The following is a 115,343-nucleotide window of genomic DNA, read 5'->3' on the forward strand; positions in this document are numbered from 1 at the left end:
CGTCCTCGATCCGACACGCTCGGTACGACGTCCAGCGGATCTACTGAAGAGCATCGGAGTCTGCGAGCAGAGATTCCCGCCCACCCCCTCCCGCAGCAGCGCGACTGCACGAGGAGGGGGCTTCCGCACCCGAAGGGCAACGGGAACGGGGCGCCCCCAAAGGGGCGCGGGGAACTGCGCGAAACGAGGGCAGGCCCGCACCCGAGGAACGACCGCAATGGGGCAGCACCTCAGGGGCGCGGGGAACTGCGCGAGCAACCACGGAGCATCCGCACCCGAACGGGAACCGCAAGGGGCGCGACCGAAGGGGCGCGGGGAACTGCGCAACCCTGTCCGACCCGCACAGGGACAAGTGCGCCCAGCCGGACAGACCTCGAAAGCGCGAGCGAAGGCGACCCGCGGGGAACTGCGCACCCACGGAATACCCGCACGGGAACAGGTACGTCCGGGTGGGGACCCCCAGAAGCGCGAGCGAAGGCGACCTAGCCGGTACCGAGGTCGCGGCGGCGGAGGCCGGCCAGGCCGCCCGTGACCAGCCCGGCCGCCAGCGCCAGCTGGAGGAGGACGGCTCCCCACCGCATCCCCTCCCCGGGCAACCGGGGCAGCCAGCCGAACGGCGAGAGCTCCAGCACCCACGACGGCAGGTCGACCGCGGGCCCGAGCCACCCCACCAGCAGCACCGCCACCGCGACCCCCCACGCGAGCGGGGCCGCCCGGGGCGACACCCCGGTCAGCAGCACCACGATCCCCCCGAGCACCCACACCGCCGGGACCTGCACCAGGGCCGCCCCCAGCACCGCCGCGGGGTCCCGCCCGTACCCGAGGGCGAGCCCCGCCCCGCTGAGCAGCATCAGCACCACCGCACCCCCGAACGCGATCACGAGGTGGCCCCCGGCCCACCGCACCCGTCCGATCGCCCCCGCGAGAACCGGCTCGGCGCGCCCGGAGGTCTCCTCCCCGTGCGGACGCAGCGCCGACGAGACGACGAACAGTGCCGCGACCATCCCGAAGACGGTGGCCATGGTCCCCAGGAACGCGTCGGTGATCCCGGAGGCCCCGCCCATCCGCTGGAGGATCTCCTGGGTGCTCTCGTTGTTCCCGACGAGGTCCGCCGCACCGGTCGTGATCCCCCCGAACACGATCCCGGCGGCCAGGAACGCCCCGCCCCAGCCGTACAGGCTCCCCCGCTGGAGCCGCCAGGCCAGGGCCCCGGCCGTGGACAGCGAGCCCACCGCGGGTCCGGGCCGGGTGGGCAGGAAGCTCATACCGAGGTCCCGGCGCGCGGCCAGCCGGTACGCCACGTACCCCTGGACGAGGACGGCCGCGGCGAACAGCGCGGGCACCCACCAGCGCTCGTCCGCGAAGGCCCGCAGGTTCTCCGTCCAGCCGAGCGGGGAGAGCCATGTCAGGACGGACGAACCGTCGGCGGTGCCCGAGTCCCCGGCCGCGCGCAGCACGAACGCCGTGCCGAGCGCCCCGGCGGTCAGCCCCTTCGCGAGCCGTCCGCTCCCGGTGAGCTGCGCGGCGATCGCGGCCGTGGCGGCGAAGAACATCCCGGTGCCGCCGACGCCCAGCCCGAGGGCCAGTGCCCCGGCCGCGCCCTCGCCGGACAGCCCGGCGGTGATCAGCAGGGCGATCGCCGTATTGGCGACGGCCGCGGCCAGCAGCGTGGCGGTGAGCGGCGCGCGGCGCCCCACGCGCGCGGCGGAGAGGAGTTCCTGGCGCCCGCTCTCCTCCTCGTCACGGGTGTGCCGGATGACCACGAGCAGGCTCATGACGGCAGCGAAGAGCGCCGCGAAGACCCCGACGCGCATGACGGTGAGCCCGCCGACGGAGTCGCTGAAGGCGGGCCCGTACATCGCGCGCAGCGAGCTGTTCGTGGTGATGGACGCGGCGAACTCGGCGCGTTCGGCGGCGGTGTCGTAGAGGTCGCGGACGGGACCGGGGACGCTGAGGACCATGCCGGCGACGGCCAGGACCCATACGGGGAGCAGCACCCGGTCGCGGCGCAGCGCCAGCCGCAGGAGGGTCCCCGTACCGGCGAACTCCCCGGCGCCGTGCCCGGCCGTGACGCCGGTGGCGGCGTTCACCGGGTCACCGGCCGCGCGGGCGCGTCCTCGGCGGGCGTGTCCTCGTAGTGGCGCAGGAACAGTTCCTCCAGGGTGGGCGGGGTCGAGGTCAGCGACCGGACGCCCACGGCGGTGAGGGCCGTGAGGACGCCGTTCAGCTTGTCGGTGTCGACCTGGAGCCGGACGCGGTGGCCCTGGACCTCCACGTCGTGGACGCCGGGCAGCGCGCCGACGCCCTCGGGCGGCCCCGCGAGGTCGGCGCTGACGCTGGTGCGGGTCAGATGCCGCAGGTCGGCGAGAGAACCCGTCTCGACGGTGCGTCCGGCCCGGATGATGCTGACCCGGTCGCAGAGGGTCTCCACCTCGCTGAGGAGGTGCGAGGAGAGCAGGACGGTGCGGCCCCGGTCGCGTTCCTCGGTGACACAGCGCTGGAAGACCTCCTCCATCAGCGGGTCGAGCCCGGAGGTCGGCTCGTCGAGGATCAGCAGATCGGCGTCGGAGGCGAGGGCGGCGACCAGGGCGACCTTCTGGCGGTTGCCCTTGGAGTAGGTGCGGCCCTTCTTGGTGGGGTCCAGCTCGAAGCGGTCCAGGAGTTCGGCGCGGCGGGTCCGGTCGAGGCCGCCGCGCAGCCGTCCCAGCAGGTCGATGACCTCGCCGCCGCTGAGGTTGCGCCACAGGGTCACGTCCCCGGGCACGTAGGCGATCGCGCGGTGCAGTTCGACGGCGTCCCGCCAGGGGTCGCGGCCCAGGACCTGGACGGCGCCCCCGCCGGCCCGCAGCAGACCGAGGAGCACCCGGATGGTGGTCGACTTCCCGGCGCCGTTGGGGCCGAGGAAGCCGTGGACCTCGCCCTTCTCGACGTCGAGATCCAGCCCGTCCAGTGCGTGGGTACGGCCGAAGGACTTGTGCAGCCCCGACACGGTGATGGCCTGAGTCATGCTTCGGAACGTACGCTACATTCAGAAAGTTGTGAAGACAGGAAACCGTATAACCTCCTACCCGGCACGTCTGAGCAGGGGAGATGATCGGGGCATGACCGAGCACGACCAGCAGCCGGTGCGTGACGAGGCCAAGGTCTCCCGCTTCATCGAGAACTTCGCCGCACAGCTCGTGATCGCGGGGATGCCCTCGATGCCCGCCCGGGTCTTCGCGGCGATCCTGTCCTCCGACACGGGGGAACTGACCTCCGCGCAGCTCGGCGAGCAGCTCCGGGTGAGCCCCGCCGGGGTGTCGGGCGCGGTGCGGTACCTGTCGCAGCAGCACATGGTGACCCGCCGCCGCGAACCCGGTTCGCGGCGCGAGCGGTACGTGGTGCAGGGCACCCAGTGGTTCCAGGCGCTGACCAACCGCGACGCGGTGCTGAAGCGGTGGGCGGAGGCCATGCGGGAGGGCGTGGCCAGCCTGGGACCCGAGACCCCCGCGGGGCGGCGGATGGCCGAGACGCAGATGTTCTTCGAGTTCCTGGAGGCGGAACTGGCGGACCTCATGGAACGCTGGGACGCTCGCCGCAGGGCTTTGGGCTTCAGCGACTGATCGCCTTCGCTCCCGCTTCTGGGGTTCCCCACCTGGACGTACCTGTCCCTGTGCGGGTCGCCCGTGGGTGCGCAGTTCCCCGCGGGTCGCCTTCGCTCGCGCTTTCGAGGTCTGTCCGGCTGGGCGCACCTGTTCCCTGCGCGGGTCGGACGGGGGTGCGCAGTTCCCCGCGCCCCTGAGGTCGCGCCCCTTGCGGTTCCCGTTCGGGTGCGGATGGCCCTTGGTTGCTCGCGCAGTTCCCCGCGCCCCTGAGGTGCTGCCCCCTTGCGGTCGCTCTCCGGGTGCGGGTCGCCCTCGTTTTTGCGCAGTTCCCCGCGCCCCTTTGGGGGCGCCCACCTGGGGCTGCCGTCAGGGTGCGGGCTGTCAGCGACCGGGGTCGGGGTTCAACCACCCTCCTCGCGGACTCGCCCGGCTACCGAAGGGGGTGGGCGGGAATCTCTGCCCGCAGACTCCGATGCTCTTCAGTAGCTCCGCTGGACGTCGTACCGAGCGTGTCGGATCGAGGACGGAGAATCCCGACCGGCACCGACCCGAAGAACCAGCAGATGGCGCCCCGATAGGGGCGCGGGGAACTGCGCAAACCCACCGAGCGACGGCACATGAACGGAGTGCGTCCAGCCGGACAGACCTAGGAAGCGCAAGCGAAGGCGACCCACCGGGAAACCTCAGGGCGCGAGCGAAGGCGGAAGCGTCAGGGACCAGCCCCCGGGGTGGGAGACCCAGGTACGGCGCCGCACCGGCCCGACCGAGGTCGCGTCGGACCGGTACCGGAAATCCGTACCGGACACACTCACCGTACGGGCACGAGCCTTCAGCGTCCGCGAAGCCGCCCCCACCGAGACCGGCCGCACCTCCACCTCCGCCAGCCCCTCCCCCGGCGCGACACTCACCGTCTCGACCGCCCGGTCGAGATCGACCAGCGTCACCCCGTCCACCTCGACCCGCAGCCGGAGCGGCCCGGACACACCACCGTGGGCCACCGAGGGCGCGGCCCCCGCCCCGCGGACCTTCCGCACCAGCGCCCGGCACGACCGCACCCACCCGGGCGCGCCCCCTCCGGCCACCCCGGCAGGGGCCCCGCAGGGAATCCGCAGCCCGCCGAGCACGACCCCGTCGCTGTCGTCCACGAGCAGGTCGAGCCGCCGCCCGGCCCCGTCCAGCACGGCCCGCGCCGCGGCGACCGCCCCGGTCGGCACCCCGAGGGACTTGGCCAGCGAGACCTCACCGCCCACCGGCACCAGGGCCAGCACGGTCGTGGCCAGTTCCCGGTCCCGGTGCAGCAGGGTCACCGCCCGCAGCAGGGCGCGGTCGTCGCCCACCACGACCGGCCGCCTGCTGCCCCGCCGGGCGAGCGCGCGGGCGAACTCCTCCGGGCTGTCCGGCAGGCACACCTTCAGCGTCGCACCCGCGCTGAGCACGTCTTTCGCGATCCGGACCGACTCCCCGTCGTGGCGCCGGGCGACCGGATCGACAAGGACCATTAGCTGGTCGGAAACCGACACCTCGGTCCTGCCTCGCTTCCTCGGGTAGCATCTTTGTGCAAGAGCCCCTTGCGCTATTGCGCCAGGGGCTTCGTCTATTCCGGGGCACCGGTCCGACGGGTATTGCGGCCGACAAGGGTCGCCGGGGTGTGCGACACGTACGCCCCTGACCCTGGACATGCCCCGCCCGGAAGGGGTGTACGCCTGTGCCCGCACTTGTGCTGCTCGGTGCTCAGTGGGGTGACGAGGGCAAGGGGAAGGCCACCGACCTGCTCGGTGGCTCGGTCGATTATGTGGTGCGCTACCAGGGCGGCAACAACGCCGGTCACACGGTCGTCGTAGGCGACCAGAAGTACGCGCTCCATCTGCTCCCCTCCGGAATCCTGTCCCCGGACTGTGTGCCCGTGATCGGCAACGGCGTGGTCGTGGACCCGTCGGTCCTGCTCTCCGAGCTGAGCGGTCTCAACGACCGTGGCGTCGACACGTCCAAGCTGCTGATCAGTGGTAACGCTCATATCATCACCCCGTTCAACGTCACCGTCGACAAGGTGACGGAACGCTTCCTCGGCAAGCGCAAGATCGGTACGACGGGACGCGGTATCGGCCCGACCTACGCGGACAAGATCAACCGCGTGGGCATCCGGGTCCAGGACCTCTACGACGAGTCGATCCTCACGCAGAAGGTCGAGGCGGCCCTCGACTTCAAGAACCAGGTCCTCGCCAAGCTCTACAACCGCCGGGCGATCTCCGTCGCCCAGGTCGTCGAGGAGCTGCTGGGTTACGCGGACCAGATCGAGGGCTTCGTCGCCGATACGACGCTGATCCTCAACAACGCGCTCGACGAGGACAAGGTCGTCCTGTTCGAGGGCGGCCAGGGCACCCTCCTGGACATCGACCACGGCACGTATCCCTTCGTGACCTCGTCCAACCCGACGGCGGGCGGCGCGTGCACCGGGGCCGGGGTCGGCCCCACGAAGATCAGCCGGGTGATCGGCATCCTCAAGGCGTACACGACGCGGGTGGGCGCCGGACCGTTCCCGACCGAGCTGTTCGACGCGGACGGCGAGGCGCTGCGGCGCATCGGCGGCGAGCGCGGGGTGACCACCGGCCGGGACCGCCGCTGCGGCTGGTTCGACGCGGTCATCGCGCGGTACGCGACCCGGGTCAACGGCCTCACGGACTTCTTCCTGACCAAGCTGGACGTGCTCACCGGCTGGGAGCAGATCCCGGTCTGTGTCGCGTACGAGATCGACGGCAAGCGCGTCGAGGAGCTGCCGTACTCGCAGACGGACTTCCACCACGCGAAGCCCGTCTACGAGAACCTGCCCGGCTGGTCCGAGGACATCACCGGCGCGAAGTCCTTCTCCGACCTGCCGAAGAACGCGCAGGCCTATGTGAAGGCGCTGGAGGAGATGTCCGGCGCGCCGATCTCCGCGATCGGTGTGGGTCCGGGCCGGGACGAGACGATCCAGATCAACTCGTTCCTGTAGTCATCCGGCAGCTGACCGGCGGCTGGTCCCGTCGCGCCCCTTGGCCGATCACTGATCGGCCAAGGGGCGCGACGCGTTCACCGCGGTGTTCTGTCGCGCCGCGTGGACCGCCGCTACCGTGCCGTCATGACGACGGAGCCCGTGCCCGAGCGTTCCCTGTCCGTACTGGAGGCCGCCTGCCGGGCGGCGGGGTTCGACCCGGCGGGGGCGGTGCCGGTGCGGCTCGCCGAGAACGAGGTCTGGCGGCTGCCGGGGCGGGTCGTCGTACGGATCGTCCGGCCCGGCCAGGAGGTGTCCGCCGCCCGGGAGATACGGGTCGCCCACTGGCTCGCCGGTCACGGGGTGCCCGCGGTGCGTCCGCTCGCGGTGCCGCAGCCGGTCGACGCGCTCGGGCACCCCGCGACGTTCTGGGAGCAGCTGCCCCCGCACACCCGGGGCACCACCGAGGACGTGGTCGGGCTCCTCAAACAGCTCCACGCGCTGCCCGTGCCGGACGGTATCGGGCTCGCGCCGCTCGATCCCTTCGTACGGCTTCCCGAGCGGATCGACACGGGGGGTGGCCTGTCGGCGGACGACCGGGACTGGTTACGGGGGCGGCTCGCGGAGCTGCGCGAGCGGTGGGCGGGGCTGCCGCCGGGGCTCCCCCACTGTGTGATCCACGGTGACGCGTGGATCGGGAACGTCGCGCGGACACCGCGGGCCGTACTGCTCGACTTCGAGCGGGTGTCGGTGGGGCCGCCGGAGTGGGACCTGGTCGGGACGGCGGCGAAGATCGGCACCACGGGGACGGTGACGGCGGCGGAGTACGAGGCGTTCTGCGGGGCGTACGGGGTGGATGTCATGGAGTGGGGCGGGTACGGGGTGCTGGCCGCGGTGCGGGAACTCCGTATGGTCGGGGCGGCGGTGGGGTACGCGGCGCGGTGGCCCTCTTGGCGGGGGCGCGCGCAGTATCGCGTGGACTGCCTCCGCGGCAGGGTGGGCCCCCGCCCCTGGAACTGGCCCCCCATCCTCTGACGCCCCCCGGCCCCCGGGTTTCTTGTGCTGGACGCAGTTCGTTCCCGCACAGGTCGTTCGTGGGGTGCGCAGTTCCCCGCGCCCCTTTGGGGCGCACCCGGCCGGTTCTTCGGGTCGGTGCCGGTCGGGATTCTCCGTCCTCGATCCGACACGCTCGGTACGACGTCCATCGGAGCTACTGAAGAGCATCGGAGTCTGCGAGCAGAGATTCCCGCCCACCCCCTCCCGCAGCAGCGCGACCGCACGAGGAAGAGGGTGAAACACAACCTCAGGAGGCTGAAGCGCCCCCAAGGGGCGCGGGGAACTGCGCAAAAGACGAGGGCGGACCCGCACCCGAACAGCGACCGCAAGGGGGCAGCACCTCAGGGGCGCGGGGAACTGCGCACCCACGGACGTACCCGCACAGGAACAGGTACGCGCAGGTGGGGAACCCCAGGGACGCGAGCAAAGGCGACCTGCGGGGAACTGCGCACCCACGGACGTACCCGCACCGGAACAGGTACGCCCAGGTGGACAGACCCCGGGGCGACCGGGAGACGGCCGGGCGTGAGGGCTCGGGGACTCCCGGGTGGGGCTACGTCGGGGTCACCAATCGGGCCTCGTACGCGAACACCGCCGCCTGCGTCCGGTCCCGCAGCCCCAGCTTCACCAGCACCCTGCTGACATGCGTCTTGATCGTGGACTCCGCGACCACGAGCCGTGACGCGATCTCCGCGTTGGACAGCCCCTGCGCGATCAGCACCAGCACCTCCGTCTCCCGCTCCGTCAGCTCCCCGTACGCCGCCTGCGTGACCGCCGGCACCCGCGGCTCCGCGGCCAGCTTCGAGAACTCCGTGATGAGCCGCCGCGTCACGCTCGGCGCGAGCAGCGCCTCGCCGGACGCCACGATCCGCACGCCCTCCGCGAGCTGCCGCGCCGACGCGTCCTTGAGCAGGAACCCGGACGCCCCGGCCCGCAGCGCCTGGTACACGTACTCGTCGAGGTCGAACGTCGTCAGGACGAGGACCTTCGCCCCGCCGTCCGCCGCGACGATCTCCCGGGTCGCGTCGATCCCGTTCAGCTCGGGCATCCGGATGTCCATCAGGACGACGTCCGGCGACAGTTCCCGGACCCGGCTCACGGCCTCCCGGCCGTTCACCGCCTCGCCCACCACCTCGATGTCGGGCATCGCGTTCAGCAGCACCGAGAAGCCCTCACGGACCATGATCTGGTCGTCGACGATCAGCACCCGGACGGGCGCCCCGCCGGTCCGCGCGTTCACGAGGTCTCCTCCATCGGCGGCACGGGCAGGAACACGGCGATCTCGTAGCCGCCCTCGGGCAGTTCCCCGGCCGTCATCCCGCCGTTCAGCATCGCGACCCGTTCCCGCATCCCGGTGATCCCGTGTCCGGCACCCGGCGACGGTTTGACCAGCCCGCGCGCGGGGCCGTTCACCACCCGCAGGCCCAGCCCGCCGAGGACATGGCTCACCTCCACCCGGGCGGACGCGCCCGGCGCGTGCCGCAGGGTGTTGCTCAGGGCCTCCTGCACGATGCGGTACGCCGACAGCTCCACCCCCGGCGGCAGTTCCCGGACCGCGCCGGTCGTCATGCGCTCGACCTCCAGTCCCGTCTCGCGCACATTGGCCAGCAGCGAGTCGAGGTCGGCGAGCGTGGGCTGCGGGGCGTCCGGGGCCTGGTAGTCGTCCGCGCGGACCACTCCGAGGACCCGGCGCAGCTCGGTGAGCGCCGCGACCGCGTTCTCCCGGATGGTGACGAACGCCTGTTCCAGCTCCGGCGGCGGGTTCTCCACCCGGTACGGTGCCGCCTCCGCCTGGATCGCGACCACGGACATATGGTGCGCCACGACGTCGTGCAGCTCGCGGGCGATCGTGGTGCGCTCCTCCAGCAGGGTGCGCCGGTCGCGTTCCACCGCCGTGACGGTCCGCTCGGCCGCCACCTCCTGCTTCGCCTCACGCCGGACGTGCCACAGCGTGACCAGCAGGAGGAGGACCCCGGACACGAACAGCATCGGCGCGGCGTTCGAGCCGAAGTCACGGTTGTAGGCGCCGTTGGCGAGCAGACAGAACGCGAGGGTCAGCACCCACATCCAGGCGGCGGTACGCGGCCGGGTCCGTATGCCCACGATCGTGACGACGACGAGGTGGGCCAGGAAACTGCCCTCGGACCAGGGCCACAGCGTCTGTCCCCAGCCGAGGGCCAGGGTCACCGGTGCGACCGCCAGCACCAGCCAGAACGCCAGCGCGGGCCGGACCAGTGTCACCACGACCGCCAGCGCGGGCAGCAGCCCGGCCAGGAGCATGGTGACCTCCGAGGCGTTGTACGTACTGGCGGTGCCGACGAACCACACGAACGCGGCGATCGCCACCACCAGGGCGTGCGGGGCCCATTTGCCCCGGCCGTCGAACCACCCCGCGACGGAGCTGTCCGGGCCCAGCGGCCGGAGCGGGCGGTAGACGAACGCGTCGTGGAAGAGGTCCTGTCGCAGTCCGCCGAGCACGTCCCTCGCGAGGTCGTACTCCGGACTGCGGGACTTGGCCCGCTGGGGGCCCGGGGTCTGGTGGGTCTGGGTCACGTTACGAAGGTATGCGGGGAACGTGCCCGGGTCGTCCCCTCCGAGAGGGGTTCCCCGGTGTCCGCCTCAGGTACTACCCGAACCCCCGTGCCCGGCCGGAGGAGGGCGGGGCGCCGTGAGATAGCTCTCAGGTATGACGGGGGCGGGCGAGGCGTGTCCCCCGCACGGATTCGATCTCCGGCGGCGGGCCCCGCGCGGACCCGGTCGACCCGGTTCACCTGGCGGGCCGGGCGCTTCACCGGGCGGCCACCCCGGTTCACCAGGCGAGCTGGGCGATCTCCTCCGCGACCACCGCGCACGCGTCCGCCGCCGGGTCGATCAGCGGGAAGTGACCGACCCCGTCCAGCAGGGTCAGGCCCACCACCTCACCGGCCCGCGCGGCGGCGTCCGCGTACGCCTCGCTGACGGCCGGCGGCACGACGTCGTCGGTGCGGCCCTGGACGAGCGTCGTGGCGATACCGGTGGGCAGCAGGGCCGCCGGGTCCGCGTACGGCAGCCGCCGCTCGAACGCGTCCGGGCCGCCGAGGAACTGCTGGGCTGCGCCGCCGCACACCCCGAGCCTCCCGGCCGTCCGGAGGTCCGCGATCGGCGCGAGCGCGACGACCCCCCGCAGCGGCAGCGGGCGGGCGCGGTACCAGGGGCTGTCCGGCGGGAGGGCATGGCGGGCGGCCGCCCACAGCGCGAGATGCCCGCCCGCGGAGTGGCCGGTGAGCACCGTACGGCGGGGGTCGGCGACGGGGAGGGCCGCCCGGACCAGGCCGGGGAGCGCGTCCATGGCCGCCGCCAGATCGTCGAAGGTGTCGGGCCAGCGGCCCGCGACCGGGTCCCGGGGCGCGGGGTCCGCGCCGCGCGGGGCGGGCAGCGCGCTGCCCCGGCGGTACTCGACGGAGGCGACCGCGAAGCCCCGGCGGGCCAGATACCCGGCGAACGGGCTGATGTGCCACCGGTCGTACGGGGCCCGCCAGGCACCGCCGTGCACCACCACGACCAGCGGGGACGAGGCTGCCGGGCCGGACTCGGTGCCGTGCGGGGCGTACAGGTCGACGATCTGGTCGGGGTGGCTGCCGTACGCGGCCGTCGCGTCCGGGGGGAGCGCCGGATGCGAGAAGGCCGACTCCTCCTCGGCTGCGGCGCGGGCTGTGGCGTCGTCCGGCATGCTCCGACCTCTCGTACGGCTGCTGGCGTTGGCCGGGACGCTATCAGTGCCCCTACGCGCGGTTGGGCTGGCTTTGGGGCTCTTGTGCCCCGGCCCGGGTGCGGCGATCGAGCCCCCGCCCCGGTCGCCGCTTGTGTCCCTGGCTCGGTCCCCACCTGAGTGCTTGCATGGGTCCCCACCCGCGTCCCTTCGTCCGCCCCTGCTTCGCGGCTCGCGGTGGTGCGGCCGGGCCCGGCCCGGGCCCGGCCGCACCACCCGGGGGTCAGGGCCGTGCCGCGAGGACCTCCCCGAGGATCCGGGCCGCGCGCTCCGTCTCGGCGAAGGAGAGGTACAGCGGGGTGAAGCCGAACCGGAGGGTGTCCGGCGCGCGGAAGTCCCCGACCACGCCCCGGGCGATCAGCCCGGCCATCACCGGCTCGGCGTCCGCGCAGCGCAACGCGATCTGGCTGCCCCGCTCGTGGTGGGCCGACGGGGTCATCACCTCGACCCGGCCCTCGGGTACGTAACGGGCCACGCACTCCAGGAAGAAGTCCGTCAGGGCGAGGGACTTGGCCCGGACCTCCTCGATCGCGACCCCGTCCCAGACGGTCAGCGCCTCCTCCAGCGCCAGGGCCGACAGGATCTCCGGTGTACCGACCCGGCCGCGCAGGGCGCCCTCGCCCGGGGTGTAGCCGCGGTGCATCCCGAACGGCTCCGCGTGACCGGTCCAGCCGGGCAGCGGGGAGTCGAACAGGGGCTGGAGGTCGCGCCGTACGTAGAGGTACGCGGGGGACCCGGGCCCGCCGTTCAGGTACTTGTACGTACAGCCGACGGCCAGGTCCACCCCGTGGGCGTCCAGCCCGACCGGCAGGGCGCCCGCGCTGTGGCACAGGTCCCAGACGGTGTACGCGCCCGCCGCGCGGACGGCGCGGGTCAGCGACGGCAGGTCGTGCAGCCGCCCGCCCCGGTAGTCGACATGGTTGAGCAGCACCGCGGCCGTGCGCGGGCCGAGGGCCTGCGGCACGTCCCGCGGGAGCACCGCGCGGATCTCGCAGCCCGTCATCCGGGCGGCCGACGCGGCGATGTACCCGTCGGTGGGGAACGTCGAGGCGTCCACCAGGAGTTCGTCCCGTGCGGTGCCCGCGGGGTTCCCGTCCGTCCCCGCGCGGGCCAGCCGGATCGCGCCGACGACCGCCTTGAAGACGTTCACGCTGGTCGAGTCGCCGACGACGATCTGGCCGGGGGCGGCGCCCACCAGGGGCGCGATCAGATCACCGATCCGCTCGGGCGCGGTCCACCAGCCGCTCTCGTCCCAGGACCGGATACGCAGCTCGCCCCACTCCCGCCGGATCACGTCCGCGATCCGGCCGGGCACGGCCTCGGGCAGCGCGCCGAGGGAGTTGCCGTCGAGATAGACCGTGCCGTCCAGGGCGAACAGCGCGCGGCGGTCCGCCAGCGGATCGGCGGCGTCGAGCCCGGCGGCCCGCCCCCGGAGCCCCGCGTCACCCCCCTCCGCGACGGCACCCGCACCCGCAACGGCCGGGTCACCCACGCCCACGTCACCCAGGGCCAGGGCACCCGCACCCGCCCCACCGACCGCCGCGTCACCCACGGCCGGGTCACCCGAACCCGCCGCACCGGCCGCCGCACCGGCCGCCGCCCCGCCAACCGCCGCCGCCTCACCCGTCACCGGACCCGCTCCCCCCTCAGACATGGCTCCGCGCCGTCCACAGCTCGGGGAACACGCTCTTCGCGGCCCGCTTCTCCAGCCAGGCCACCCCGGCCGAACCGCCCGTCCCGGTCTTCGCGCCCATCGCGCGCCGGGTGGCGACCAGATGGTCGTTGCGCCAGCGCCAGACCAGCTCTCCCACATCCGTCAACGTCTCCCCGAGCAGCAGGAGTTCCGCGGGTGCCGCGCTGTCACCCGAAGGGGACGTTCCGGGGAGCCGCTGCTCCGCGTAGAGGGAGCTCCACACCCGCTCGACCTCGGGGGACGGCTCATAGCGGGCCGCGAGGTCGCGGTCCAGGACGGCGGCCGGGACGGGCAGGCCGCGGCGGGCGAGCAGCCGCAGCACCTCGTCGTACAGGCTCGGTTCGTGCAGGGCCTTCTCCAGCTCCGCGTGGACCCGGGGCGCGCCGCGGTGCGGGACGAGCATGGACGCGGACTTCTCGCCGAGCAGGAACTCCATGCGCCGGTACATCGCCGACTGGAAGCCGGAGCCGTCGCCCAGGGCGCTCCGGTAGGAGTTGAACTCGGCGGGGGTGAGCCGGGCGAGCGGACGCCAGGACGCGTTGAGGGCCTCCAGCTCCGCGACGGAACGTTTCAGCGCGGCGACCGCGACGGGGATGTCGTCCTCGCGCAGCGCCCGCGCGGCGGTCTCCCACTCATGGACGATCACCGTGAACCACAGCTCCATGACCTGGGTCGTGACCAGGAAGACCATCTCGCCGGGATCGTCCGAGAGGGGGTGCTGGAGATGGGTGAGCACATCCGCCCGGACATAGTCCTCGTACGGTGTGGTGCCCTGGAAGTCGAGGTGCGGGGCGCTCTCGGCGCCCTGGCCGGCTCCCTGTGTCTCGTGGGACATCGCTGTCTCCCGATATGTACTCCGGGTAGCGGTCCGCCCCTGCCTTGTCGACACGGGGGCCCCGGTCCCCACCGGCATCCTCGGTGATCGTCCGCAGGACGGCAAGGCCCGCCCGGCGCGAACACCGGACGGGCGGTTCGTACACATGTACGAAATATGGGCGGGGTGGCGGCACCCGGGACGGTACCCGGACGCGGCTCAGCCCAGGGTCTGGGCCGCCGCCGGGGAGGAGTCCTTCAGGAACTGCGTGCAGCGCGCGTGCTCCTCCTGCTCACCGATCGACCCGGCGGCGCGCGCGAGGGCGTGCAGGGCCCGCAGGAAGCCGCGGTTCGGCTCGTGGTCCCAGGGCACCGGACCGTGCCCCTTCCAGCCGCTGCGGCGCAGCGCGTCGAGGCCGCGGTGGTAGCCCGTACGGGCGTACGCGTACGACTCCACGACGCTGCCCCGCTCGTACGCCTCGTCGGCGAGCTGCGCCCAGGCGAGGGAGGAGGTGGGGTACTTTCCGGCGACCTCGGCGGGCGGGGTGCCCGCGGCGAGGAGTTCGCGGGGCTCCGGGTCGTCGGGCAGATGGGTCGGGGGCGGTCCCCCGAGCAGGTTCTCGTGAATCGACATGGGTTCCAGTCTCCCAGGTGCCCGGGTGTGATGCGGGGGTGTGCCGTCATCCCGGCCCCGGAGGCGGCGAAGCGCCCCGGTCCGTCACCGTCCGGTGAGCCTGCGCACCGCCCGGACGACCGCGTCGGTCCCGGTCAGCGCCTTGCTCCGGGGGCAGCCCACGTTCAGCCGCAGGAACCCGGGCGCCCCGTACGTCCCGCCGGGCATCACCGCGACCCGCTCCCGTTCGACCAGCTCCCGTTGCAGCGCGTCGTCGCCGGTCAGCCCGAGGGGCCGCAGATCGATCCAGGCGAGGTACCCCGCGTCCGGCGCCCGCCACCCCAGTCCGGGCAGCTCCGCGCCCAGCCGTTCCTCGACGAGCCGCAGATTGCCGTACGTGTACGCGCGGACCGCGTCGAGCCAGCCGGCGGACTCCCGGTACGCGGCGATGTGCGCGGTGAGCGACAGGACTGCGGGGGAGGCGAGCCCTTCGCCGTTCTCCGTCCGGCGCAGGAACTCCGTCCGGTCGGCGGGGTCGCCGATCACCCCGTACGAGCCGGTCAGCGCGGGGAAGTTGAACGCCTTGGAACCGGAGGTGACCAGCGCCCAGCGGCCCCGCCCGTAGTGCGTCCACGGCCGGTGGACATGGCCCTCGTGGGTGAGGTCCGCGTGGATCTCGTCGCTGATGACGGGGATGCCGTACCGGTCCGCGAGCGCGGCGGTCCGGGTCAGCTCGGCGTCCGTCCACACCGTGCCGGTGGGGTTGTGCGGGGAGCAGAGCAGCAGGACACGGGCGCCGGGGCGGGCCAGCTCGCGCTCCAGCGCCTCCCAGTCGCGGACGCCGACCCCGCGCAGCTCCCGTCCGAGCCCCTCGACGGCCTTGCGGAAGCCGTCGTAGACGGGGGTGTGCACGACCACCCCGTCCCCGGGCTCGGTCCACATCCGGAGCAGCTGGGACACCTGCGAGAGCACGGACGGCGCGTACACCAGCGATCCCGGGTCGATCCGGGTCCCGTGTCTGCGGGCGAACCAGTCGGTGACCGCGCCGAGGAAGTCGTCGTTGCGCCAGTCCGTGTAGCCGAACACCCCGTGGCCGACCCGGCGCAGCAGCGCGTCCCGGACGGCCGGGGCGACGGGGAAGTCCATGTCGGAGATGGTGAACGGCAGCAGACCGGGCACGGGGAACCGGTCCGCGACCCCGTCCCACTGCACGGACCAGGTGCCGCGCCGGTCGACGGCGGTGTCGAAGTCGTACGGGTACGCCATCCCTGCTCCGTTCGGTACGGGGCGCCCGGGCCCGTGCGCCGGTACGGGCGCCCTCGCATCGGTGGGCGCCGGTACGGGGGCCCGCGCGCCGGTCGGCGCCGGTACGGGCGCCCTCGCGTCGGGTGCGCCCCGCTACGGGTGCCTCACGACCGTACGTGCCCGCACGCGCCGAGGCCCGGCCGCCCCGGGAAGGGGAGGCCGGGCCTCGGTACGTGCCGGGTGCCGCGTGCCGCTCGTGCGGCGCGGGCCGCTCGGCGGACTACTTGATGCGGGTGCCGGTGGAGCGCAGGTTGCCGCACGCCTCGGTGACCCGGGCGGCCATGCCGGCCTCGGCGGCCTTGCCCCAGGTGCGCGGGTCGTACAGCTTCTTGGCGCCGACCTCGCCGTCGACCTTCAGGACGCCGTCGTAGTTCGTGAACATGTGGGCCGCGACCGGACGCGTGAACGCGTACTGGGTGTCGGTGTCGAGGTTCATCTTCACGACGCCGTTCTCCAGCGCGGTGGCGATCTCCTCGGCGGTCGAGCCGGAGCCGCCGTGGAAGACGAAGTCGAACGGGGCGGACTTGCCGTACTTCGCGCCGACGCCCTCCTGGAGGTCCTTCAGCAGCTCGGGACGGAGCACGACGTTGCCCGGCTTGTAGACGCCGTGGACGTTGCCGAAGGACGCGGCGAGCAGGTAGCGGCCCTTGTCGCCCAGGCCCAGGGCCTCGGCGGTGCGGATCGCGTCGTCGACGGTGGTGTACAGCTCGTCGTTGATCTCGTGCGTGACACCGTCCTCCTCGCCGCCGGTCGGGGTGATCTCGACCTCAAGGATGATCTTGGCGGCGACGGCCTTCGCGAGCAGCTCCTGGCCGATGGCCAGGTTGTCCGCGAGGGTCTCGGCGGAGCCGTCCCACATGTGGGACTGGAACAGCGGGTTCACACCGCGGGAGACCCGCTCGGCGGAGATCTCCAGGAGCGGCCGGACGTAGGTGTCCAGCTTGTCCTTGGGACAGTGGTCGGTGTGCAGCGCGACGGTGACGTCGTACTTGGCGGCGACGATGTGCGCGAACTCGGCGAGGGCCACGGCGCCCGTCACCATGTCCTTGCTGTGCTGGCCGCCCAGGAACTCCGCGCCACCGGTGGAGATCTGGATGATGCCGTCGCTCTCGGCCTCCGCGAAGCCACGCAGGGCGGCGTGCAGGGTCTGCGAAGAGGTCACGTTGATGGCCGGGTAGGCGAACTTGCCTGCCTTCGCCCGGTCGAGCATCTCGTTGTAGACCTCGGGGGTTGCGATGGGCATCTGTCCGCTCCTCGTGATTACGCGGGGTGTGGTTCTGACCGACCCTGACCTGGCTGATCCGGACCCGGTCACTGTCCGGGGCACGGGGTGCGCCGGGAGTGGCAACGGGGTGGCGACGTCATCGTCCCGGCCATCTTCCCAGACGTGAGCGGGTGCTCCCGTGCCGGGTGCCGGGAGCGGCGGGCCGCGCGGACCCGTCCGGCCGGGCCGCACCCGGCCGTACGAGCATCCGTACGACCGCCCGCGCGGGCGTCCTCAGTCGAGCCCGAGCTCGTCCTTCGAGAACGCGAAGCGGTACGGGACGCCCGCCGTCCCGCTGATGCGCTCGGCGGCGCCCGTCGCGCGGTCCACGATCGTGGCGACGGCGACGACCTCGGCACCGGCCGCGCGGACCGCTTCCACGGCGGTCAGCGGGGAGCTGCCGGTGGTGGAGGTGTCCTCGACGACGAGGACCCGGCGGCCCTTGATGTCGGGGCCCTCGACCTGGCGCTGCATCCCGTGCACCTTCGCGGCCTTGCGGACGACGAACGCGTCGAGCGTGCGGCCGTCCGCCGCGGCGGCGTGCAGCATCGCGGTGGCGACCGGGTCGGCCCCGAGGGTCAGCCCGCCGACCGCGTCGAAGTCGAGGTCGGCGGTCAGGTCCAGCATCACCCGGCCGACGAGGGGGGCGGCCACGGCGTCCAGGGTGATCCGGCGGAGGTCGACGTAGTAGTCGGCCTCGATACCCGAGGAGAGGGTCACCTTGCCGTGCACCACGGCCTTGTCCTTGACCTGCCCGAGCAGGTCGGTACGTGCGTCGCTCATGGGGCGAGTTTAGGTGGGCCCGTGGTTCCCCGGGTTCCCACGGGTGGGCGCCGCGCGCGTGCCGCGTCCCGCCCGGGGTCAGCCGGGGTCGAGGGAGGTCCAGGTCCAGGTGGTGGTGGCTTCCAGCGGCGATACGGGGGTGACCAGGCGCGGCGCGGTGTTGAGGCCGTCCGGGGGACCCGTCTGGGGCTCCACGCACACGGCGGCCTCCTGCTCGTCGTACACGACGACCCACGGCTCACGGGACGTGATGTTCAGGGCGAGCTGTCCCGGCCAGGTCAGGGTCACGTCGACCCCGTCGGGCATGCCGAAGCAGTCGTCCCACGGACCGGGCAGCGGATCGATCCGCTCGCCCGTCGGCAGATGGTCGGCGCCCCGCCGCTCCTGCCACGCCGCCGCGAAGTCGATCCGTACCGTCTCCGCGTCCGGCGCAAGCTGCCGGTTGAACCAGGGGTGCCAGCCCACCTGGGCCGGGAACGACGAGCCGTACGTCTCCACGGCGAGCGTGAGCGTGAGGGAACCGGGTGCCAGCTCCACCACCTGGGTGACCAGGCCGGGGTACGGCCACGGGTCGGTCAGCTCGTGCGTGATCACGGCCCGGTCCGCCGTGCGGCTGTGCCGCGCGGTGCGCCAGGCCCCGTCCCTGGCCGTGCCGTGGATGGCGTGCGGGGCGGCGTTCAGCGGCATCTGATGGACGTCCGCGCCGTCCCGGAAGCGGCCGTCCCGGATCCGTCCGCACCAGGGCACCATCGGGAAGCTCCCGAAGTGCTCGCCCTGGCGCAGCAGTTCGGTGCCGCCGACCTTCAGACTCCCGATCCGGCCGCCGTCGCCCGGCCGTACGGTCACCTCCGCGTCGCCCGCGGTCAGTGTGATCTCGTCGCTGCTCACGTGCCGACCCTACGTTCAGCGGTCACTGCCGCCGCCGCAGGGCCCGCCCGACGACGATCGCCGTCGCGACGACCAGCGCGGCGGCGGGCGCGGCCCAGCGCAGGGTCGCCGCCTGCCCGGTCGCCTCCGGTACGGCGACCGGGGCGTACCGGCCGCGCGGGGGCGCGTGGTCGACCTCTTCGGCGCTGCGGCCGATCATCGTCCGGCGCGCGTGCGCGGCCTCGGCGGGCGGTCCGGGCGCCTCCCGCCTGGCCACCTCCTCCACGACGTCGTCGGCGACACCCGCGAGGTCATGGGCGGCGTCGATGTCCTCGACCCGCCCGTCGGGTTCCTCCGGCCGTGCGCCGGTGTCCGGCCCGTCGGGCACGACAGGCCCGTCCGGTGCGGCAGGCCCGTCCGGTGCGTCCTGCCCGGCGTCCGTGTCCTGCCCGTCCGTGGCGCCAGGCCCCGCGTGGTCCTCTTCGCCGTCCTCGTGGCCGTCCTCGTGGCCGTCCTCGTCCTCCTGGGCGGCGGCTTCCTCGGTTTCGGCCGTCCGGAGCGACTCGGCCGCGTCGGCGGCCTCCGCCTCGGCGGGGTCGATGCCGTCCTCGTCATCGAGGGCGTCGAGGGCGTCGGGGTCGTCGATCCCGGCGGCGCTGTCGTCCACCCCGGCGAACTCCGGACCGGGGTCCCCGGGGCGGCCGTCGTCGGACACGTCCCCGTCGGCGAGGTCGTCCCCGGCGGGCACGGGCGGGTCGTCCCCGTCGGCCAGGTCGTCCCCGTCGGCCGGGTCGTCGCCGTCGGCCGGGTCGCCCTGTCCGGTACCGGCCAGGTCGGCGGCGTGATCCTGGCCGTCCTGTCCGCTGCCGCCGAGGCCGTCGCCGTCGTCGTGCGGGGTGTCGTGGCCCGAGGTGCCCGCGAGCGCCTCGGTGAAGCGGGTCAGCAGCCGGGTGACCGCGGCCTCCACCGCCTCGGCGGTCAGCTCCCCGGCCCGGCCGTCGCCCTCGGCGGTGGCGTCGTACCGCACGCCGGTCCCGGTGCCCTCGGGGACCAGCCGGGCGGTCACGGTGACCCGGACGGTCCCGGTGCCACGGACCTCGGTGCCCTCGGCGTCGAGCCGGAAGCCGTCCGGGTCCGGGGTGACCCGGAACGTGCCCCGGTACGTGATGGAGGTACCCCCGGCCCGGACCTTGAGCCTGCCCGTGCCGGGTGGCTCCCCCGCGTCCTGCTGGAACCCGGGGACGGCCCGGGCCACCGCGACGGTGTCGGCGACGGCCTCACGCAGAGGCTCAACCCCGACCGGAACGACCACCTCGTGCTTCATGCCACGAGCGTACCGACGCCCCGCCCCGCCCCGCAGACCTCCGGGGACTCCGGCCCCGCCCGCGCCGCCCCGGCCGGGCGCACGGGGGCCGGTCCGACCCGCGCCCCCGCCGGTACCCGCGCGGGGAGGGAACCCGGCCGTCCGGCCGGGGCCGTACGCCTAGAGCGTGGCGGCCACCCGTACGCCCACGCGGGTGCGGGTGGCGACGAGTTGGCCGTCCTGGGGGTAGGCGTGCCAGGTGCGCCAGTGCACGTGCCCCTCGTGCCGCTGGGCCAGCATCGCCGTGAACGCGTGCGGGTCGCCGGGGAAGACGCCCGCGAGACCGTTCGGATGGTCGGAAACGAGTGCGATGAGTTCTTGCGCCCGGCCGGTGAACTGCCCGCTGGACAGCGTCTCGACCCGGGCCGCGAACTCGTACTCCCAGTCCCCGACGCGTTCCGCGACCCCGAGCGGAAGGGGCGTACTGCTGCCGGGGATACAGGCGACGGTCTCCGAACAGATGCCGCGCTCCTCCTCCAGCAGGACCTGGTGGGAGGCGCCGAGAAGTCTCAACTGGAGTTTGGTTCCCGACAGTTCGAGATCGAGGGTGGCCAGGGCGGGCAGCGGCTCCCGGCCCAGCGCCCAGGCGAGGTCGGAGGCGCTGGTGTCGGTGTAGGAGGTGGTGAGGGTCGTGAGCATGGGTCGGCTCCGCTAGCACGCAAAGAGAGGTGGGGCCGGCTGGCGCCCGGGGGTGGCGCGGGGCGAACGGTCCGGAACGGGTCCGGGCGATCTGATTGCCGGCTCGTGCCCACGAGGTGTCCGAGGGCTGCCTTGACGCTTAAGAGGGAATCATGAACTACGGCTCCACCACAGCGTTTTTACCCAACTTCGGAGGGTTTCCATCCCCCCGAGGGCTGCACAGCTCAACTGTTCAACCGCCGTGCCCCGTACCGCCGGTGACGGGATTTCACTCATGGGGCGGGGGTTACGGGAGAGGGTTCCCGTACCAGGAGTGCGCCCTGGTTCCACGCCCCCCGCCCCGGAACGCGCGCCCCCCGGCCCGCCACGACGACGGACACCCGCCGACCGGGACGGCCGACGGGTTCCGCACGGTGCCGGTGGACGGCGGGTACGTACGGTGCGCGGGTGCGGCCGCGCGGCCGGCCTCCGCAGCGCGGGCCGACCTACGCCACGCGGGTCAGGACCCGCCGCCGCAGCCGCCCCCGCCACCCCCGCAGGAGGAACTGCTCCCGCCGTCGGAGGAGGAACCGCAGGACGATCCGCCGGACGAACCGCTGGTGTGGTGGCCACCCCCGCCCGAACCCCCGGAATCCCCCGCCCACCAGCTCCGCGACCGCCGCCGCCGCGAGCTGCTGAGCCCCGGCATGGCCCGCGAACTGATCACCAGGACGACCGTCACCACGGCCACCACGATGACAACACTCACGATGATCCCCATCATGAACCCCCCGTTCTCGCCCATATCCGCCGCACTGTCCGCGGCGCCTGGGTTGCCCTCATTGTCCGGTCATCATTCCGCATGTCGCGCGCGGTCCGAACCCCCCGGACACGGACCGCGCGCCGGCGTGTGACGGAGATGCCCTCCGCGTGTCCGCGCCAAAGCAGAGTTGAGGAAGTCCAGAGGTTGAGCGCAGGATGACGTCCATGACCTCGACCCCCGGCCCCGCCGGCCGCCCCCTCCTCAACCGCCGTCTCGCCGAGTTCGGGACGACGATCTTCGCCGAGATGTCCGCGCTCGCGGCCCGGACCGGTGCGATCAACCTGGGCCAGGGCTTCCCCGACACCGACGGCCCCGAGGAGATCCGCGAGGCGGCCGTCCGGGCGCTGCGCGACGGCCGGGGCAACCAGTACCCGCCGGGTCCGGGCGTCCCGGAGCTGCGGGAGGCCATCGCCGCGCACCAGGCCCGCCGCTACGGGCTGACCCTCGACCCGGACACCGAGGTCCTGGTCACCGCGGGTGCCACGGAGGCCATCGCGGCGGCCCTGCTGGCCCTGGTGGAGCCCGGCGACGAGGTCGTGGCGCTGGAGCCCTACTACGACTCGTACGCGGCAAGCATCGCGCTGGCGGGCGGTACCAGGGTCCCGGTCACGCTGCGCCCGTCCGGGGGCCGTTTCCGGCTGGACCTGGACGAGCTGCGCGCCGCGGTCACCCCGCGCACCCGGCTGCTGCTGATCAACACCCCGCACAACCCGACGGGCACCGTGCTGACCCGTGCCGAGCTGGCGGAGATCGCCCGGCTCGCCGTCGAGCGGGATCTGATCGTCGTCACGGACGAGGTCTACGAGCACCTGGTCTTCGAGGAGCCGGACGGCTCCGGCGGCCATGTGCCGCTGGCGGGTCTGCCCGGGATGCGGGACCGTACCCTCACGATCTCCTCGGCCGGGAAAACGTACTCGTTCACCGGCTGGAAGGTCGGCTGGGTCACCGGTCCGCCCGCGCTGGTGACGGCGGTCCGCTCGGCGAAGCAGTTCCTCACGTATGTCTCGGCGGGGCCCTTCCAGTACGCGATCGCGGAGGCGCTCGCCCTCCCGGACTCCTACTACGACGGGCTGCGCGCGGAGCTGCGGGCCAAGCGGGATCTGCTCGCCGGGGGGCTGGCCGACGCGGGCTTCGGCGTCCACGTGCCCGCGGGCACGTACTTCATCACCACGGACATCCGTCCCCTGGGCGAGACGGACGGCTTCGCGTTCTGCCGCGCGCTCCCGTCCCGCGCGGGCGTGGTCGCCATCCCGAACGCCGTCTTCTACGACGACCGCGAGGCCGGCGCCCCCTTCGTCCGCTTCGCCTTCTGCAAACGCACAGAGGTCCTGGAAGAAGCGGTGACCCGCCTCAAGCAGCTCACCCCCTGACGGCCCGCCTTCGCTTGCGCTTCCCAGGTCCGTCCGGCGGGACGCACTTCGTTGCTGTGCCGTCGTTCGGTGGTTTCGCGCAGTTCCCCGCGGGTCGCCTTCGCTTGCGCTTCCCAGGTCCGTCCGGCGGGGCGCACTTCGTTCCCGCACAGGTCGTTCGTGGGGTGCGCAGTTCCCCGCGCCCCTTTGGGGCGCGTCCGGCCGGTTCTTCGGGTCGGTGCCGGTCGGGATTCTCCGTCCTCGATCCGACACGCTCGGTACGACGTCCAGCGGAGCTACTGAAGAGCATCGGAGTCTGCGAGCAGAGATTCCCGCCCACCCCCTCCCGCAGCCATGCGACTGCACGGGGAGGAGGGTGAAAAACAACCCCAGGTGGGCGCCCCTTCAGGGGCGCGGGGAACTGCGCACCCACGGACTTACCCGCACAGGAACAAGTTCGTCCACCCGGACAGACCTCGGAAGCGCAAGCGAAGGCGACCCGCACCCGAAGAGCGACCGCAACGGGGCACCCCCCAGGGGCGCGGGGAACTGCGCACCCACGAACGACCCGCACAGGGACAAGTACGGCAGGCACAGGAAACCTACGGGCGCGAGCGAAGGCGACCCGCACGGGACGTAGTGCGTCCAGCGCAGGAAACCTCGGAAGCGCAAGCGAAGGCGTCCTGCGGCGGATCGGGTGGGTGTACGCCCCGTTCGGCCGCGCCTCGGCCACCTCGCGGGACGCGCACCGCAAGGTTCCGGTGTGAGCCATCCCCGTACCATCGCGCCCCCGGCCCCCCAGCCCCCGGCCGCCGGGCCGGGAACACAGCGGTACCGACCGGCGATCCGGCGGCTGCCACCGGTGGTCACCGCGCTCGGACTGTTCGCCGCCGTACGGCTCGTCGGCGTCCTCGCGGTCGCCGTCGCCGCCTCGGCCACCGACCGGTCCCTGTTCCGGCTGCTGGGGCGGTCCTGGGACTCCGTGTGGTACCTCGGGATCGCCGCGCACGGCTACGGCCACCGCACCACGCACTACCGGCCCGGGGTCATCTTCAGCGACCTGGCGTTCTTCCCGCTGTACCCGGGGCTCGTACGGGCGGTGGAGAGCGTCCTGCCGGTGTCCTGGGGCGCCGCCGCGCTGCTGGTGTCGTGGACCGCCGCGGCCGCCGCCGCCTGCGGGATCTTCGTCCTGGGCAGCAGGCTGTACGGCCGCCCGGTGGGGCTGCTGCTGGTGCTGCTGTGGGGGGTGATGCCCCACTCGGTGGTGCTGTCGATGGCGTACACCGAGCCGCTGCTCACCGCGTTCGCCGTCTGGGCGCTGTACGCGGCGCTGTCCGGCCGCTGGGTCTGGGCGGGCAGCCTGGCCGCGCTCGCGGGGCTGTCCCGGCCCAACGGGTTCGCCGTCGCGGCGGCCGTCCTCGCCGCGGCGGCGCAGGAACTGTGGCGGGCCCGGCGCGAGGGACGGAAAGTTGTCCACAGGCTGTGGACAGGCGCGCTGATCGCCCCGGCGGGCTGGTGCGCGTACGTGACCTGGGTGGGGCTGCGCAGGAACGATCTGCCCGGCGGGTACTTCAAGGTGCAGAGCGACTGGGGTTCCCGGTTCGACTTCGGGGTGGGCGCGTTCCAGTTCGTCGGGGTGCTCCTGACCCGCACCAGCCGTTTCGTCTTCCCCATCGCCCTGGTGACCGTACTGGTGGCCGTACTGCTGTTCGCCCTGCTGCTGGCCGAACGGGTCCCGCTGCCGCTGGTCGTCTACACGGGGGTGCTGCTGGTGGTGGCGCTCGGCGGGTCCGGCTTCTTCGAGTCGAAGCCGCGGTTCCTGCTGCCCGCGTTCCCGCTGCTGATCCCCCCCGCCCTGGCCCTCGCCCGGACGGCGAGAGCCCGGCCGGGGCACGCGATCGTCGTGATCACGTTCCTGACCGGGCTCTCCCTGTCCTACGGGGTGTTCCTCATCGCCTTCGGCCGCGCGCCGCTGTAGCCCCGGAAGGAACCGGGGGAACGGGGCGCCGGGGGCCGCGGGTACGAGGGGAACACGCCTGCGGGCCCAGCGGACCTCGCGGCCTGCCGGCCTCGGGGACCTGTGGGCCTGGGGGCCGCCTACTCGTCGTCGGTGCCCTCGGCGGAGTCGACGTCCTTCTCCAGGCCGAGGTGCTCGACCAGCCAGCGGTCGAACTCGATGGCGGCGCGGACCCAGCTCACCGTGGACGACACGAAGTGCTCCAGGCTCACACCGGTGCCGATGAGCATCTGCGCCTCACCGATCAGCCGGACGGTGCCGTCGTCGTGGGTGTGGCTGTAGACCTTCGGCCACAGGGTGCGGCGGTTCCAGTCGTCGATGGACTCCAGCAGGCTTGCCTTGTCCTCGATGCCGTGGGGCCGGTCGTAGAACGTCCGCACGGAGAAGACCTGCTGCTCGTCCTCACCGCGGAACATGAAGTACGTGCGGAACTCCTCCCACGGCGCCGCGAGGTCACCCTCGTCGTCGACGACGTACTTCAGCTCCATCTGGTCGAGGAGCTGCTTCACAAGATCCTGATCCGGGACGACGGGGCCCGCCGGTTCACCGGGCTGCGGCTCTGGCTGGCCCCCGAAGTTCGGAATCGAGGACGGGTCGATGCTCACCGTGTATTTCCCTTCGTACGGATTGAGTCATCCTCCCCCATGCCGGGCGGGTGATGGCAACCCCCGCCCGGCGGCGGTTACGCGTCGGTGGCTGGTTTCGGCGGAGAGGTCCCGATGGGGTTCGCTCAGAGCGTCTTTCCGGCCACCCCGGACGCCTCCCCGGACTCCGCTCCCGAGCCCGCCGAAGCCCCTTCGCCCGTCCCCTCCGGCGCGGGACCGGAGGCGCGGCCGACGAGCAGACCGTCCCCGAAGGTGTCGACCCGGACGGTGTCGCCGTCCTGGATCCCGCCGCCGAGGATCTCCTTCGCCAGCCGGTCCCCGATCGCGGTCTGCACCAGCCGGCGCAGCGGCCGGGCCCCGTACGCGGGGTCGTTGCCCTCGCGGGCGAGCCACGCGAGCGCCGCGTCGCTCACCTCCAGGGTGAGCCGCCGCTCGGCCAGCCGCTTGGCGAGCCGGTCGAGCTGGAGCCTGGCGATCCTCGCCAGCTCCTCGCCGTTCAGGGCGGAGAACACCACGAGGTCGTCCAGCCGGTTCAGGAACTCGGGCTTGAAGGACGCCCGGACCACTTCGAGAACCTGCCGCTTCTTCTCCTCCTCACCGGTCAGCGGGTCCACCAGGTACTGGCTGCCGAGGTTCGAGGTGAGGACGAGGATGGTGTTGCGGAAGTCGACGGTCCGCCCCTGGCCGTCGGTGAGACGGCCGTCGTCGAGGACCTGGAGCAGGACGTCGAAGACCTCCGGATGCGCCTTCTCCACCTCGTCCAGCAGGACCACGCTGTACGGGCGCCTGCGGACGGCCTCGGTGAGCTGGCCTCCCTCCTCGTAGCCGACGTAGCCGGGAGGCGCCCCGACGAGCCGGGCCACGCTGTGCTTCTCACCGTACTCCGACATGTCGACGCGGATCATCGCCCGCTCGTCGTCGAAGAGGAAGTCCGCGAGGGCCTTCGCCAGCTCCGTCTTGCCCACCCCGGTCGGGCCGAGGAAGAGGAACGAACCGGTGGGCCGGTCGGGGTCCGCGATCCCGGCCCGGGTGCGGCGCACGGCGTCGGACACCGCGCGCACGGCCTCGCCCTGGCCGATCAGCCGCCGCCCCAGCTCCTCCTCCATCCGCAGCAGCTTCTGCGTCTCCCCTTCGAGCAACCTCCCGGCCGGGATCCCCGTCCACGAACCGACGACGTCCGCGATGTCGTCGGGGCCGACCTCCTCCTTGACCATGGTGTCCCGGGAGGCCTCCTCCTCGGCGGCGGACGCCTCCTCCAGGTCCCGCTCGACGCCGGGGATCTCCCCGTACAGCAGCTTGGACGCGGTGTCGAAGTCGCCGTCGCGCTGGGCCCGCTCGGCCTGGCCGCGCAGCTCGTCCAGGCGTTCCTTCAGCTCACCGACGCGGTTGAGGGACTGCTTCTCCTTCTCCCAGCGGACGTTCAGCCCGCGCAGCTCCTCCTCCTTGTCGGCGAGGTCGCGGCGCAGCTTCTCCAGCCGCTGGCGGCTGGCGGGGTCGGTCTCCTTGGCGAGGGCCAGCTCCTCCATCCGCAGCCGGTCGACGGCCCGCTGGAGCTCGTCGATCTCGACGGGCGAGGAGTCGATCTCCATCCGGAGCCGGGACGCGGCCTCGTCGACCAGGTCGATCGCCTTGTCGGGCAGGAACCGGGAGGTGATGTACCGGTCGGAGAGCGTGGCGGCGGCGACGAGCGCGCTGTCGGCGATCTGCACCTTGTGGTGCGCCTCGTAGCGGCCCTTGAGCCCGCGCAGGATCGCGATGCTGTCCTCGACGCTCGGTTCGGCGACGAGCACCTGCTGGAAGCGGCGCTCCAGCGCCGGGTCCTTCTCGATCCGCTCGCGGTACTCGTCCAGCGTGGTGGCGCCGACCATCCGCAGCTCACCGCGGGCGAGCATCGGCTTCAGCATGTTGCCCGCGTCCATCGCGGAGTCGCCGCCCGCGCCCGCGCCGACGACGGTGTGCAGCTCGTCGATGAAGGTGACGACCTGCCCGTCGCTGTCCTTGATCTCCGCGAGGACGGTCTTCAGCCGCTCCTCGAACTCGCCCCGGTACTTCGCCCCGGCGACCATCGCACCGAGGTCGAGGGAGACCAGCCGCTTGTTCTTCAGGGATTCCGGTACGTCGCCCTTGACGATGCGCTGGGCGAGCCCCTCCACGACGGCGGTTTTGCCGACACCGGGCTCACCGATCAGCACGGGGTTGTTCTTGGTCCGGCGCGACAGCACCTGCACCACGCGGCGGATCTCCTGGTCCCGGCCGATCACCGGGTCCAGCTTGCCCTCGCGGGCCGCGGCCGTGAAGTCGGTGCCGAACTTCTCCAGCGCCTTGTACGAACCCTCCGGGTCCGGTGTGGTCACGCGGCGCCCTCCCCTGCTCTTCTCGAACGCGGCCAGCAGCTTCTTCGCCGTCGCGCCCTGGCCGCTCAGCACCTCCCCGGTCCGGCCGCCCTTGGCGGCGAGACCGAGCAGCAGATGCTCGGTGGACAGATAGTCGTCGCCGAGGTCCTTCGCGTACCGCGCGGCGTCCGCGATGACGGCCAGCGTCTCGCGGTCGGGCTGCGGGGGCGCGACGGTCGACCCGGTCACGCTGGGCAGCGCGGCGAGCAGCCGCTCACCGCCGGCCCGTACCGCGGCCTGGTCGGCCCCGACCGCGACGAGCAGATCGACGACGTTCTCGTTGTCCCGGCCGCTCAGCAGCGCGAGCAGCAGATGGGCCGGCGTGAGATCGGGATGCCCCTCGGACACGGCACGGCTGCTCGCCGCGTTCAGCGCGTCCCTGCTCCTGTTGGTCAGCTCGGCGTCCACGTCCGCTGTCCCCTCCTGCCTGACTCTTCCTGTTCTGACTCCCTCAACTTACACAAAGTTGAGTCTAATCCACTCAACCCCAGGAAGGCAGTGCGGCTCCCCCGTAGATTCGCCGCCATGACCTCCCCCGCGGCGCCGTCCGCCCCCGACCCCGCGTACCTCGCCTTCTGGCAGGAGCGGCATCTGTGCACCCTGACCACCCTGCGCCCGGACGGGACGCCGCATGTCGTTCCGGTGGGGGTGACGTACGAGCACGGAGCGGGAGAAAAGGGCATCGCCCGGGTGATCACCAACCGTACGAGCCGCAAGGTGGCCAACATCCTGGCGGCTGCGGGTACGGGGTCCGATGCCGACGGCGGCACGGCACGGGTGCCGGTGGCGGTGTGCCAGGTGGACGGGGGCCGCTGGGCCACGCTGGAGGGCCACGCGGAGGTCGTACGGGACCCGGACCGGATCGCCGACGCGGTAACCCGCTACGCGACCCGCTACGGCCGCACCCCGGCCCCCAACCCCCAAAGAGTCCTGATCGAGATCACAGTAACCAAATCCCTGGGCCGAGCCTGACCCCCACACGAACGAACCCGCACCCGGACGCCCACCGCAAGAGAGCGCCCCGAAGGGGCGCGGGGAACTGCGCAAACGAGGGCCGCCCCACACCCGAAGAGCGACCGCAATGGGGCAGCACCTCAGGGGCGCGCCCGCACCCGCTCGGGAACCGCAAGGGGCGCGACCAAAGGGGCGCGGGGAACTGCGCACCCACCGAGCGACCTGTGCGGGAACAAGTACGCCCACCCGGACAGACCCAGGGGCGCGAGGAACCGCGCGAGCAACCACGGGCCGCCCGCACCCGAACGAGAACCGCAAGACGCGCCCCCGAAGGGGCGCGGGGAACTGCGCACCCACCGAGCGACCTGTGCGGGAACAAGTACGCCCACCCGGACAGACCCAGCAAGGGCAAGCGGGCACGACCCGCACAGCAAAAGGCGCGCCCAGCACAGGGACCCGCAACGGCCGCCCACGAACGACAGCGGCGCCACCGTGTTTCAGGTCCACGGTGGCGCCGCTGCGGGGGGAAGTACCTGGGGCGACTTGTAACGACGGGGGAATCGCCTCAGGCACTGCGGGGGGTGGCGGAGATGGTCCTCGGGGTGTCGCGTTCCGCCGGAGCGTCACGGTCCACCAGTTGTTCGTGGTCACGCTGGTCGAGATTCACAAAGATCATTCCGTACCGGATGGCGCACCGGACCGGCCGGGGCGCGCCCCGGGGCCTGCGCAGACATCGGTACGCGCGGACGTCCTCTTCCTCGTCCCGTACGACGACGACCGGCTCCCCGAACAGGGTCACCATCAACGAGTCGCCCTGATGGGGGATGGCCGTGACCAGATCGATGAAGTGCCATCCGGAGCGATAGGCGGTGGCCATCTCGCGCCGGAACGACCGGTCGTCGGGGGGCGTGCTCATGCGTCCGCGGCGGTCGGGGCTGAATTTCCCCAGCCGGTGTCCGCGGGCCTGACGACCGTGCCGGCCGGCTTGGCCTTCGCCGGAGCGACAGGTCCCCAACCGGTGTCGGGCACCGAGTGGACGGTCCTGCTGCCCCAACCGGTGTCCGCGTGGGCCGTCTGGGAGCCGGCCACGACACCGAGTGCTCCGGCGGCCACCACCACGGAGAAAGTCGCCAGCACTGAGCGAAGCATTCTCTTGTACATAGTCGGCTTCGTCCTCACCTGATGAAGTCCTCTCCCCCGGTGCAACAAGACGATGGCTCATTCAGGCACGTCAACACCACTGGAGCGATGCATCATGTTCTTGCACGTTCAAGACCCTGGGGGGTGGAGAATTGCCCATAACCAACACACATCCGACACATCACCACTCCGTGGCCGAACTGTGTGCCGAGGGCGCACAGCTCTACGCGAGCGCACTCAGTGCCGGAAGGATCGCCCGAGCGGAGGCGGAAGCGGCGCCATGCCTCCTGGAATTCGCCCTTCTCCACCCCGATCCGGACGATGCGAACTGGCTCCGGCCGGTTCCCCCGTCCGTCGCACTGGCACAGCGCCTCCACCCGATCGAACGGGAGATCCTGGACCGACGACGACTGTCCATCGAACTGACCGAATCATTCGAGCCGTTCATGGCCATCAGCGCACAGAGCCCCGCACCGACCCACGCCATCACCGTCCTCGAAGGCATCGACCGGATCAACGCGGCACTCAATGTCGCCACCGCCGAGTGCCGCACCGAGGTCCTGACCATCCAGCCCGGCGGACGCCGCAGTGAGCACATCCTCAGCCAGGCGCTGGAACGCGACCGGCCCCTGACCGACCGGGGTGTCCGGATCAGAACCCTCTACCAGCACACCGTCAGACACAGCCAGGGCACGATGGCGTACGTCGACCGCATGGCCGACGGCCGGATCGAGATCCGGACCCTGGAGGAGCTGATCGAACGGCTCATCGTCTGTGACGACACCGTGGCGTTCATCCCCGCCGGGGGCGGCCCCGACGGCAAGGACGATCTGGCGCTGGAACTGCGCCACCCCGGACTCGTCCGCTATCTGAAGCGCGTCTTCGAGCAGTTGTGGCGCCGCGCCACCCCGCTCATCGACGAGGTCCCGTACCGGTCCACCCCCGACGGCATCACCGGCGTCCAGCTGTCCATCGCCAAACTCCTCGTCGAGGGGTACGTGGACGAGGCCATCGCCCGCCGGCTGGGGATGAACGTCCGTACCTGCCGCGCCCATATCGCCAAGCTCGCCGCCTCCCTCGGCAGCGGCAGCCGGGCCCAGCTGGGCTATCTCATCGCACAATCGGGCATGCTGGAGCACAATCAGTGACCGACGACCAGCCGGGGCGGCCCCGGAATCCGACCGCCCGGCCCTTCTGGAGCGGCAGCAGTGACGGACCCCACCCCGCCCGCGGGGCACCGGAGCCATGACCCCCATGAGATCGAGAATCTCTGCGCGGCCGGTACACAGACCTACGCCCGCGCGCTGCGCGCGGGCAGGATCACCAGGCAGGACGCCGCACCGGCGCCCTGTCTGCTCGACTTCGGACTGCTGCGCCCCGACCCCGGCGATCCCGGGCGACTGCTCCCCGCGGCCCCGGCGGTGGTGCTGCCGCAGCTGATGCGGGCGATCGAGGACGACATCGCCCGCCACCGCAGACGGGAGGCGACCCTCGCGGAGCTCTTCGAACCGTTCATGGAGCTGGGCACCCCGGACGCCGCGGCGGCGGACGGGCCGGACGGCTCCGGGACCACCGTGCTGCACGGCCTCCGGACCATCAACCACGCGATCGGCGAGGCGATGGCCCACGCGGTCGGCGAGCTGCTGACCGTCCAGCCGGGCGGGGCGCGGCCCTCCGGCGCGCTGGCCGCCGCACGGCCCCGGGAGCAGGCCATGCTGGGGCGGGGGGCGCGGATGCGGACCCTGTACCAGCACACCGCGCGCCATTCGGCGCCGGTCGTCGCCCACTACGAGCAGTTGCGCGGGGACGTCGAGGTCCGCACCCTCAGCGAGGTCACCGAGCGGCTCGTCGTCATCGACCGGGCGGTCGCGTTCATCCCCGCGGCGAAGGACCGTACGGTGGCCCTGCGGGTCCACCATCCGGCGCTGGTGGGGTACTTCGTGACCACCTTCGAGCGGCTGTGGCGGCTCGCCACCCCGATGTGGCCCACCCCGGCCCGGCGGACCACCCCGCACGGCGTGCCCGCCCGGCAGTACGAGATCGCGGAGCTGCTGGTGGAGGGGCACACCGACGCGGAGATCGCGCTGCGGCTGGCGATGAACGTCCGCACGGTGCGGGTGCACATCGCGAAGCTCGCGAGCACGCTGGGCAGCGACAGCCGTGCGCAGCTGGGGTATCTGATCGGGCGCTCGGGCCTGCTCGAACCGGGGGTGGGCAGTTCCCCGCGCCCCTAGGGCGTGTCCGGGCGTACCTGGTGCGCGGGGGCGGGCGGGTCGTCCTCCGTGGTGGGGCGCGGGGGGCTGTCGAGGCCGTTCTGGGCGATGCGTACACCCAGCTGCGCGCGGCTCACCGCGCCCAGCGCCTCGCTCAGCTTGCGGATGTGGTGGCGGGCGGTGCGGACGTTGATGCCGAGCCGCTGGGCGACCTCGCCGTCGGTGTAGCCCTCGGCGAGCAGCGCCGCGATGGCCTGCTCGCGGCGGGTGATGCCCTCGATCCCGGAGCCCGCGGCGAGCGGCGCCTCCAGGGGGTGTCCGAGCCGCCACAGCCGCTCGAAGACGATCGCGAGGAACTGGACGAGGCCGGGGTGCCGCAGTTCCAGCGCCACGGTCCGGTCCTCCGTGGCCGGGACGAACGCCACCTTGCGGTCGAAGATCAGGAGCCGTTCGATCACCTCGTCCAGCGTCCGCACCTCCGCGGCGCCGCCCATCCGCTCCAGGTACTCGTACAGTCCCTGGCCGTGCCGGGCGGCGTGGGTGTACAGGGTCTGCATCTTGACGCCCCGCGCGGCCATGATCAGCGCCAGCGGCAGCGCGTCGTTGAGCACGGACTCGCGGCGCACACCGCCCGGCTGCACCGCCAGGTGCTCGATCATGCAGGCGTCGGACGCCTCCGCTATCGCCTCCCGGATCCGGGGCTTGCCCTCCAGGACCCGGATGCCGGCCCCGGCGCTGGGGGCGTCGGTGTCGATGTCGAGGCCCGTGTACCGCTCGGCGAGGCGGGTCAGCGCCACCGCGCGGGCCTGGCTCTGCCCCAGTTCGTCCCGCAGCCCGCGCAGCAGCCGGGCGACGACCTCGCCGGGCGGCTCGGGCACCAGCCACGCCGTGTCCTCCGGATCGGGGGACAGCAGGGCCAGTTCGACCAGGCAGGGCGCTCCCGCCGCCGCCGCGCGGTCGATGCGGCCCGCCTTCAGGGCCGCCGCGTACACCCGCTCCCCTTCGCCGCAGAGCTGATCCACCCCGTGTGCGTGTACCTCAGCCATGTCCCCGTCCCCACCTCCGGAGTGCCGTTCATACCGATTCGCCCGCTTCTTTACCCTTGCGTCCCCCCTCCGCTTGGCACAGTGCAACAAGATGACGGTGGTGTAGCCCTCCTGTGACCGGCAGAGTGGAGCGCGGGGCGAGGGGAGGGGAATTCTTGGTCGCCCCACGGGTTTCCCCCGAGTCGGCCAATCCCCCTGGCCGACCCGGGGGGCCCTTTGACTTCCGGCACCCCCGCACGGCCGCTCACTCCGGCCGGCGGCCGGACCCGGACGATCCGACGGCGGCACCGGACCGCCGGTCACGCGGTCGGCGCCTGCCGGGCCGGAGCACCGGACCCCACCCTGGGTCACAGGGTTCAGGCGAGCGGGTCAAGCGTCGCACACCTCACTGACAGTCACACCCCGGTTGGCCGGGCGGCGTTGATCGCGCGCGGAAACACCGAAGGGGCCGGAAGGCGTTCCTCCCGGCCCCTGGGCCGCGTACGGGCCCCCGGACCCGACGGCCCGGCGGCGGACTACTCCTGGCCCCTGTTGGGCCGCCACACGACCAGCGCGCTGGTCTGCTGGACCTCCTGGTACGGGACGAGGTCCCGGCGGTACGAGGCGTGCACCGCGGCCTCCCGCTGGCGCATCGTCGCCGCCGCGCCCTCCGCGGCGGCCTGGAGCTCGGCCACCCGCGCCTGGAGCGCGGCGACCTGGTTCTCCAGCTCGATGATCCGCTTGATACCGGCCAGATTGATGCCCTCGGTCTGGGACAGCGCCTGTACCTGCCGGAGCAGTTCGATGTCCCGCGCGGAGTACCGCCGGCCCCGGCCCGCCGTACGGTCCGGGGAGACCAGCCCGAGCCGGTCGTACTGCCGAAGGGTCTGCGGATGCAGCCCGCTGAGCTGAGCCGCCACCGAGATCACGTACACCGGCGTCTCGTCGGTCAACTGGTAGGGGTTCCTGCGCCGACCGCCCGTGCTCATCCCGTCCATGGCGTTCATGCTCCCTTCGCGGCCTCGAACAGCTCCGCCCGCGGATCGACGTCCACGGTCGCCTCCCGGTACGCCTCCAGAGCGTCCCGGGCCTTGCCGGTCACGTCCTTCGGCACCACGACCTCCACCGTCACCAGCAGATCGCCGCGGGTGCCGTCCTTACGGACCGCGCCCTTGCCGCGCGCCCTCATGGTCCGGCCGTTCGGGGTGCCCGGCGGCAGCTTCAGCGTCACCGGCGGACCACCGAGGGTCGGTACCTTCACCTCACCGCCGAGGGCCGCCTCGGCGAAGCTCACGGGCACGGTCACCGTCAGGTTGTCGCCCTTGCGGCCGAACACCGGGTGCTCGCCCACATGCACGACGACGTACAGATCGCCCGCCGGACCACCGCGCTCGCCCGGGGCGCCCTTGCCGCGCAGCCTGATGCGCTGCTTGTCCGAGACACCGGCCGGGATACGCACCTGCATGGTCCGCGACGACTTGGCGCGTCCCGAGCCCTTGCAGATCTCGCAGGGGGTCTCCGCGATCAGACCGCGGCCCTTGCAGTCCACGCACGGATCGGTGAGCGAGAATCCGCCACCGCCGCCACGTGACACCTGTCCCGTACCGACACAGGTGGGGCACACGCGCGGGGTGCCGTTCTTGTCGCCGGTGCCCGAACACGCCTTGCAGGGGGCCTGCGAGGACATCCGCAACGGCACCGTCGCCCCGTCGACCGCCTCCGTGAAGCTCAGCGTGACCTCGGACTCGATGTCCTGGCCACGCCGGGGCTGCACCCGGGTACCCGTACCCGCGCCGCCCCGGTTGAACAGCCCGCCGAACACATCGCCGAGCCCGCCGCCGAAGCCGCCGGCCCCCGCTCCGCCCTGCGCGTTGCCTCCGAAGAGGTCGCCCAGGTCGAAGTTGAAGTTGTTGCCGCCCGCGCCGCCCGGACCCGGCCGGTAGCCGCCGTTGCCGAACAGCGCGCGGGCCTCGTCGTACTCCTTGCGCTTCTTGGGGTCACCGAGGATGTCGTTCGCCTCGGAGATCTCCTTGAAACGGTCCTCGGCCTTGACGTTGCCCTTGTTGGCGTCCGGGTGGAACTCGCGCGCGAGCTTCCGGTACGCCTTCTTGATCTCGGCCTCGGTGGCGTCCTTGGGGACGCCGAGGACCTTGTAGTAGTCCTTCTCGATGAAGTCCTTGGTACTCATCCCCGACGTCCCTCCTCTCCCCGCGTGACTCGGTCAGCCCTCGTCCGGGCCACCGCTGTCCTTGCTCTTGGCGTCCTTGCCGCCCTCACCGGTGCCGTCCGCGGTGTCCGCGCCGTCACCGGCGTCGGACCCCTCGGGCTGCTCCGGACCGTCCGCGCCGTCCTTCACGGACTGCGCGCCCGGCTGCGGTTCGGCCACCGCCACCCGCGCGGGGCGGATGGTGCGCTCGCCGATCCGATACCCCGGTTGCAGGATCGCGACGCACGTCGTCTCGGTGACGTCCGGCGCGTAGCTGTGCATCAGGGCTTCGTGGATCGTCGGGTCGAAGGGCTCGCCCTCCTTGCCGAACTGCTGGAGGCCCATCTTCGCGGCCACCGTCTCCAGCGATTCGGCCACCGACTTGAAACCACCGAGCAGCTCGCCGTGTTCCCTGGCGCGCCCGATGTCGTCGAGCACGGGCAGCAGCTCGGACAGGAGGTTCGCGACGGCGACCTCCTTGACCGCGATCCTGTCCCGCTCCACCCGGCGGCGGTAGTTCTGGTATTCGGCCTGAAGTCGCTGGAGATCGGCGGTGCGCTCGGCGAGCGCGGTCCGTACCTGGTCCAGTTCGGCCGTCAGGCCCACGTTCTGTGCGCTGGCGTCCCCGGCCCGGCCCGCCGGGCCCTCCGAAGTGGAGGGCTCGGCGGAGTCGGCGGCGTCGGCTGCCTTCTTGGATGCGGCGCCGTCGGAGACATCAGCGGGCTCGTCGTGCTCGTCGAAGCCCGGGGTCTCCTCCGTCACGCGGCACCGTCCTTGCGGTCCTCGTCGACGATCTCCGCGTCGACGACGTCGTCGTCGGCCTTGGCACCGGCGCCTTCGGCACCCTCGGCACCGGCCGCGCCGGCCTGGGCGCCCTGCGCGTCGGCGTACATGGCCTGGCCCAGCTTCTGGGAGACGGCGGCGACCTTCTCGGTGGCGACCCGGATCTCGGCCGCGTCCTCGCCCTTGAGCTTCTCCTTCAGCTCGGCGATCGAGGCCTCGACCTCGGTCTTCACATCGCCGGGGACCTTCTCCTCGTTGTCCTTGAGGAACTTCTCCGTCTGGTAGACGAGCTGCTCGCCCTGGTTACGCGTCTCGGCGGCCTCGCGGCGGGCGTGGTCCTCCTCCGCGTACTTCTCGGCCTCCTCGCGCATGCGGTTGACCTCGTCCTTCGGCAGCGAGGAACCGCCGGTGACGGTCATCTTCTGCTCCTTGCCCGTGCCGAGGTCCTTCGCGGTCACGTGCATGATGCCGTTGGCGTCGATGTCGAAGGCGACCTCGATCTGCGGGACACCGCGCGGGGCGGGCGGCAGACCGGTCAGCTCGAACATCCCGAGCTTCTTGTTGTACGCGGCGATCTCGCGCTCGCCCTGGTAGACCTGGATCTGCACGGACGGCTGGTTGTCCTCGGCCGTGGTGAAGATCTCCGACCGCTTGGTCGGGATGGTCGTGTTCCGCTCGATGAGCTTGGTCATGATGCCGCCCTTGGTCTCGATACCGAGGGACAGCGGGGTCACGTCGAGGAGCAGGACGTCCTTGACCTCACCCTTGAGGACACCGGCCTGGAGCGCGGCGCCGATGGCGACGACCTCGTCCGGGTTGACGCCCTTGTTGGCGTCCTTGCCGCCGGTCAGCTCGCGCACCAGCTCGGCGACGGCGGGCATCCGGGTCGAGCCGCCGACCAGGACCACGTGGTCGATCTCGGACAGGGCGATGCCCGCGTCCTTGATGACGTTGTGGAACGGCGTCTTGCAGCGCTCCAGGAGGTCCGCGGTCAGCTGCTGGAACTGGGCGCGGGTGAGCTTCTCGTCCAGGTGCAGCGGGCCCTCGGCGGACGCCGTGATGTAGGGCAGGTTGATCGTGGTCTCGGTGGACGAGGACAGCTCGATCTTGGCCTTCTCGGCGGCCTCACGCAGGCGCTGGACGGCCATCTTGTCCTTGCCGAGGTCCACGCCGTGACCGTTGTTGAACTGCTTGACCAGGTAGTCCACGACCCGCTGGTCCCAGTCGTCACCACCGAGGTGGTTGTCACCGTTGGTGGCCTTCACCTCGACCACGCCGTCGCCGATGTCCAGCAGCGAGACGTCGAAGGTGCCGCCACCGAGGTCGAAGACGAGGATCGTCTGGTCGTCCTTGTCGAGGCCGTACGCCAGGGCGGCGGCCGTCGGCTCGTTGACGATGCGCAGGACGTTCAGGCCCGCGATCTCGCCGGCCTCCTTGGTGGCCTGGCGCTCGGAGTCGTTGAAGTACGCCGGGACGGTGATGACCGCGTCCGCGACCTTCTCCCCCAGGTAGGCCTCGGCGTCACGCTTCAGCTTCTGAAGGATGAACGCGGAGATCTGCTGCGGGTTGAACGCCTTCTCGTCGATGTCGACGCGCCAGTCGGTGCCCATGTGGCGCTTCACGGACCGGATGGTCCGGTCGACGTTGGTGACAGCCTGACGCTTGGCGACCTCGCCGACGAGCACCTCGCCGTTCTTGGCGAAGGCGACGACGGACGGCGTGGTCCTGGCGCCCTCTGCGTTGGTGATGACGGTGGGCTCGCCGCCCTCCAGAACGCTGACGACGGAGTTAGTCGTGCCCAGGTCGATGCCGACCGCACGTGCCATTTCGATTCCTCCAGAGAAGCTTGCTCGGACCAGCTGCGCGCCGCCCGGGGGTCCGGATACCGAACCTGAGCGGAACACACTCAAGAATGCACGAAGCCTCCGGCCGGGTCAACAGACCTGAGCGTGTCCGACTCAACTTTTATCCTCCCCTTACATCAACCCCCCACCCCGACCTGCGGCTCAGCTCCACTCCCGCCCCGAGGTTTCCGTGCCTGGCGCACTTGTCCCGGTGCGGGCCGGACGGGGGTGCGCAGTTCCCCGCGAGTCGCCTTCGCTCCCGCTTCCGAGGCCTGTCCGGGTGGGCGCGCTTGTTTCCTGTGCCGTCGCTCGGTGGGTGCGCAGTTCCCCGCGCCCCTGGATGCTGCCCCTTCGGGCTGTCCGTCGGGTGCGGGTCGCCCTCGTTTTCGCGCAGTTCCCCGCGCCCCTGGGTGGTGCCCCGTTGCGGTCGCTGTTCGGGTGCGGGTCGCCCTCGTCTTTGCGCAGTTCCCCGCGCCCCTGAAGGGGCGCCCACCTGGGGTTGTTTTTCACCCTCCTCCTCGCGCAGTCGCATGGCTACCGAAGGGGGTGGGCGGGAATCTCTGCCCGCAGACTCCGATGCTCTTCAGTAGGGCAAGAGGGACGTCCGACCGAGCGTGTCGGATCGAGGACGGAGAATCCCGACCGGCCCCGCCCCGAAGAACAAGCAGATGGCGCCCCAAAGGGGCGCGGGGAACTGCGCAAAGACGAGGGCGCACCCGCACCCGAAGGGCAACGGACCGGGGCAGCATCCAGGGGCACGGGGAACTGCGCGAAACCACCGAGCGACGGCACAGGAACGAAGTGCGCCCAGCCGGACAGACCTGGGAAGCGCAAGCGAAGGCGACCCGCCGGGACGGACCCCGGGGAAAAGGGTTCGTCAGCCGGAACGGCGAGGTGAGATCCTGGGGGACGTATGTCTACGCAGCCCGCTTCCGTGTCCGGCGCCCGAGGCGACCTCGGTGAGCGCCTCATAGAGCTCCCCCCGAGGGACGCCCACCGCCTGAGCCGCAGGCTCGACGGCGCCCACCGCATCCGCGAACCGCAGGCCCGCACTGCGGCCCTCGCGGAGATCACCGCGGAGATCGACCGCCTGGCGGCCCGCACCGCGGCCCGCCGCGCCCGCGTCCCCGAGGTGACATACCCGCAAGAGCTCCCGGTCAGCCGGCGCAAGGACGACATCCTCGCGGCGATCCGCGACCACCAGGTGGTGATCGTCGCAGGTGAGACGGGGTCCGGAAAGACCACGCAGATCCCCAAGATCTGCCTGGAACTGGGCCGCGGCGTCCGCGGCATGATCGGCCACACCCAGCCCCGCCGCCTCGCGGCCCGCACCGTCGCCGAACGCGTCGCGGACGAGCTGAAAACCCCCCTCGGGGAGGCCGTCGGCTGGAAGGTCCGCTTCACCGACCAGGTCGGCCAGGACACCTTCGTCAAGCTGATGACGGACGGCATCCTGCTCGCGGAGATCCAGACGGACCGCGAGCTGCGCGCCTACGACACGATCATCATCGACGAGGCCCACGAGCGGTCGCTCAACATCGACTTCCTGCTGGGCTACCTCGCCCAGCTGCTCCCCCGCCGCCCGGACCTGAAGGTGATCATCACCTCGGCGACGATCGACCCGGAGCGCTTCTCCCGGCACTTCGGGGACGCCCCGATCGTCGAGGTCAGCGGCCGTACGTACCCCGTGGAGGTGCGCTACCGGCCGCTCCTGGAGGACGGCGCCGAGGAGGACGCCGGCGACCGGGACCAGATCACCGCGATCTGCGAGGCGGTGACCGAGCTCCAGGGCGAGGGCCCCGGCGACGTCCTGGTGTTCCTCTCCGGCGAGCGGGAGATCCGGGACACCGCCGACGCGCTGAACAAGATGTTCACGCGCGCGGGCAGCGTCCTGCGGCAGAACACCGAGGTGCTGCCGCTGTACGCGCGGCTGTCGCACGCCGAGCAGCACCGGGTGTTCCAGGCGCACTCCGGCCGCCGGGTCGTCCTCGCGACGAACGTCGCCGAGACCTCGCTGACCGTCCCCGGCATCAAGTACGTGATCGACCCGGGCACCGCGCGGATCTCCCGGTACAGCCATCGCACCAAGGTCCAGCGGCTGCCCATCGAGCCGGTCAGCCAGGCCAGCGCCAACCAGCGCAAGGGCCGCTGCGGCCGTACCTCGGACGGCATCTGCGTACGGCTCTACTCGGAGGACGACTTCGAGTCCCGGCCCGAGTTCACGGACGCCGAGATCCTGCGCACCAACCTCGCGTCCGTGATCCTCCAGATGACGGCCGCCGGGCTCGGCGCCATCGAGCGGTTCCCGTTCATCGACCCGCCGGACCACCGCAACATCCGCGACGGTGTCCAGCTCCTCCAGGAGCTCGGCGCGCTCGACCCGGCCGAGAAGGACCACCGCAAGCGGCTCACCCCGCTCGGGCGCAAGCTCTCGCAGCTGCCCGTCGACCCGCGTCTCGCGCGCATGGTCGTCGAGGCCGACAAGAACGGCTGTGTCCGTGAGGTCATGGTCATCGCCGCCGCGCTGTCCATCCAGGACCCCCGGGAGCGGCCCGCCGACAAGCAGACCCAGGCCGACCAGCAGCACGCCCGCTTCAAGGACGAGACCAGCGACTTCCTCGCGCTGCTCAACCTCTGGCGGTACGTGCGCGAGCAGCAGAAGGAACGCGGCTCGTCGTCGTTCCGCCGGATGTGCAAGCAGGAGTACCTGAACTTCCTGCGCATCCGGGAGTGGCAGGACATCTACAGCCAGCTGCGGTCCGTGGCGAAGTCGATGGGTGTCGTGGTCAACGAGACCGACGCCTCCGAGCAGGCCGTGCACACCTCGCTGCTGGCCGGGCTGCTGTCCCATGTGGGCCTCAAGGACACCGAGAAGAACGAGTACCTGGGCGCGCGCGGCGCCAAGTTCGCGATCTTCCCCGGCTCGTCGCTGTTCAAGAAGCAGCCCAAGGTCCTGATGTCGGCCGAGCTGGTGGAGACCTCCCGGCTGTGGGCCCGGGTGAACGCGCGGATCGAGCCCGAGTGGATCGAGCCGATCGCCGGTCATCTGGTCAAGCGCACATACAGCGAGCCGCACTGGGAGAAGGACCAGGCCGCGGTGATGGCGTACGAGCGGGTGACCCTGTACGGCGTCCCGATCGTCGCGCACCGCAAGGTCAACTACGGCCGGATCGACCCGGAGACCTCCCGCGACCTGTTCATCCGCAACGCCCTGGTCGAGGGCGACTGGCGCACCCACCACAAGTTCTTCGCGGACAACCGCCGGCTGCTGACCGAGGTCGAGGAGCTGGAGCACCGGGCCCGCCGCCGCGACATCCTCGTGGACGACGAGACCCTGTTCGACTTCTACGACGAGCGGGTGCCCGAACACATCGTGTCCGGCGCCCACTTCGACTCCTGGTGGAAGCGCAAGCACCGGGAGGAGCCGGACCTGCTCGACTTCGAGCGGGAGATGCTCATCCGGGAGTCCGCGGAGGCGGTCACCAAGGCCGACTATCCGGACTCCTGGCGCCAGGGGCCGCTGACCTTCCGGGTGACGTACCAGTTCGAGCCGGGCGCGGACGCCGACGGGGTCACCGTCCACATCCCGCTCGCGGTGCTCAACCAGGTCACCGACGAGGGCTTCGACTGGCAGATCCCGGGGCTGCGCGGGCAGGTCGTCACGGAGCTGATCCGTTCGCTGCCCAAGCCGATCCGCCGGCACTACGTCCCCGCGCCGGACGTGGCGCAGCGCTTCCTGAAGCGGGCGGTCCCGCTCCAGGAGCCGCTGACGACGACGCTGGCGCGTGAGCTGCACGCGATGGTCCGGGTGCAGCTCGCCCCTGACGACTTCGACTGGGCGAAGGTCCCCGACCATCTGCGGATCACCTTCCGGGTGGTCGACGAGCGCCGCCGCAAGGTGTCCCCGGACGCCGAGGACAAGGATCTGGAGGCCCTGCGGCAGCGGCTGGCCCCCAAGGCCCGCCAGGCCGTCTCCCGGGCCGTCGCGGCCACCACGGAGCGCTCCGGCGGCACCGCGATCGAGCGCTCCGGGCTCACCGACTGGACGATCGGCGGTCTGACCCGGGTCTTCGAGGCGCGCCGCGCGGGTCAGCCGGTGAAGGCGTACCCGGCGCTGGTGGACGACGGGGACACCGTCTCCGTACGGCTCTTCGACTCGGAGGCGGAGCAGGCCGAGGCGATGTGGAAGGGCACCCGCAGGCTGATCGTGCGCAACATCCCGGTGAATCCGGCGAAGTTCGCCCTCGACAAGCTCAGCAACGCCCAGAAGCTGGCTCTTTCGGCCAATCCGCACGGCTCGGTGCAGGCCCTGTTCGAGGACTGCGCGACCGCCGCGGCCGACCGGCTGATCGCCGACTTCGGGGGCCCGGTGTGGGACGAGGAGTCGTTCCGGAAGCTGTTCGACAAGGTCCGCGCGGAGATCGTGGACCTCACCGTGCGGACGGTGGGCCAGGTCCAGCAGGTGCTGGCCGCCTGGCAGGCCGCCGAGCGGCGGCTGAAGGCGACGACGAGCCCCGCGCTGCTGGCGAACACCGCGGACGTCAGGGCCCAGCTCTCCGCCCTGGTGAAGCCCGGGTTCGTGACCGAGGCGGGCATCGGGCGGCTGGCGCATCTGATGCGCTATCTGGTCGCGGCGGACCGGCGGCTCCAGCAGATGCCGGGCGGCGTCCCCCGGGACACCGCCCGGATGGAGAAGGTCCACGACATGCGGGACGAGTACGCCTGGCTGCTCGAACAGCTGCCCAGGGGACGGCCGGTGCCGCGCCAGGTACGGGACATCCGCTGGATGATCGAGGAGCTGCGGGTCAGCTACTTCGCGCACTCCCTGGGCACGGCGTACCCCGTCTCCGACAAGCGGATCGTGAAGGCCATCGACGCCGCCGCGCCGTGACCGCGGGGCGCCCCGGCCCGGTGATCGGCCCCGCACGCTGGGTGAGTTCGACCGCATGGCCTGCGCTGCTGTAGAGTCCTGTTTCGCAGCGGGGCGCACGAAAAGGCGCCGCTGAGTCTGGTCCTGTGGAGCAGCTTGGAGTGCTCGCCACCCTGTCAAGGTGGAGGCCGCGGGTTCAAATCCCGTCAGGACCGCATAGTGGCCCACATCCTCTCGGATGTGGGCCTTCTTGCTGTTCCGGGCCGTACGGTCGGCCGGTGAGGCCCGCCGTACGGCCGGCCCCGGCGGTCCGCCCCGCGCCCCCGCTTCCCGCGCGCTCACGTCGCTCACGCCCCTGCGCGCGCGATCCCCGTTCCGTGCGCGAGGTCTTGACGGCCGCGCGCCGGGCGGGTACCTCCTCCACAAGTGGCGTGCGCGCCGCGCGCGCGGGGGCTTGGAGGTGGCACATGAGGGCTGTCGCCCGGCGTGAGACACGGGCACTGCTGCGGGCCCATCTGTCGGCGGCCGTCCGCTACCGCCATCGGGTCCGGCACTGCGCCGTGTGCGCCGCGTTGCACCGGCTGGCGGTGGAGTCGTCTACACGGCGACCGGAGCGGGCGGAAGACATCGGGGACGAAAGTCCCTCGAACGCGTGACTTCCGCGGGTCGGTCACCCACTCCCCGGGTGGGAGGCTGAAGCTTGTGGGCACGGAGGGCACGCGCCCGGCGCACTAGCGCAGGGGACAAGGGGCGAACAAGCGCCCGCGGGTGTGACGGGTGTCACCGTAAGAGTTTTGGGAACCCCCAGGCTTACGCGTGCCCTACAAAGGGTCAATTTAATATGTGCAATTGCACCGGCATCCGGGACAGTTCACGGAACATCCGACACCGCCCCCCGGCGGCCCGCGGAACGGCCCGTGCGACGCCGCTCCCGGGGACGGCCCGCGAAGGGCCCGCGACCCCCCGGGCGACCCCTTCGCCCGGACCCCCGCCGGGACCCCGTCCGGACCCCCGGACGGCATCCGCGGACGCCCGTCGGACGGCCCCGGGAACGCGGGCCCCGAAGCCCGCCCCGCACAGCGTCGGCGCCGGAGCGCACGGCGGCCCGAGACCGGGGACCCGGAGCGCGGCGGCCACGTGGGCGCCTGAGGCGCCCGGAAGGGCCCGACGGCCGGAGGAGTCGGCCGGGGGGCGGAAAGGCGCGGAGAAGGGCACAGGGAGCCGCAGAAGGCCATGAAGGAGGCCGCAGTGGGGCGTTGGGGATGGCGGACGGGCCGCGGGCGCGGCCGGCGCGCCACGGAATCCGTGCCCGTGCGCCACGGAATCCGCACAAAAAAATCGCGCTGGACCCGGCGGAGTCCAGCGCGATCGATGACGCTTCCTCGGCGGAACTGCTCACGTGCCTCGGGGTGGGCCCTGTTGGGGCAGGACCGACGTCGTATGGAGCTGAGTTACGGGCAGACACCAGGTGGGGGACCCGGTGACTCGGCCCGGTCGTGCGGTTGTTCAGGTGGTGCGGTCGAGCAGATGGAGCGGTGGAGCAGGTCGTGCGGTTGGTCAGGCCTCGCTGCGCTGCTGCGGAATGCCCGCGAGCAACGCGCGGACCTCTGCTTCGCGGTAGCGGCGGTGCCCGCCGAGCGTGCGGATCGACGTGAGCTTGCCAGCCTTGGCCCAGCGCGTGACCGTCTTGGGGTCGACGCGGAACATCGTGGCGACCTCAGCCGGGGTCAGCAGCGGCTCGGCATCAGGGGTGCGAGCGGTCATGAGCGGCCTCCTCGGGAGAACCGAACCATCTCGGTTCTTTCCTCTAAATTCTGCACCTTGACACGCGTTGCCCGAAATGGCGGACGCGGGTCGAGTCGGTTATAGGACGAACGGCTTGTCCTCGGCACTACAACTACACCATCCGTCCAGCCGCGTCGGCCAAACCGATGGAATTGCCCTCCCAGGTGTTCATCAGCGACGGATGCCGATGGACCGTGCCATAACGGACAGTCACACCCCCGTGACAATCGGTCACAGAGTGAGCAGGAGTCCACAGATCCCCCATAGCGCGCATTGCCGAGCATTCCGCACCAGAGCCGGATGGAAGGAGCTCTCCCCGGACTCCTTGTCCTATTTTGGCACGAGGAGGGGTGATGGGCGCAAGGCCCCGGTAAGTGCGGTCCATCACGCTTGACGCAAAAGACCGGATCGGGACCTACGTCCCGACGCTCCCTCACATCATCCGAATCCGCCCGACCGGCACCGCCCGCGAGGGCCGTACGCGGTCCACGACGACGGAATCCGTCGCCACCCGGCCCGCGCCCTGACCGGACGGCCGCCGGATCGCGGCCGGCCGGGTCGGAACCCCGCCGGGAACAGCTTGTCAGGACACTGCCACAGGTACGGACCACATGGGGACTTCCGGCGACCGAATCCGTCGCCCGGCGCCCACCCCGCCCCGACCTGTCCGCCCGGCTCAGTTCGCCGAGCGGCGGTCCCGGACCACGCGCCAGCGCTCCACCAGCCGCGCGTACACCGCCCCGGCCGCCACGCTGTCGCCCGCCCGCAGCGCCGCGATGCCCGCGGCGACGTCCGCGGCCGAGTGGTCCGCCGCGAGATGTTCGGCGGGCAGCGCGTGCACCAGACCGCCGTAGTCGAGCTCCACCAGCGAGCGCGGATGGAACTCCTCCAGCCAGCGCCCCACGTCCACCAGGCCCTCGACGAGCGGTCCGCCGCCCAGTGATTCCTTCAGCGCTTTCAGGCCACGCGCCACCCGCCGCCGCGCCTGCACCATCGGCGTGCGGTAACGCAGCACCGGCGGCGCCCCCTCCCCGGGCCCCGGCTCCCCGTCGCCCGGCCCGTCACCGGCGCCGGAACCCGGCCCGTCCGCGTCCGTCAGGTACTCCCGCTCGTCGTCGGTGACCAGGACGAACCACGCCAGCGGCACCTGCCAGGTCGCGGTACGGATCCAGGGGCGCGCGTCCGGGTTGCGGGCCCGCCAGCGCTCGTAGTCGTCGGCGCTCTGGCGGCGCACCACCGGGGGCAGCACCGCGTCGAGCACCGCCGGGGGCAGCCGGCCCCCGGACGCCAGCTCACCGAGCGCCTGCCAGCCCCGCAGCCGGGTCCGCCACGGGCAGACGCACACCACGCCGTCGACCTCCGTGACGAACGCGTCGTCGCTCTCGTGGACCGGCACCGGGACCGGCGGCACGGGCAGCAAGTCCGCCAGCGAGCGCCGGAGTTCGTCCTGGTACGAGGGGCGGTCGGGGCGGCGGGCGTAACGCGCCCAGTGGCCGCGTTCCGGTTCCGGGAAGGCGGCCACTGGCTCGTACACGCGCAAGTAGGACGCGTACGGCACGATCACCGAGGACACCTTGGGCACCTCTGCTCCCTCCCCCGCCGACCGGCGTGGAAACCTGCGACAAACCCTGATGAATCGTGCCATGTCCGTACTCCGGGAGAGGGTGATCCCCCGCACGTGCCCGTCGCCGTGGCGCGCAGGCTCTAGTCTCGTCCCACCGGGCCCGCCACCCGTACGGGAACCGGCCCACAACCGCCGCTACGTATCCGGGAGTCACCACCGTGACCGATGTAACCGACGGCGTCCTGCACACCCTGTTCCACTCGGACCAGGGCGGCCATGAACAGGTCGTGCTCTGCCAGGACCGTGCCAGCGGCCTCAAGGCCGTGATCGCCCTCCACTCCACCGCGCTGGGCCCCGCGCTCGGCGGCACCCGCTTCTACCCGTACGCGAACGAGGAGGCGGCCGTCGCCGACGCGCTGAACCTCGCGCGCGGGATGTCGTACAAGAACGCCATGGCCGGGCTCGACCACGGTGGCGGCAAGGCCGTCATCATCGGTGACCCGGAGCGGATCAAGACGGAGGCCCTGCTGCTGGCGTACGGCAGATTCGTGGCCTCGCTCGGCGGCCGGTACGTGACCGCCTGCGATGTCGGCACCTATGTCGCCGACATGGACGTGGTGGCCCGCGAGTGCCGCTGGACCACCGGACGCTCCCCCGGGAACGGCGGCGCGGGCGACTCGTCGGTGCTCACCGCGTACGGCGTCTTCCAGGGGATGCGGGCCAGCGCCCAGCATCTGTGGGGCGACCCGACACTGCGTGGCCGGAAAGTAGGGGTCGCGGGGGTCGGCAAGGTCGGTCACCATCTGGTCGAGCATCTGCTGGCCGACGGTGCCGAGGTCGTCGTCACCGATGTCCGCGCGGACGCCGTCCGGCGGCTGACCGATCTGCATCCGCGGGTCACCGTCGCCGCCGACACCGACGCGCTGATCCGGGTCGGCGGACTGGACGTGTACGCGCCCTGCGCGCTCGGCGGGGCCCTGGACGACGACACGGTGCCCGCCCTGACCGCGACCGTGGTGTGCGGCGCCGCCAACAACCAGCTCGCCCACCCCGGGGTGGAGAAGGATCTCGCCGACCGCAGCATCCTCTACGCCCCCGACTACGTGGTGAACGCGGGCGGGGTGATCCAGGTCGCGGACGAGCTGCACGGTTTCGACTTCGACCGGGCCAAGGTGAAGGCCGCGCGGATCTTCGACACCACCCTGGACATATTCACACGTGCAAAGAAGGACGGGATTCCGCCGGCCGCCGCGGCCGACCGTATCGCCGAGCACCGGATCGCCGAGGCGCGTTCCGCGAGCCGCTGAATCCCACCCCGGGGCGGGGGTCCGACACGCGCGGCGCCGCCCCTGTGTGAAGGTGTCGTGACCCTGCCGAGGGGGCTGAGAGATGAGACTCATCCTCCGTCGGCGGGTCGGCCCCTGAGAAGAGGTTAAAATCGCGGGTGACCAGCGAGGACGGGGCGCCTCACCGGTCTTGCGCACCCGCGCGTCCTGCGGGCGACGTACCGTATGACCGCGGGAGCAGGTACCGTGGAAGCCCTACGGACCGGTCTCTCCACGGAGAGTCCGTTCCCGACCATGAACGCGTGTCAAGACTCTGGGGCCACCGAGCCCCGTCACCGAGGGGGTCGAGCCATGGGGCGCGGCCGGGCCAAGGCCAAGCAGACGAAGGTCGCCCGCCAGCTGAAGTACAACAGCGGTGGGACTGACCTCTCACGCCTGGCCAACGAGCTGGGCGCGTCGACTTCGAACCAGCCGCCGAACAGCGAGCCGTTCGAGGACGACGACGAGGACGACAACGACCCGTACGCACGGTACGCGGATCTGTACAACGAGGACGACGACGACGAGTCGGCCGGTGAGTCCGGTCCGTCGGCGCGGCGTCGGGGCGCTTGACGCCACGGCCGTTGCGCGTAACCCGCGTCATCCGTAGCAGCGTCCCCATACTGGTCGGCGGGGTCTTCCGCCGGTGCGTCGGCACACCCTGACGTCACCGTCGGCGGCCGGTCGGCCGACGGCACCTTCCCGGTCCGGGCACATCACGCCGGACCGGGTTTTGTGCTTCCCCGAGGCGGTCCTGGCGGGTCCCACCGCCCACCGCCCCGTACGGCGGGATTCCCGGGTACCCCGGTCCGGCGCCGTCCGTCCGGCCTTTTCGGGCCGGGGGCGGACGGCACCGCGGTCAGCGGATCCCCTCCCCCGCGGTGGGGGCGTGACTACTTCGGGTGGTCGCCGACCAGGGCCGCGCCCGTGCTGTGGTCGCCGCGTTCGGTGATCTCGCCCGCGATCCAGGCGTCCACGCCCCGGTCCGCGAACAGGGTCAGGGCGACCTCGGCCGACTCGGCGGGCACCACGGCCATCATGCCGACGCCCATGTTCAGGGTCTTCTCCAGCTCCAGCCGCTCGACCCGCCCGACCTTGCCCACCAGGTCGAAGATCGCTCCGGGGGCCCAGGTGGAGCGGTCCACGACGGCGTGCAGCCCGTCCGGGACGACCCGGGCCAGGTTGGCGGCGAGACCGCCGCCGGTGATGTGGCTGAAGGCGTGCACCTCGGCGGTACGGGCCAGCGCCAGACAGTCCAGCGAGTAGATCCGGGTGGGCTCCAGCAGCTCCTCGCCCAGGGTGCGGCCGAGCTCGTCCACACGCTGGTCGAGCGAGAGTCCGCCCTGGTCGAAGAGGACATGGCGGACCAGCGAGTACCCGTTCGAGTGAAGGCCGGAGGAGGCCATCGCGATCACCGCGTCACCCGTGCGGATACGATCCGGGCCGAGCAGCCGGTCGGCCTCGACGACGCCCGTACCCGCACCGGCGACATCGAAGTCGTCCGGGCCGAGCAGGCCCGGGTGTTCGGCGGTCTCGCCGCCGACCAGGGCGCAGCCCGCGAGGACGCAGCCCTCGGCGATGCCCTTGACGATGGCCGCGACCCGCTCCGGGTGGACCTTGCCGACGCAGATGTAGTCGGTCATGAACAGCGGCTCGGCGCCGCACACCGCGATGTCGTCCATGACCATCGCGACCAGGTCATGGCCGATCGTGTCGTAGACGCCGAGGCGGCGGGCGATGTCGACCTTGGTGCCGACGCCGTCGGTCGCGGAGGCGAGCAGCGGACGCTCATAGCGCTTGAGCGCGGACGCGTCGAAGAGCCCGGCGAACCCGCCGAGGCCGCCGACGACCTCGGGGCGCCGGGTCTTGCGCACCCACTCCTTCATCAGCTCGACGGCGCGGTCGCCCGCCTCGATGTCGACGCCCGCGCTCGCGTAGCTCGCGCCGGAGCCGGGGCCCGGCGTGCTCACAGGGGATTCAGCAGACATGCTCGCGGAACCTTCGTGTCGTGTCTCGGGGAGGGGGGTTACGGGCGACGGAGCGCGTCGACCGCGGCGGTGGCCGCCGGACCGGCCGCCAGCTCGGTCTGGAGGAGCTGCTTGCCGAGCAGTTCCGGGTCGGGCAGATCCATCGGATACTCACCGTCGAAGCAGGCCCGGCAGAGGTTGGGCTTGGCGATGGTGGTGGCCTCGATCATGGCGTCGAGGGAGATGTACGAGAGGGAGTCGGCCGCCAGCGACCTGCCGATCTCCTCGACGGACATGCCGTTGGCGATGAGTTCGGCGCGGGTCGCGAAGTCGATGCCGAAGAAGCAGGGCCACTTCACGGGCGGCGACGAGATCCGGATGTGGATCTCGGCGGCACCGGCCTCGCGGAGCATCCGGACCAGGGCGCGCTGGGTGTTGCCGCGCACGATCGAGTCGTCCACGACGACCAGTCGCTTGCCCCGGATGACTTCCTTCAGCGGGTTGAGCTTCAGCCGGATGCCGAGCTGGCGGATCGTCTGCGAGGGCTGGATGAAGGTCCGGCCCACATACGCGTTCTTCACCAGACCGGCACCGAACGGGATGCCGGACTCCTCCGCGTACCCGATCGCGGCGGGGGTGCCGGATTCCGGGGTCGCTATCACCAGGTCGGCCTCGACCGGTGCTTCCTTCGCGAGCCGCCGGCCCATCTCCACCCGGGAGAGGTAGACGTTCCGCCCGGCGATGTCGGTGTCGGGGCGGGCGAGGTACACGTACTCGAAGACACAGCCCTTGGGCTTCGCTTCTGCGAATCGTGAGGTGCGGATGCCGTTCTCGTCGACGGCGATGAACTCGCCCGGCTCGATCTCCCGGACATAGGTCGCGCCGCAGATGTCCAGGGCGGCGGACTCCGAGGCGACGACCCAGCCGCGCTCCAGCCGGCCGAGCACCAGCGGGCGGATGCCCTGCGGGTCACGGGCCGCGTAGAGGGTGTTCTCGTCCATGAAGACCAGCGAGAAGGCGCCCATCACCTCGGGGAGCACCTTGGCGGCGGACTCCTCGATGGTCAGGGGCTTGCCGTCGTCGTCGGTCTGGCCCGCGAGGAGCGCGGTGACGAGGTCGGTGTCGTTGGTGGCGGCGACCTGGGTGGCGCGGCCTTCCCGCCGGGGCAGGTCGGCGACCATCTCGGCGAGCTTGGCGGTGTTCACCAGGTTGCCGTTGTGGCCGAGCGCGAGGGAGCCGTGCGGAGTGGCGCGGAACGTGGGCTGGGCGTTCTCCCACACCGATGCGCCGGTGGTCGAGTAGCGGGCGTGTCCTACGGCGATGTGGCCCCTGAGGGCGCCGAGGGAGGTCTCGTCGAAGACCTGGGAGACCAGTCCCATGTCCTTGAAGACGAGAATCTGGGAGCCGTTGCTGACCGCGATACCCGCGGATTCCTGGCCCCGATGCTGGAGGGCGTACAGCCCGAAGTACGTGAGCTTTGCGACCTCTTCGCCCGGAGCCCAGACACCGAAGACGCCACAAGCGTCCTGGGGGCCCTTCTCGCCGGGAAGCAGATCGTGATTGAGTCGACCGTCACCACGTGGCACGGCTCCGAGTGTAGGCGAGATCGACCACCGGTCCGAATTGGGGACGTGTTACGTAAGGCGAATCACTTACCCGCCGGTTCGGCCCCCGGAGCTGCTACGGGCGCGCCCGCGGGGTCACGGTGGCCGTGGCGCCCTTGCCGTCCGGGGCGGTCAGGGTGAGGGAGTCACCGCTCAGCTCATAGGTGATCTTCTTGCCGTCGAAGAGCCGCAGCAGCGCCTTCTCCGTGCGCATCGCCGCAGGCGCGCACATCATGCGGGTCATCGCCGGGGTACCGAAGGTCAGGGTGCCGTCGTCCCCGATCTTCGCGGTGGCCGAGAAGCGGTTGCAGCCGAGGTTGCCGCTCGCCCGGCCGTCCTTCGCGATCGTCAGATGCGCCTTGCCCTCCGTCCCGGCGGGCAGCGAGGCGGACGTCGCGCCGTCGGTGAGGGTCGTGACCGTCCACCGGGTGCCGGTGAGCGGCGCGGGTTCCTCGGCCTTGGCCCGGGTCAGCTCCACGTGATCGCCCTTCGGGGTGGTGAGACGCAAGGTGTCCTTCTCCCGCGTGACCGTGAGACCGCCGGCGGCGAGGGTCCGGGCGAGACGTTCCTCGAAGTCGAGGCTCGTGCACGCGGTCTCCGTCGACACGGCGTCCTTCAGGGTCAGGACGCCGCCCTTGAGATCCGTGCGGGCCCGGAAGTCGTTGCATCCGTAGTTCCCGCTGACCTGGGACTTGTCGTCGAACGTGAGGTGGGTGCCCTCGGGCGCGGGGTGCGGGGTGTCCGCGACGGTCAGGGTGCGGATCGTCCAGCGGGTGTCGGTGAGGGTACCGGCGGTCGTTCCGGCGGCGGGGTCCTTGTCCGTGCCCTTGCCCTCGTCCGCGGGTGTGCTGGTACCGCAGGCCGCGAGGAGTACCGCGGCGACCGCGGTTGCGGTTGCGGTCGCCGCGGTGGCGGGGGCCGCGGATTTCGGGGCGGGGGTGCGCCGTTGCGTGTACATGGCGATCTGACGAGCGAGCGCTCGTTACGGTTCCCCCGGGGGTTCCTTCGCTTGCGCGTCTGGGGTCTGTCCGGCTGGGCGCACTTGTTCCTGTGCCGTCGCTCGTGGGGTGCGCAGTTCCCCGCGGGTCGCCTTCGCTTGCGCTTGCGAGGTCCGTCCGGCGGGGCGTACTCCGTTCCTGTGCCGTCGCTCGTGGGGTGCGCAGTTCCCCGCGGGTCGCCTTCGCTTGCGCTTGCGAGGTCCGTCCGGCGGGGCGTACTTCGTTGCTGTGCCGTCGCTCGGTGGGTTCGCGCAGTTCCCCGCGCCCCTTTGGGGCGCTCCCGGCTTGTTCTTCGGGTCGGTGCCGGTCGGGATTCTCCGTCCTCGATCCGACACGCTCGGTCGGACATCCCCCTTGCCCGGCTGAAGAGCATCGGAGTCTGCGGGCAGAGATTCCCGCCCACCCCCTCCCGTGGCCATGCGACCGCGCGAGGAGGATGGCGAAAAGCAACATCACGGGGCTGAGGCGCCCCTTCAGGGGCGCGGGGAACTGCGCACCCACCGAGCGACAGCACAGGAACAAGTGCGTCAGGCACAGGAAACCCCGGGGCGCGAGCGAAGGCGACCTGCGGGGAACTGCGCACCCACGGACGACCTGTGCGGGAACAAGTACGCCCAGCACAGGGAACTCGGCGGCGCGAGCGAAGGCGACCTGTACAGGGGACTCGGGTGGGGTCAGGGGAGGACTGGGAGGGTGGGGGTGAGGTTGGCTCGGTCGCCGCTGGCCGTGATCCTGCCCGCGGCGACCTCCGTGGACCAGTCGGTGCGCCCCGTCGCGAGCCGCGTCCAGGTGAGGGGGTCGGTCTCGACGACATTCGGCGGGGTACCCCGGGTGTGCCGCGGACCCGCCCCGCACTGGATCACCGCGAACGGCGGGACCCGGACCTCGACCGCGCCCCCCGGCGCCTTGACCGCCAACGCGTCCGCCAGGAACCTCGTGGTGATCGCCTGGGCCTGACGGTCGAACGGCACCCCGAGGTCCGTCGCGTCATTGAGGTCGCCGGTACGGACGACGAGCTCCACGACCCGGGTCACCAGGAAGTCCGCGAGCCGCATCGCCCCGAGCCGCGTCGGGATCAGCCGCTCGTCCGTCACGGTGGCGAGCACCTCGGGGAGACGGTCCGCCGCTCGGGCGAACAGCTCGTCGGTGGTACCCTCCGCCGCCGTCGCCTGTGCGTCTTCGTCCGGCTCGGCGGCCCTGGCGGAAGCCATGGCGGGGTAGTCCATCAGCGCCAACTCCCGCCGCGCGGGCTCGGGAAGCTCCAGACCCCGTACGACGCTCCCGACGGCGACCGACAGATGTGCCGTCAGCTCCCGTACCGTCCGGTCGCCGAGCCGGGTCGGCGCTTGGAGCTGATCGGGGGTGAGCCGCGCGATCCCCTCACGTACCAGCGCGTACTGCGCGAGCACGGCGGCCCTGGTCCTGGCGGGGTCGAACGTACGGACACGCTTCCTGGCGGGCGGCATCCTCCGAGCCTAACCGGGCCGGGTGACACCGCTCGCGACGCTTCTCCCGGTATCGCGGGTCCGCTCCGGCGCCGTGAACGTCTCGCCGCCCGCCGGGAGGCCAACGCCCCGCCAGCGCAACGGGAGGCCGCGGGCCGTGTCCAGGTCCGGGGAGTCCATCAGCTGGAAGTGGAGGTGCGGCTCGGTGGAGTTGCCGGAGTTGCCGCACTCGGCGAGGACGGTGCCCTCGGTGACCCGGTCGCCCGCGCGGACCTTGAGCGAACCCCTCTTGAGGTGGGCGTACATCGCGTAGGTGCCGTCGCCCAGGTCCAGGACGAGGTGGTTCCCGGTGACCCGGTGGGGGCCGGCCATCGCACGGGCCATGCCCTCCAGGAGCATCAGGTAGAACAGGGGCAGCGGCGAAGTACGGCTCAGATGGTCGCGCTGGGAGTCGGACGCCTGGACGACCCTGGCATCGGCGACAGCCAGGACCGGGGAGCCGAACGCGGGATACGCCTGCGGGCGGCGGACCAGGGGCCAGAGCCAGGCGAACCCGGGGCGCTGCGGGTTGGTGGGGCGGCCCGCTATCCGGCGGGGCTCCGGCTCGGCGACGATGTCGATCGCGTACGTCTGGCCGTAGCCGTGGGTGCCGTGGCTGGGGACCTTGTCCGCCGGGCTGTTGACCGCGAGCCAGCGGCCCGTGACGGGTGGGGCGACCTCGATCGGCTCGGTCGTCGCGGCGGGCCCCCTGGACGGGCGGGTCAGATGGGTGAGGAGCAGCAGGACCAGCATGCTCGCGCCCAGGGCCAGCCAGATCAGCGGGAAGGGCGGCTCGTCCAGCCGGTCGACCACGAAGCTGCCGACGACGAGGACGGTCAGGGTCATCCAGACGAGGCGGTAGACGACTGTCAGCGCCTTGTGGGTCGTGCGGGTTCGGGTGCTGGGGCTGGTCGGCATGGTCTCCCCCGGTGTCTCGGGTCGTCCGGTGGTCGTCTCGGTGAGGGTCCCGGTGGTCATGGGGCGGTCGTCAGGGTGAGGGCGACCAGGAGCGGGACCACCCGGGACGGGGGGACCTCGTAGCGCCCGCGGGCCGTGCTGTGCAGCCAGCCCGCGGCGGTGAGCTGACGAAGGTGGTGGTACGTCTGGCCGGTGGTGCCGAGGCCGTCCAGGTCGGTCAGCTCGGCGGCCGTGCGGCGGCCGGTGAGGATCTCGCGCAGCAGTCGCAGCCGCACGGGGTGGCCGAGGGCGGCGAAGGCGTCGGCGCGGTCCGACCAGTCGGCCTGGATGAGGCGGTCGGTCAGCTCCCCGTACTGCCATTCGTAGCGCTCACCGGTGGGCAGGCCGACCGCTCCGGTGAACAGGACACCGCCCTCCCGCGCGCCGGAACCCGCCTGCGCGAGCTGCTCCTTGAAGCCCTCCAGCGCCCAGAACCCCTCGCGGACCGGCGGCTCCGGCCCCGCGTCCCCCTGCTCCGATGACGCCCCCTCCCCGCTCCCGCCTTCCGGGCGCTCCAGCTCCGCCAATCTGCGCTCCAGGTCCGTGACCCGTTCCTCCAGTCCCATGACCCCAACATTACGTAACTACGTAATCCCGCGCAATCATCAGTTCGAGTGAACCCCGCACGGCATGACCCCACCAGCCATGACCGGCAGGGCCCGGGCAGTGTCCGGACATGACCGAACCCCCTGCCCGGCGGCGGCCGGGACAGGGGGTTCGGGGATTCGGGACCGTCAGGCCAGCAGCGCGGGGATCGTCCCCTCGTGGGCCGTCCGCAGCTCCGCCAGCGGCAGGGTGAACTCGCCCTGCACCTCGATCGCGTCGCCGTCGACGACACCGATACGGGCGACGGGCAGACCCCGCGCCCCGCACATGTCGTTGAAACGGAGCTCCTCCGACCTCGGTACGGCGACGACCGCGCGGCCCGCCGACTCCGAGAACAGGAAGGTGAACGCGTCGAGCCCGTCGGGGACGACCAGTCGCGCGCCCTTGCCGCCCCGCAGGCACGACTCGGTGACGGCCTGGACGAGACCGCCGTCCGAGAGGTCGTGCGCCGCGTCGATCATGCCGTCACGGGACGCCGAGATCAGGATGTCGGCGAGCAGCCGCTCCCGCTCCAGGTCCACCACCGGGGGCAGTCCGCCCAGGTGGTCGTGGACGACCTGCGACCAGGCCGAGCCGCCGAACTCCTCGCGGGTGTCGCCGAGGAGGTACAGCAGCTGGCCCTCCTCCGCGAACCCGACCGGGGTGCGGCGCGACACGTCGTCGATGACACCGAGGACCGCGACGACCGGGGTCGGGTGGATCGCGGTGTCACCGGTCTGGTTGTACAGCGAGACATTGCCGCCGGTGACCGGGGTGCCGAGCACCAGACAGGCGTCGGCCAGCCCGCGGGTCGCCTCCGCGAACTGCCACATGACCGCCGGGTCCTCGGGGGAACCGAAGTTCAGGCAGTTGGAGATGGCCAGCGGCCGGGCGCCGCTCGTCGCGACATTGCGGTACGACTCCACCAGCGCGAGCTGCGCGCCCGCGTACGGGTCCAGCTTGGCGTAACGGCCGTTGCCGTCGGTGGCGATCGCGACGCCGAGGTTGGTGTCCTCGTCGACGCGGATCATGCCGGAGTCCTCGGGCTGGGCGAGGATCGTGTTGCCCTGCACGAAGCGGTCGTACTGGTCGGTGATCCACGCCTTGGACGCCTGGTTGGGCGAGGCGACCAGCTTGAGGACCTGGTCCCGCAGCTCCTCGGAGGTGGCCGGGCGGGGGAGCTTGTTCGCGTCGTCGGCCTGGAGGGCGTCCTGCCAGGCGGGACGCGCGTACGGACGCTCGTACACAGGGCCCTCGTGGGCGACCGTGCGCGGGGGCACGTCCACGATCTGCTCGCCGTGCCAGAAGATCTCCAGCCGCTCGCCCTCGGTCACCTCACCGATGACGGTGGCGATGACGTCCCACTTCTCGCAGATCTCCAGGAAGCGCTCGACCTTGCCGGGCTCCACGATCGCGCACATGCGCTCCTGCGACTCGCTCATGAGGATCTCCTCGGGCGAGAGGGTCGCGTCACGCAGCGGGACCGTCTCCAGATCCACGCGCATCCCGCCCGAACCGGCGCTGGCCAGCTCGCTGGTGGCGCAGGACAGACCCGCGCCGCCGAGGTCCTGGATACCGTGGACCAGCTTCTCCGCGAAGATCTCCAGGGTGCACTCGATGAGCAGCTTCTCCTGGAACGGGTCACCGACCTGGACGGCCGGACGCTTGGCCGGGCCCGTCGACTCGAAGGTCTCCGACGCCAGCACCGAGACACCGCCGATGCCGTCGCCACCGGTCCGGGCCCCGTAGAGGATGACCTTGTTGCCCGGGCCGGACGCCTTCGCGAGGTGGATGTCCTCATGCTTCATGACACCCACGCACAGGGCGTTGACCAGCGGGTTGCCCTGGTAGCAGGAATCGAAGACGACCTCGCCGCCGATGTTCGGCAGGCCCAGGCAGTTGCCGTAGCCGCCGACGCCCGCGACGACACCGGGCAGTACGCGCTTGGTGTCGGGGTGGTCCGCGGCGCCGAAGCGCAGCGGGTCCATCACGGCGACCGGACGGGCGCCCATCGCGAGGATGTCCCGGACGATGCCGCCGACGCCGGTGGCCGCGCCCTGGTAGGGCTCGATGTACGAGGGGTGGTTGTGCGACTCGACCTTGAAGGTGACCGCGTAGCCCTGCCCGACGTCCACGACACCGGCGTTCTCGCCGATACCGACGAGCATCGCGTCGTTCTCGGGGGCCTTCTCGCCGAACTGCCGCAGGTGGACCTTGCTGCTCTTGTACGAGCAGTGCTCCGACCACATGACCGAGTACATGGCGAGCTCGGCGCCGGTCGGGCGGCGGCCGAGGATCACGCGGATACGGTCGTACTCGTCCCGCTTGAGCCCGAGTTCCTGCCAGGGCTGCTCGGCTTCCGGGGTGCCGCCGGCGTGCTTGACCGTGTCCAGCGTCATGCCGCGGCCCCCTTCTGTACGAGGTTGGTCAGGATCGAGGTGAAGAACCCGAGGCCGTCGGTGCGGCCGGTGCCGGTCAGGGACTCGACGGCGTGCTCGGGGTGCGGCATCAGCCCGACGACGTTCCCGGCGGCGTTGCTGATGCCGGCGATGTCGCGGAGCGAGCCGTTGGGGTTCACGTCCAGGTAGCGGAAGGCGACCCGGCCCTCCGCCTCCAGCTCGTCCAGGACCCGCTCGTCCGCGACGTACCGGCCGTCGATGTTCTTCAGCGGAATGGAGATCTCCTGGCCGGCCGTGTAATCGGCGGTCCAGGCGGTGGCCGTGGTCTCGACCCGGAGCCGCTGGTCACGGCAGATGAAGTGGAGGTGATTGTTCCGCAGCATCGCGCCCGGGAGGAGATGCGTCTCGGTGAGCACCTGGAATCCGTTGCAGATTCCGAGAACCGGCATTCCGGCCTTTGCCTGCGCGATGATCGTCTCCATCACGGGCGAGAACCGGGAGATCGCACCGGCCCGCAGATAGTCGCCGTACGAGAATCCGCCCGGGAGTACGACCGCGTCGACCTGCTTCAGATCCTTGTCCCGGTGCCACAGCGGAACCGCCTCGGCACCGGCCACGCGCACCGCGCGCTGGGTGTCACGATCGTCCAGGGTGCCCGGAAAAGTGACGACTCCGATACGGGCGGTCACTTCGCCCCGGCCTTTCCGGCGGCTGACTCCTCGTCGACCCTGACGACGAAGTCCTCGATCACGGTGTTGGCGAGGAAGGTCTCCGCCATCTCGTGAATACGGGCGAGGGCGGCTTCGTCCACCGGCCCGTCGACCTCAAGTTCGAATCGCTTTCCCTGACGGACGTCCGCGATGCCGTCGAAGCCCAGGCGCGGCAGCGCACGCTGCACCGCCTGTCCCTGGGGGTCGAGGATCTCCGGCTTGAGCATGACGTCGACTACGACGCGTGCCACTGGCACTCCCGGTGTGTGGTGCTGAGCAGGTCGCTTCAGACTACCCGCACAAAATTTCTACTCGCGTAGATTCGTAGCTACCTACGTGACCGTCATCACCCGGCGCTGATCGTCGCGGTGACCTTCACGGAAAATCCCGGAAAAAACCCGGCCCGGCAATACGCACGACACGGACCGGACACGCTGACCGTAATAACAGGGCTTCCCCATTCAATGCCGGAGCCTGTACAAAGTAAATGGCCATAGCTTATTTTGCCTCAAGAAGCCGGACAGTCGGCATCACCGCACCTCAACGCGGTGGGGTCGCACGAAGGGAACGATATTCGTGGCGCAGCGTGTCGTAGTCACTCTCCATGACGACATCGACGGCGGGGAAGCGGCGGAAAGGATCGTCTTCGGGCTGGACGGGAAGTCGTACGAGATCGATCTCAGCCAGGCCAATGCGCGAAAACTGCGGAAGGTGCTGGCGCCGTACGTGCACGCGGGACGCAAGGCGCGGAGCGCCTCCGGCGGGGTGAAGGTGTACCGGCACACCGCGTTGACGCCCGATCCGGCGGCGGTGCGGGCGTGGGCCCGGTCCCATCGGATGGACGTGCCGCCGCGGGGGCGGATTCCCAAGCGGGTGTACGAGGCGTTCGAGGCGGCGCAATAGCCTTGCCGGCTCGGTTTGCGGTTATCGCTTGCCCGTACATGTTCCTGTACGGGGTGTTCGTGGGTTTTGCGTAGTTCCTCTCGGCCCTGGATTTCCCGTACGGGTCGCCTTCGCTCGCGCCCCCCGGGTTTCCTGTGCTGGGCGTACTTGTCCCTGTGCGGGTTGCTCGTCGGGTGCGCAGTTCCTCGCGGGTCGCCTTCGCTCGCGCCTCCGGGTTTCCTGTGCTGGGCGCACTTGTCCCCGTGCGGGTCGCTCGTCGGGTGCGCAGTTCCTCGCGCCCCTGGGTCTGTCCGGCTGGCCGTACGTGTTTCTGTGCGGGTCGCTCGGTGGGTGCGCAGTTCCTCGCGCCCCTGGATGCTGCCCTCTTACGGTCGCTCTTCGGGTGCGGGGCCGTCCTCGTCTTTGCGCAGTTCCCCGCGCCCCTTTGGGGCGCCCACCTGGGGCTGTCCGACAGGTGCGGGTCCTTCGCTTGCGGAACGGTCCTCCTCGCGGACTCGCGCTGCTGCGGGAGGGGGTGGGCGGGAATCTCTGCCCGCAGACTCCGATGCTCTTCAGTCCGGCAAGGGAACGTCCTGCCGAGCGCGTTGGAGCGAGGACGGAGAATCCCGACCGGCACCGACCCCAAGAACCGGCCGGACGCGCCCCAAAGGGGCGCGGGGAACTGCGCACAACCCACGAGCGACGGCGCAGGGACAACCGCGCCCAGCCGGACAGACCTGGGACGACCCGCACAGGGACAAGTACGCCCACCGGGACGGACCTCGGAAGCGCGAGCGAAGGCGACTTGCGGAGCACCCCCCGTGATCAGCTAGAGTTTGGAACACGCCGAAGGGGCGGGGCCGAAAAGCCCGGCCCACCAGGTCACGCGGGTGTAGTTCAGTAGTAGAACATCCCCCTTCCAGGGGGAAGGCGCAGTGTGCGATCCCTGTCACCCGCTCCACCCTCCTTGCCAGTCCACCCCGGTGGATCAGGTAAGGTGGTGCTCGCGCCGATCGGTGAAAGCCGGTCGGATGCTGTGCGGACGTAGCTCAGTTGGTAGAGCGCAACCTTGCCAAGGTTGAGGTCGCGAGTTCGAACCTCGTCGTCCGCTCCAGAAGTACTCGCAGTTCAGGGAAACCCCGGTCGATGACTGGGGTTCTTTGCTGTCCGGGGCCGGACAGCGGTCCGGACCTTACGCCGATCTGACATTTGTCATGGCCACTGGTGACACCCGGCACCTCCCTCCGGTCCCCGCTGCGGCGACACTCTTCTCATGACTACCGAAGTGACCGAAGAGCGCGTGATCGACGTGACCGATCTGCGTCGCGTCTACGGGGGCGGTCCCTCCGGGCGTGACAAGAGCGGGCAGAAGACCCAGTTGTTCGAGGCCGTCCGGGGAGTGACCTTCTCCGTGGGCCGCGGCGAACTCTTCGCCCTGCTCGGCACGAACGGCGCCGGGAAGACCTCGACCCTCGAACTGCTGGAGGGCCTCGCGCCCCCCGCGTCCGGCCAGGTCAGCGTCCTCGGCCATGATCCCTACCGGGACCGTGCCGCGATCCGGCCACGGATCGGCGTGATGCTCCAGGAGGGCGGCTTCCCGTCCGAGCTGACGGTGCGCGAGACCCTGCGGATGTGGGCGGGCTGCACCAGCGGCGCCCGCCCCGTGGGTGAGGCGCTCGACATCGTGGGCCTCACCCGCCGCGGTGGCGTCCGCGTCAAGCAGCTCTCCGGCGGTGAACGCCGCCGGCTGGACCTGGCGCTCGCGCTGCTGGGCCGCCCCGAGGTGCTGTTCCTGGACGAGCCGACGACCGGACTCGACGCGGAGGGCCGCCGCGGCACCTGGGACCTGGTGCGGGAGCTGCGTGACAGCGGCACCACCGTCCTGCTGACCACGCACTACCTGGAGGAGGCGGAGGATCTCGCCGACCGGCTGGCGATCCTCCACGAGGGGCGTATCGCGGCCGGGGGCACCGTCGAGGAGGTCGTCGCCTCGCAGCCCTCGCTGATCTCCTTCCAGCTCCCCGACGGGTACTTCGTCGGGGACCTCCCGCCGCTGGCCCAGCTCGGGGTCACCGGGCACGAGACCCGGGACCGCACCGTCAAGCTGCGTACCCATGAACTCCAGCGCGCCGCGACCGGGCTCCTGCTGTGGGCCGAGCGCGAACGGCTTGAACTGCGCGGGCTCGACGTACGGTCCGCGTCCCTGGAGGAGGCGTTCCTGCGGATCGCCCGGGACGCGGAGGAAGGCGCCACCGCCGGCGCGGACACCCATGAGAAGGAGCCGGCGCTGTGAGCACCGCGATGACCAAGCCCCCGTCCGGCCGGACCGCGCCGCGCGCCGGGGCGACCGCCACCACCACCGCGGCCGGCCGGATGCGTTCGCTCGCCCGCGCCGAACTGACCCTGCTGGTACGCAGCAAGGGCACGCTGTTCGCGGCGGCGGTCGTCCCGCTGATCCTGCCGTTCAGCATCCGCTCCGCCACCGACAGCATGGACCTCGAAGGCACGGGGCTGTCGCTCGGCACGATCCTGCTGCCCGCGTCCGTCGGCTTCTCGCTGCTGTTCGCCGTGTACATCGCGCTGACCACGATCTATGTCACCCGGCGCGAGGAACTCGTACTGAAGCGGCTGCGGGTCGGGGAGCTGCGGGACACGGAGATCCTCGCCGGAGCCGCGCTGCCCTCGCTGTGCATCGCGGTGGCGCAGATCGTGCTGCTCGTCACCGGCTGCATGATCATCCTGGACGTGGGTCCCCCGAAGGCCCCGCATCTCGCGCTCGCCGGAGTGGTCCTGGGGCTGGCGCTGTCCGCCTCGCTCGCCGCCGTCACCGCGGCGTTCAGCCGCAGCGCGGAGAGCGCGCAGGTCACCAGCATGCCGGTGGTACTGGTGTCGATGCTCGCCTCCGGGATCACCGTCCCGCTGGAGGTGTTGCCCGACCGGCTCGCGCAGATATGCGAGATGCTGCCGCTGACCGGGGTGATCTCCCTGGTACGGGGCGGCTGGACCGGCACCATGTCCGGTGCCGACACCCTGGCCGCGCTGGCCACGGCGGTGGCCTGGACGCTGCTCGCGGTGTTTGCTGTACGACGGTGGTTCCGCTGGGAACCCCGGCACTGAGCGCGCGGCGGCGCACCCGGAGGCCACGGCCGACGGGTGCGCCCGCCCCCGTACAGGAACACGGACGTAGCGGACACGGACGTAGCGGAACACAGACGTAGCCGAACACAGGCGCGGCGGACACGGACCTACCGGAACGCAGGCGGATCCGGGCACGGCCGAGTCGGAACACAGGCGTATCGGAACACGGGCGAGAGAGAAGCGGTGGCATGCGCGAGCCGGGTGCCTGGTGGCAGCGGAAGAGCACGACCGCGAAGGTGGAGACGTACACGCGCTGGTCGTTCCACGCGTTCGCCGTGATCGAATTCGGCGTCATCGGCGTCGTCCCGATAACGGCGATGCCGGTGGTACCGGGGGCCACCCTGCTGGTGCTGGTGCTGGTGCATGTCGTCGTGGGTTCGCTCACCGTGTCCCGGGCCATGGACTGGGCCACCGGCACCCGGGACCGTCCGCTCGGGTTGCTGATCACCCTCGCGGTCACCACGGCCGTCGTGGCCGTGGTGGGGCTGGTGGTCGGCACCTGGGGGCAGGATCTGGACCGCCCCGGCACCCCCGAGGAGATGGCACGGCTGTCCGCCACCGGGTCGTTCTTCCTGGGGGTGATGGCCTTCGGGCTGGGGATCTTCGCCCTCGCGGTACGCGGTCCCCGGCGGATCGCCGCGTGTGTGACGTTGTCGGGCGTGGCGGCGGGCGCGGCGTTCATCGCGGTCGGGTTCTCCCCGGGGGCCTCGGTCGTCACCGGGCTGCTGGTCGTCGTCTTCTCCGGGTTCTTCGCCCTGACCGCGGTGTTCTCCATGTGGCTGCTGCGTGCCGTCCTCGAACTCGACGAGGCGAGGGAGACCCGGGCGGCGCTCGCCGTCGCCGAGGAACGGCTGCGGTTCGGCCGCGATCTGCACGATGTCCTCGGCCGCAATCTCGCCGTCGTCGCGCTGAAGAGCGAACTGGCCGTCCAGCTGGCGCGCCGCGAACGGCCCGAGGCCGTGGAGCAGATGATCGAGGTGCAGCGGATCGCGCAGGAGTCGCAGCGGGAGGTGCGGGAGGTGGTCCGCGGCTACCGTGAGGCCGATCTCTCCGCGGAGCTGGCCGGGGCCCAGGGCGTGCTCACCGCCGCCGGGATCGACTGCCGGGTCACCGGCTCGGCCGGTCGGCTCCCGGCCGGGGTCCAGTCGGTGCTCGGCTGGGTGGTCCGGGAGACCACCACGAACGTCCTGCGGCACGGCGACGCCGCGCACTGCGCGGTGACCCTGACGGAGGCGGACGGGACGGCGACCCTGATCGTGGAGAGCGACGGGGTGACCGCCACCGACGGCACGGGACCCGCGGACGGCACCGGGCCCGACGACTGCGGCGGACCGGCCGTCGGCGGCGGCACCGGACTCGCGGGGCTGCGGGAGCGGCTGGCCCGGGTCGACGGCACGCTGGAGGCCGGGATCGCCGGGGTCGCGGACCGGGTCGGCGGACGGGTGTTCCGGGTCGTCGCACGCGTACCCGTCGGGGTGGCAGGCCGTACGCCGGGCAGCACGTCCGCCCGTACCCCGGGCGGCACATCCGGCCCTGCCCAGGGCAGCACGTCCGGCCCTGCCCCGGGCAGCGCCTCCGTACGGAACCCGGGCGGCGCGGCGTCCGTACGGGCCCGGGGGGCCACCAGCGGCGGGGACCGCACCAGGTCATCCGAGGACCGCACCAGGTCGTCCGAGAACCGCGGCGGGCCGGCCGTGGACCGGACGGAATCGGCCGCGGACCGCACGGAGTCGGCGGACCGCACCGGGTCGTCCATCGGCCGCACGGAGTCGGCGGACCGCACCGGTTCCGCAGAGGGAGAGACATCATGAGCACGGCACCCAGCGCACCCCGGGTACGGGTCCTGCTCGCCGACGACGAGCATCTGATCCGGGGCGCGCTCGCCGCGCTGCTCGCGCTGGAGGACGATCTGCTGGTGGTCGCCGAGGCCGCGTCCGGTCCCGAGGCGCTCGCGATGGCCCGCGCCCATGTCCCGGACGTCGCCGTCCTGGATCTGGAGATGCCCGGCGCCGACGGTGTGAGCGTGGCCACATCCCTGCGGGCGGAACTGCCCGGCTGCCGGGTCATGATCGTCACCAGCCACGGCCGCCCGGGGCATCTGAAGCGGGCGCTGGCGGCGGGGGTGCGCAGCTTCGTCCCCAAGACGGTCAGCGCGCGGCAGCTCGCCGAGATCATCCGCACCGTCCACGCCGGGAACCGCTACGTCGACCCCGAGTTGGCCGCCGACGCGATCTCCGCCGGGGACTCCCCGCTGACCGCCCGGGAGGCCGAGGTGCTGGACCTCGCCGCCGACGGCGCCCCCATCGCGGAGATCGCGGAGCGCGCGGCGCTCTCCCCCGGCACGGTCCGCAACTATCTCTCGTCGGCCGCGACGAAGCTCGGGGCGGAGAACCGTCATACGGCGGTGCGGCTCGCCAGGGACCGCGGTTGGGTATAGTGGGCGTCGCCCGAGAGGGCACCGGCGGACGTAGCTCAGTTGGTAGAGCGCAACCTTGCCAAGGTTGAGGTCGCGAGTTCGAACCTCGTCGTCCGCTCCGGAACGAAAAGCCCCGGCCCACAGGCCGGGGCTTTTCGCGTACCCCTGGCACCGCGGGGGGGGGCCGGGCCCTCCGTCCAGGCCCCCCGTCCGCAGGTCCGCTACCAGCGCTCGCCCGTCAGGCGCTCGTACGCCTCCAGGTATTTCGCGCGGGTCGCGGCGACGATCTCCTCGGGCAGCGGGGGCGGCGGCTGCTCGGCGGCGCGGTCCCAGCCGGAGGCCGGGGAGGTCAGCCAGTCCCGGACGAACTGCTTGTCGTAGCTCGGCTGGGCACGGCCCGGCTCCCACGTCCCGGCGGGCCAGAACCGGGACGAGTCGGGGGTGAGCACCTCGTCCGCGAGGGTCAGGGTCTCCCCGTCGAAACCGAACTCGAACTTGGTGTCCGCGAGGACGATGCCCCGCTCCCGCGCGATGCCCCGGGCGCGGCCGTAGACGTCGAGGGTGGTCCGCCGCAGCTGAGCGGCGGTCGGGGCGCCGACCTGGCGGACGACCTCCTCGTAGCTGACGTTCTCGTCGTGGTCGCCGACCGCCGCCTTCGTCGCCGGGGTGAAGATCGGCTCGGGCAGCTCGGAGCCGTCGTCGAGGCCCTCGGGCAGCGGGAGACCGCAGACCGTACGGGACAGGCGGTACTCGGTCAGTCCCGAACCGGCGAGATAGCCGCGCGCCACGCACTCCACCGGAACCATCCGCAGCGACTTGCAGACCAGGGTGCGGCCGGCCCAGTCGGCGGGGGCGCCCTCGGGCAGCTCCGTGCTCAGCACATGGTTCGGGGCGAGGTCCGCGAGCTGGTCGAACCACCACAGCGAGAGCCGGGTGAGGACCCGGCCCTTGTCGGGGATCTCCGTCGGCAGCACCCAGTCGTACGCGGAGATCCGGTCACTGGCGACCATCACCAGATCGCCCGCCCCGTCGCGGTACAGGTCGCGGACCTTGCCCGTGTGCAGATGCACCAGGCCCGGGACCTGCGGCGGCTCGGGCTTTTCGACGAATCCGGACACGGTGCCTCCCCGTGGAGATGTACAAGTGCGGTGCTGCCGCGATTGTCCCGTACCGGGGTCGTCACGGGGGTGGTGGGGGTGCCGGGCCGGGTGGGTCAGTCGCGTTTGCAGATGCGGTCGAGCAGGTTCGCGGTGGCCCGCTGCACCCGGGCGTCCACATGGCCGGGGCGGTCGAGGGCCGGGGACCACGCGAACGTCCCCGACGCGAAGACCAGCGCGCCCGACGGCGCCCGGTACAGGGACGTCTCCTGGTGGCGGCGGCCGCCACCGCCGTCCCGGTACGGGGAGTGGGCGAGCAGGACCCGCTCTTGGTGCTCGGGCAGCGGGGTGCGCGGGAAGTAGCGGTCGGCCTCGCCCGCGACCATCCCGGGCAGTTCGTCGCCGTCGTGGGCGCCGGTCGCCTCCCACATCCAGTGCCCGGCGTTGCGGACGATCAGCGGGTGGGGCTCCGGCACCCGGCCCGCGTACTGGATGCCGATGAGGTGCTGCTCCGGGCGGTCGATCTCCCGCCACAGCGCGGATCTGCCGGGGCCCCTGCGTTTTCGGCAGGTCAGCAGCCGGTCCGGGGTACCGGCCGGGGAACCGCTCAACTCGATCTGCCAGTACATGGTGTTGGCCGACAGGAACACCAGCGAGGTGCCCTGTGCGCGGGCGCCCTCCACGGTCCGCCGCATCGCCGCTGACCAGTACTCGTCATGCCCCGGGAACACCAGGCCGCGGTAGCGGGCGGGGTCGACCCGGCCCGCGTGCAGATCGGTGGCGTCCGCGTACGCGAGGTCGTAGCCGTAGCGCTCGGCCCAGCGGATGAAGTCGTACGCGTGGCCCACGTGCAGCGGCAGGCCCGCGCCCGCGTACGGGCGGTCGAACGACACGGTGGTCGCGGCGTCCCGCTCCCCGAGGAGACGGCCCTGCTCGTCCCACGCGTGGTAGAGGCTCGCGCCCGTCCGGCCGTCCTCGGGGTAGAGGTTGTACGCCTGCCAGGTGATGTCGGGGAGCAGCAGCAGCAGGTCCGCCGGGCGGTCGTCGCGGACGGTGAACGGGATGTGCGAGCGGTAGCCGTCGGCGGTGGTCAGCACGGCGACGTACGCGCCCGGGTTCCAGTACGACGGGACCTGGAGACGCCAGGACATCCACCAGTGGTGGCACGAGACCGCGCGGTCGGCGGTGAGCGGCGCGGGCTGGACGATGCCGGAGAGCCGGGGGCTGGTGGTGATCTGCGCGGCGCCGTCGCCCGCGTAGTGGCCGATGCGGTAGATGTCCACGCTGAACTGCTGCGGGGGGTCGACGGTGATCCGGAAGTCGATGGCCTCGCCCGGGGCGACCGCGGCGGTCGAGGCGAAGCCCTTGATCTGGCGGTGCACGTCGTCCGCGGTGCGCAGGCCCGTGGACGGGCGGGGGTCGGGAGGGCCGGCGGGGCGGGTCCGGCGGCCGGGTCTGCCGCGCGGGCGGCCCTGCTCCGGGGAGGTCCGCTCCGGGGGGGTGTCGACGTACCAGGGGACCACATGGCCCGTGTCGTCGAAGTAGTGGTCGCGCCCGCGCAGCCAGGGCAGGGGTCCCTGGCCGAAGGGGTCGGTGACGGCGTGGGCGAGGGCGCCGGATTCCCATCGCCTGGTGTGTTCCGGCTGTGCCATGTGGCGCCCTCCCTGAGTCCCCCGGCTCTCCGCGCGATGCCGCGCGGCGGCCCACCCAGCACATCACATTGCGCATGCGGCCCGTCACCGTTCGTCGTTATTTGACCGCGGGGGAACGATTCGTTTACCCCGGGGTGGGAGTACGCGGGGGTACGCGGGTGCTCTGCGTGGGGCGTTCGTGGTGCGTTCGGCCGTGGTGCGTTCGGCCGTGGGGCGTTCGTTCCCGGGGCCTTGGTTTCGCGGGGCGTTCGTACGCGGGTGCGCTGCGGGGCGTTCGGCGGTTTCCGGGGTGGGCGGCGATGCCTGTGTGCGGCGCCGGTGCGCGGGGTTCGGCGGGGCGGGCGCCGTCCGGGGCGTGCCGTCGGGGCGCCGCTGTTCGGGCGCCGCCGTCTCGGCGTACGGGGGCCGCTGCCCGTACAGGTGCCGCCCGACGTAGCGGCGTGCCGCTCGCCGTACAAGGCGTGCCGCTGTCCGTACGGCGGTGGGTGTGGGGGCGTGGGGGGGCGCCACGGTCACCGGGCGGTCAGATGAGGCGCAGGGGTTTGTCCGTACGGATCGACTGGGTGGCGAGCCAGCTGCGCAGCGGACCGGCGTCCCCGTCGTCGACCAGGGAGAACACCCGGGACGAGAGATCCCCCGCGCGGCGCCCGCCCACCAGGAGGGAGGGGCCGTCCAGCCAGTCGAGGCCGGGCACCGCCCCGCCCGTGTCCACCGCGGCGCAGCACACCATCGCCAGGACATGGTCGGCGAGCAGATCGCGTTCGCTGCGCGGCGGTTGCAGCGGGAAGAGCGGCACCATCCCCTCGTTCCACAGGAGTTCGTCGGGGTGCTGACCGGGGCGGGGTGCCTGGGCCGCGTCCCCCTCGGTCTCCTCCCGGGACACCCACGCGCTGAGCGCCGACGCGACGGCTGCCGCGCGCGCGTTGTCCGGGCTGTCGTCCGGGGCGATCCGGGGCACCGGCGCGACCGCCGCCGATCCGGATATCGGGGCGCTGTCGGCCACCGTCAGCCGGTCGAGGACCCGGGCGAGCGTGGCGCCCTGGGAGCCGCGGCGCTCACCGAGGCCGTCGAGGACCTTGTGCAGCCGGGCCGCCTCGGTGCGCCACGTACGGTCGACGACCTCCTCGGGGTACGCCTGCCAGTCGACCGGCGCCCATTCGCGGCCGGGCTCGGTGGGGGCGCCGTGGAACAGCCGGGCGGCCAGCAGGGACGCGGCCTCGTCCACCGCGCCGGGCTCCTCCAGCAGATCGCACGCGGGCCGCTCCCCCAGCCGCGCGGTGAACCCTTCCGCGAGGCGGTCGCGGCGGGACAGCTCGGTCAGCGCGGCGACCACTCCCGCGTCGAGCCGTGAGGGCCAGCGGCCGACCCGCCACGCGGGCAGCGCGACCCTGGTCAGCAGCCGGTCCCACCCGGCGTACGCGAGGCCCACCTGCTCCTGCGCGACGATCCGCAGGCCGTAGTCCACGCTCTGCGCCCGGTCCGCGGCGGCGGCGGCCACCCCGCGCTCCATCTCGGCGGCATGCTCCCGGCAGGCCCGCAGCAGCAGCCGCGCCACCCGGCCGACCGCGCCGAGCACCAGCCGTGTGAGCGGGCCCCGGTGGGGCTCGGACGCCACGGCCACGGCGGCGTCCAGCCCCCGGACGAAGCGGCGGGCGGCGGCGATGTCGGGGTGCGCCGCGGGGCCCGTACCGGCGACGACCGGGGCGAGCACCGCGCGCAGCTCGGCGACCCGCATCCACCACAGGAACGGCGACCCGATGATCAGTACGGGGGCGATCGGCGCCCCGCGGTCGGGGTCCTCCCCGGTCCGCCCGGCCGGCCCGGTCCGGCCGGGGGCGTCGGCGGAGGTGTCCCCGGCCGCCTTCGGGGCCCGCGCGCGGTGCGCGCGGTCCTCCAGCCAGCTGTCGCAGTCGGGGGTCAGGGCTATGGCGGACGGCATGGGGACGTCGAGGCGGTCCGCGAGGTCCCGCACCAGGCGGTAGAGGTCAGGGGCGGCGCTCTCGGCGATCGGCACCGTGGGACTCATGGCGGGCCGGGAACGGCTGATGACCAGGCCGATGACCGCCGCCGCGACGAGCACCGCCACGGCCGTCCCGGTGAGGATCAGACGCGCCAGCTCCACGCCGCCCCCCGCGTCCACATGTCCCGTGACCTGGGCGGCGAACAGCACCACGGCTCCCGCCGCGGGCAGCAGCGCCACGGCGGTCGCCCTGCTGCGGACCCGCAGCACGGCGAGGGCCCGGGAGCGCGCGGAACGCGCGTCCGTCTCCACACCCGTCTCCGACACGACCGGACCTCACCCCCTACTGCCCGCCCGGCACGCTCCGGCGCCGACGGGCTCCCATGGCGTTGTTCACTCCCCCACTGTGGCACCGGCCACTGACAACGCAATGCCGGTGGGCCATGTGCCGGAACGCATGCGCCGCACCCTAGTTGGGCCCTCGCGTCCCGTCAGCCGTATAGACCATTGGTCACTCGATGGAATGGCTTTGGGCAGAGGTTTGTCGCGATCGCGCGTCACGATACGAACTGATAGCCGAGCGCGTACGACTCCCCGCACGCCCCACCCCACCGCCGTACGCCCGCCCACCGCCCACGACGCGCCCCCGCGGGTCGCCTTCGCTCGCGCTCCCGAGGTCTGTCCAGCTGGACGTACTCGTCCCTGTGCCGTCGCTCGCGGGGTGCGCAGTTCCCCGCGCCCCTGGGTCTCCTGTGCTGGGCGCACTTGTTCCCGTGCGGGTACTCGGTGGTTCTGCGCAGTTCCCCGCGGGTCGCCTTCGCTCGCGCTCCCGAGGTTTGTCCGGCTGGACGCACTTGTCCCTGTGCGGTCGGACGGGGTCGCGCAGTTCCCCGCGCCCCTGGGTCTGCTGTGCTGGGCGTACTTGTTCCCGTGCGGGTACTCGGTGGTTCTGCGCAGTTCCCCGCGGGTCGCCTTCGCTCGCGCTCCCGAGGTCTGTCCGGCTGGACGCACTTGTCCCTGTGCCGTCGCTCGCGGGGTGCGCAGTTCCCCGCGCCCCTGGGTCTCCTGTGCTGGGCGTACTTGTTCCCGTGCAGGTACTCGGTGGTTCTGCGCAGTTCCCCGCGCCCCTGAAGGGGCGCCCCCTTGCTGCTGTCCTCAGTCTGCGGGGGCGGGGTTGAACCCTCCTCCTCCCGCACTCGCTCGGCTGCGGGAGGGGGTGGGCGGGAATCTCTGCCCGCAGACTCCGATGCTCTTCAGCAGAGCCACTTCACGTCCGACCGAGCGCGTTGGAGCGAGGACGGAGAATCCCGACCGGCCCCGACCCGAAGAACCCGCCGGATGCGCCCCAAAGGGGCGCGGGGAACTGCGCAAGAACGAGGGCAGACCCGCACCCGAAGAGCGACCGCAAGGGGGCAGCACCCAGGGGCGCGGGGAACTGCGCACCCACCGAGCGACCGCACAGGAACAAGTGCGCCCAGCACAAGAAACCCCAGGGCGCGAGCGAAGACGACCTGCGGGGAACCGCGAACCACCGGGCGACCCGGGCAGGGACAAGTGCGCCCCGCCGGACAGACCTCAGAGGCGCGAGCGAAGGCGACCCGCCGCTTTCTCCGCGATGTCCGTACGGTGCTGACCGCCGTCCAGCCGGACCCGGCCGAGCGCCGCGTACGCCCGCTGCCGGGCCTGCGCGAGGTCCGAGCCGGTCGCCGTCACCGACAGCACCCGCCCGCCCGCGCTGACGACCCGGTCACCGTCGCGCTTGGTCCCGGCGTGCAGGACGTACGCGTACGGGGCGTCCTCCGAGGCGACCGCTTCCAGACCCTCGACGGGGTCGCCGGTGCGCGGGGTGCCGGGGTAGTTGTGCGAGGCCACGACCACGGTGACCGCCGCGTCACCGCTCCAGCGGAGCGGTTCGAGGTCCGCGAGGGTGCCCTGGGCGGCGGCCCGCAGCACCCCGCCGAGCGGGGTCCGCAGCCGGGCCAGGACGACCTGCGTCTCCGGGTCGCCGAAGCGGGCGTTGAACTCGATGACCCGGACCCCGCGCGAGGTGATCGCGAGCCCCGCGTACAGCAGGCCCGAGAACGGGGTGCCGCGCCTGCGCAATTCGTCGACGGTCGGCTGGAGCACCGTCTCCATGACCTCCGCGACCAGCTTGGGGTCGGCCCACGGCAACGGCGAATAGGCGCCCATACCACCGGTGTTGGGACCCTCGTCACCGTCGAGCGCACGCTTGAAGTCCTGCGCGGGCTGGAGCGGGACGACCGTGACGCCGTCGGTGATCGCGAAGAGCGAGACCTCGGGACCGTCCAGGAACTCCTCGATGACGACACGGTCGCAGGCGATCGCGTGCTCCCGCGCGGCGGCCAGGTCGTCGGTGACCACGACGCCCTTGCCCGCGGCGAGCCCGTCGTCCTTGACGACGTACGGGGCCCCGAAGGCGTCGAGCGCCTCGTCGGCCTCCTCCGCCGTCGTGCACACGTAGCTGCGCCCGGTCGGTACCCCGGCGGCGGCCATGACGTCCTTGGCGAACGCCTTCGAACCTTCCAGTTCCGCCGCCTCACGCGACGGTCCGAAGCAGTCGACACCCGCCGCCCGGACGGCGTCCGCGACGCCCGCGACCAGCGGGGCCTCGGGGCCGACGACCACCAGGTCGGCTTCGAGCCGCGACGCGAGCGCGGCCACGGCGGCCCCGTCCAGCTGGTCGACGGCATGGAGTTCGGCCACGTCGGCGATACCCGCGTTGCCTGGCGCGCAGTGCAACGAGGTGACGTCGGGGTCGAGGGACAGTGAGCGGCACAGGGCGTGTTCGCGGGCGCCGCCGCCGATGACGAGGACCTTCACAGCCGCCACCCTAACCGCCACCGCCCACCCCCTTGTGCGGGCGTCCGACGCGCGGACTCCCCGGCCTTGGGAGGTTCCTCCTAGTCAGCCACGTCACCGCCGTAAGCGATGTTGCTGTTGCGGCAAATCTGATTGCCGAATCCGGCGGACCGGCCGGAAGGTGGTGGGACGGAGAGCCGGACAACGACGAAGGGCCCGGGGCCCTCGCGGGAGGCGATGACATGAAGCACGGCGGCGGTGGCGATGTGAACGGGATCAAGGATGACCTCGGGGATGACCTCGGGCTCGGCGACGGGCGGTACGACGTGGTGGTGGTCGGGGGCGGAGCGGCGGGGCTGGCCGGGGCGCTGATGCTCGGGCGGGCGCGGCGGTCGGTACTGGTCATCGACAACGGTGAACCCCGGAACGCACCGGCCGGGGCGATGCACGGCTACCTGGGCCATGACGGGGTACCGCCCGCGCGGCTGCTGGCCACCGGACGGGCGGAGGTCCGCGGGTACGGGGTGCGGATCGCTTCCGGCACGGTGGTGTCGGCCGAGCCGGACGAGGGCGGTTTCCGGGTCACGGCGCGGCGACCGGGGGCGGGGTCGCCGGGTGCGGGGTCGCCGGGTGCGGGCACGGGTGCCGGGGGAGAGGCAGGTACGGACACGGGTAGGGGGTCGGGGAGCGGCACCGGGTCAGGGTCCGGCACCGGGGAAGTACTGGTGCGGGCCCGGCGGCTGCTGGTGACGACGGGGCTGGCCGACGAGCTGCCGCCGGTTCCCGGGCTGGCCGAACTGTGGGGCCGCGACGTGCTGCACTGCCCGTACTGCCACGGCTGGGAGGTACGGGACCTGCCGATCGGCGTCCTGTCGACCGGTCCGCTCGCCGTGCACCAGGCACTTCTGTGGCGGCAGTGGAGCGCCGACATCACCCTCTTCCTGCACACCGGACCCGAGCCCGACGAGGAGGCGTGGGAGCGACTGGCCGCACGCGGGGTCCGCGTGGTGCGGGGCGAGGTGGCCGGCGTCGTACGGGACGGTGAGCGGCTGTCCGGCCTGCGGCTCGGCGACGGGACGGTCATCGCCGTCCGGGCACTCACGGTCGCCAGTGGCCTCCGGGCCCGGTCCGGGATGCTCGACGCGCTGGGGCTGGAAGCGGTACCGGCTCTGGTGGCCGGGACGGAGGTCGGCTCCCGGGTACCCGCGGAGGCCGACGGACGGACCCCGGTGGCGGGCGTGTGGGCCGCGGGGAACGTGACCGGAGTCACCGAGACGGTGTCGGCTTCGGCCGCGTCGGGGGCGCGGGCCGGGGCGGCGATCAACGCGGACCTGGTGGCGCTGGACACCCGGCTGGCCGTCGCGGCCCGCCGCTCGCCGTTCGGCGTGGACGGGGAGCGGGCGGTGGCGCGGGCGGTGGCCCGGGGAGCGACGCGGTCGGCCGCTGGTGGGGGCGGTTCGGCGGGGTGAGGGAGGCGGCTGCCACGGCCTGCGGGGCGACGGGCCGTGACGCGCGGGCAGAGGTCAGAACCAGGGCTCGGCGGTCAGCGGTCAGCGGTCATCAGCCGGCAGCCAGCGGCCAGCGGCCAGCGGCCAGCGGTGCCGAACGGGATCTGTTGGACGCCCGTCGGGGCCCATCGACACCGCTGTCGGGGCCCGGCGCCGGGCTACTCGTTGGAGAACTCCTCCAGGACCGTGGCGCCGAGTTCGCGGACGATCAGGTCGTGGCCGGAGAGGGCGGACTCGACGAGGTCGGGGTCGTCGTCCTCGGGGGTGTCGTCCTCCGGGGCCACCGAGTGGACCGGGTCGGGAGCCCGGTGCTCGGCGGGCGGGGCGGCCTGGGACGCGGGTCTCGGGGGCTGCTGGGCGCCGGACCGGCCGCCCGGGCCGGGGGACGACGGAGCGCTGTGCGGCGCGGGCGCCTGGCCGCCCGGGGCCGGGGCGCGGGGTGCGGCGGCGGGTGCGGGCGGGGACTGCTGGTAGGCGGGACGGCCCTGGGCGGGACCGCCGCCGAAGTTCCCGGCGGCGGGCGGGGGCGCGGAGCCGCCCGAGGGGTCGACGATCGCCTCGACCTTCCACTGCACGCCGAACTGCTCGCTGAGCGCCTGCCGCAGGACGTCCTCGCTGCCGCTGCTCGCGAAGTTGTCCCGGGCTCCGGCGTTGACGAAGCCGATCTGGAGCGTGGTGCCGTCGAACCCGGCCACCTGCGCGTTCTGGCTGAGCAGGATCCAGGTGAACCGGCGCCGGTTCTTGACGGCTTCCAGGATGTTCGGCCAGAGGGCGCGGGGGTCCGGCCCGCCGCCATGTCCGGTCGCACGACCGGCGGGCGGCGGTGCGGACTGTACGGGTTCGGGGGCCGGGGCGGGGGCGTGGGCCTGCGGGTACGCAGAAGCCTGCGGCTGCCCCTGGCCCTGCCCCTGCTCGGGCTGGGAGCTGGGGGCTGGGGGCTGGCCGACGGGGCCGGCAGGCCGACCGCTGCCGGCGGCCGCCGCGGTGGGCCAGCCACCGGGACGGCGTTCCGTGGGGGCGGGTGCGGCGGCAGCGGGGGCGGCGGGGGCCTGGGAGGGTGCCGGGGGCGCGGCCTCGGCGGGGGCGTCCGGGACGGCGGGAGGCGGGGCCGGGGTGTGGGCGGCGGGAGCCTCGTAGACGATCCCGGGTCCGGCCGGGGGCGGTGTGTAGGCCACGGGGGCGGGCCCGCCCGGATGCGCGACGGGTGCCCCGGGGGTGCCCGGGACGCCGTATCCACCGGGCATCGCGGCCCCGGCCCCACCACCCGCACCGAACCCACCACCCGTACCGGCTCCACCACCCGCGCCGCCGCGCTCCAGCCGTTCGAGCCGGGCCATCACGGAGCGCTCGTCGTCGTAGGCGGCCGGGAGCAGCACGCGGGCGCAGATCAGCTCCAGCTGGAGCCGGGGCGAGGTGGCTCCGCGCATCTCGGTGAGCCCGGTGTTGACCAGGTCGGCGGCGCGGCTCAGCTCGGCGCCGCCGAAGACGGCGGCCTGGGCGGCCATCCGCTCCACGACATCGACGGGGGCGTCGATCAGACCCTTCTCCGCGGCGTCGGGGACGGCGGAGAGGATGACGAGGTCCCGCAGGCGCTCCAGCAGGTCGGCGACGAAGCGGCGGGGGTCGTTGCCGCCCTCGATGACCCGGTCGACGATCTCGAAGGCGGCGGCGCCGTCGCCCGCGGCGAAGGAGTCGACGACGGAGTCGAGCAGGGAGCTGTCGGTGTACCCGAGGAGGGAGGTGGCCATGGGGTACGTCACACCGTCGTCGGCGACCCCGGCGAGGAGCTGGTCCATGACGGACATGGAGTCACGGACCGATCCGGCTCCCGCGCGGACCACCAGGGGAAGCACCCCGTCGGCGACGGGGATGCCCTCGCGGCCGCACACCTCGGCGAGGTAGTCGCGCAGTGTGCCGGGCGGGACGAGACGGAACGGATAGTGATGCGTACGCGACCGGATGGTGCCGATGACCTTCTCGGGCTCGGTGGTCGCGAAGATGAACTTGAGGTGCTCGGGCGGTTCCTCGACCACCTTGAGCAGGGCGTTGAATCCGGCCGACGTGACCATGTGGGCCTCGTCGATGATGTAGATCTTGTACCGGCTGCCCGCGGGGCCGAAGAACGCCTTCTCCCGCAGGTCACGCGCGTCGTCCACGCCGCCGTGGGAGGCGGCGTCGATCTCGATGACGTCGATCGAGCCGGGGCCGCCGCGCGCGAGGTCACGGCACGACTGGCACTCCCCGCAGGGGGTGGGGGTCGGGCCCTGCTCGCAGTTCAGACAGCGGGCGAGGATGCGCGCGCTGGTCGTCTTCCCGCAGCCGCGCGGCCCGCTGAACAGGTACGCGTGATTGACCCGGTTGTTCCGCAGGGCCTGCTGCAGGGGCGCGGTGACATGCTCCTGCCCAATGACCTCGGCGAACGACTCCGGGCGATAGCGGCGGTACAACGCGAGAGACGACACACCTACGAGGTTATAGGCGCCCACTGACAACCCGGACCGGAAGCACCCCCGCCCCGCCGGACCCGCCCCGCCCCCAGGGGCGCCCCGCGAACGCAAGCGCCCCCCACGCACCCGCCAGAGCCGACCTACCCTTGCTGCCTTCCGGCCCTGGGGGAGTTCAGTCAGATAGCGCCACGTGAGGGGCTGCACACAGAGTACCCGATCCCCGGCCCGCGAACGAGTTCGCGACCACCGCTCAGGGTCATGTAATGTCTCCCCCGGAGGATTCGCCTAGTGGCCTAGGGCGCACGCTTGGAAAGCGTGTTGGGGGCAACCCCTCACGAGTTCGAATCTCGTATCCTCCGCCAGTGCCTCACCGGGCACTAACGTCGAAGGCCCCCATCGCGAGATGGGGGCCTTCGACGTTCGCAGTCTCATCCACAGTCTCAACGAGACTCTTGGGAGCCTTCCGGCTCGCTCTCGTCCGGGTCCTTGGCCACTTCCCAAATGAGGCCCCCGACCCGCTGCGCCACATCGGCGAGGATGCCGCCCGTCACATGCTGGTACCGGGCCGCCATCGCCGTTGACGACCACCCCATGATCTGCATCACGACCCGTTCGGGAACCCCGAGGATGAGCAGAACCGTCGCTGCGGTGTGCCGGGCATCGTGCAAGCGCCCGTCCCGAACCTCCGCAGCGGCCAGAAGCCGCTTCCAAGCGTCGTAGTCCGTGCTCGGCACCAGAGGCTCGCCCATGGGTGAGGTGAAGACGAACCCGGATTCGCTCCAGTCCTTCCCAGCAATGCCCCGCTCACGTTCCTGCTCTACGCGATGGAGCTCCAACAGCCTGACCAGTTCGTCCGGCACACCGATGACTCGACGGCCGGCACGAGACTTCGTGTTGGCCGTGTCCTCGTTCTTCCTGACACGCTTCTTGCAGTAGCCAGGCTTCGCGCCGCATTCGCCACCGCACCCATGCAGGTACTTCGGCCTCAGACGGTTCTTCCTGACACGCAGGACCCCGCTGTCAGTGTCGAGGTCAGCCCACCGCAGCCCGAGCGCTTCCCCCTGCCGCAGTCCCAACGCGAGCGCGATGGACCAGCGGGCGCTATTCCGAATCTTGGAAGCTTCGGAGAGAAGTCGCTGAACCTCCTCGATGTCGTACGGCTCGACTTCCTCGTCCTCAACCCGGGGCGGGACAGCCAGTGTGGCTACGTTCCGGGTGACGTGACCGCGCCGCAAGGCATGGTTGAGCGCCGTCCGGATCGTGCGATGAGCTTGGTGGGCAGTGGCGGGCTTGCTGCCATTGCCGAGCATCTTCGCGTAGAAGCGTTCCAGGTGTTCTGGCTCCAGCTTGTCCAGTCGGTGAGCACCGATACCGGGGACCAGATGCACCCTGACGGCGACCTCGTATCCGGCGTATGTGTTCTCCCGCACCGAGGGCTTGGCGATCTCTTCCACCCAGTGCTGGAGCCAGGCCGTCACGGTCCACGGCCGACCCGGCTTCCGGACCTTCCCCGAATCCCTCTGCTTCTCCAGCTCCCGAACCTTCTTGATCACCTCACCTTCACTGACCTTGCTCATGACGTGACGGCGGTCGGACCGACCATCGTCGCGGACCCCGACCGTGACCCGGCCGTGCCAGTAGCCGTCCTTGCCGAAGTAGATGGACGAGGCTCCGTCGGGGCGCTTGGCGCGTTTCTTCATGGTTCTCCCTACGCGGCCAAGGACTGGCCTTGCGGCTGCATGCGTGCGGTGAGGTAGTCGCTGAGGGCCTGTACAGGCACGCGCCGAAGTCGGCCGATGGGAACGGTCCGAACGGCGCCATCGCGAATGAGGGCGTACATGGTGGTGCGTCCGACGCTGAGGCGGCGCGCCGCTTCCTCGACCGTGAGCGCGAGGAGTGTGGGGTCGAACTCGACTTCACTCGCACCGCTAACCGATGCGAGCGTGGCGGTGGTCGTCATGGAGGAACCTCCTGCACGAAGTCCGGGGCTCGCAGCCCCTTCCTGACAGGTCCGCTACTGCCGCTACCTCCGCTACCGCCCTGGTCAGGGGCGTGATGGTGGTAGCGGATGGGGTAGCGGTAGCGGATGTGCCCGGCCCCTTGCCGAGTGCGTGGCGGGGGCCGGGTCCGGGAACTCAGCTGCGGGCGGTGGCCGGTTCGGTAGCCGCTACCGGGAGCGCGTCCGCTACCGGGGCAGGGGTGGTGACCTGCGGGGTAGCGGAGGTAGCGGCAGTAGCGGATTGCGGGGAGCCGGGCGGGCAGTACCTCAGCCAGGCGTCCGCGAGGTCGGATGCGTAGTAGCCCTTGGAGACCGTCCGTGGCCCGGTCTTGATGTTGCGGGAGCGGATGGGCTCGTTGTCGGCGGTGACGTAGTCACCGAGCAACCGGGCGAGGGTGCGCGGGGTGAGCGGCTTCCCGTCGAGGTCGGCCCACGGGGCGTCGTCCAGGGCGGTGAGCCGGTCCACCAGGTCGGCGCTCAGCAGACGCTCGGCGTCACCGAACGCGTCCCGGAGGTCGGCCAGCAGCCGGATACCGACGCTGGCCTTGTCCCCGTCGTTGGCGGCGGCGACCAGCGCGAGGCAGGCCGCGCGGGCCCGGGCGGGCCAGTCGCCACCGGCCGCATCCGCCACCGCGAGCAGTGGTTCCCACACGTCGGCGGGCCGGTCCGTGATCCCCGCAGGCATCTCCGGCCACGCCCCGTCGACCCGGTCCCGGACGGTGTCCGCCCACTCGGCGAGCCGGTCACGGAGCGCGTGCCCCTCGGCCTTGTGGATGCGCTCCCTGAACGGCTCGACCTTCTCGTTGGGGGCCCGCCGACGCATCCGGATGACCACGGACCGGGTCATGATCGTGTCGGGCAGATATCCCAGCCCGCCGATGGCCAGGGCGGCGTAGACAGGGAACCTCTGCACGGTCTGGGCGCCACCGTCCCCGACACACCGGTAGACGACACCTGACCTGCGGTGGCCCGCGTTGATCAGGCCGCGCAGATCCTCGTTCCCGGCGGCGCGGGGACCGAAGATCGTGTCGATCTCGTCAAAGAGGACGGTCGGCCGGTCCTCCGCGTCGCACACAGAACGGAAGAGCGCGGCCGGACTGATGTCGGTAGTGATCATCGGGCGCGGCGTCAGGGTCTCGATGATCTCCAGCGCCCGCGTCTTCCCGGAACCCGGCTCCGGGGACAGGAACGCAACCCTAGGGGTCGACTCGAAGCAGTCGAGGAGGTGGGTGTGGGCGTCCCAGAGAACAACAGCGGTGAACGCGGCCTCACTCGGGAAGACGTTGAAGCGCCGGTGGAAGGCTTCCACCTGGTCGAGGAGCGCGGCCCCGTCGATGGGCTGCTCCGGGGTGCTCTGGCTGGGCGGGGTCATGCTGCTGTCCCTTCCTGTGTGGTGCGGCGGGGGCAGGTGTCGCGGTGGGCGGTGTGGTCGCTGACCAGCGCGGTGACCTTGGTGTGGCCGATGGCGCTGCGGTCGCGTCCGCACACGCACCGGGAGGTGGCGGTGGGGACGGTGCCGCGGCCGGGCGCGGTGATGTGGAGCCAGGCGACGGGGTGGCGTCCGTCGCCCGGGTGCGGGTCCGGACGAAGGACAGATACGACGCCCTGTCGGGCGACGGCCTTCGGGCCGTCAGGGTCGGCCGGGGGCAGGGGTGCGTCGGTCTGCCGGTTGTTCCTGGTGGGGGTTGGGCATTCCAGGCGGGGGGAGGGGTGGTGGTTCACACCGCCTCCCGGGGCCGGGCTGTGCGCTGGGACCAGTCGAGGGCGCTGCGGATGGTCGTGCGGCACTCGGCGGACGGCAGTCCCACTGACTCCCCCGCCCCCTGGAATGCGTCTTCCACCACGTGCCGGGGGATGTCGCCCCACGCGACGAACCGCCCTACCCTGCATGCGGACTTGTACAGCGCGGAGTTTCGTCCGCCCTCTCCGGTGGCGCTGACCTGGGCGCATTCCCGGGTGAGCGCGACCACGGCGACCCGTGCTCCGTCCAGGACGGGCGCAACGACCGGCAGGGGTGCAGCGGGGGCGGGGGTGTCCTTGAGCAGCCCGAGCAGCCAGGCGGGGAGCGGTGCGGGCGGTACCGGGTCGGTGACCTCATACGCGCCGGTCGCGGTGCTGCTGCCCGGGGCGACGACGTATCCGCCCCAGCCGCGGGTGTCGATCCGGCGGGCGAGCTGCCCGGCGGTGGACCGGAACCGGATGTCAGCGGGGGTGGTGAAGTAGAGGTGGTATCCGCCGGAGGGTGTCCGCACGCGGCGGGTGGCCGGGGCGGTCTGTCCGGCGCGCTCGCAGAGCGCTGCGAAGGATGCCGCCCCGTCAGGGGCGTCCTTCCCGTCTTCGGGCTTGAGCGTGTCCAGGTCCACGACGAGCAGTCCGGCCGGGCCCGTCGCCACACCGATGTTGTAGGGGCGGTGTGTCCAGGCGGCCCGGATGAGGCCGGGGTCGGTGGTAGCGCGCTGCTCGGGGGTGAGATGACCGCTGGTGCAGCGGCCGGTACCGGGGCAGTTCCGTTCGGGGTGGCCGACGGGGCGCTTCCCGGCGGGCCGCAGCGGGATGACCGGCCAGCCGAGGGCGGCAGCGTCAAGTGCTGCGGTCAGCAGCGCAGGACGGGGGTCAGGTGTCATGCTGAGACCTCCACTGTTCAGTTGGGTGGATGAGGGCGGCCCCGGATCTGTGGTGGAGAGGGGGCCGCCCTTGCTGTGTGCTGGGTCAGGTGCGGGGCGGTAGGGCGATGACGATGGCGGTGGCGTCGTCGCGGTAGCCGTCGGTGTCGGGCTGTGCGGCGGTGACGATGGCGTCGGCAAGAGCCTGCGGGGCGTGCGCGTGGTCGCGGACGAGCGTCTCCAGGGCTGCGGGTGGGATCTGGCCGTGGGCTCCGTCGCTGGTGAGGATGACCAGGGGGTCGGAGATGTAGCAGATGGGCACGGTGGCGATGGAGCACCGTGCCAGAGCCGCGCGTGCCAGGTCGTCGAGTACGCGGGCGGCGTCCTCTGTCGGGACAGTCGTGTCGGGGCTGTGAGAGGGGTGAAGGGTGACGGCGGTGCCGCCCCAGGCCCTCAGCCAGGTGCCCATGGTCTGGTCGGTGGATCGCTGGACAAGGCGGCTTCCGGTCCAGCCGTAGATGCGTGAATCCCCGGTCCAGGCGATGGCGGTGGTCGAGGAGTCGGCGCTGGCGACAGCGGCGACGGCCACCCCGTCCTCGACCTGGACGCCGGGGGGTGCGGTGGCCATCTCGGCGGCGGCGAGGATGCCGAGGAGGGGGCCCCGGCGGGCACCGACCCGTGCGGCGACCTCGGCGGCGGTGCGCGCGAACGTCACCACGTCGGCCGTGTTGCCGATGCCGTCCACGATCGCGGCGGCCACCATCGGCGTGCCCGGAAGGCGGTGCACGGTGGCGGCATCGGCGTTGTGCGAGCGGGTGCCCTGGCGGGTGGCCACGGCGGTGATCACAGGGGTTGTCACGACGGCTCCTCAGTGGTGGTTGATGGTGCCGTTGGCGCGGCCGAACATGCCGGTGGCGGTGATGTTCTGGGTGATGTGGGCCGGGTTCGCTGTGCGGCGGCGGGCGGTGCCCCGGATGACGGGGACGGCGATGGTTCCGGCGGCGATGAGGGCGGCGGTGGCCCAGAGTGCGTGGGTCATGGCGATGAGTCCCGGGGCGGCGTAGGAGAGTCCGGCTCCGGCGGCGGCGATGCCCCCGCCGATGGTCGGGGTGAGGAGTGCGGTGGTGCGGGCCCAGGTCGGGATCGGCCGGGCGGGCGGTGCCGGGTGGGCGTTCGGGGTGGTGGGCTGGGTGTAGGCGAGGGTGCGGATGCCGCCGGGCAGGGTGACGACCTGGACCCCCGGGGGGAGGTCGGCGGGGAGGATCACGGCGTCGTGGCGAGGGCCGTTTCCGGGGCCCGGGTGGGAGTTCAGGGTGGTGATCTCGTACGGGGTTTCATGCACGACGGGGCTCCTTCAGCAGCGCGGGTGACGGCCCCGGTTGGGTGGGGTGTCACCCGCGCTGACTTGTCGTGTCGCTTGTCGTCCGGCTTGTCGTGGGCCTTGTCGCTTGTCTTGTCTTGTCGCTTGTCGCCTTGCAGGTCACAGCCCGTTTCCGGCCCCTACAGAGCCACCCGGGGGCCCTTCCCGGGCTGGTGACGACAAGCGACAAGCGGTCACTCCTCGGCGGGGTGGCGGGGGGTGTGATCGCGGTGGACGTAGCGGGCTTTGGTGCCGGTCCCGACGCGGACCGCGGTGCCGTCTTCGGACCAGGTCTTGAGCCAGCCGACGACTGTCTGCCGTGTCGTGCGGTGCTCCTCGGCGAGCGCGCGGGCGATGGCGGATGCGCCGGTTCCGTCGGGGCCCGCGTCGAGGAGGAGCCGGAGTGCGGCCTGACGGGCGTCGGGCTGGTCGGCCTTGTCGAGGTCGCGGCCGGTGGTCCAGGTGCCGGGGTCGGACCAGTCAGTTCCGCCGTCGGTACCCCTGTCCGGGCCGGTGCCGGGGTCGCGGGTGGCGGCGGGGAGCTGGAAAAGAGCCTCCAGTTCGTCGGCGCCGGGGGTGTCCACGTCGGGTGCGGGCCGGGGCTGGTCCCATCCGGCGGTCGCGCGCCACTGCGGCCCCGACACCCCCGCCTGCCCCTGCCCGGTCTGGCCAGCCGGTCCGGTGGGGCCGGTGGTGGTGAGGGCGTGGGTCCACAGGTGTGCGCACCGCTCGGTGGTCCACCGTTCGGTGTAGGCGGCCCCGGCCGCGTCGATCGAGGGTCGGTCGAGGGCGGGGCGGCGGTGGGCGGTCGTGATGCAGACGGCTTCGATGTCTGAGGGGGTGATGCGCCACTGCTGGGCGGTCTTGGGCTGTTTGCCCTCAGTACCGACGAGCATCGAGCCAGGGCCGGAGAAACTGTTCTCTGCGGAGAGGGCCCGCCAGCCGAAGACATGCCCCAACTCGGCGTCCTCGGTGGCACCGGTGCAGACCCGGTTGGATGCCATCTTCCGCACCATCGGGTCGGGGAGGACATCCTGGGTGACGCGGAGGACGGAGACGACGGCCCGGATCGCCATGGCCCGGGCGATCCGGATGACCTCCGCGATCCCCGCCATCACCGCCCGCGCCTCACGCGTCGCGGACACCTCCGCACCCTCGTCCACGACGATCACGATCTCGGGAACGCCCGGGGAGACGGGGAGTTTGTCGTCGTTCTCGTCGCGCATGTGCTGCTGGTAGGCGACCTTGCGGGTCTTCGCGATCCGCACCGCCGCTTCCAGCATCAGCTTCGCCTCAGCCGGGGTCGAGGCGAGCCAGTCGACGCCCGGCACCGGCACCGCGCCCGCGTTCCCGCTGGTCTGGGCCTGGTGCCAGGCGTGGAGCCAGGGCAGTCCGAGGGAGCCGCCGTTGAGGTCGATGGCCCAGATCAGGGTGTCGTTGGTCTGGTTCAGGCGGGCGATCAGGGTGTGGAGCCAGTTGGTCTTGCCCGTCCCGGTGGCCCCGGTGACGATGGTCGACGCCTGCCGCATGTCCAGTTCCGACCGCCCCCCGTCCGCCAGCAGCGCGACCGGTGCCGGGTTGTTGACCGTGGTGGTCTCCGCGATCTCGTCCAGCGGGAACGGGATCTCGCGGCCCTGGTAGGACTTGGTGGCAACCTCGATCAGGACGCGGCGGCGGGAGACGCCGGGGAGGACCTGGAGTCCGCAGCCGTCGGGGAGGTCGAGGTCGGAGGCCAGCGCGTCGGCCCGGTCCGCGATCGCCCGGCGGGTCGTGCCGCCCTCGGGGAGTTCGAGTTCGACGGTGTAGCCCATGCCGGAGGGCCAGTGCTCGATGGCGGGGATGGTGACGTTCTCGACGCGGCAGACCCGGGCGATCCGGTCGGTCCACTCGGCGGCGAGCGCCCGGCGCATTCCGATGGACAGCAGGGTGCGGCGCCGGGCCTGTTCGGTCTCCTCGTGCGCGGCGAACCCCGCCGCGAGGGTCCCCGCGGTGATGCCGCCCACGGTCAGCGCTCCGACGGCGGCGAGGGTCAGGGGGCCGCCGGTGCCCAGCGCCCAGGCGGACCAGGTCCCGGCCGCGGCCCAGCATCCGGCCCGGAAGGTGATCGTGGCCGCGGTCACGTTCCGGCGCAGTCCGGTCGCGGTCATGCCCACGGCCCCGGCCGCTCCCGCGGCGAGTGCCCACCCGGCAGGCATCGTGCTGGTGTGGGCGAGCGCGGTGGCGACGAAGGTGCCGGTGGTGGCGTTGAGGGTGCCGGTCAGCAGACCGTGACCGGCCCGCCAGTCCACCCGCACACGACCGCCCTTCCCGCCGTTGTCGTTCTTGCTCTTCATGTGGTGCCTCCTCGGAGAACAGGGAAGGGCCGGTCCCCGCCATGTGCGGGGACCGGCCCGGTATCCGGGTGCGGGCGGGGTCAGCCGACGTTCCAGCGGCGTTCACCGTCGAGGCCGTTGCGGGGGTTCTCGTTGCGCTCGATGTCCTCGGCGTGGACGCGGCGGTAGACGGTGCCGACGTCTTCGAGGGCGTCGATGACCTTGCTCATCGCGCGGTAGCCCTCCCCGATCTCCTCCACCACCCGCGAGTCGACGGGAAGCTTCTCGTCGGACAGTTCGGCCAGCACCCGCAGCGTTTCCTGCACCGTGCCCATGGCGTCGGGGAGGTCGTCCACGAGGGTCTGGAACTCGGTCATGTGCTCGGGGTCGAACGTGGACGCGGCCTGGAGCATGACTTCGGCCGCTTCGGACAGGCGGGTAAAACCCGGGGCGGTGGCGTCGGACACGGTTCCTCCAGAGTGATCGGTTCTGCCCAGCGAGATGAGCGCCCCGACTCGCCCGCGGAGCACGGGGACCTTCGGGCGGGGCGTGGTGCGGCGGGGGTTGTTCACGGTCGAATCCGGCACCCGGGTGCGGCCCTTGGGGGTGGTGCCGAGGGTCGCGGCGTCCCGTGCGGCCCGGACGCGGCGGGCCCGTGAGGCGAGGCGGTGCCATACGGCCCGCATGTGTCCGAACGCCTTGCCGGGGCGCTTGATGTTCCACAGCCCGTACAACAGCCCTGCTCCGGCGGCCACGGCGGCCGACCCGGTCATCCGGGCCGCATGCCGCACCGCCGACCGCCGCAACGCACGCTTCTGCGCCGCACTGCCCTGCGAGGTCAGGGGCTTGGCCCTGGTGCCGGTGGGGTCGAGGCCGGATTGACGGCGGGCCTTGGCGACGCCCTTGGTCTCCCGCCGCAGACTCCGCGCGGCCGTCTTCTCCGCACGGGCCGCGGCACCGGCCGCGAGCCGGGAACCGGCACGGCCTGCCGCACCGGCGGCGGCACGGCCAGCCGACTGCACCCGACCCGCACCCGCACCCGCCTTCGGCTTCGCAGGGGCTGACAGTCCGGCGGACGGCGACACCGACCGCACCCCGGCCGCACCCGAACGGCCGGCGGGACCAGCGGAAGGCGCGGACGTGGTCACCCCTCGGCCGGGGGTGGTGGTGCGGGGGCCCGGGCCGCTGGCCGAAGTCTGCGGGGCGCGCGTCGGGGAGGTACGGGGCGGGGGCGGTGAGACCGGGGTGCGGTCCGTGCGGGCGGCGGACCGCAGGCCGCTTGCCGACGGCCGGGGCGCGCGGGCCCCGGTGCCAGCGGCCCGCAGACCGCCCGTAGGGGCCGACTTGGGTTTGGCGGGCGCTGGTTTCGTGCCGGTCTTGCTGGTGGGGCGGGGCGGGGTTTTGCCCTTGCCGGGGGGCTTGGGGCGGTTGCGGGTGATGCGGCGGGCCAGTCCGGCCGTGGCGGCCACCCCGACCACGGCACCGGCCGCTGCCAGGCCGACCGGTCCGGCGACGGCCATCGACCCGGCGGCGACCGCGCCGAGCGCGTTCGCCCCGGCGACCGCGATCGGCACACCCGGCAACGGCGCCGGAGCGGGCACAGCAGCGGCGGGAGAAGGGGAAGGCGGGGGAGCGGGGGGATGTGGCGCGGATGGCACCACTTCGATGACGGTGTCGGTCATGCTGGTGGTACTCCCTTCGGGAGTGTCAGCAGTCCCCGGGCGCGGCCGTCCAAAGCGTGCGCCCGGGGGCTGTGCGGTGGTCGGTCAGGTGTGCGCGGGCCCCGTGCGGCCATGAGCGACGGGCCGCGCCGGTGGTGCAGCAAGGCGCACCGGTGCCGGTTCCGTGTCCTGCGCGCGGTGACCGAGTGGCTCGCCAGCCTCTAGGCGGCCGTGCGTGCAGTGGTGCCGGCCGAGCGGGCGAGCAGGGCCCGCAGTGCGTGGGCGGCCTGTTGGGGGACGACGCCGTTGCCGAGTGCGCGGAGTTGTGCGGTGCGGGACAGGCCGGGGACGGCGGTGACGTGTCCGGCGGGGAGGCCCATGAGCCATTCCACGAACGGGGGGTTCAGGCGTCCCAGAGGGTCAGTTGGCCGGGGGGCGGGGCGGGTGAGGGCTTCCCACCGTGCGATCGCCGGGTGGTACCGGCCCCAACGCTGCGGGCCGCGTCCGTCAGTGTCTGCCCGTGTCCCCAGGCCGGGTTCGCCCCGCTGCTCGCCTTCGCGTCCGTCGCGGTCGGGGTGGGCAGCAGCGCCCCGCGCAGTGTCGGGTTGCCCCGCCCGAACGTCGCGCTGGTCCGTTCGCCGTCCGCCGCGGTCGGGGTGGGCAGGAGTGAGCAGACCTCCGCTGCCAGGGACAGGCCGTGTGTCCCGGCTTCCTGGGACGGGGTGCGCCGGGTCTGCCGGTTCTCGTTCGCTGACGCGCGCGGGGTGGGGAGCAGGGCCACCTGGGCGCGGAGGGTGTCCGAGGGGAGTCCGTCGGGGTAGCCGATGCCCTTCGCGTCCCTCGCCCTGGGTGTGGGCAGCGCGGGCGAGGGCGAAGAGGCGCTTGCGCTGGTGGGGTGCACCGACCGCGTCCGCACGTACAACATCCCATTCCGCATCGAACCCGAGGCCGGCAAGGTCGCACAGGACGTCGGAGAATCCGAGGGAAAGGTGCCCTGCGACGTTCTCAAGGACCGCGTAGCGGGGTCGTAGAACGCGAAGGGCACGGGCGATGTGGGGCCAGATGTGCCGGTCATCGGCGGTGCCCTTCCTGTGTCCGGCGGTGGAGAACGGCTGGCACGGGTAGCCGGCGGCGACGATGTCCACCGGCTCGACGGCGGACCAGTCGGTTGTGGTGAGGTCCCCGAGGTTGTGGACCTGCGGATGGTGGTGGGCGAGGATGCGGGCGGCACCCGGATCGGGGTCCGCCACCCACGCCAGCGACCCCCCGAACACCTCCGTCACGGCCATGTCCAGCCCGCCGTACCCGGAGCACAGCGAACCGATCCGCAGCGGGGCGGCATCGTCCAGTGGCGCCTGGCCTGGCACCGGGACCGGCGGCGGCGCGTCGAGGAGCCGACGGGCCGCCGCCAGCCGTGCCACGCCGCTCATACCGCCGCTCCTGCGGTGTGGAGTGCTGCGCGGCGGACACGGCGGCCGTAGGCGTCGCTGGTTCCGAGCCGGGTTCCGATCGCGGTTCCGGTCAGTTCCGGTTCTTCCCGGAGCCAGTTCCGGACCTCCCCGACCTGACGGCCGAACACGGTGTCGTCCCTGACCTCGGAACCCGAACCGGTGGTACCGGAACCGGGGTCCGGAACCGGCGGAACCACGCTCGGTTCCGGCGGTTCCGGCGTCGGTTCCGCCCCAAGGCCCGTCCCGTCCTGCTCGGCGGGGATGTACAGGTCAGGGCCGGTTCCGGTGCCGGTTCCGCCGGTTCCGCCGGTGAGTTCCGCCACCGGTGTCCACGGCCCCAGCACAGGCACATCCGTGGCCGGTTCCACCGGCACGGGCATGCTCCGCCCGGCCACCGGAACCGATGCCGGTTCCGCCGGTTCCGGCATCGGTTCCGGTGCGGGTGCGGGCCGGTGGTCGAGGATCTTGGCGACGAGGTCGGAGCCGAAGTAGATCGCTCCGACCGGCAGGGAGGTGGCCAGCAGGACGAGGGCATAGTTGGCGGGGTCCCAGTCGGCCAGCCTGCCCCAGTCGACCGAGTCGCCGTGGAGTCCGGGGACAAGCCCGTGGACGTAGTTCAGGACCAGGGAGGCGAGGGTGTAGGTGCCGAGCACCCGCAGCGCGAAGGTGCGGTCCGGGCCGACGAGGACGAGGGTGGCGACGAGGGCGAGTGCCATGAGGCCGTCGACCACGACCGGGTAGAGCGTCGCCGCGGTGTCGTCGGCGCCGATCGCGCGGGCCACGTCGCGCAGCGCGTTCCACGAGACGCGGAACGCCATCGCGACGACCGTGACCAGGGCCAGGACCAGGAGGGCCTTTCCCTTACGGTCCAGCGTCATACCGCACCCCTCATCACCGGTGCCGGGACGGGCGGAACGTCGGCGTAGGCGGTCAGCTCCACGGTGGCGCCCGCGTACTCGCCCCGTGCCTTCAGCACCCACGTCCGACCGTCGCTCTGGAAGTGACCGTCCACCGTGCTGTCGGGAACCCCGAGTGCGGCCCGCCATACCTCGAACGCGGCCAGCGACGGGACCGTGTCGGACATGCTGTGGAAGCTCAGGTGCAGCCGCTCCGGGTAGATCGGGCACACGTCCAGGTTCGGAGCGGGCAGGTCCGGGTGGTCGGCACAGATCAGACGCAGTGCCCGCAGGGGGGCCGACAGATCGGCGAGGGTGCTCACAGCGCACCCCCGACCACGATCACGACGGCCACGGCCAGCAGCACACCCGCCGCACAGGTCAGATCGACCGCGGTGCGGAGCCGGGTGAACTTGGCGACGGCGAGGCGGGACAGGCCCACGACGTCGGCGCTCAGGTCGACCGGCAGGGCCTCGTACAGCTGCTGCGGGGACAGGGTCGCCCACAGCGGGAACCCGTGCCCACCGCGCAGGTTCGGGCGGACCGCCGACAGCAGCAGACCGGCCGCCCCGACCAGTAGCGCCATCCCCGCACCGCCCACCACGTATGCGGCGGGATTCATGGGGAGGTCACGGCCGGCGGTCCAGGCGGCGACCAGGGCCGCCCCGACGAACGCCAGCAGCAACGCGGTCTTGGTGTCAGTGCGGGCGATCTCCGCCCTGACCTCGGCATGAGCGGAGGCCAGGGTCTCATCCAGCGCACTCATGCCGCTTCCTCCTTCCGGAACCGGCGGACACGGCGGATGGGGCGCTGGGGCAGGGGGGTGATGTTGAACAGGTCGGGGGCGTGGTCGTCGATGACCCGGGCGGCCAGGCGGAGGGTGTCGTCAGCGAGGTGCGGTGCGTCGGCGAGGATGTCACGGGCGGCGTCCAGTCGCGCCTCCCGCTCCTCCGGCGACTCGCCCTCGACACCCAGCCACAAGTCCAGCGGGGTACCGAGGGCGAGTTCGATGAACTCGGTCGTGCTGGCGGCCACGTGACCGGCCACAATGTGCTTCACGGGTTGTTCCTCTCAGAGGGAACGGCTCGTGGCGGCCCCGGTGTTTGCCCACCGGGGCCGCGCCGTTCAGGAGGGGGTCCGCCACGCGAATGCGGGCGGCAGAAGGGCCGCAGAGGGCGGCCGGTGAGGCGGGCCGCGTCCTCGTAGGCGTCGCGGATCATGTCCTGCTGCCAGGCGCGTTCGGCCGGGGCGGGCGGCGGGTCCATCGAACGCGGCGGGGCCGCCCACCCGTCGGCGCGCTGCTCCAGCAGACGCGCGGTGCGCTCGTCGTCGGCCATCAGCGCGCCTCCGGCTGCGCCGTGTGCGCAGCAGCATTCCCGGCCGCATTGCGGTACGCGGCCTGGTAGTGCTCCAGGCTGTTCCTCATCGGGTGCGACAACGCCGCAGCGATCTCGTCGCACCGGCGGGCAAGGCCGTCGGCCCGCGCCTGCTCTTCCGCGGCGAACGCCTCGGACGGACCCTGGTCCTTGCGTCCCCAGCCCATCGTGTTCACCGCCCGCCGCGAACACGCGCGGCGTCCTGGCTGCGCTTGTTCGCCTCGGCGTTCTTGCGGGCCAGTGTGGCCCTTTCTTCTTCTGTCAGACTCGTTCCCACAGGTGCCTCCATCACAGGTGCCCGTGCGCGGCACCCGGGGGGCAACCCGGGTGCCGCACCTTGTGGGTCGGATCACTCCCGACTCCCCGCACCCCTGCCCGTACGGCCACCGCACGAGGTGCGGCGCCGGACGGGCAGAAGAGGCAGTCGGCCGCTCGCAGACGGAGCGGACAGGTATGCGCGGTCTTTCACCCGCGCGGCCGTCACTTACAGGGGAGACGGCTCAGAAACCCGCACACTGTTCAATTCTCAACGAACAGACGCTTCCTTAGACCCCCTTGCGAAGGGCTTCCGGGCGCTTTCGAAGCAGCCCAAAGAGAGCCACTCCCGTTCCGCTGTCCTAGGACTGCGGCCCGTGAGAGAACAATGACGCACAGTCCCAGGACTGTCAACAGTCCTGGGACTGTGTTTGACTGGAGCCGTCGAGAGGAGTTCCCCATGGCGCCGAAGTGGCGAGAGCTGGCGGACAAGCTGGCCCAGAGCATCAAGAGCGGCGAGTACGAGCCGGGCACGCGGCTCCCGCACATTAGGGACCTTGTGGAGGCGGGCGAGGGCTCCAAGTCCACGGTCCACGCGGCCTACAAGGCTCTTGAGGCTGAGGGCCTAGTGACCTCATCGCGGGGGCACGGCACCGTGGTGCGGCAGCAGACCCCGCTCAAGCGGCTCGGCATCGCGCGGTACGACAAGGCCAAGTGGCGCGACGGTGACGAGGTGGCGTTCATTGCCGATCGCGTCGCCTCTGGCCGCGCGTACCGCCGCGGCGAGCAGACTCAGACCGTGAGCCGGGTCGCCGCGCCCCCGGCTGTCGCTGCGGCTCATGGCCTGCCGGCGGGTTCTGAGGTCTACGCCCGAGCGCGCCTGGTGAAGGAAGGCGAGCAGCCGACGCACACCCTGACCAGCTACTACCGGCCCGAGCACGTCGAGGGGACCAGGATCGTCAACCCGGCACCCGGTCCCGCAGGCCGAGGCGGCGGCTTTCGCGTGCTGTACGACGCGGGGTACGAGATCGACCACATGAAGGAGGAGCTGTCCGCGCGCGTCCCCACGTCCGAGGAAGTGAAGCTGCTCCAGCTCCCGCCGGGCGAACCCGTGGTCGAGCTACATCGGACCGCGTACACAGCAGATGGCACAGTGGTGGAATTCGCCATCGGTGTCCACGCCGCCACGCGCTTCGCGTGGGAGTACGACTTCAAGGTCCCCGACTCCACTCGCGACCCGAAGACCGAGAAAAGAGGGCCCAGTGCCGAGTGAAGGAAAGCCTCAGCCGATCGACACGGCGGTCATCACGGCTCCCGGCGACATTCCCACCACCGATCTGTGGCTGTTGGCGGCCCGCCGGGAGCGCCACACCGCAGGTGGCACGAGCAGGGACAGACGCGACCCCGCGTCGAATGCGCTCGCCGCACTCGCCCTCGGCGCTGCGATCCGCCGCGTCCTTGATGACCAGGAGCAGCACTTGGTCCGCGAGGGCCTGAGGCACGGAACGACGTGGGGGCAGCTCGCCGCGGCGCGCGGCCTAGCAGATCCGGAACAGTCTCGGGCAGCGTTCCTGACGTGGTCCCAGCAGCTCCCCGACGTCGAGGCAGCCGAAGCGGTACGCCTAGCGGCAGATGGGCGGAATCAGTGATCTCAGTACAGGTGTGGGAGGACGCGCGTCTCATCTGGGACTACCACCAGATGCACCACGCCCCGAAACCCTGCTCCGTCGCGATCGGCCTCGGCAGCCATGACTTGAGCGTCGCCACCACAGTAGTCGAAGCGCTCGAGGCTGGCTTGGTCCCCCTGATCGTGTTCACCGGAGCCAACAGCCCGACTACGCGGGCGCGCTTCCCCGATGGCGAGGCAGTCGCCTACCGGGAACACGCGCTCAGCCTCGGGGCGCCGGCCGCCGCGATACTCGTAGAGCCGACCGCCACGAACACCGGTCAGAACATCACGCGCTCACGGAAGCTCCTGGAGACCGCAGGCATCGATGTCTCGTCGGTCCTGCTCGTCTCCAAGCCCTACGAGCAGCGTCGGGCGCATGCGACCGCTCGTAAGCTCTGGCCCGGCGTCGAGTTCGTATGCGCTTCGGCTCCCATGGAGCTCCCCGAGTACGTCGACAGCATCGGTGACGGCCGACTCGTGATCGACATGCTCGTCGGCGCACTCCAGCGGCTCTTGATCTACCCCGAGCAGGGATTCATGATCAAGCAGGACGTGCCCGAGAACGTAATGGCGGCGTACGAGCGACTGTGCCGAGACGGCTTCACGAGTCGCCTCATGCCGACGGCCACTCGCCGCTGAACGCAGTCTCATCCGTAGTCTCGTCCGCCCTCGTTCAGGCTGGTTCAACCACCCAGCGTCCGGGACCAGCGTCAGGGCTTTGAACGGGCATGAACGGTGGCGGACTGGGACCGACAGAGTTGGAAAGCGTGTTGGGGGCAACCCCTCACGAGTTCGAATCTCGTATCCTCCGCCAGTGCCTCACCGGGCACTAACGTCGAAGGCCCCGCTGCTCGCAGCGGGGCCTTCGACGTGTCTCCGTCCCAGTTGCCTTGGACGGCCCCCAGAACGCGTCACGGATCCTCTGCGCCACCTTCCGCAGCATCAGCCCGGTGGCATGCACGCACCGAGCGCGCGTCCTGGCCGCCCGCCGGCTTGGTGCAGTACTTGCAAGCGTCGAATCGGAAGTCCGGCACCGGTTGGACAACCTGTCCGATCGCGACTGCCTGCATGCGAGTACCGCTGGCCTCAGGCCAGCACATATTCCAGGACCACAACGCGGCACTCGGCAGCGTCCGTGTCGCACAAAACCTGATGTGTGGGGATGGCTCTCGCATTGCGCACACTCGAACATCGCCGGCATGCGCGCACGCGGGCTCCCCGCCGCTGTCGCGCAGAACTCGTTCAGCGATGGGGGGTGAACATCACGCATGGTTTTCCTCTCGTGCTGCCAGGCCGAAGCGGCTGCAATCAGTGCATCAAGGCGGGCGAACTGCGCTTCAACTGCTTCCGCCTCGGCCACCTGCAAAGCCGCCACATCCACGAACAGGCGGAACTCCCGTGACGACCCGTTCCTCATGAGCACGAATGCGTCCAGCATGCTTCACCGACAGGCCGGTTCCCCAAGCGACGCGTGGGTTTACGTGATTGCGGACACCGTCACCATGTCCGTATCCTTCCGGGCAACGCGTGGACGGAGACAAGTAGCCAGGGAAAACGCGAGCAGAGAGAGCCGCCGATAGCTGGGAAGGCGGCCTCGCACCCCGAGGTGAAGACCCTCCTGAGCGCGGGGAGAAACGGCCCCGTCCGGTGGTCCAATGCCCCGCCGGCCGGCCCCCGTCATCGGGCCCGAATGAGGCCGCCATCACCAGGCGGCAAAGTGCGGTGGTACCGCGAGTCGCCCTTCTCGCCCGCACTCCCAAGGGATCATGACGACGTCCTTCGGAGGACCGAAATGATCCACAGCCGCGTACACGTCTGCGACCTGCGAGAACACGTGGGCCGCACTGTCTCCGTCTGCGGGTGGGTGAACACCCTCCGTCGGCAGAGCAAAATGCAATTCGTCGTCGTACGGGACGGCACCGGAATGGTGCAGGTGACCCACAGGCGCGACGCCGGGCCGCTGGAAGCCCGGCTCGAATCCCTCACCCCCGAGTCCGCCGTCCGCGTCACCGGCCGCGTCGTCGACGCCGCCCAGGTCAAGCTTGGCGGCCTGGAGATCGTTCCCGAGACGATCGAGGTCATGAACCTGGCCGCCACCCCGCTGCCGATCGACGAGCACACCGGCCTGGAGCAGCGACTGGACTGGCGCTTTCTCGACGTACGCCGCCGTCCCGCCACCCAGCTGATGTTCGCCGTGCAGACCACCCTGGAGCAGGGCATGCGCGAGTACGCGTACGCGCAGGGCGCCACGGAGATGCACACCCCCAAGCTCATGGGCACCGCCTCGGAATCCGGCGCGGAGGTGTTCGAGCTCGGCTACTTCGGCCGTAGCGCCTATCTGGCGCAGTCGCCGCAGTTCTACAAGCAGATGGCGATCTCGGCCGGGATCGACAAGGTCTTTGAGATCGGCCCGGTCTTCCGTGCTGAGCCGTCGTTCACCTCCCGGCACGCCACCGAGTTCACGGGCGTCGATGTGGAACTGGCCTGGATCGACGGCGTCGAGGACGTGATGGTGTTCGAGGAGCGGATGCTCGCCCACGCGATCGCCAAGGTCGCCGACGTACACGGAGAGGCGATCGCGGAGCACTTCGGCATCGAGGTCACCGTCCCTGCAACGCCGTTCCCACGTATCACCTTGGCCGAGGCTCACGAGATCCTGCGCAAGGGCGGCTGGGACCCGGAGGGGGTCAAGGAGGACCTGGACCCTGAGGGCGAGCGGAGCATCTCGGACCACATCAGGGAAGCCACCGGGCACGAGTTCGTGTTCATCACGCACTACCCGGTGGGTATCCGGCCCTTCTACCACATGCGGCCGGCCGAGGACCCGAGCGTGACCCTTAGCTTCGACCTGCTCTGGAAGGGGCTGGAGATCACCACCGGCGCACAGCGTGAGCACCGGTACGACGTGTTGGTGCGGCAGGCCGCAGAGAAGGGGATGAGCACCGAACCGCTGCGGGACTACCTGAACGCGTTCCGGTACGGGTGCCCTCCGCACGGCGGGCTGGGCATGGGGCTGGGGCGAGTGCTGATGGTGATGCTCGGCCTGGACTCCATCCGCGAGGCCGGCTTCCTCTTCCGGGGGCCGAACCGGCTCACCCCGTAGTCGGGCGAGAGCCGCGTCCCACGGCACGGGCGAGCGCCTCGTGCCGTGGGACGCGGTCTCAGTAGCGGATATGGCGCAGGTCATGCGTCCACGCCTCGCCGGGATTCTTGTCCCAGTAGGACCGCAGCGCCAGCTCCCGCTCGGAGAAGCGACCCTGGTGGCACAGCCCGCCGTGGGAGAGGGTGACGCTCATGGCGAGCTCCGACTCGGTAGTGACCCAGTGGGGCGTCAGTGCGTGGCTCCACAACTGGTCTCCCGGCCACATGGTGAGGGACTGGCGGTCCGCCCGGTCGTGCTCGGGCGGCTCCTCGCTGGTGGTCTCGCCGATGACGGCCTCGTCGGCCGACAGGTGCTTGTCGGGGTCGAGGTAGCTGTGGAAGGTCTTGGTGCCATGGACCTGCCAGACCAGGCCGTGCGAGTTGTCGTTGTGGTAGGTCGAGGAAACGCCTTCGGTGGAGAGGAACATAATCGGCGCCAGGCGCTGCCAGGTGAAGCTCCGGGCGGACAGATGGGTGCGCCAGGGGGTCATGACGTCTTCCGGGAAGCTGCCCAGGAGGTCGCCGTAGAAGCGGCTGAGGTTGAAGTGCACCAGCCGGAACGGCCAAGTGACGATCTCCTCGATCGGCGCGGTCCGGAAGGCGGCGGTGCGGTCCATCCGCACCTGCCAGTCTGCGTCCCCGAGGACCGTGAACCGCACTTCCTCGTCTCGCCGGAGGTGGTCGAGGAAGTCGACAGCGGGCAGAAACAGGTAGTCGAAGCGGAGGTCGAGCGGGAAGTTCGGCGGCTGTCGCCAGCGTTGGGTGAAGTCATCGGGTGTCGTGATCGTCATCGGCCGGTCCAGGGGGTCGTGGTGGTTCGGTCCCGTGCTCACGCGGGCACGCTGCACGGCGCTTCACGGTCGTCGGGCGTGGCTGAGGGGCGGCAGATGGCGGCGCAGTCCGGGGTCACCCGTTCCTGCGCCGGATCGGTGAGGAACCGTCCGATCTCGGCACGCGGTGCGAGGACATTGACCGACGCCTGACCGTAGGGACAGCGCCGTATGAGGCCGTCGGCGGACACATACGCGGTCGCCGAGCGGCACTGCCGCCGCTCGCCCTCGGCCGACAGTTGAAGATTGCGCAGCTCATCGAGGTAGTCCCGGTACCGATCGGACAGGTCGAAGTAATGCCCCAGTACCTCGGCGTCGAGCCACTGCCGTGCCAGATACTCCTGGACCGGCATGCCGTCGCGGCGCAGGGCATGCTCGTCGAGAACGACGGGGCTGAACTGGACCCCCACCCTGGCCTCGGTCACGAGGCCGGCCAGGGACCGACACTCGCTGTCGCTCAGATCCCAGCAGGTGACGTGCAGGATCTTCGTCTCGGTGCTGATGGCGCGCAGCGTGTCGATGCCCGTGGCCGCCGTACGAGTGGTGCGTCCCAGCAGCATCGCGCCCCGGGAATCCGCGGAGACGGTCACATTGACCAGTAGATCCGCCACGTGCGAGAGGGCGATCACGTCGGTCACGGTGCGGGCCGACGTGACCATCGACACCGACATGCCGAACTGGTGGGCCAGTCGTACGAGCTGCCTGAGCTGCGGATGATGGGTCGGCTCGCCGCCGGTCAGGCACACCCCGTCCACGCCCGTCTCCTTCAGCCGGGACAGGGTGCGGGTGTAGGTCGGGGTGTTGAGGAAGCCGTGGGCCCGGTCGGCCCGGAAGCAGAAACCGCAGGCCACCTTGCAGTGTCCGGCCGTGGAGATCAGCGCCGTACGGACGTGGGTGCTCATTGCACCCCCGTGTTGTCCCAGACCGCGATCTCCACGGTGCTCGTATAGAAGGAGCACATCTCGGGGTCCGGGGTGCTGCCGCCGATGAGGGCCTGTTCGTTGCGGGACGGACCACCACAGATGGCGAGCGCGGGGCAGTTCCCGCACTCGGGGACCGGGGCGACCTTCTTCGCCACGCCGGCCAGGAGACCGGGATCGGACCGCAGCTCGTCGAGGGTGTGCAGGAACGACGGTTCGGTGAAGTTGATGTCGCAGAGGCTGACCCGGTTGCCCGGCAGCAGGGCGGCGTTCAGACTACGGTCGCCCTGCATATGGTCGAACAGCATCGGCCGCCGGGTGTCCAGGGCCTGGAAGGCGCGGTCCAGGACGGAGAACAGCATCCCGCCCCGTGTCAGAGCGGCCTGGCGTGCCTCGTACAGCTCCCGCGCGAGATCGGCGCCGTTGACCTGCCAGTGGCCCGCAGTCGGGATGGGCGTGTTGACGTAGATGAACTTCAGCCCGAGGTCATCGATGATCCACCGGACGGTCTCGGCGAGGCGTCCGATGTTCGCGGCTGTCGGGGTGAGGTTGCAGCCCACATGCAGCCCGTCCGCCTCGATGAACCGGGCGACGTTGCGGCGAATCCGGTCGTCGGCGGGCTGCCCGCCGAGGAGAAGCCGGTGCGCGGAGTTGATGCCTGGAGGTCCGTCGATAGAGATGCCGACTCCGTACTCGTACGCGACGAAGTGATCGAGAACTACCTCGGTCAGGCGGGCACCGTTGGTGACCACGGTGCGGCGCACCCTGGCCACGTCGTAGCGGGCGGCGAGGGTGTCGGCGAGTTGGTCTCCGTACCGCATGAGATCGAAGCGGATGGTCGGCTCGCCGCCGAACCACTGGATGGACACCTCTTCGTGGCCGGCGTTCTGCTCGAACAGGAACTCCAGCCCGTCCGAGAGTTCTTCCTTCGTCAGGTCCGGTTTGCCGCTGTTCGTATCGACGAAGCAATAGGTGCAGGTCATGTTGCAGCGGTCGGTGAGGACGACCCGCAGGCCGCTGACACGGACGGGGGCTCGGTCGAGGCCGAGAATTCGAAGACGGTCATGGAGTGCTTCGCGCCGGTCGGCCGCAGGGCCGCCGGGGGTGAAGCCGAGCCCGGCGAGGGCTTCATGGGTGGTGGTCGGGGGGACCCCGGCGAGGTCGTGGACCTCGCCGGAGTCGATGAACACACTGTCCAGCGCGACCGGGTCGAGGAGAACCGCTTCCCCGTCCCGTTCGTACTGGAAGTACTTCTCCCACAGCATCCGGGGGACGGCCATGATGGTCAGGCCACCGCTTCCTCTTCAGCTGTCCCGAGCTCGCCCATGACCTCACGAACGGTCTCCTCGGCGGCGGCCTGGAGCTTCGCGGAGGTGGCCGGGGAACCGCCGTCGGCGAGGACGATCACGCCCGGCAGCGTCGGATTCGGCGCGATGACCGTGATCCCGGCCGGGTCGGCGCTGATGACCATGATCGCGTCCTTCAGCTCGACCCAGTCGGCCCGCTCCTTGAGGGCCTCGATGATGCGGCCCTGCTTCTCCTGGAAGGAGGCGCGCTCGCCCATCCACACGCCCGCCTTGGACTTGGAGTCCACGACGTCCGCGTAGATCAGGTGGTCCTTCTTCTCTCGCCTGGCTTGAGGCATGGCTGATCCCTTCTCTGCGTGTCGGATGTACTGGAACGCCCCTTTGCGTCCGCCGGGGTCCGGCGGTTACCGCCCTTCAGCGATTTGGGTGGGGCGGTGTTCATCAGCTCCGCGGAGACTGGGCACCGTGTGATGCCGGCCTTGGACCGCGAAGCAAGTTCTAGGGGGTGCCTTCACGCTCTCTGCGCGCCTTGACCAGGGCGCGGTGAAGCCCATCGGGCCGGTTGAGAGTGCGGGGGCCGGTGGGCAGCCGGTACCAGTGCAGTCCGGGACCTGTGGTGCGATCGGCCTGCGGGACCACGACATGGCAGGTCAGCCCCAGCGCCACCGTCCCCGGTTCCTCCCACCGCGCCGCGATCCCGACCGGCGTCAGGAAGTACATCCGGGGCTCGCGCCCCCCACCGTCGAGAATGGCCGGCCCCACGGGCGGTCCCTGTTCCTCGATGAGCGCCACGGCACGGCGCCCGATGTCCTCGGGCGCACGGACGGCGTCCCACCACGTTCCGGCGGGCCACAGCTCAGGCTCGCTACCGATGGGCATCCACCTCGGTAACCGTACGGTCGAGATCGCGTCCGGCATGGGAAAGGCCCCCTCACAACTGGGTGTGAGAGGACCATTCCATGCACAAGGCGGGGGTGCGCGGACGAACTGTCCGCACCCAATTCGCGCCAACTAGGCTTCTACGTACGGCTGTTGTGCTAGGCGACGCCCGCCCAAGCACCAAACGCAGACAGCTCGGTGGACGGGTGTGCGTCCATGCGCAGCAGCGATCCGAGTGTTTCACGCACGGATGGGTGGAATCGGGTGTGGCTAGGAGCGATCTTCCTCGCCCGTTTCAGCTCGGAGAACGCGCCGCCACGATCCCCTTCCACAAGGCGCGCGGACGCGACGTCGATGTGGTGGTGGCTGGATCGCTCACCAACCGTCGAGGCTGGGGGCACCCAGGCGGCTCCGCCCTGTCCCCATTCGGAGAGCCGGGCCAGTGCCTGTTCGCTGTCCCCGGTGTCGATCAGCGCGTGCACGGCATGGATCCTGATGTTCGTCGGCCCGAAGCTCATCTCGTAGGCGTGGCTGTCCCTGTTGTCCGTCATATGCGCGACCTGCTCGGCCTCCCGGAGGAACTCCTCGGCACCCTCGGGGTTGTTCTCGCGCGAGTCGACCACCGCGAGCTTCAGCAACAGCGCCCCATCGACCGCCAGCGCGTCGTCGGTGTACGAACGCTCCGGCTGGAGCCGCTCCAGCTCGCCCCGTAGCCCCTTCAGCTTGCGCCGGGCAGTCTCGGTCGCGCCCTGGCGCAGCATCGACCCCGCCACCAGGAAGCCAGCGGTGACCTGCATCAACGGATCGCCACTTCGGTCGGCGGCCCACCGAACCCGTTCCAGGGCCGTGTTGCCCAGGTCGTGGTGCCCCATCTTGTGCGCGAGGCTGTTGACCGCTCGATACGCGCGAGCCAGGTGCCAGAACGCCTGCTGCTGTTCAACACCCCTGGTGCCAAGTGCCACATGAGTCAGCTCAGTGATCACCGGGGGCAGCAATGGCCCCATCGGCACGTATCGGGCATCCCGCCGCAGAGCCGAGATCTGGTCCACCTCGGAGGCCAGGACCGGCAGCGCTCGCGGCCGGATCTCCAGTTCGTCGGGGGCGTCGAAGCAGAGCAGGGTCCGTCGCAGTTCCGGGATGACGGCGTGCACTCCGTCCTCGGCTTCCGGGTCCCCGTAGTACGGCTGGCCCGTCAAGACTTCTGGGCCGAAGCGCAGCGCCCGCGCCAGGGCCGATATCAGACTCGGTGTCGCCCTCCGGACTCCGGATTCAAGCTTCTGGATCTGGCTGGCGGAGACCGCTACCCGCTGGGCAAGCTGCGCGGTGGACAACCCCCGCGTCTTGCGTGCCACCCGGAGCCGGTCTCCCAGCGTCAAGCTCTCACCCACGTCGGCATCCCCTCGCTGATTGGAGCACTATCGCCAGCGTACGGACCGTGAACCACGCCCAGAAGGTCCATCGCCAAGAGTTAACGCACCAGCGGCCTGGGCTGGTGGACAGGCGAAGCAACTGAGTCGGTGGCTGCGCCCTGAAAGGTCAGTGCCGGTCTTAGGGACTGAGCGGCCCTTCCATAGCCGGGATGGCTGGACCGGCCCTGCGATGCAAATTCAGCGGCAGGCCTGCGGAGTCATCCTCCCCTCGGCCCTCGCGCTGCCCAGAGGGCAGTGGAGCCGGGACCGTCTGCCGGCGAAGGCGATGTCAGTGTCGGTGTGCTGGAAGACGGGCGAATGCCTGAACGTGACAACGTCGCAGACGGCGTCGCGCACGTCATGCCTCCGGTGTTCCGTCCGCCGAGATACGGCGGAAGCCGAGGTACGGGAATAGGGATTCGGGAAGGACGAGGGAGCCGTCCTGCTGCTGGCACTGTTCAAGGAGGGCGGCCACGGTGCGGCCGATGGGCAGGCCGGAGCCGTTGAGGGTGGCGACGAGCCTGGGCTTGCCGTCCTCACCCCGGGTCCGGATGTTCGCCCGGCGGGCCTGGAAGGTGCCGAAGTTCGAGACCGAGGAGATCTCGCGGTACGTGTTCTGGCTCGGGATCCAGACCTCGATGTCGTACGTGAGCTGGGCGGAGAAGCCCGTGTCACCGGCCGCCAGCCTGACCACGCGGTAGGCGAGGCCGAGCTCCTTCAGGCATGCCTCGGCGTGGCCGACCATCGTCTCCAGCTCGGCGTCCGCCGTCTCCGGGTCGACGATCCTGACCATCTCGACCTTGGAGAACTGGTGCTGTCGGATCAGGCCCCGGGTGTCGCGCCCGTACGAGCCGGCCTCGGAGCGGAAGCACGGGGTGTGTGCTGTGAGGGCCAGGGGCAGGTCGGCGGGCGGGATGATCTCGTCGGCGTAGAGGTTGGTCAGCGGGACCTCGGCCGTCGGGATGAGGAACAGGTCACGGTCCGCCGTGCCGGTCCTGAACAGGTCTTCCTCGAACTTCGGCAACTGCCCGGTGCCGGTCATCGTCTTGCGGGTGACCAGGTACGGGACGCCGTGCTCGATGTAGCCGTGGCGGCGGGTGTGGATGTCGAGGAAGAGCGTGGCCAGGGCACGCTCCAGGGCGGCACCGGCGCCTCGTGAGACGGCGAAGCGCGGTCCGGACAGCTTCGTGGCGCGGGCGAAGTCGAGGATGCCGGTGGCCTCGCCCAGGTCGACGTGGTCCTTCGGCTCGAACGAGAACGTCGGCGGGGTGCCGACGCGCCGGATCTCGACCGCGAACTCGTCGGAGTCGCCGTCGGGCGCCGTCTCGTCGGGAAGGTTCGGGATGGTCAGAAGCAGCTCACGAAGCTCCTCCTGGACCTGCTCCTGTCCCGCGTCGATCTCACGGATCTGGTCCTTCAGCTCGCGAGCGCGGTCCTTCAGCTCGGAGATGTCCCCACCCTGCTTCGCCGTCCGCTGGACCTCGCCCGCCACCCGCTTGGACTCGGCCCGCAGTTCGTCGGCCGCGCGGATGTTGTGATTGCGCCGGGACTGAAGGTCTTCCAGTCGGGACAGGTCCAGGGAGTAGCCGCGCCGATCGAGCCGACGAACCGCTTCGGCACCCATGTCGATCAAGGCGCGGGCATCATGCATGAGGAAGATCCTTCTGATCCGGCGAACGGGATGGGGATACCGGATCGACGGTAGCAACCGCCGGTCCCCCACCGAGCCGCGATTTCGACGCGTCAACGGCGCCGAATGCCGCGCGAAGAGCGACCGAATCAAGATCGTCCACGAGGCCCGTGATCACAATGGACAGCTCGTCGTCGGGAATGGCGACCGGCCCAAGGTAGGGGCTCGGGAAAGAACGGCGGCGGTGCGGCCGCGCCACCGCTGCGATCCTGCTGCCGGAAGAGCTACGCACACCAGCAGCCCATGGCCGACGAGGACGCAGGGACCGGGGTGCCGCGGGGCGGCGAGCACACCCGTGAGCATCGAGCACGCCCGTGTGCATTCTGCGGAGCCATCGCGCTGGTACTCCGTGACGCCGGGGGACAGCGTCACCGATCCGGCACCTGGCCTTCCGGGACCCAGGCACGGCGTCGGGCCAGGCACCACCGACGCCCACGCCACGAGCGGCCCCGCGCCGACTCGGTTCGCTTGCCGCACCCGGCCCGCACCCGCGACACCGCGTCCCGACCCGAGACAGTGCCTTCACCGCGAGAGCAAGTAAGGCAATGGACACGTCGAGTATGGTTTCTTATATGGCAACGAAAAAAGTGACGGTGACGATCCCCGAGGACCTCCTTGAGGAGATCCGTGGAGAGGCGGCCGAGCGGGGACTGTCGGCGTATGTGGCCGAGGCGCTGCGGTCCAAGCGCGACCGCGACCGGCTCGTAGAGCTTGTCGGCTGGCTGGAGGAGGAGCACGGACCGGTCACGGAAAGTGAACGCGCTGAGGTGCGCGGCGAACTGGACGACCTTGACGCCGAGCATGCGCGTCGCGCGACCGGGCAGCGCCGTGCGGGAGAAGCCGCGTGAGGAAACGGGTCGGTGACCCTGGCCGACGACTTCGCGTCTTCGTGCTCGACAGCGAGGCCCTTTCGCTGGCAGTGCGCGGGGATCGGATGATGATCGCCCGGCTCAAGCTGGCCGCTGCTGGTGAAGCCGAGGTGGTGACCTCTCCTATGACCCTCGTCGAGGCATACGACGGCAGAACCACCGAACAGCGCTGGGACTGGGTCCTGTCCCGCATCAGCGTTGCCGACATCGGGAAGGACGAAGCGCGGCAGGCCCGTCGGCTCCTGGCCGACACAGGTCTGCACGGCCACAAGTACGCCATCGACGCCATACTCGCCGTCATCGCGCGACAGCAGACGGGCCAGGTCACGGTCTTCACCTCCGACGTGGACGACTTGGAACGGCTGGTTCCCGACAGGATCGTCGTCAAGAAGGTGTGAACTCGGCCTGATCCCGGTTCTGGTGGTCGCTGTCACCGATGGCCGGAGTTCTCCGGCGCGGCCCGCCTTACGTGATTGCGGACACCGTCGCGATGTCCGTACCCCTCCGGGCAACGCGTGGACGGAGACAAGTAGCCAGGGGTAACGCCGAACCGGCTCACCCGTAACAGGGCGGGAGCTGCGAGCCTCAGTGCCGGGCGGGCCGTCGGGGCTCGCGACGGCTCCGCGTCGGGAATCCCCGATGTGGTCGACGCCGTCGTCGTCGCGCGGGCCGCCGTCGTCCTGCCGGTGCGCGGGCCGCCAGGCGCTGTGGGCCGGGGCGCGGACCGGTGTGTTTGAGTGGGGCGTCACGTCCGCCCGTGGGGTCACACGGGCCATACGTCCGCCGGTGGTCGCACCGGCCAGGAAGGGAATCCGGCTCCGTGCACGTACTGATCCTGGGCGGGACAGCCGAGGCCCGGCGGCTCGCGGAGCTGCTGACCGCGCCCGCCGTCCCGGGCCGGACGGTCACCTCGTCGCTCGCCGGACGGGTCGCCGCGCCCCGGCTGCCGCCCGGTGAGGTGCGGATCGGCGGCTTCGGGGGAGCCGAGGGGCTGGCCGGCTGGCTGGTGCGGGAACGCGTCGATGTGCTGGTGGACGCCACGCACCCGTTCGCGGGGACCATGAGCTTCCACGCGGCCGGGGCCGCGCGGACGGCCGGGGTGCCGCTGGTCGCGCTGCGGCGGCCCGGGTGGGAAGCCGTCGACGGGGACGACTGGCGGTCCGCCGGTTCGCTGGCCGAGGCCGCCGCGCTGCTGCCGTCGCTCGGGTCCCGGGTGTTCCTCACCACGGGACGGACGGGGCTCGCCGCGTTCACCGGTCGCCCGGAACTGGACGCGCTGTGGTTCCTGGTGCGGTCCGTCGACCCGCCGGAGCCGCCCGTACCCCGGCGGATGGACGTCCTGCTGGACCGGGGGCCGTTCGCGCTGGACGGTGAACGGGCGCTGCTCGCCGCGCACCGGATCGACGTCCTCGTCACCAAGGACAGCGGAGGCCGCGCCACCGCCCCGAAGCTCACCGCCGCGCGCGAGGCCGGCGTACCGGTGGTGGTCGTCCGCAGACCGCCCGTACCGGATGGGGTGCCGGTGGTGGCGGGGCCCGAGGAGGCCGCCCACTGGGTCACGGGACGGACGGCCGCCTGAGTCCCCCGGGCCCCCGGTCTCCCGGTCCCCCGGGACGCGCCCGTCCGGCCCTGGGCCTTGTCCGGCGCCGGGACCTTGTACGGCCCCGGTTCGCGTACGGCTCTGGGATCTCGTCTGCCCCAGTTCCCCGTGCAACCCCGGGAACTTGTCTGCCCTGGCTCCCCGTACGGCCCTCGGACCCCGTACGGCGCCCCAGATTCCCGTTCGGCCCCGGGAACTTGTACGGCCCCGGCTCCCGTACAGCCCCCGGATCACGTCGTCCCGGCTCCCCGTACGGCCCTCGGACCCCGTACGGCCCCGGGTACTCCCCGTACCGCTCAGGCGCGCTCCGTACCGGTCATGTCTCCGGGTAGCGGCGGGGGGTCCAGACGATCGTCTCGTCGGCGCCGCGCCTGACCGTCCGGGTCTGGGAGGAGCCGATCAGCAGGATCGTGCGCATGTCGACCTCCGCGGGGTCCAGGTCCGTGAGGGCCACGATCCGTACCCGCTCCGTGGGGCCGCCGACATCGCGGGCGACCACCACCGGGGTGTCCGGCGCGCGGTGTTCGAGCAGCAGCTCGCGGGCCTTGCCGACCTGCCAGGTACGCGAGCGCGAGCCCGGGTTGTACAGGGCGAGCACCAGATCGGCCGAGGCCGCCTTGTGCAGGCGTTCCGCGACCACCTCCCACGGCTTGAGCCGGTCGGACAGCGAGATGGTCGCGTAGTCGTGGCCGAGGGGGGCGCCCGCGCGGGCCGCCGCCGCGTTCGCGGCCGTCACTCCCGGGAGCACCTGGACGGGGATGTCCCGGTAGGCGTCCTCGGAGGCCACCTCCAGGACGGCCGTCGCCATGGCGAAGATCCCCGGGTCGCCGCCCGAGACGACAGCGACCTTCCGGCCGCGCGCGGCGAGTTGCAGCGCGAACTCGGCGCGCTCCGACTCCACCCTGTTGTCCGACCCGTGCCGCGTCTGCCCGGAGCGTACGGGCACCCGGTCCAGGTACGTGGTGTAGCCGACGAGGTCGTCCGCGCCGGCGAGGGCGCCCCGCGACTCGGGGGTCAGCCACAGCGGGCCCGCCGGTCCGGTGCCGACGACGACGACCTCGCCCCGCTCCCGCTCCGGACGCCCGGCGTCGACCCGGCTGGGCAGCACGGCCACCGAGAAGTACGGCACGGTGTCCTCGTCCACCTCCGCGAGGTCCCCGGTGCGCTCCCCGTCCATCGTGGCGCGCTCCACGTACTTGGCCTCGGCCAGCCGGCCGGAGGCGTCCAGCGCGCGGCGGACCTTGCCGAAGGTGCGGCCCAGCTTCATGACCACGGCCGAGTCGGTCGCGGCGAGGCGGGCCGTCAGCTCCTCCTCGGGCAGGGTGCCCGGCAGGACCGTCAGCACCTCCTCGGCCTCCACCAGCGGGGTGCCGAGGCGGGCCGCCGCCGCGCTGACCGACGTCACCCCGGGGATCACCTCGGTCGGATAGCGGTGCGCGAGCCGCTTGTGCATGTGCATGTACGAGCTGTAGAAGAGCGGGTCGCCCTCCGCGAGGACGGCCACGCTGCGGCCCGCGTCGAGATGCGCGGCGAGCCGGACTGCGGCCTCCTCGTAGAACTCGTCCATCGCGCCCCGGTAGCCGCCTGGGTGGTCGGTGGTCTCCGTGGTGAGCGGGTAGACCAGCGGCTCCTCGATCTGGCCGGGCCGCAGATGGCGGGCCGCGATCGACCGTGCGATCGACCGCCCGTGGCGCGCGCTGTGGTACGCGACGACATCCGCCCCGGCGATCACCTCGACGGCCCGTACGGTCATCAGCGACGGGTCCCCGGGGCCGAGCCCGACCCCGTACAGCCGTCCCGACTGCGGTTCCGTCAGCCGTTCCGAAGGCGGTTCCGACGACGGTTCCGTCGGCCGTTCCGTGCCGCTCTGGTGCACGCTCACTCCTCCTCGCTGGCGATGGCGTTGAGCGCGGCGGCGGCCATCGCGCTGCCGCCCCGGCGGCCCCGCACCACCAGGTACTCCAGGCCCGACGGGTGGGCGGCCAGCTCGTCCTTGGACTCCGCGGCGCCGATGAACCCGACCGGCACACCGATCACCGCGGCCGGGCGGGGCGCGCCCTCCTCGATCATCTCCAGCAGCCGGAACAGCGCGGTGGGGGCGTTGCCGACGGCGACGACCGCGCCGTCGAGGCGGTCCCGCCACAGTTCCAGCGCGGCGGCGCTGCGGGTGGTGCCGAGGCGGGCGGCGAGGTCCGGCACGGCCGGGTCGGACAGGGTGCAGATCACCTCGTTCGCGGCGGGCAGCCGCTTGCGGGTCACCCCGCTCGCCACCATCGTGGCGTCGCACAGGATCGGCGCGCCGGCCCGGAGCGCCTCGCGCGCGCGGGCCACCACGGCCGGGGAATGGGCGAGGTCACGGACCAGGTCGACCATGCCGCAGGCGTGGATCATCCGGACCGCGACCCTGCCGACATCGTCGGGCAGGCCCGTGAGGTCCGCCTCGGCGCGGATGGTGGCAAAGGACCGGCGGTAGATCTCCGCCCCGTCCTTCTCGTAGTCGAACACTCTGTTCTCGCTCACTTGCTCATGTTCCGGTGCGTGCCGCCGCCACGGTAGCCGCGAGCGATGAGGTTCCCGTCACCGAGGTCGTACGGCCGGCCTTGCCCGCGCGTACGGCGGTGACCTCGTAACCGCCGACGACGGCGACGACGTCGACCCGGTCACCCCGGGGGCGCCCGCAGCGGCGCGCACAGCCGGACCAGTGGACGGGGGGTTCGGCCTGTCCGTCGGCCGGGTGCTGGGCCGGTACGTGGGCCGGGGGCTGGACCGGTACGTGGGTCCGGTGGACGGCTGTCCGCGCGTCGGACCTGACGTCCGCCAGTGACTTGGCGCAGCCGGGACGGCCTATGCACGCGGTGACCCCGGTCCATGGGGAGCCGGGCTCCGTCACGAGTCCGGTGGCGGCGAGCGCCATGAGGTCGGCGGGGGTCGCGCCGGGGAGGACCGCGCCGCGCCAGGGGGTCAGGCGGACGCCGAGCCCTGTGCGGGCCGCGATGTGCCGTACGGCCGTCCATTGGGCGGGGGTGAAGCGGCCCAGGGGGACGGCGACGGACACGCCTCCGGGGAACGCGCCGGGGGTGGGGGTCGCCTTGGCCTTGATGGCGGTCGCGGTGGCATCGGCCGGGTCCGTGGGCGTCACCGTGGCGCTGTCGGTGAGCGTCGCGGTGACGTCCGGGCGGTGGGCCACCTCGCGGGCCAGCGCGCGGACCGCTTCGGGGCCGCCGGGGAGGTCCGCCAGCCGCCAGACGCGGTCCGCCCCGGCGTTCCGGGCCGCCGCGACGAACGCCTCCGCGGCGTACACGGCGATGCGGGGGGCGTCGTCGGCCGGCACGGTGAGCGTGGTCCCGCCGATCGTGACGGTCGCGGTGGCGCGCGGTCCGGCCACGAGGGTGATGTCGGGTTCCAGGGACGCCATGTCCCCGCGGCCGTCGTCCAGGGCGAACAGGAACCGGCCCGACAGGTGCGCGGCGGGGGCGCTGGCGCAGAGCAGGGTGTCGAGGGCGTGGAGCCACGGGGCCAGGTCGCGGTGGCCCTGTCCGTCGAGGCCGGACAGCGGGGACGCGACGATGTTCCGTACGCGTTCGTGGGTCGCGGAGGGCAGGAGGCCGGCGGTGTGCAGCGCGGTGGCCAGGTCGGCTCCGCAGGTCTCCGTGCGGAGGGCCCGTAGCTGGACGTTGCCGCGTGAGGTGAGGTGCAGTTCGCCGTCGCCGAGGTGGTGGGCGGCGTGGGCCAGGGCTTCCGTCTGGGCGGTGGTGAGGACTCCGCCGGGGATACGGATCCTGGCGAGGGGGCCGTCGTCGGCGAGGTGCAGACGGAGTGCGCCGGGGCAGGCGTCGCCCCCGTCGCCGGGGGTCCGCACGTCCGCCGCGCGCTGCTCGCCCGCGGCGTGCTCTCCGTCCTCCGTGCGTCGGCCCGGGGTGTCCGTGTTCGCCACGCTGTTCGCCACGCCCGCGAGCATAGACCTGCGGTGTTCTTGTCGTATCTCCCGTGCGGGTCGCCTTCGCTTGCGCTTTTGGGGTCTGTCCGGGTGGGCGCACTTGTTCCTGTGCGGGTCGTTCGTGGGTGCGCGGTTCCTCGCGCCCCTGGGTACTCGGGGCTGGGCGGACTTGTTTCTGTGCCGTCGCTCGTCGTTTTCGCGCAGTTCCCCGCGCCCCTGGGTACTCGGGGCTGGGCCTACTTGTTCCCGCACAGGTCGCTCGGTGGGTTTGCGCAGTTCCCCGCGCCCATGGGATGTCCTCGGGTAGAGGCGCGCCGGCCGCCCTTTGGGGCGGCCGGCGGACCGAGGAACTGTGGCGGATTACCAGAGGTCAGGCATCCAGAGGCGCACGCCGAAGTGGCCGAGCCGCAAGCTGGCGGCCAGGAGCGCCTGCTTGACGTCAGCGAGTCCCGCCGGGCGGGCCCGGCGGCGGCTCAGGCTGCCCCTGACCACGCCGATGGCCCGGGGAGCCCGGGGAGCCGGGGCGGCCCAGCGGGTACGGCGCGGCGGTGCGGGCCGCGGCGCCCGGTGTCCGGTACCGACCGCGAGCTGATGCTGCTGCGCGCGGATGGCACGGGTGCGGGGGTTGGCGGGGACGGCGCGGGGCCGATTACCCTTCATGTAGGGACTCCTTGCTGATGCGTGTATATCCGTGAGGCCGTTCCTGCGGAGAGCTCGGTCGGTCCGGCCGGCAAAAGCAAGGGCCGACGAGCTCTCCGTCTTTTCTTCCAGCGCGGAGTACGCTGGATTGCCGCCGCACTCGCGGCGCGCCAAAAACTCCAAGGTGCCTCTTCCAGGGGATTGCGGGCAGGCGTAATGGCCATACTCGACTGGACGGCGATTTCACTGTTCCGATTCACCGCTCCGGCGAGTCAGCCGACCGAAGAATGGTATCCCACACATCCACGCAGGATGATCACGCCGGTTCCGTTGGCGACGGAGAGCACGGATTGCGACTCCCTTCCTTCCGGCAACTCCGGCTTCACCCTGACGTCGCCGCCTTCAGAATTTCCCGACAAATAACCTTGATGTCCTTTCCATGCGATTCGAGGCTTTCGAGGAGAACGTCGCATTCCTCGTCGAGGCGGGATTCGGCGAGCGCCTGGAGCGCTGCGGCGGCTTCCCCCGGCGGCATCTCGACTCCCATAGCCCACAAGATCGTGAGCCGTTCGCCGCCGGTGCTTTCATTGAGGGCGGCCACGAACGCCGCTGTGCCGACACTGTGCCGCCGCCCGCTGTTGCGCCGGTCCCTGTCGGCGGCGACCGCGACCGGGCCGCCACACCCGCCCTCCTCGCGCCCACGGAAACGCTCGCTGTTGCGCCGGTCCCGCTGGGCAGGGAGTGCGCCGTCCCCGCCGCGCGCGGGCACGCAGCGGCAGCGGCCGCACCGGGCCAGGTGACGCAAGCGGTGAAGGTCGTCCAGCGTGTGCACCGGCGGCAGCCCCTGCCGCTTCCAGCCCTCCACCGCGAGGGAGTGCATCACACCCAGGGTCTCGTCGGTGGGAAACCTGCGGCCGTTCACGTAGTGCGACAGGGACGCCTCCGAAACCCCGATCCACTTGCTGATGACTCCCATGGAAACCGGCCCGAACGACCGGTAGACCTCCCGGATCGCCTCCGTGAATTCCCGGAGCTCGACCGTACTGTCCGACGGCGGCGTCCCGCCGATCTGACCCATAGCAGGCATGACACACCCTCCCCTTTCCCGACGTGGACACATTTCTCTGACATGGACACAACCGCTTAGACCTCGCACTGAACACGCCGAGCCCGCCAACGGCAGGGCTCGGCACATATGGCACGGAGGTCGGCTTAAGGACCGACCCTAGAGCCTTCACCCTGTCCATGGAACTCGGATCGGGGTTTAGACCGAAGTTTTTCTGTAACAAGAAGCGGAATCCGTCAGTCCAGGACGGACACACAAAGACCGCAAAGAGGATTATTCACCAGACTCCGCTTCCCTACCTGAAATGTAGGGAAGCGGAGTCTGGTGAATACATACGGGCTTGTGCTAGAAATGGGGCCGGGTGTGCCCTTCGGGCTGCACGTGGGTGATTCCCGCTGCCCGCACCGGAGCGGCGCACCCGTTCCGCCGTCGAGAAAGGGTGAAAGCCATGGCCCAGGTTCCTTCCTGGCAGGACTCCGCCCTCGGGACCATGAAGCGCGTCGCCCTCTGGCTGATCGCTGTCGTGGGCGAGGGCAACGAGTTCACCAAGGCCGACCTCAGGGACGCGTTCCCAGGCGTCTCCCAGGTGGACCGGCGGATGCGGGACCTACGGGACTTCGAGTGGCGAATCGACACAAACAGGGACGACCCGGAACTGGACTCCCACCAGCAGCGCTTCGTCAAGGCCGGCATCCCGGTATGGGAGCCGGGGCGCAGCGCCCGGCCGAAGGGCACGACCGCGATCGGCGCCAACCGCCGGCGGGAGGTCATCGCCGCTGACGGCTATATGTGCAGGTCGTGCGGGATCACCCCCGGCGGGGAGTACAGCGACACCGGCGAGACCGCGCAGCTGGATATCGCGCGTCGCCCTGTCCGGAAGCCCGACGGCACCAAGCGCGTAGAGCTGGTTACGGAGTGCAACCGGTGCCGGATCGGCGGCCGGAGCCTGGAAGCCGATCTGTCGAGGGTCCTGGCGGCCGCGGCGGGCCTGAGCCCGATTGAACGCAGAGTGCTGGCGGGCTGGATCACTGCGGACGAGCGGGAGTTCAGCCGGGTTGAGCGGCTCTGGGGCGACTACCGCTCCCTGCCGGAGACCTCCCGGACAGAGCTTCGTGCCGAAATGGGACTGGACTGAGTCATGGGACCGGTGAGCCGCCCCAGCCGGCGGGAGAAGATGACCAGTGCCCGGGGGACCGGCAGGAGGAGCGCCACATGACAAAGGACTACGGCCGGCCGGGCCGGGCGGACGATAACCGCGGCACGGTCGCACGACGGCTCGACGAGGCCGCGGCGAAAAGCGGCCCTCAGGAGCGTCTGACCATCGAGTGGCGCGGGCAGCCCACCCACCTCGACGTGATTCAGCTCCCCGTGGGGGACCTCTACTACAACCCGGGCACTCACCGGGTCCGCGCCCAGCGCAGCTACGACCCCGTGCGGGAAGCGCAGCTCGAAGAGGACCCGTGGAGCCCGGCTGGCCAGGAGTATCTCGGAACCCTGCTCAAGGCACTGCCCTCGGCACCGTCCCGGGTGGACCCGGAGTTCACCGCGCTGAAGGAGAGCCTCCAGGAGTACGGCCAGAGCGACCCGGGCCTGGTGACCTGGGACGGTGTACTGGTCAACGGCAACACCCGCCGCGCCGCTCTGATGGACCTCTTCGGTCCCACGACGGAGATGCGGGTCGCCGTCCTGCCGGAATCCTGCGACTGGGGCGACATTGCCAAGGTGGAGCTATCGCTCCAGCTCCGCAAGGAACACCGCCGGGATTACTCGTACATCAACCGTCTGCTGGCGGTCCAGGAGCTGGTGAAGCAGGGCACACCGCTGCCGGTGATCGCCGCGACGTTCCGTACGACGGTCGCCAGGTGTGAGCAGGACCAGTGGGTCTACTCGTGCGTGGAAGCGATGATCGAGCGGAGCGCCAAGGCGGGGGTACGACTGCCGCTGGTCGCCTTCGAGAACGACGCGGAGAAGCTGCGGGAGCTGCAACGGGCCTACGCCAAGGCTTACGCGGCCAATCCCGAGAATGCGGATCTGCTGCTGGAGTCGCGGATGTCCGCCATCATGCTCGGGTTCTCGAAGACCGACGTCCGGCATATCGAGCCGGACTTCGGGGTGAGGTATCTGGAGTCCACTCTCCCGGAGGGCCTTCTCCCCGCCCCCGCCAAACAGGAGGGCGTGGCGATCCCGGGGCTCGGCCGCTCGGTGAGGGGCCCGTCCCTCAAGCTGGCGGCCGCCAAGACCCTCACCGACACCGTGCTCCAGGCCCGTGCCGTCGCCGAAGCCTCGGCGTCCCAGGTCGTGCCGTCGGAGGAGGTGGCCAAGTTCGCCGGGCAGCTGGATGACATCAAGAAGGCCATGGACGGCGCCATCGACCGGGCCGGCCGGGACAACCGGGTGCGCAAGCGGAAGCAGGCCGCTCCCGCACGGCTCGCCGACGCCTGCCAGTCCATCGAACAGTGCGTGACTGACCTGGTCATGTCCCGCGCTTCCCGCAGCCTGGACGAAGAGGGCTTCGACGATGCCGTCGTCGTGCTCAGGAAGGCCCTGACGAAGCTGGCCCGCGAGTCCGGGCGGACCGTCAAGAATCCAGGTGACGGCGTCGCCTGGCTGATCTCCGCGATGGAGAAGGACGACTAGTGTCCGCACCGGTCAGTCTGGAGCTCGGCTTCGACGCCACGCGTACACAGGCTGTGCTGCGCGCGGCGCCCGAGTACCGGGCTGCCCTCGCCCAGATGCTGGCGCGCTTTCCCAGCGGCAGGATGACCGATTGGCTGTCCGCCGCCATCCCGGTCGACGGTTTCGTCGCGGGTATCTCGGAGCTCGGGACATGGCCCCACCCCGAAGGCGTCGTCTGGGAGGACTCCTTCAGCGCCCTGGTCGGGGAACTGCTCGACACCGCGGAAGCCGCTGAACAGCTCCTCAGCGGGCAGACGCCGGGCGGTTCGGCTGACGCGGATGACGTGCTCTCCTTGCTGGGTGCCTCATGGCGGGGGGATCTCACCGCGTTCCAGCGGCGCGATGCCGCCCGGCTGCTCGCCATCGGGCATGGCGCCAACTTCAGTGTGCCCGGCGCCGGCAAGACCCGTGTGGCGCTCGCGGTCTTCGCCGCGCTCAGAGAGCGGAAGCATGTCTCCCGGCTTCTCGTGGTGAGCCCGAAGTCGGCCTACGAGGCGTGGCAGGAGGAATCCGGGCTCTGCTTCGCGGAGCCGCTCGACGTCAGGGTCATGGAGAAACATCCGTCCACCGCCGCGGACCTGCTGATCGTCAACTACGAGCGGCTCGACCGCTCTTTGGCCGCGCTCTCAGAATGGCTGAAAGCAGGTCCGGCCATGCTCGTCCTCGACGAGGCCCACCGGATGAAACTGGGAGGCGCCGGAGTGTACGGGGCGGCGTGTCTCGCGCTGGGGCCGCTCAGCCGCACCCGCATGATCCTCACCGGGACCCCGGCACCCAACGGCGCCAAGGACATGGAGAACCTGCTGTCCTTCGTCTGGCCGGGCCATGGCCGCAGAGTAGTCAGACAGGCGGTCGACGGGGGCAGTCTCGCGGACGCGAGCCGGGTCCTGCGACCCCTGTACACCCGGACGACCAAGCACGAACTGGGGCTCCCACCTGTCCGGACCCGGATGCGCATGATCCCCATGCCGTCATTGCACCGGGAGATCTACGACGCCATGGCGGGACAGTTCTCAGCACGCGCCGAGGCGGTACGTTCCGACATCGACTCCCTGGGCAAGTCAGCTCTCCGCATGCTTATGGCGGCGACCAGCCCGGCACTGCTCGTAGCGGGAACCAGCCGCTACGAGCCGCTCGACATCCGGGTACCGCCGCTGGAGGTGCCCGAGTCAGGCCCGCTGTCCGCTCTGCTGCGCCGTCTGACGGAGTACGAGATCCCGCCGAAGTACGGGGAGGTGCTCTCCATCGTCGCCGCCAACGCCGCCGAGGGCCGGAAAACCCTGGTGTGGGCGGGATTCGTCCGAAGCCTCACGACGCTTGAGTCACTGCTCCAGGGGTTCCAGCCGGCGGTGGTGCACGGCGGGACGCCCGATCGGGAGGAGCAGATCCGCCGGTTCCGTGAAGACCCGGACTGCGCTGTGCTGCTCTCCAACCCGGCAACGCTCGGCGAGGGAATCAGCCTGCACCAGGTGTGCCACGACGCGGTCTATGTCGACCGTGACTTCCAGGCCGGGCGGTATATGCAGAGCCTGGACCGCATCCACCGCCTGGGGCTCGCTCCGGACACGGAAACACGGATCACCATCCTGGCCTCCGCGGGCACTATCGACGAAGTGGTCGCGCTGCGGCTGGCGGAGAAGCTGGAGTTCCTGGGGAGAATCCTTGACGACCCGGCTGTCCGGAAGCTCGGAGACCCTGAAGACGAACCCGCCACGGCGGCGGGCATGGACGAAGACGATCTGCGGGCCATCCTGAGCCACATCGGCACAGGAACGGAAGGACGCCCGGACGCATTCGTGCCCTGAAGAGACGCGGCGAACTATGCGGAGCCGCACGAGCGACGGCTCAGGAACGAGTACGCCCAGCCGGACAGATCTCGAAGGCGCAAGCGAAGGCGACCGGCACAGGGTACAAGTACGGCCACGCACAGGACCCACCCACCCGTACCCAAGAACCCATAAAGACCACAAAGGGCCCAAACAAACCCCGCATACCATGAGGTAATCGCGGATCACCCGGTCCGTGACCGTCACCCGACGGCATCAGGGGAGGAAGCCGGTTCGAATCCGGCGCGGTCCCGCCACTGTGACCGCCGGCTCCAGGGCCGGCCGAGCCAGGAACTCCCGCCGTCCGAACACCGCCCGGGGCGCGGACACCCCGAGGAAGGCCGACGCCGCATGCCGAACCCCGCCGAAGACCGCCCCGCCGACGAGAACCCCGTCACCGACAACTCCGCCGCCGAGAACCCCGGCACCGGAGAGCCCGTCACCGGAAGGCCCGTTGCCGAAGGGCCCGTCACCGGAGGGCCCGTTGCCGGAGGGCCCGTCGGTGACGGGAACCCCGTCGGCCGCGCCCCGCACATCCTCCTGCTGTCCACGTCCGACACGGACCTGCTCAGTGCCCGCGCCGCGAACCACGCGGACACCCCCGTCCCGTACCGCTTCGCGAATCCCTCGCGGCTTCCGCTGGACGATCTGCCCGCGCTGCTCGACGGGGCCGGGCTCGTCGTCGTCCGGCTGCTCGGCGGGGTCCGTGCCTGGCAGGAGGGGCTGGACCGGGTGACGGGCACGGGGCTGCCCGTGGTCGTGCTCAGCGGTGAGCAG

General features: G+C 71.5%; 98 protein-coding genes, 5 tRNA genes, 1 other RNA gene, 2 pseudogenes and 1 riboswitch (1 of these 107 only partly in view). Of the genes and pseudogenes, 34 read left to right on the plus strand and 72 right to left on the minus strand.

Annotated elements, in window-relative coordinates; all coding sequences use genetic code 11:
• Positions 1-482: 482 nt before the first annotated feature.
• Both OG711_RS18515 and OG711_RS18520 read right to left on the minus strand, forming a co-directional pair.
• Positions 483-2,090 carry an ABC transporter permease gene (locus tag OG711_RS18515; RefSeq protein WP_329559805.1) on the minus strand — a complete coding sequence of 536 codons (1,608 nt, stop codon included), beginning with the start codon at positions 2,088-2,090 and terminating at the stop codon, positions 483-485.
• Positions 2,087-3,007 (minus strand): ABC transporter ATP-binding protein, encoded by a 921-nt coding sequence (locus OG711_RS18520; RefSeq protein WP_329559806.1) that lies wholly within the window; start codon positions 3,005-3,007, stop codon positions 2,087-2,089. The genes OG711_RS18515 and OG711_RS18520 overlap by 4 nt, the downstream gene beginning before the upstream one ends.
• A gap of 94 nt (positions 3,008-3,101) precedes the next feature.
• On the opposite strand from OG711_RS18520, the gene OG711_RS18525 reads away from it, so the two are divergent.
• Positions 3,102-3,602 (plus strand): GbsR/MarR family transcriptional regulator, encoded by a 501-nt coding sequence (locus OG711_RS18525; protein ID WP_073783133.1) that lies wholly within the window; start codon positions 3,102-3,104, stop codon positions 3,600-3,602.
• Positions 3,603-4,267: 665 nt separating this feature from the next.
• Here OG711_RS18525 and OG711_RS18530 read toward each other — a convergent pair.
• On the minus strand, positions 4,268-5,083 hold the full coding sequence (locus tag OG711_RS18530) for a diacylglycerol kinase family protein (RefSeq protein ID WP_329563898.1): 816 nt from the start codon (positions 5,081-5,083) through the stop codon (positions 4,268-4,270).
• 206 nt (positions 5,084-5,289) lie between these two features.
• Here OG711_RS18530 and OG711_RS18535 point away from each other — a divergent pair, with 206 nt between their 5' ends.
• Complete coding sequence (locus tag OG711_RS18535) at positions 5,290-6,573, plus strand: adenylosuccinate synthase (protein WP_073783129.1); 1,284 nt, start codon at positions 5,290-5,292, stop codon at positions 6,571-6,573.
• A 126-nt stretch (positions 6,574-6,699) separates the two neighbouring features.
• On the plus strand, positions 6,700-7,587 hold the full coding sequence (locus tag OG711_RS18540; RefSeq protein WP_329559807.1) for an aminoglycoside phosphotransferase family protein: 888 nt from the start codon (positions 6,700-6,702) through the stop codon (positions 7,585-7,587).
• A 574-nt stretch (positions 7,588-8,161) separates the two neighbouring features.
• Here OG711_RS18540 and OG711_RS18545 read toward each other — a convergent pair.
• The 13 genes from OG711_RS18545 to OG711_RS18605 form a co-directional block, all read right to left on the minus strand.
• Positions 8,162-8,848 (minus strand): response regulator, encoded by a 687-nt coding sequence (locus OG711_RS18545; RefSeq protein ID WP_266509572.1) that lies wholly within the window; start codon positions 8,846-8,848, stop codon positions 8,162-8,164.
• The gene (locus tag OG711_RS18550; protein ID WP_073783125.1) at positions 8,845-10,161 is read right to left on the minus strand and encodes a sensor histidine kinase; all 1,317 of its coding nucleotides are present in this window, start codon (positions 10,159-10,161) and stop codon (positions 8,845-8,847) included. Before OG711_RS18550 ends, OG711_RS18545 begins: the two co-directional genes overlap by 4 nt.
• Positions 10,162-10,417: 256 nt before the next feature.
• Positions 10,418-11,317, minus strand: a complete 900-nt coding sequence (locus OG711_RS18555) for an alpha/beta hydrolase family protein (protein WP_329559808.1) — start codon at positions 11,315-11,317, stop codon at positions 10,418-10,420.
• Between the two features lie 262 nt (positions 11,318-11,579).
• Entirely contained in the window at positions 11,580-13,010 is a 1,431-nt protein-coding gene (locus tag OG711_RS18560; protein ID WP_329559809.1) for a kynureninase, read from the minus strand.
• Positions 13,003-13,884, minus strand: coding sequence for a tryptophan 2,3-dioxygenase family protein (locus tag OG711_RS18565; RefSeq protein WP_073783121.1), 882 nt, complete (start codon positions 13,882-13,884; stop codon positions 13,003-13,005). Before OG711_RS18565 ends, OG711_RS18560 begins: the two co-directional genes overlap by 8 nt.
• Positions 13,885-14,082: 198 nt before the next feature.
• Positions 14,083-14,496: a DUF3151 domain-containing protein gene (locus OG711_RS18570; RefSeq protein WP_073783119.1), complete on the minus strand. Its 414-nt coding sequence runs from the start codon at positions 14,494-14,496 to the stop codon at positions 14,083-14,085.
• A gap of 84 nt (positions 14,497-14,580) precedes the next feature.
• Positions 14,581-15,741 (minus strand): MalY/PatB family protein, encoded by a 1,161-nt coding sequence (locus OG711_RS18575; RefSeq protein ID WP_329559810.1) that lies wholly within the window; start codon positions 15,739-15,741, stop codon positions 14,581-14,583.
• 259 nt (positions 15,742-16,000) lie between these two features.
• Positions 16,001-17,023 (minus strand): class II fructose-bisphosphate aldolase, encoded by a 1,023-nt coding sequence (fbaA, locus tag OG711_RS18580; protein WP_073783115.1) that lies wholly within the window; start codon positions 17,021-17,023, stop codon positions 16,001-16,003.
• Between the two features lie 255 nt (positions 17,024-17,278).
• Positions 17,279-17,827, minus strand: coding sequence for an orotate phosphoribosyltransferase (gene pyrE, locus OG711_RS18585; protein WP_073783113.1), 549 nt, complete (start codon positions 17,825-17,827; stop codon positions 17,279-17,281).
• 78 nt (positions 17,828-17,905) lie between these two features.
• Positions 17,906-18,715, minus strand: a complete 810-nt coding sequence (locus OG711_RS18590) for an aldose epimerase family protein (RefSeq protein ID WP_329559811.1) — start codon at positions 18,713-18,715, stop codon at positions 17,906-17,908.
• A 22-nt stretch (positions 18,716-18,737) separates the two neighbouring features.
• Complete coding sequence (locus OG711_RS18595) at positions 18,738-20,018, minus strand: hypothetical protein (protein WP_329559812.1); 1,281 nt, start codon at positions 20,016-20,018, stop codon at positions 18,738-18,740.
• A gap of 159 nt (positions 20,019-20,177) precedes the next feature.
• Positions 20,178-20,696 (minus strand): DUF2617 family protein, encoded by a 519-nt coding sequence (locus OG711_RS18600; protein ID WP_073783106.1) that lies wholly within the window; start codon positions 20,694-20,696, stop codon positions 20,178-20,180.
• Between the two features lie 499 nt (positions 20,697-21,195).
• The gene (locus tag OG711_RS18605; protein WP_178390927.1) at positions 21,196-21,480 is read right to left on the minus strand and encodes a hypothetical protein; all 285 of its coding nucleotides are present in this window, start codon (positions 21,478-21,480) and stop codon (positions 21,196-21,198) included.
• Positions 21,481-21,653: 173 nt separating this feature from the next.
• On the opposite strand from OG711_RS18605, the gene OG711_RS18610 reads away from it, so the two are divergent.
• Both OG711_RS18610 and OG711_RS18615 read left to right on the plus strand, forming a co-directional pair.
• Complete coding sequence (locus OG711_RS18610) at positions 21,654-22,868, plus strand: pyridoxal phosphate-dependent aminotransferase (RefSeq protein ID WP_329559813.1); 1,215 nt, start codon at positions 21,654-21,656, stop codon at positions 22,866-22,868.
• Positions 22,869-23,610: 742 nt separating this feature from the next.
• A complete protein-coding gene (locus OG711_RS18615; RefSeq protein WP_107499110.1) occupies positions 23,611-24,825 on the plus strand; it encodes a mannosyltransferase family protein in 1,215 nt (404 codons plus the stop codon).
• Between the two features lie 119 nt (positions 24,826-24,944).
• On the opposite strand, the gene OG711_RS18620 is transcribed toward OG711_RS18615, so the two are convergent.
• Both OG711_RS18620 and clpB read right to left on the minus strand, forming a co-directional pair.
• Positions 24,945-25,469, minus strand: a complete 525-nt coding sequence (locus OG711_RS18620; RefSeq protein WP_073783102.1) for a type III secretion system chaperone family protein — start codon at positions 25,467-25,469, stop codon at positions 24,945-24,947.
• Between the two features lie 215 nt (positions 25,470-25,684).
• Positions 25,685-28,270 (minus strand): annotated as a pseudogene (gene clpB / locus OG711_RS18625) (ATP-dependent chaperone ClpB); the annotation flags it as partial.
• A gap of 117 nt (positions 28,271-28,387) precedes the next feature.
• Between clpB and OG711_RS18630 the strand changes: the two are divergent.
• Positions 28,388-28,834 (plus strand): pyridoxamine 5'-phosphate oxidase family protein, encoded by a 447-nt coding sequence (locus OG711_RS18630; protein WP_073783100.1) that lies wholly within the window; start codon positions 28,388-28,390, stop codon positions 28,832-28,834.
• A gap of 547 nt (positions 28,835-29,381) precedes the next feature.
• Here the strand turns inward: OG711_RS18630 and OG711_RS18635 are convergent.
• Entirely contained in the window at positions 29,382-29,732 is a 351-nt protein-coding gene (locus tag OG711_RS18635) for a Rieske (2Fe-2S) protein (RefSeq protein WP_073783098.1), read from the minus strand.
• Between the two features lie 415 nt (positions 29,733-30,147).
• Between OG711_RS18635 and OG711_RS18640 the strand changes: the two genes are divergently transcribed.
• Positions 30,148-31,104 (plus strand): helix-turn-helix transcriptional regulator, encoded by a 957-nt coding sequence (locus OG711_RS18640; protein WP_241561643.1) that lies wholly within the window; start codon positions 30,148-30,150, stop codon positions 31,102-31,104.
• Between the two features lie 60 nt (positions 31,105-31,164).
• On the plus strand, positions 31,165-32,190 hold the full coding sequence (locus OG711_RS18645) for a helix-turn-helix transcriptional regulator (protein WP_073783091.1): 1,026 nt from the start codon (positions 31,165-31,167) through the stop codon (positions 32,188-32,190).
• Here OG711_RS18645 and OG711_RS18650 read toward each other — a convergent pair.
• The 5 genes from OG711_RS18650 to dnaK form a co-directional block, all read right to left on the minus strand.
• Complete coding sequence (locus OG711_RS18650) at positions 32,187-33,215, minus strand: helix-turn-helix transcriptional regulator (protein WP_073783089.1); 1,029 nt, start codon at positions 33,213-33,215, stop codon at positions 32,187-32,189. The two genes, OG711_RS18645 and OG711_RS18650, sit on opposite strands and share 4 nt — an antisense overlap.
• A gap of 515 nt (positions 33,216-33,730) precedes the next feature.
• Complete coding sequence (locus OG711_RS18655) at positions 33,731-34,183, minus strand: heat shock protein transcriptional repressor HspR (protein ID WP_099279242.1); 453 nt, start codon at positions 34,181-34,183, stop codon at positions 33,731-33,733.
• A gap of 14 nt (positions 34,184-34,197) precedes the next feature.
• Positions 34,198-35,382: a molecular chaperone DnaJ gene (gene dnaJ / locus OG711_RS18660; RefSeq protein ID WP_073783087.1), complete on the minus strand. Its 1,185-nt coding sequence runs from the start codon at positions 35,380-35,382 to the stop codon at positions 34,198-34,200.
• Between the two features lie 33 nt (positions 35,383-35,415).
• On the minus strand, positions 35,416-36,162 hold the full coding sequence (gene grpE / locus OG711_RS18665) for a nucleotide exchange factor GrpE (protein WP_073783085.1): 747 nt from the start codon (positions 36,160-36,162) through the stop codon (positions 35,416-35,418).
• Complete coding sequence (gene dnaK / locus OG711_RS18670) at positions 36,159-38,009, minus strand: molecular chaperone DnaK (RefSeq protein ID WP_073783083.1); 1,851 nt, start codon at positions 38,007-38,009, stop codon at positions 36,159-36,161. The genes grpE and dnaK overlap by 4 nt, the downstream gene beginning before the upstream one ends.
• Positions 38,010-38,940: 931 nt before the next feature.
• On the opposite strand from dnaK, the gene hrpA reads away from it, so the two are divergent.
• From hrpA to OG711_RS18685, 3 genes are all read left to right on the plus strand, one after another.
• A complete protein-coding gene (gene hrpA, locus OG711_RS18675) occupies positions 38,941-42,918 on the plus strand; it encodes an ATP-dependent RNA helicase HrpA (protein WP_329559814.1) in 3,978 nt (1,325 codons plus the stop codon).
• 119 nt (positions 42,919-43,037) lie between these two features.
• Positions 43,038-43,112: transfer RNA gene (locus OG711_RS18680), tRNA-Asp, on the plus strand.
• A gap of 252 nt (positions 43,113-43,364) precedes the next feature.
• Positions 43,365-43,553, plus strand: coding sequence for a DUF6274 family protein (locus OG711_RS18685; protein ID WP_073783079.1), 189 nt, complete (start codon positions 43,365-43,367; stop codon positions 43,551-43,553).
• A gap of 901 nt (positions 43,554-44,454) precedes the next feature.
• On the opposite strand, the gene bldC is transcribed toward OG711_RS18685, so the two are convergent.
• Both bldC and OG711_RS18695 read right to left on the minus strand, forming a co-directional pair.
• Positions 44,455-44,661 (minus strand): developmental transcriptional regulator BldC, encoded by a 207-nt coding sequence (bldC, locus tag OG711_RS18690; RefSeq protein WP_003949541.1) that lies wholly within the window; start codon positions 44,659-44,661, stop codon positions 44,455-44,457.
• Between the two features lie 697 nt (positions 44,662-45,358).
• A complete protein-coding gene (locus OG711_RS18695) occupies positions 45,359-46,264 on the minus strand; it encodes a hypothetical protein (RefSeq protein ID WP_329559815.1) in 906 nt (301 codons plus the stop codon).
• Between the two features lie 200 nt (positions 46,265-46,464).
• Here OG711_RS18695 and OG711_RS18700 point away from each other — a divergent pair, with 200 nt between their 5' ends.
• On the plus strand, positions 46,465-47,553 hold the full coding sequence (locus tag OG711_RS18700) for a Leu/Phe/Val dehydrogenase (RefSeq protein ID WP_329559816.1): 1,089 nt from the start codon (positions 46,465-46,467) through the stop codon (positions 47,551-47,553).
• 330 nt (positions 47,554-47,883) lie between these two features.
• Positions 47,884-48,144, plus strand: a complete 261-nt coding sequence (locus tag OG711_RS18705; protein ID WP_073783073.1) for a DUF3073 domain-containing protein — start codon at positions 47,884-47,886, stop codon at positions 48,142-48,144.
• 320 nt (positions 48,145-48,464) lie between these two features.
• Here the strand turns inward: OG711_RS18705 and purM are convergent, their stop codons facing one another.
• The 9 genes from purM to purS form a co-directional block, all read right to left on the minus strand.
• Positions 48,465-49,559 carry a phosphoribosylformylglycinamidine cyclo-ligase gene (gene purM / locus OG711_RS18710; RefSeq protein ID WP_073783071.1) on the minus strand — a complete coding sequence of 365 codons (1,095 nt, stop codon included), beginning with the start codon at positions 49,557-49,559 and terminating at the stop codon, positions 48,465-48,467.
• A 38-nt stretch (positions 49,560-49,597) separates the two neighbouring features.
• Positions 49,598-51,124, minus strand: a complete 1,527-nt coding sequence (purF, locus tag OG711_RS18715) for an amidophosphoribosyltransferase (RefSeq protein WP_073783045.1) — start codon at positions 51,122-51,124, stop codon at positions 49,598-49,600.
• A 94-nt stretch (positions 51,125-51,218) separates the two neighbouring features.
• Positions 51,219-52,100, minus strand: a complete 882-nt coding sequence (locus OG711_RS18720) for an META domain-containing protein (protein WP_329559817.1) — start codon at positions 52,098-52,100, stop codon at positions 51,219-51,221.
• Between the two features lie 714 nt (positions 52,101-52,814).
• Entirely contained in the window at positions 52,815-53,606 is a 792-nt protein-coding gene (locus tag OG711_RS18725) for a sterol carrier family protein (protein WP_329559818.1), read from the minus strand.
• Positions 53,607-53,615: 9 nt separating this feature from the next.
• Positions 53,616-54,542, minus strand: a complete 927-nt coding sequence (locus OG711_RS18730; protein ID WP_329563902.1) for a M23 family metallopeptidase — start codon at positions 54,540-54,542, stop codon at positions 53,616-53,618.
• Positions 54,543-54,598: 56 nt separating this feature from the next.
• The gene (locus OG711_RS18735; RefSeq protein WP_329559819.1) at positions 54,599-55,147 is read right to left on the minus strand and encodes an ArsR/SmtB family transcription factor; all 549 of its coding nucleotides are present in this window, start codon (positions 55,145-55,147) and stop codon (positions 54,599-54,601) included.
• Positions 55,148-55,315: 168 nt separating this feature from the next.
• Entirely contained in the window at positions 55,316-57,565 is a 2,250-nt protein-coding gene (gene purL / locus OG711_RS18740) for a phosphoribosylformylglycinamidine synthase subunit PurL (RefSeq protein ID WP_073783039.1), read from the minus strand.
• Complete coding sequence (gene purQ, locus OG711_RS18745) at positions 57,562-58,254, minus strand: phosphoribosylformylglycinamidine synthase subunit PurQ (protein ID WP_073783037.1); 693 nt, start codon at positions 58,252-58,254, stop codon at positions 57,562-57,564. Before purQ ends, purL begins: the two co-directional genes overlap by 4 nt.
• Entirely contained in the window at positions 58,251-58,526 is a 276-nt protein-coding gene (gene purS, locus OG711_RS18750) for a phosphoribosylformylglycinamidine synthase subunit PurS (protein WP_073783035.1), read from the minus strand. The genes purQ and purS overlap by 4 nt, the downstream gene beginning before the upstream one ends.
• 325 nt (positions 58,527-58,851) lie before the next feature.
• On the opposite strand from purS, the gene OG711_RS18755 reads away from it, so the two are divergent.
• The 8 genes from OG711_RS18755 to OG711_RS18790 all read left to right on the plus strand — a co-directional run bounded on the left by OG711_RS18755 (position 58,852) and on the right by OG711_RS18790 (position 64,829).
• The gene (locus tag OG711_RS18755; RefSeq protein WP_073783033.1) at positions 58,852-59,178 is read left to right on the plus strand and encodes a histone-like nucleoid-structuring protein Lsr2; all 327 of its coding nucleotides are present in this window, start codon (positions 58,852-58,854) and stop codon (positions 59,176-59,178) included.
• A gap of 865 nt (positions 59,179-60,043) precedes the next feature.
• Positions 60,044-60,118, plus strand: a tRNA-Gly gene (locus OG711_RS18760).
• A gap of 77 nt (positions 60,119-60,195) precedes the next feature.
• Positions 60,196-60,271 (plus strand) — tRNA-Gly (locus tag OG711_RS18765).
• A 159-nt stretch (positions 60,272-60,430) separates the two neighbouring features.
• On the plus strand, positions 60,431-61,450 hold the full coding sequence (locus tag OG711_RS18770) for an ABC transporter ATP-binding protein (protein ID WP_073783031.1): 1,020 nt from the start codon (positions 60,431-60,433) through the stop codon (positions 61,448-61,450).
• 8 nt (positions 61,451-61,458) lie between these two features.
• Positions 61,459-62,274 (plus strand): ABC transporter permease, encoded by an 816-nt coding sequence (locus tag OG711_RS18775; RefSeq protein WP_329563904.1) that lies wholly within the window; start codon positions 61,459-61,461, stop codon positions 62,272-62,274.
• 209 nt (positions 62,275-62,483) lie between these two features.
• Positions 62,484-64,106, plus strand: coding sequence for a sensor histidine kinase (locus OG711_RS18780; protein ID WP_329559820.1), 1,623 nt, complete (start codon positions 62,484-62,486; stop codon positions 64,104-64,106).
• Positions 64,103-64,732 carry a response regulator transcription factor gene (locus OG711_RS18785; protein ID WP_266509620.1) on the plus strand — a complete coding sequence of 210 codons (630 nt, stop codon included), beginning with the start codon at positions 64,103-64,105 and terminating at the stop codon, positions 64,730-64,732. The genes OG711_RS18780 and OG711_RS18785 overlap by 4 nt, the downstream gene beginning before the upstream one ends.
• 24 nt (positions 64,733-64,756) lie before the next feature.
• Positions 64,757-64,829, plus strand: a tRNA-Gly gene (locus OG711_RS18790).
• A 103-nt stretch (positions 64,830-64,932) separates the two neighbouring features.
• Here the strand turns inward: OG711_RS18790 and OG711_RS18795 are convergent.
• From OG711_RS18795 to purD, 4 genes are all read right to left on the minus strand, one after another.
• A complete protein-coding gene (locus tag OG711_RS18795) occupies positions 64,933-65,829 on the minus strand; it encodes a phosphoribosylaminoimidazolesuccinocarboxamide synthase (protein ID WP_266509622.1) in 897 nt (298 codons plus the stop codon).
• 95 nt (positions 65,830-65,924) lie between these two features.
• Entirely contained in the window at positions 65,925-67,460 is a 1,536-nt protein-coding gene (locus tag OG711_RS18800) for a N,N-dimethylformamidase beta subunit family domain-containing protein (RefSeq protein WP_266509624.1), read from the minus strand.
• A 523-nt stretch (positions 67,461-67,983) separates the two neighbouring features.
• Entirely contained in the window at positions 67,984-69,747 is a 1,764-nt protein-coding gene (locus OG711_RS18805; protein WP_266509626.1) for a M48 family metalloprotease, read from the minus strand.
• A gap of 1,248 nt (positions 69,748-70,995) precedes the next feature.
• Positions 70,996-72,261 (minus strand): phosphoribosylamine--glycine ligase, encoded by a 1,266-nt coding sequence (gene purD / locus OG711_RS18810; protein ID WP_329559821.1) that lies wholly within the window; start codon positions 72,259-72,261, stop codon positions 70,996-70,998.
• A 221-nt stretch (positions 72,262-72,482) separates the two neighbouring features.
• Between purD and OG711_RS18815 the strand changes: the two genes are divergently transcribed.
• Entirely contained in the window at positions 72,483-73,709 is a 1,227-nt protein-coding gene (locus OG711_RS18815; RefSeq protein ID WP_329559822.1) for an NAD(P)/FAD-dependent oxidoreductase, read from the plus strand.
• A gap of 197 nt (positions 73,710-73,906) precedes the next feature.
• On the opposite strand, the gene OG711_RS18820 is transcribed toward OG711_RS18815, so the two are convergent.
• Positions 73,907-76,210 carry a DNA polymerase III subunit gamma and tau gene (locus OG711_RS18820; protein WP_329559823.1) on the minus strand — a complete coding sequence of 768 codons (2,304 nt, stop codon included), beginning with the start codon at positions 76,208-76,210 and terminating at the stop codon, positions 73,907-73,909.
• An 89-nt stretch (positions 76,211-76,299) separates the two neighbouring features.
• Positions 76,300-76,398, minus strand: an RNA gene (gene ffs, locus OG711_RS18825) — signal recognition particle sRNA small type.
• Positions 76,399-76,469: 71 nt separating this feature from the next.
• Here ffs and OG711_RS18830 point away from each other — a divergent pair.
• Positions 76,470-76,557, plus strand: a tRNA-Ser gene (locus OG711_RS18830).
• A gap of 78 nt (positions 76,558-76,635) precedes the next feature.
• Here the strand turns inward: OG711_RS18830 and OG711_RS18835 are convergent.
• The 18 genes and pseudogenes from OG711_RS18835 to OG711_RS18920 all read right to left on the minus strand — a co-directional run bounded on the left by OG711_RS18835 (position 76,636) and on the right by OG711_RS18920 (position 90,029).
• Positions 76,636-77,895, minus strand: a complete 1,260-nt coding sequence (locus tag OG711_RS18835) for a tyrosine-type recombinase/integrase (protein WP_329559824.1) — start codon at positions 77,893-77,895, stop codon at positions 76,636-76,638.
• Between the two features lie 8 nt (positions 77,896-77,903).
• Positions 77,904-78,155, minus strand: coding sequence for a helix-turn-helix domain-containing protein (locus OG711_RS18840; RefSeq protein WP_329559825.1), 252 nt, complete (start codon positions 78,153-78,155; stop codon positions 77,904-77,906).
• A gap of 175 nt (positions 78,156-78,330) precedes the next feature.
• A complete protein-coding gene (locus OG711_RS18845) occupies positions 78,331-79,566 on the minus strand; it encodes a DUF3631 domain-containing protein (protein ID WP_329559826.1) in 1,236 nt (411 codons plus the stop codon).
• Positions 79,563-79,916 carry a hypothetical protein gene (locus OG711_RS18850; protein ID WP_329559827.1) on the minus strand — a complete coding sequence of 118 codons (354 nt, stop codon included), beginning with the start codon at positions 79,914-79,916 and terminating at the stop codon, positions 79,563-79,565. The genes OG711_RS18845 and OG711_RS18850 overlap by 4 nt, the downstream gene beginning before the upstream one ends.
• Positions 79,913-80,818 (minus strand): bifunctional DNA primase/polymerase, encoded by a 906-nt coding sequence (locus OG711_RS18855; RefSeq protein ID WP_329559828.1) that lies wholly within the window; start codon positions 80,816-80,818, stop codon positions 79,913-79,915. Before OG711_RS18855 ends, OG711_RS18850 begins: the two co-directional genes overlap by 4 nt.
• Before the next feature lie 85 nt (positions 80,819-80,903).
• On the minus strand, positions 80,904-81,656 hold the full coding sequence (locus OG711_RS18860; RefSeq protein WP_329559829.1) for a hypothetical protein: 753 nt from the start codon (positions 81,654-81,656) through the stop codon (positions 80,904-80,906).
• Between the two features lie 9 nt (positions 81,657-81,665).
• A complete protein-coding gene (locus OG711_RS18865; protein WP_405673753.1) occupies positions 81,666-82,139 on the minus strand; it encodes a hypothetical protein in 474 nt (157 codons plus the stop codon).
• Between the two features lie 212 nt (positions 82,140-82,351).
• Positions 82,352-84,490, minus strand: coding sequence for a hypothetical protein (locus OG711_RS18870; RefSeq protein ID WP_329559830.1), 2,139 nt, complete (start codon positions 84,488-84,490; stop codon positions 82,352-82,354).
• An 80-nt stretch (positions 84,491-84,570) separates the two neighbouring features.
• A complete protein-coding gene (locus OG711_RS18875) occupies positions 84,571-86,043 on the minus strand; it encodes a hypothetical protein (RefSeq protein ID WP_329559831.1) in 1,473 nt (490 codons plus the stop codon).
• 308 nt (positions 86,044-86,351) lie between these two features.
• On the minus strand, positions 86,352-86,510 hold the full coding sequence (locus tag OG711_RS18880; RefSeq protein WP_329564266.1) for a hypothetical protein: 159 nt from the start codon (positions 86,508-86,510) through the stop codon (positions 86,352-86,354).
• Between the two features lie 23 nt (positions 86,511-86,533).
• Positions 86,534-87,031, minus strand: a complete 498-nt coding sequence (locus OG711_RS18885; RefSeq protein WP_329564268.1) for a hypothetical protein — start codon at positions 87,029-87,031, stop codon at positions 86,534-86,536.
• 22 nt (positions 87,032-87,053) lie between these two features.
• Positions 87,054-87,560: pseudogene (locus OG711_RS18890) on the minus strand (DNA cytosine methyltransferase); the annotation flags it as partial.
• Positions 87,557-88,459: a DUF2637 domain-containing protein gene (locus OG711_RS18895; protein ID WP_329559832.1), complete on the minus strand. Its 903-nt coding sequence runs from the start codon at positions 88,457-88,459 to the stop codon at positions 87,557-87,559. The gene OG711_RS18895 and the pseudogene OG711_RS18890, both read right to left, overlap by 4 nt.
• On the minus strand, positions 88,456-88,800 hold the full coding sequence (locus tag OG711_RS18900; RefSeq protein WP_329559833.1) for a hypothetical protein: 345 nt from the start codon (positions 88,798-88,800) through the stop codon (positions 88,456-88,458). The genes OG711_RS18895 and OG711_RS18900 overlap by 4 nt, the downstream gene beginning before the upstream one ends.
• Entirely contained in the window at positions 88,797-89,243 is a 447-nt protein-coding gene (locus OG711_RS18905) for a Pycsar system effector family protein (protein ID WP_329559834.1), read from the minus strand. Before OG711_RS18905 ends, OG711_RS18900 begins: the two co-directional genes overlap by 4 nt.
• The gene (locus OG711_RS18910) at positions 89,240-89,536 is read right to left on the minus strand and encodes a hypothetical protein (protein ID WP_329559835.1); all 297 of its coding nucleotides are present in this window, start codon (positions 89,534-89,536) and stop codon (positions 89,240-89,242) included. The genes OG711_RS18905 and OG711_RS18910 overlap by 4 nt, the downstream gene beginning before the upstream one ends.
• Positions 89,533-89,814, minus strand: coding sequence for a hypothetical protein (locus OG711_RS18915; protein WP_329559836.1), 282 nt, complete (start codon positions 89,812-89,814; stop codon positions 89,533-89,535). Before OG711_RS18915 ends, OG711_RS18910 begins: the two co-directional genes overlap by 4 nt.
• Positions 89,814-90,029: a hypothetical protein gene (locus OG711_RS18920; protein WP_329559837.1), complete on the minus strand. Its 216-nt coding sequence runs from the start codon at positions 90,027-90,029 to the stop codon at positions 89,814-89,816. Before OG711_RS18920 ends, OG711_RS18915 begins: the two co-directional genes overlap by 1 nt.
• A gap of 539 nt (positions 90,030-90,568) precedes the next feature.
• On the opposite strand from OG711_RS18920, the gene OG711_RS18925 reads away from it, so the two are divergent.
• The 4 genes from OG711_RS18925 (at position 90,569) to aspS (ending at position 94,880) form a co-directional block, all read left to right on the plus strand.
• Positions 90,569-91,381, plus strand: a complete 813-nt coding sequence (locus OG711_RS18925; protein WP_329559838.1) for a GntR family transcriptional regulator — start codon at positions 90,569-90,571, stop codon at positions 91,379-91,381.
• Between the two features lie 372 nt (positions 91,382-91,753).
• Positions 91,754-92,416 carry a YdcF family protein gene (locus OG711_RS18930; RefSeq protein WP_329559839.1) on the plus strand — a complete coding sequence of 221 codons (663 nt, stop codon included), beginning with the start codon at positions 91,754-91,756 and terminating at the stop codon, positions 92,414-92,416.
• Between the two features lie 616 nt (positions 92,417-93,032).
• Positions 93,033-93,179 (plus strand): hypothetical protein, encoded by a 147-nt coding sequence (locus tag OG711_RS18935; RefSeq protein WP_329559840.1) that lies wholly within the window; start codon positions 93,033-93,035, stop codon positions 93,177-93,179.
• A 390-nt stretch (positions 93,180-93,569) separates the two neighbouring features.
• A complete protein-coding gene (gene aspS / locus OG711_RS18940) occupies positions 93,570-94,880 on the plus strand; it encodes an aspartate--tRNA(Asn) ligase (protein WP_329559841.1) in 1,311 nt (436 codons plus the stop codon).
• A 58-nt stretch (positions 94,881-94,938) separates the two neighbouring features.
• On the opposite strand, the gene OG711_RS18945 is transcribed toward aspS, so the two are convergent.
• The 8 genes from OG711_RS18945 to OG711_RS18980 form a co-directional block, all read right to left on the minus strand.
• A complete protein-coding gene (locus tag OG711_RS18945; protein WP_329559842.1) occupies positions 94,939-95,751 on the minus strand; it encodes a hypothetical protein in 813 nt (270 codons plus the stop codon).
• Entirely contained in the window at positions 95,748-96,650 is a 903-nt protein-coding gene (locus OG711_RS18950; protein WP_266509640.1) for a radical SAM protein, read from the minus strand. The genes OG711_RS18945 and OG711_RS18950 overlap by 4 nt, the downstream gene beginning before the upstream one ends.
• A complete protein-coding gene (locus OG711_RS18955; protein ID WP_329559843.1) occupies positions 96,647-97,948 on the minus strand; it encodes a radical SAM protein in 1,302 nt (433 codons plus the stop codon). Before OG711_RS18955 ends, OG711_RS18950 begins: the two co-directional genes overlap by 4 nt.
• Positions 97,949-97,953: 5 nt before the next feature.
• Entirely contained in the window at positions 97,954-98,313 is a 360-nt protein-coding gene (locus OG711_RS18960) for a hypothetical protein (RefSeq protein ID WP_329559844.1), read from the minus strand.
• Between the two features lie 160 nt (positions 98,314-98,473).
• Positions 98,474-98,854, minus strand: a complete 381-nt coding sequence (locus tag OG711_RS18965; protein WP_329559845.1) for a hypothetical protein — start codon at positions 98,852-98,854, stop codon at positions 98,474-98,476.
• 158 nt (positions 98,855-99,012) lie between these two features.
• Positions 99,013-100,242: a helix-turn-helix domain-containing protein gene (locus tag OG711_RS18970; protein ID WP_266509648.1), complete on the minus strand. Its 1,230-nt coding sequence runs from the start codon at positions 100,240-100,242 to the stop codon at positions 99,013-99,015.
• A 379-nt stretch (positions 100,243-100,621) separates the two neighbouring features.
• Positions 100,622-101,914: a serine--tRNA ligase gene (gene serS, locus OG711_RS18975; RefSeq protein ID WP_329559846.1), complete on the minus strand. Its 1,293-nt coding sequence runs from the start codon at positions 101,912-101,914 to the stop codon at positions 100,622-100,624.
• Positions 101,907-102,152: a hypothetical protein gene (locus OG711_RS18980; protein WP_329559847.1), complete on the minus strand. Its 246-nt coding sequence runs from the start codon at positions 102,150-102,152 to the stop codon at positions 101,907-101,909. Before OG711_RS18980 ends, serS begins: the two co-directional genes overlap by 8 nt.
• Before the next feature lie 373 nt (positions 102,153-102,525).
• Between OG711_RS18980 and OG711_RS18985 the strand changes: the two genes are divergently transcribed.
• From OG711_RS18985 to OG711_RS18995, 3 genes are all read left to right on the plus strand, one after another.
• Positions 102,526-102,801 carry a CopG family transcriptional regulator gene (locus tag OG711_RS18985; protein WP_329559848.1) on the plus strand — a complete coding sequence of 92 codons (276 nt, stop codon included), beginning with the start codon at positions 102,526-102,528 and terminating at the stop codon, positions 102,799-102,801.
• On the plus strand, positions 102,798-103,220 hold the full coding sequence (locus tag OG711_RS18990; protein ID WP_329559849.1) for a PIN domain-containing protein: 423 nt from the start codon (positions 102,798-102,800) through the stop codon (positions 103,218-103,220). The genes OG711_RS18985 and OG711_RS18990 overlap by 4 nt, the downstream gene beginning before the upstream one ends.
• 422 nt (positions 103,221-103,642) lie before the next feature.
• Positions 103,643-104,401: a cobalt-precorrin-6A reductase gene (locus OG711_RS18995; protein ID WP_329559850.1), complete on the plus strand. Its 759-nt coding sequence runs from the start codon at positions 103,643-103,645 to the stop codon at positions 104,399-104,401.
• A 337-nt stretch (positions 104,402-104,738) separates the two neighbouring features.
• Here OG711_RS18995 and OG711_RS19000 read toward each other — a convergent pair whose 3' ends face one another.
• The 5 genes from OG711_RS19000 to OG711_RS19020 form a co-directional block, all read right to left on the minus strand.
• Entirely contained in the window at positions 104,739-106,238 is a 1,500-nt protein-coding gene (locus OG711_RS19000) for a precorrin-2 C(20)-methyltransferase (RefSeq protein ID WP_329563908.1), read from the minus strand.
• A 62-nt stretch (positions 106,239-106,300) separates the two neighbouring features.
• Complete coding sequence (locus OG711_RS19005) at positions 106,301-106,942, minus strand: precorrin-8X methylmutase (protein WP_266509660.1); 642 nt, start codon at positions 106,940-106,942, stop codon at positions 106,301-106,303.
• A 4-nt stretch (positions 106,943-106,946) separates the two neighbouring features.
• Positions 106,947-108,368: a cobalamin biosynthesis protein CobG gene (locus tag OG711_RS19010; RefSeq protein ID WP_329559851.1), complete on the minus strand. Its 1,422-nt coding sequence runs from the start codon at positions 108,366-108,368 to the stop codon at positions 106,947-106,949.
• Between the two features lie 351 nt (positions 108,369-108,719).
• The gene (locus OG711_RS19015) at positions 108,720-109,019 is read right to left on the minus strand and encodes a hypothetical protein (RefSeq protein ID WP_329559852.1); all 300 of its coding nucleotides are present in this window, start codon (positions 109,017-109,019) and stop codon (positions 108,720-108,722) included.
• 361 nt (positions 109,020-109,380) lie between these two features.
• Positions 109,381-110,076 (minus strand): hypothetical protein, encoded by a 696-nt coding sequence (locus tag OG711_RS19020; protein ID WP_329559853.1) that lies wholly within the window; start codon positions 110,074-110,076, stop codon positions 109,381-109,383.
• 436 nt (positions 110,077-110,512) lie between these two features.
• Between OG711_RS19020 and OG711_RS19025 the strand changes: the two genes are divergently transcribed.
• The 4 genes from OG711_RS19025 to cobN all read left to right on the plus strand — a co-directional run.
• On the plus strand, positions 110,513-111,199 hold the full coding sequence (locus tag OG711_RS19025; protein WP_266509668.1) for a hypothetical protein: 687 nt from the start codon (positions 110,513-110,515) through the stop codon (positions 111,197-111,199).
• Between the two features lie 77 nt (positions 111,200-111,276).
• Positions 111,277-112,701, plus strand: coding sequence for a ParB N-terminal domain-containing protein (locus OG711_RS19030; protein WP_329559854.1), 1,425 nt, complete (start codon positions 111,277-111,279; stop codon positions 112,699-112,701).
• Positions 112,701-114,545 carry a DEAD/DEAH box helicase gene (locus OG711_RS19035; protein WP_329559855.1) on the plus strand — a complete coding sequence of 615 codons (1,845 nt, stop codon included), beginning with the start codon at positions 112,701-112,703 and terminating at the stop codon, positions 114,543-114,545. Before OG711_RS19030 ends, OG711_RS19035 begins: the two co-directional genes overlap by 1 nt.
• A gap of 243 nt (positions 114,546-114,788) precedes the next feature.
• A riboswitch (cobalamin riboswitch) is annotated at positions 114,789-114,863 on the plus strand.
• A gap of 54 nt (positions 114,864-114,917) precedes the next feature.
• Positions 114,918-115,343: the beginning of a cobaltochelatase subunit CobN gene (cobN, locus tag OG711_RS19040; RefSeq protein ID WP_329559856.1), read on the plus strand. Its footprint extends 3,417 nt past the window's final position; only the first 426 of its 3,843 coding nucleotides appear in the window; the start codon lies at positions 114,918-114,920; its stop codon lies beyond the right edge, outside the window.

Origin of the sequence: Streptomyces uncialis (assembly GCF_036250755.1) — a bacterium.
Taxonomy (GTDB): domain Bacteria; phylum Actinomycetota; class Actinomycetes; order Streptomycetales; family Streptomycetaceae; genus Streptomyces; species Streptomyces uncialis.

Bases quoted from the DNA above. Each gene is read 5' to 3' on its own strand.
- OG711_RS18595 (WP_329559812.1), bottom strand. From the start codon at position 20,018: ATGAAGCACGAGGTGGTCGTTCCGGTCGGGGTTGAGCCTCTGCGTGAG.
- OG711_RS18775 (WP_329563904.1), top strand. From the start codon at position 61,459: ATGACCAAGCCCCCGTCCGGCCGGACCGCGCCGCGCGCCGGGGCGACC.
- OG711_RS18565 (WP_073783121.1), bottom strand. From the start codon at position 13,884: ATGTCCCACGAGACACAGGGAGCCGGCCAGGGCGCCGAGAGCGCCCCG.
- OG711_RS19030 (WP_329559854.1), top strand. From the start codon at position 111,277: ATGACAAAGGACTACGGCCGGCCGGGCCGGGCGGACGATAACCGCGGC.
- OG711_RS18605 (WP_178390927.1), bottom strand. From the start codon at position 21,480: ATGGGCGAGAACGGGGGGTTCATGATGGGGATCATCGTGAGTGTTGTC.
- OG711_RS18845 (WP_329559826.1), bottom strand. From the start codon at position 79,566: ATGACCCCGCCCAGCCAGAGCACCCCGGAGCAGCCCATCGACGGGGCC.
- OG711_RS18555 (WP_329559808.1), bottom strand. From the start codon at position 11,317: ATGCCGGACGACGCCACAGCCCGCGCCGCAGCCGAGGAGGAGTCGGCC.
- OG711_RS18880 (WP_329564266.1), bottom strand. From the start codon at position 86,510: ATGGGCCTCCCCGCCGGACACGTCACCGCCGTCCCCGGCCTGTCCCGC.
- purM (WP_073783071.1), bottom strand. From the start codon at position 49,559: ATGTCTGCTGAATCCCCTGTGAGCACGCCGGGCCCCGGCTCCGGCGCG.
- OG711_RS18965 (WP_329559845.1), bottom strand. From the start codon at position 98,854: ATGCCCATCGGTAGCGAGCCTGAGCTGTGGCCCGCCGGAACGTGGTGG.
- OG711_RS18855 (WP_329559828.1), bottom strand. From the start codon at position 80,818: ATGACACCTGACCCCCGTCCTGCGCTGCTGACCGCAGCACTTGACGCT.
- OG711_RS18785 (WP_266509620.1), top strand. From the start codon at position 64,103: ATGAGCACGGCACCCAGCGCACCCCGGGTACGGGTCCTGCTCGCCGAC.
- OG711_RS18530 (WP_329563898.1), bottom strand. From the start codon at position 5,083: ATGGTCCTTGTCGATCCGGTCGCCCGGCGCCACGACGGGGAGTCGGTC.
- OG711_RS18840 (WP_329559825.1), bottom strand. From the start codon at position 78,155: ATGACGACCACCGCCACGCTCGCATCGGTTAGCGGTGCGAGTGAAGTC.
- OG711_RS18630 (WP_073783100.1), top strand. From the start codon at position 28,388: ATGACCTCCCCCGCGGCGCCGTCCGCCCCCGACCCCGCGTACCTCGCC.
- dnaK (WP_073783083.1), bottom strand. From the start codon at position 38,009: ATGGCACGTGCGGTCGGCATCGACCTGGGCACGACTAACTCCGTCGTC.
- OG711_RS18815 (WP_329559822.1), top strand. From the start codon at position 72,483: ATGAAGCACGGCGGCGGTGGCGATGTGAACGGGATCAAGGATGACCTC.
- OG711_RS18655 (WP_099279242.1), bottom strand. From the start codon at position 34,183: ATGAGCACGGGCGGTCGGCGCAGGAACCCCTACCAGTTGACCGACGAG.
- OG711_RS18720 (WP_329559817.1), bottom strand. From the start codon at position 52,100: ATGTACACGCAACGGCGCACCCCCGCCCCGAAATCCGCGGCCCCCGCC.
- OG711_RS18960 (WP_329559844.1), bottom strand. From the start codon at position 98,313: ATGCCTCAAGCCAGGCGAGAGAAGAAGGACCACCTGATCTACGCGGAC.
- OG711_RS18800 (WP_266509624.1), bottom strand. From the start codon at position 67,460: ATGGCACAGCCGGAACACACCAGGCGATGGGAATCCGGCGCCCTCGCC.
- OG711_RS18540 (WP_329559807.1), top strand. From the start codon at position 6,700: ATGACGACGGAGCCCGTGCCCGAGCGTTCCCTGTCCGTACTGGAGGCC.
- OG711_RS18870 (WP_329559830.1), bottom strand. From the start codon at position 84,490: ATGAAGAGCAAGAACGACAACGGCGGGAAGGGCGGTCGTGTGCGGGTG.
- OG711_RS18560 (WP_329559809.1), bottom strand. From the start codon at position 13,010: ATGTCTGAGGGGGGAGCGGGTCCGGTGACGGGTGAGGCGGCGGCGGTT.
- OG711_RS18780 (WP_329559820.1), top strand. From the start codon at position 62,484: ATGCGCGAGCCGGGTGCCTGGTGGCAGCGGAAGAGCACGACCGCGAAG.
- OG711_RS18570 (WP_073783119.1), bottom strand. From the start codon at position 14,496: ATGTCGATTCACGAGAACCTGCTCGGGGGACCGCCCCCGACCCATCTG.
- OG711_RS18610 (WP_329559813.1), top strand. From the start codon at position 21,654: ATGACGTCCATGACCTCGACCCCCGGCCCCGCCGGCCGCCCCCTCCTC.
- fbaA (WP_073783115.1), bottom strand. From the start codon at position 17,023: ATGCCCATCGCAACCCCCGAGGTCTACAACGAGATGCTCGACCGGGCG.
- dnaJ (WP_073783087.1), bottom strand. From the start codon at position 35,382: ATGAGTACCAAGGACTTCATCGAGAAGGACTACTACAAGGTCCTCGGC.
- OG711_RS19025 (WP_266509668.1), top strand. From the start codon at position 110,513: ATGGCCCAGGTTCCTTCCTGGCAGGACTCCGCCCTCGGGACCATGAAG.
- OG711_RS19020 (WP_329559853.1), bottom strand. From the start codon at position 110,076: ATGGGTCAGATCGGCGGGACGCCGCCGTCGGACAGTACGGTCGAGCTC.
- bldC (WP_003949541.1), bottom strand. From the start codon at position 44,661: ATGACCGCTCGCACCCCTGATGCCGAGCCGCTGCTGACCCCGGCTGAG.
- OG711_RS18525 (WP_073783133.1), top strand. From the start codon at position 3,102: ATGACCGAGCACGACCAGCAGCCGGTGCGTGACGAGGCCAAGGTCTCC.
- OG711_RS19015 (WP_329559852.1), bottom strand. From the start codon at position 109,019: ATGAAGGGTAATCGGCCCCGCGCCGTCCCCGCCAACCCCCGCACCCGT.
- OG711_RS18575 (WP_329559810.1), bottom strand. From the start codon at position 15,741: ATGGCGTACCCGTACGACTTCGACACCGCCGTCGACCGGCGCGGCACC.
- OG711_RS18925 (WP_329559838.1), top strand. From the start codon at position 90,569: ATGGCGCCGAAGTGGCGAGAGCTGGCGGACAAGCTGGCCCAGAGCATC.
- OG711_RS18735 (WP_329559819.1), bottom strand. From the start codon at position 55,147: ATGGGACTGGAGGAACGGGTCACGGACCTGGAGCGCAGATTGGCGGAG.
- OG711_RS18905 (WP_329559834.1), bottom strand. From the start codon at position 89,243: ATGAGTGCGCTGGATGAGACCCTGGCCTCCGCTCATGCCGAGGTCAGG.
- OG711_RS18730 (WP_329563902.1), bottom strand. From the start codon at position 54,542: ATGCCGACCAGCCCCAGCACCCGAACCCGCACGACCCACAAGGCGCTG.
- OG711_RS18955 (WP_329559843.1), bottom strand. From the start codon at position 97,948: ATGGCCGTCCCCCGGATGCTGTGGGAGAAGTACTTCCAGTACGAACGG.
- aspS (WP_329559841.1), top strand. From the start codon at position 93,570: ATGATCCACAGCCGCGTACACGTCTGCGACCTGCGAGAACACGTGGGC.
- OG711_RS18520 (WP_329559806.1), bottom strand. From the start codon at position 3,007: ATGACTCAGGCCATCACCGTGTCGGGGCTGCACAAGTCCTTCGGCCGT.
- serS (WP_329559846.1), bottom strand. From the start codon at position 101,914: ATGCATGATGCCCGCGCCTTGATCGACATGGGTGCCGAAGCGGTTCGT.
- OG711_RS18725 (WP_329559818.1), bottom strand. From the start codon at position 53,606: ATGCCGCCCGCCAGGAAGCGTGTCCGTACGTTCGACCCCGCCAGGACC.
- OG711_RS18915 (WP_329559836.1), bottom strand. From the start codon at position 89,814: ATGGCCGACGACGAGCGCACCGCGCGTCTGCTGGAGCAGCGCGCCGAC.
- OG711_RS18685 (WP_073783079.1), top strand. From the start codon at position 43,365: ATGAGGGCTGTCGCCCGGCGTGAGACACGGGCACTGCTGCGGGCCCAT.
- OG711_RS18770 (WP_073783031.1), top strand. From the start codon at position 60,431: ATGACTACCGAAGTGACCGAAGAGCGCGTGATCGACGTGACCGATCTG.
- OG711_RS18635 (WP_073783098.1), bottom strand. From the start codon at position 29,732: ATGAGCACGCCCCCCGACGACCGGTCGTTCCGGCGCGAGATGGCCACC.
- OG711_RS18985 (WP_329559848.1), top strand. From the start codon at position 102,526: ATGGCAACGAAAAAAGTGACGGTGACGATCCCCGAGGACCTCCTTGAG.
- OG711_RS18600 (WP_073783106.1), bottom strand. From the start codon at position 20,696: ATGCTCACGACCCTCACCACCTCCTACACCGACACCAGCGCCTCCGAC.
- OG711_RS18835 (WP_329559824.1), bottom strand. From the start codon at position 77,895: ATGAAGAAACGCGCCAAGCGCCCCGACGGAGCCTCGTCCATCTACTTC.
- OG711_RS18705 (WP_073783073.1), top strand. From the start codon at position 47,884: ATGGGGCGCGGCCGGGCCAAGGCCAAGCAGACGAAGGTCGCCCGCCAG.
- pyrE (WP_073783113.1), bottom strand. From the start codon at position 17,827: ATGAGCGACGCACGTACCGACCTGCTCGGGCAGGTCAAGGACAAGGCC.
- OG711_RS18950 (WP_266509640.1), bottom strand. From the start codon at position 96,650: ATGAGCACCCACGTCCGTACGGCGCTGATCTCCACGGCCGGACACTGC.
- OG711_RS18650 (WP_073783089.1), bottom strand. From the start codon at position 33,215: ATGGCTGAGGTACACGCACACGGGGTGGATCAGCTCTGCGGCGAAGGG.
- purL (WP_073783039.1), bottom strand. From the start codon at position 57,565: ATGACGCTGGACACGGTCAAGCACGCCGGCGGCACCCCGGAAGCCGAG.
- OG711_RS18895 (WP_329559832.1), bottom strand. From the start codon at position 88,459: ATGACGCTGGACCGTAAGGGAAAGGCCCTCCTGGTCCTGGCCCTGGTC.
- hrpA (WP_329559814.1), top strand. From the start codon at position 38,941: ATGTCTACGCAGCCCGCTTCCGTGTCCGGCGCCCGAGGCGACCTCGGT.